The sequence below is a fragment of the Arthrobacter sp. H-02-3 genome, assembly GCF_003097355.1.
In the GTDB taxonomy this organism is placed as follows: Bacteria; Actinomycetota; Actinomycetes; order Actinomycetales; family Micrococcaceae; genus Arthrobacter; species Arthrobacter humicola.
Window position 1 is genome coordinate 57672 of sequence record NZ_PYUI01000006.1, and the last position, 114311, is coordinate 171982.

Annotated in this window: 103 protein-coding genes, 1 tRNA gene and 1 pseudogene (1 of these 105 only partly in view); 47 read left to right on the forward strand and 58 right to left on the reverse strand. The window is 66.0% G+C overall.

Annotation, left to right across the window (positions count from 1 at the left end; all coding sequences use genetic code 11):
* Window positions 1–428 carry the final stretch of a DMT family transporter gene (locus C9424_RS07910; RefSeq protein WP_116766339.1) on the forward strand. 517 nt of this gene lie to the left of the window's left edge, so only the last 428 of its 945 coding nucleotides appear in the window; its start codon lies beyond the left edge, outside the window; the stop codon is at window positions 426–428.
* A 46-nt stretch (window positions 429–474) separates the two neighbouring features.
* Here the strand turns inward: C9424_RS07910 and C9424_RS07915 are convergent, their stop codons facing one another.
* Window positions 475–1347: a glycosyltransferase gene (locus C9424_RS07915; RefSeq protein ID WP_116766340.1), complete on the reverse strand. Its 873-nt coding sequence runs from the start codon at window positions 1345–1347 to the stop codon at window positions 475–477.
* A 167-nt stretch (window positions 1348–1514) separates the two neighbouring features.
* Window positions 1515–2510, reverse strand: coding sequence for a hypothetical protein (locus C9424_RS07920; protein ID WP_116766341.1), 996 nt, complete (start codon window positions 2508–2510; stop codon window positions 1515–1517).
* Window positions 2511–2665: 155 nt separating this feature from the next.
* On the opposite strand from C9424_RS07920, the gene C9424_RS07925 reads away from it, so the two are divergent.
* Together C9424_RS07925 and C9424_RS07930 are read left to right on the forward strand one after the other, a co-directional pair.
* Window positions 2666–3211, forward strand: a complete 546-nt coding sequence (locus C9424_RS07925; protein WP_116766342.1) for a peptidylprolyl isomerase — start codon at window positions 2666–2668, stop codon at window positions 3209–3211.
* 9 nt (window positions 3212–3220) lie between these two features.
* On the forward strand, window positions 3221–4087 hold the full coding sequence (locus tag C9424_RS07930; protein WP_116766343.1) for a rhomboid family intramembrane serine protease: 867 nt from the start codon (window positions 3221–3223) through the stop codon (window positions 4085–4087).
* 1207 nt (window positions 4088–5294) lie between these two features.
* Here the strand turns inward: C9424_RS07930 and C9424_RS07935 are convergent.
* Window positions 5295–5900 carry a DNA-3-methyladenine glycosylase I gene (locus tag C9424_RS07935; protein WP_116766344.1) on the reverse strand — a complete coding sequence of 202 codons (606 nt, stop codon included), beginning with the start codon at window positions 5898–5900 and terminating at the stop codon, window positions 5295–5297.
* Window positions 5901–6064: 164 nt separating this feature from the next.
* Complete coding sequence (locus C9424_RS07940; protein ID WP_116766345.1) at window positions 6065–6316, reverse strand: cell division protein CrgA; 252 nt, start codon at window positions 6314–6316, stop codon at window positions 6065–6067.
* A 167-nt stretch (window positions 6317–6483) separates the two neighbouring features.
* Here C9424_RS07940 and C9424_RS07945 point away from each other — a divergent pair, with 167 nt between their 5' ends.
* A complete protein-coding gene (locus tag C9424_RS07945; protein ID WP_133247495.1) occupies window positions 6484–7284 on the forward strand; it encodes a class E sortase in 801 nt (266 codons plus the stop codon).
* A gap of 170 nt (window positions 7285–7454) precedes the next feature.
* Window positions 7455–8096 (forward strand): anthranilate synthase component II, encoded by a 642-nt coding sequence (locus C9424_RS07950; RefSeq protein WP_116766346.1) that lies wholly within the window; start codon window positions 7455–7457, stop codon window positions 8094–8096.
* Between the two features lie 36 nt (window positions 8097–8132).
* Here the strand turns inward: C9424_RS07950 and pknB are convergent, their stop codons facing one another.
* Genes pknB through C9424_RS07985 form a run of 7 tightly spaced genes read right to left on the reverse strand, consistent with a single transcriptional unit; the run spans window position 8133 to window position 17829 of the window.
* Window positions 8133–10103 carry a Stk1 family PASTA domain-containing Ser/Thr kinase gene (pknB, locus tag C9424_RS07955; protein WP_116766347.1) on the reverse strand — a complete coding sequence of 657 codons (1971 nt, stop codon included), beginning with the start codon at window positions 10101–10103 and terminating at the stop codon, window positions 8133–8135.
* Between the two features lie 6 nt (window positions 10104–10109).
* Entirely contained in the window at window positions 10110–11951 is a 1842-nt protein-coding gene (locus C9424_RS07960) for a protein kinase domain-containing protein (protein ID WP_116766348.1), read from the reverse strand.
* Window positions 11948–13405 carry a peptidoglycan D,D-transpeptidase FtsI family protein gene (locus C9424_RS07965; RefSeq protein WP_091248585.1) on the reverse strand — a complete coding sequence of 486 codons (1458 nt, stop codon included), beginning with the start codon at window positions 13403–13405 and terminating at the stop codon, window positions 11948–11950. Before C9424_RS07965 ends, C9424_RS07960 begins: the two co-directional genes overlap by 4 nt.
* Complete coding sequence (locus tag C9424_RS07970) at window positions 13402–14844, reverse strand: FtsW/RodA/SpoVE family cell cycle protein (protein WP_116766349.1); 1443 nt, start codon at window positions 14842–14844, stop codon at window positions 13402–13404. The genes C9424_RS07965 and C9424_RS07970 overlap by 4 nt, the downstream gene beginning before the upstream one ends.
* Window positions 14841–16598, reverse strand: a complete 1758-nt coding sequence (locus C9424_RS07975; protein WP_116766350.1) for a PP2C family protein-serine/threonine phosphatase — start codon at window positions 16596–16598, stop codon at window positions 14841–14843. Before C9424_RS07975 ends, C9424_RS07970 begins: the two co-directional genes overlap by 4 nt.
* 2 nt (window positions 16599–16600) lie before the next feature.
* Complete coding sequence (locus C9424_RS07980; RefSeq protein ID WP_116766351.1) at window positions 16601–17083, reverse strand: FHA domain-containing protein FhaB/FipA; 483 nt, start codon at window positions 17081–17083, stop codon at window positions 16601–16603.
* Window positions 17080–17829: an FhaA domain-containing protein gene (locus C9424_RS07985; RefSeq protein ID WP_116766352.1), complete on the reverse strand. Its 750-nt coding sequence runs from the start codon at window positions 17827–17829 to the stop codon at window positions 17080–17082. The genes C9424_RS07980 and C9424_RS07985 overlap by 4 nt, the downstream gene beginning before the upstream one ends.
* A gap of 384 nt (window positions 17830–18213) precedes the next feature.
* Here C9424_RS07985 and C9424_RS07990 point away from each other — a divergent pair.
* Window positions 18214–18296: transfer RNA gene (locus C9424_RS07990), tRNA-Leu, on the forward strand.
* Window positions 18297–18491: 195 nt separating this feature from the next.
* Here the strand turns inward: C9424_RS07990 and C9424_RS07995 are convergent.
* Window positions 18492–19184 carry a TetR/AcrR family transcriptional regulator gene (locus C9424_RS07995; RefSeq protein ID WP_116766353.1) on the reverse strand — a complete coding sequence of 231 codons (693 nt, stop codon included), beginning with the start codon at window positions 19182–19184 and terminating at the stop codon, window positions 18492–18494.
* Between the two features lie 182 nt (window positions 19185–19366).
* Here C9424_RS07995 and C9424_RS08000 point away from each other — a divergent pair, with 182 nt between their 5' ends.
* The 4 genes from C9424_RS08000 (at window position 19367) to C9424_RS08015 (ending at window position 23875) form a co-directional block, all read left to right on the forward strand.
* Entirely contained in the window at window positions 19367–20755 is a 1389-nt protein-coding gene (locus tag C9424_RS08000; protein WP_116766354.1) for a flavin monoamine oxidase family protein, read from the forward strand.
* Window positions 20756–20800: 45 nt separating this feature from the next.
* Entirely contained in the window at window positions 20801–21724 is a 924-nt protein-coding gene (locus C9424_RS08005; protein WP_116766355.1) for a universal stress protein, read from the forward strand.
* A gap of 14 nt (window positions 21725–21738) precedes the next feature.
* Window positions 21739–23271, forward strand: a complete 1533-nt coding sequence (locus tag C9424_RS08010) for an APC family permease (protein ID WP_116766472.1) — start codon at window positions 21739–21741, stop codon at window positions 23269–23271.
* 121 nt (window positions 23272–23392) lie between these two features.
* Entirely contained in the window at window positions 23393–23875 is a 483-nt protein-coding gene (locus tag C9424_RS08015; RefSeq protein ID WP_116766356.1) for a pyridoxamine 5'-phosphate oxidase family protein, read from the forward strand.
* A gap of 48 nt (window positions 23876–23923) precedes the next feature.
* Here the strand turns inward: C9424_RS08015 and C9424_RS08020 are convergent, their stop codons facing one another.
* Together C9424_RS08020 and C9424_RS08025 are read right to left on the reverse strand one after the other, a co-directional pair.
* Window positions 23924–24562 carry an NADPH-dependent F420 reductase gene (locus C9424_RS08020; protein ID WP_116766357.1) on the reverse strand — a complete coding sequence of 213 codons (639 nt, stop codon included), beginning with the start codon at window positions 24560–24562 and terminating at the stop codon, window positions 23924–23926.
* Window positions 24563–24614: 52 nt separating this feature from the next.
* Window positions 24615–25250, reverse strand: a complete 636-nt coding sequence (locus C9424_RS08025; RefSeq protein WP_116766358.1) for a hypothetical protein — start codon at window positions 25248–25250, stop codon at window positions 24615–24617.
* Between the two features lie 208 nt (window positions 25251–25458).
* Here C9424_RS08025 and C9424_RS08030 point away from each other — a divergent pair, with 208 nt between their 5' ends.
* The gene (locus C9424_RS08030; RefSeq protein ID WP_091248617.1) at window positions 25459–25836 is read left to right on the forward strand and encodes a VOC family protein; all 378 of its coding nucleotides are present in this window, start codon (window positions 25459–25461) and stop codon (window positions 25834–25836) included.
* A gap of 65 nt (window positions 25837–25901) precedes the next feature.
* On the opposite strand, the gene C9424_RS08035 is transcribed toward C9424_RS08030, so the two are convergent.
* The gene (locus C9424_RS08035) at window positions 25902–26510 is read right to left on the reverse strand and encodes an NADPH-dependent FMN reductase (protein ID WP_116766359.1); all 609 of its coding nucleotides are present in this window, start codon (window positions 26508–26510) and stop codon (window positions 25902–25904) included.
* Between the two features lie 143 nt (window positions 26511–26653).
* On the reverse strand, window positions 26654–27058 hold the full coding sequence (locus C9424_RS08040) for a DUF5997 family protein (RefSeq protein WP_043479868.1): 405 nt from the start codon (window positions 27056–27058) through the stop codon (window positions 26654–26656).
* A 78-nt stretch (window positions 27059–27136) separates the two neighbouring features.
* Between C9424_RS08040 and C9424_RS08045 the strand changes: the two genes are divergently transcribed.
* The 10 genes from C9424_RS08045 to C9424_RS08095 all read left to right on the forward strand — a co-directional run bounded on the left by C9424_RS08045 (window position 27137) and on the right by C9424_RS08095 (window position 34952).
* The gene (locus C9424_RS08045; RefSeq protein WP_202615811.1) at window positions 27137–27886 is read left to right on the forward strand and encodes a LysR family substrate-binding domain-containing protein; all 750 of its coding nucleotides are present in this window, start codon (window positions 27137–27139) and stop codon (window positions 27884–27886) included.
* Between the two features lie 40 nt (window positions 27887–27926).
* A complete protein-coding gene (locus tag C9424_RS08050) occupies window positions 27927–28247 on the forward strand; it encodes a DUF6221 family protein (protein WP_116766360.1) in 321 nt (106 codons plus the stop codon).
* A 130-nt stretch (window positions 28248–28377) separates the two neighbouring features.
* Complete coding sequence (locus C9424_RS08055; RefSeq protein WP_116766361.1) at window positions 28378–28680, forward strand: urease subunit gamma; 303 nt, start codon at window positions 28378–28380, stop codon at window positions 28678–28680.
* A 10-nt stretch (window positions 28681–28690) separates the two neighbouring features.
* Window positions 28691–29041 carry an urease subunit beta gene (locus C9424_RS08060; RefSeq protein WP_116766362.1) on the forward strand — a complete coding sequence of 117 codons (351 nt, stop codon included), beginning with the start codon at window positions 28691–28693 and terminating at the stop codon, window positions 29039–29041.
* Window positions 29038–30822: an urease subunit alpha gene (ureC, locus tag C9424_RS08065; RefSeq protein WP_116766363.1), complete on the forward strand. Its 1785-nt coding sequence runs from the start codon at window positions 29038–29040 to the stop codon at window positions 30820–30822. Before C9424_RS08060 ends, ureC begins: the two co-directional genes overlap by 4 nt.
* Window positions 30823–30841: 19 nt before the next feature.
* The gene (gene ureE / locus C9424_RS08070) at window positions 30842–31324 is read left to right on the forward strand and encodes an urease accessory protein UreE (protein WP_116766364.1); all 483 of its coding nucleotides are present in this window, start codon (window positions 30842–30844) and stop codon (window positions 31322–31324) included.
* Window positions 31325–31522: 198 nt separating this feature from the next.
* The gene (locus C9424_RS08075; protein WP_116766365.1) at window positions 31523–32188 is read left to right on the forward strand and encodes an urease accessory protein UreF; all 666 of its coding nucleotides are present in this window, start codon (window positions 31523–31525) and stop codon (window positions 32186–32188) included.
* A 54-nt stretch (window positions 32189–32242) separates the two neighbouring features.
* Window positions 32243–32860, forward strand: coding sequence for an urease accessory protein UreG (ureG, locus tag C9424_RS08080; RefSeq protein WP_116766366.1), 618 nt, complete (start codon window positions 32243–32245; stop codon window positions 32858–32860).
* Window positions 32861–33060: 200 nt separating this feature from the next.
* Window positions 33061–33903, forward strand: a complete 843-nt coding sequence (locus tag C9424_RS08090) for an urease accessory protein UreD (protein WP_442862020.1) — start codon at window positions 33061–33063, stop codon at window positions 33901–33903.
* On the forward strand, window positions 33903–34952 hold the full coding sequence (locus C9424_RS08095) for a HoxN/HupN/NixA family nickel/cobalt transporter (RefSeq protein WP_237563355.1): 1050 nt from the start codon (window positions 33903–33905) through the stop codon (window positions 34950–34952). Before C9424_RS08090 ends, C9424_RS08095 begins: the two co-directional genes overlap by 1 nt.
* 75 nt (window positions 34953–35027) lie before the next feature.
* Here the strand turns inward: C9424_RS08095 and C9424_RS08100 are convergent, their stop codons facing one another.
* The 4 genes from C9424_RS08100 to C9424_RS08115 form a co-directional block, all read right to left on the reverse strand.
* On the reverse strand, window positions 35028–37193 hold the full coding sequence (locus C9424_RS08100) for an alpha-galactosidase (protein WP_116766369.1): 2166 nt from the start codon (window positions 37191–37193) through the stop codon (window positions 35028–35030).
* 139 nt (window positions 37194–37332) lie between these two features.
* Window positions 37333–38691 (reverse strand): ABC transporter substrate-binding protein, encoded by a 1359-nt coding sequence (locus C9424_RS08105; RefSeq protein WP_116766370.1) that lies wholly within the window; start codon window positions 38689–38691, stop codon window positions 37333–37335.
* A 97-nt stretch (window positions 38692–38788) separates the two neighbouring features.
* Complete coding sequence (locus C9424_RS08110) at window positions 38789–39718, reverse strand: carbohydrate ABC transporter permease (protein WP_116766371.1); 930 nt, start codon at window positions 39716–39718, stop codon at window positions 38789–38791.
* Between the two features lie 11 nt (window positions 39719–39729).
* Complete coding sequence (locus C9424_RS08115; RefSeq protein ID WP_091248646.1) at window positions 39730–40686, reverse strand: carbohydrate ABC transporter permease; 957 nt, start codon at window positions 40684–40686, stop codon at window positions 39730–39732.
* Between the two features lie 157 nt (window positions 40687–40843).
* Between C9424_RS08115 and C9424_RS08120 the strand changes: the two genes are divergently transcribed.
* The 3 genes from C9424_RS08120 to C9424_RS08130 all read left to right on the forward strand — a co-directional run bounded on the left by C9424_RS08120 (window position 40844) and on the right by C9424_RS08130 (window position 44888).
* Complete coding sequence (locus tag C9424_RS08120) at window positions 40844–42109, forward strand: Gfo/Idh/MocA family protein (protein ID WP_116766372.1); 1266 nt, start codon at window positions 40844–40846, stop codon at window positions 42107–42109.
* A 1-nt stretch (window position 42110) separates the two neighbouring features.
* A complete protein-coding gene (locus C9424_RS08125) occupies window positions 42111–43190 on the forward strand; it encodes a LacI family DNA-binding transcriptional regulator (protein ID WP_116766373.1) in 1080 nt (359 codons plus the stop codon).
* A gap of 99 nt (window positions 43191–43289) precedes the next feature.
* Window positions 43290–44888 (forward strand): glycoside hydrolase family 32 protein, encoded by a 1599-nt coding sequence (locus C9424_RS08130; protein WP_116766374.1) that lies wholly within the window; start codon window positions 43290–43292, stop codon window positions 44886–44888.
* Between the two features lie 527 nt (window positions 44889–45415).
* Here the strand turns inward: C9424_RS08130 and C9424_RS08135 are convergent.
* Window positions 45416–46180 carry a GntR family transcriptional regulator gene (locus tag C9424_RS08135; protein WP_237563356.1) on the reverse strand — a complete coding sequence of 255 codons (765 nt, stop codon included), beginning with the start codon at window positions 46178–46180 and terminating at the stop codon, window positions 45416–45418.
* Window positions 46181–46287: 107 nt separating this feature from the next.
* Between C9424_RS08135 and C9424_RS08140 the strand changes: the two genes are divergently transcribed.
* From C9424_RS08140 to C9424_RS08160, 5 genes are all read left to right on the forward strand, one after another.
* Window positions 46288–47046, forward strand: a complete 759-nt coding sequence (locus C9424_RS08140) for a LamB/YcsF family protein (protein ID WP_116766375.1) — start codon at window positions 46288–46290, stop codon at window positions 47044–47046.
* 140 nt (window positions 47047–47186) lie between these two features.
* Entirely contained in the window at window positions 47187–48524 is a 1338-nt protein-coding gene (locus C9424_RS08145) for an MFS transporter (RefSeq protein ID WP_116766376.1), read from the forward strand.
* A gap of 47 nt (window positions 48525–48571) precedes the next feature.
* Complete coding sequence (locus C9424_RS08150) at window positions 48572–50311, forward strand: 5-oxoprolinase/urea amidolyase family protein (RefSeq protein WP_116766476.1); 1740 nt, start codon at window positions 48572–48574, stop codon at window positions 50309–50311.
* Window positions 50311–52068, forward strand: a complete 1758-nt coding sequence (locus C9424_RS08155) for an acetyl/propionyl/methylcrotonyl-CoA carboxylase subunit alpha (RefSeq protein ID WP_116766377.1) — start codon at window positions 50311–50313, stop codon at window positions 52066–52068. Before C9424_RS08150 ends, C9424_RS08155 begins: the two co-directional genes overlap by 1 nt.
* Before the next feature lie 84 nt (window positions 52069–52152).
* On the forward strand, window positions 52153–52875 hold the full coding sequence (locus tag C9424_RS08160; RefSeq protein WP_116766378.1) for an HD domain-containing protein: 723 nt from the start codon (window positions 52153–52155) through the stop codon (window positions 52873–52875).
* A 115-nt stretch (window positions 52876–52990) separates the two neighbouring features.
* On the opposite strand, the pseudogene C9424_RS21885 reads toward C9424_RS08160, so the two are convergent.
* Window positions 52991–53086: pseudogene (locus C9424_RS21885) on the reverse strand (HAD family phosphatase); the annotation flags it as partial.
* Between the two features lie 85 nt (window positions 53087–53171).
* The gene (locus C9424_RS08170) at window positions 53172–54443 is read right to left on the reverse strand and encodes a DUF1479 domain-containing protein (protein WP_116766379.1); all 1272 of its coding nucleotides are present in this window, start codon (window positions 54441–54443) and stop codon (window positions 53172–53174) included.
* A 310-nt stretch (window positions 54444–54753) separates the two neighbouring features.
* On the opposite strand from C9424_RS08170, the gene C9424_RS08175 reads away from it, so the two are divergent.
* Complete coding sequence (locus C9424_RS08175) at window positions 54754–55893, forward strand: ROK family protein (protein WP_116766380.1); 1140 nt, start codon at window positions 54754–54756, stop codon at window positions 55891–55893.
* A gap of 86 nt (window positions 55894–55979) precedes the next feature.
* Here the strand turns inward: C9424_RS08175 and C9424_RS08180 are convergent, their stop codons facing one another.
* Complete coding sequence (locus C9424_RS08180) at window positions 55980–57467, reverse strand: chlorohydrolase family protein (protein WP_116766381.1); 1488 nt, start codon at window positions 57465–57467, stop codon at window positions 55980–55982.
* Between the two features lie 285 nt (window positions 57468–57752).
* On the opposite strand from C9424_RS08180, the gene C9424_RS08185 reads away from it, so the two are divergent.
* Together C9424_RS08185 and C9424_RS08190 are read left to right on the forward strand one after the other, a co-directional pair.
* On the forward strand, window positions 57753–59123 hold the full coding sequence (locus tag C9424_RS08185) for a DUF3100 domain-containing protein (RefSeq protein WP_116766382.1): 1371 nt from the start codon (window positions 57753–57755) through the stop codon (window positions 59121–59123).
* Window positions 59124–59462: 339 nt separating this feature from the next.
* Window positions 59463–60656: an MFS transporter gene (locus C9424_RS08190; protein WP_237563357.1), complete on the forward strand. Its 1194-nt coding sequence runs from the start codon at window positions 59463–59465 to the stop codon at window positions 60654–60656.
* A 77-nt stretch (window positions 60657–60733) separates the two neighbouring features.
* On the opposite strand, the gene C9424_RS08195 is transcribed toward C9424_RS08190, so the two are convergent.
* The 6 genes from C9424_RS08195 to C9424_RS08220 are packed head-to-tail and all read right to left on the reverse strand — an operon-like array spanning window position 60734 to window position 68014.
* On the reverse strand, window positions 60734–61975 hold the full coding sequence (locus tag C9424_RS08195) for an amidohydrolase family protein (RefSeq protein ID WP_116766384.1): 1242 nt from the start codon (window positions 61973–61975) through the stop codon (window positions 60734–60736).
* 23 nt (window positions 61976–61998) lie between these two features.
* A complete protein-coding gene (locus C9424_RS08200) occupies window positions 61999–63030 on the reverse strand; it encodes an ABC transporter ATP-binding protein (protein ID WP_116766385.1) in 1032 nt (343 codons plus the stop codon).
* Window positions 63031–63038: 8 nt separating this feature from the next.
* Window positions 63039–64115: an ABC transporter ATP-binding protein gene (locus C9424_RS08205; protein ID WP_116766386.1), complete on the reverse strand. Its 1077-nt coding sequence runs from the start codon at window positions 64113–64115 to the stop codon at window positions 63039–63041.
* On the reverse strand, window positions 64112–65113 hold the full coding sequence (locus tag C9424_RS08210; RefSeq protein ID WP_116766387.1) for an ABC transporter permease: 1002 nt from the start codon (window positions 65111–65113) through the stop codon (window positions 64112–64114). Before C9424_RS08210 ends, C9424_RS08205 begins: the two co-directional genes overlap by 4 nt.
* Window positions 65114–65173: 60 nt before the next feature.
* A complete protein-coding gene (locus C9424_RS08215) occupies window positions 65174–66898 on the reverse strand; it encodes an ABC transporter substrate-binding protein (RefSeq protein ID WP_116766388.1) in 1725 nt (574 codons plus the stop codon).
* 36 nt (window positions 66899–66934) lie between these two features.
* On the reverse strand, window positions 66935–68014 hold the full coding sequence (locus C9424_RS08220) for an ABC transporter permease (protein ID WP_237563358.1): 1080 nt from the start codon (window positions 68012–68014) through the stop codon (window positions 66935–66937).
* Window positions 68015–68303: 289 nt separating this feature from the next.
* On the opposite strand from C9424_RS08220, the gene C9424_RS08225 reads away from it, so the two are divergent.
* Window positions 68304–69008 (forward strand): GntR family transcriptional regulator, encoded by a 705-nt coding sequence (locus C9424_RS08225; RefSeq protein WP_237563359.1) that lies wholly within the window; start codon window positions 68304–68306, stop codon window positions 69006–69008.
* 173 nt (window positions 69009–69181) lie between these two features.
* Here C9424_RS08225 and C9424_RS08230 read toward each other — a convergent pair whose 3' ends face one another.
* From C9424_RS08230 to C9424_RS08260, 7 genes are all read right to left on the reverse strand, one after another.
* The gene (locus tag C9424_RS08230; RefSeq protein WP_116766390.1) at window positions 69182–70804 is read right to left on the reverse strand and encodes a S53 family peptidase; all 1623 of its coding nucleotides are present in this window, start codon (window positions 70802–70804) and stop codon (window positions 69182–69184) included.
* A gap of 210 nt (window positions 70805–71014) precedes the next feature.
* Window positions 71015–72238 carry a glycoside hydrolase family 26 protein gene (locus C9424_RS08235; RefSeq protein ID WP_116766391.1) on the reverse strand — a complete coding sequence of 408 codons (1224 nt, stop codon included), beginning with the start codon at window positions 72236–72238 and terminating at the stop codon, window positions 71015–71017.
* Window positions 72239–72490: 252 nt separating this feature from the next.
* Window positions 72491–73642: a glycerate kinase gene (locus tag C9424_RS08240; RefSeq protein WP_116766392.1), complete on the reverse strand. Its 1152-nt coding sequence runs from the start codon at window positions 73640–73642 to the stop codon at window positions 72491–72493.
* A 1-nt stretch (window position 73643) separates the two neighbouring features.
* Entirely contained in the window at window positions 73644–75104 is a 1461-nt protein-coding gene (gene dctA / locus C9424_RS08245; RefSeq protein ID WP_116766393.1) for a C4-dicarboxylate transporter DctA, read from the reverse strand.
* A 111-nt stretch (window positions 75105–75215) separates the two neighbouring features.
* Complete coding sequence (locus C9424_RS08250; protein ID WP_116766394.1) at window positions 75216–76313, reverse strand: tartrate dehydrogenase; 1098 nt, start codon at window positions 76311–76313, stop codon at window positions 75216–75218.
* A gap of 199 nt (window positions 76314–76512) precedes the next feature.
* Window positions 76513–77397, reverse strand: coding sequence for a LysR family transcriptional regulator (locus tag C9424_RS08255; protein ID WP_116766395.1), 885 nt, complete (start codon window positions 77395–77397; stop codon window positions 76513–76515).
* Window positions 77398–77457: 60 nt separating this feature from the next.
* A complete protein-coding gene (locus tag C9424_RS08260; protein ID WP_116766396.1) occupies window positions 77458–78519 on the reverse strand; it encodes a hypothetical protein in 1062 nt (353 codons plus the stop codon).
* A 266-nt stretch (window positions 78520–78785) separates the two neighbouring features.
* On the opposite strand from C9424_RS08260, the gene C9424_RS08265 reads away from it, so the two are divergent.
* On the forward strand, window positions 78786–79565 hold the full coding sequence (locus C9424_RS08265; RefSeq protein ID WP_237563360.1) for an MBL fold metallo-hydrolase: 780 nt from the start codon (window positions 78786–78788) through the stop codon (window positions 79563–79565).
* Window positions 79566–79614: 49 nt separating this feature from the next.
* Here C9424_RS08265 and C9424_RS08270 read toward each other — a convergent pair whose 3' ends face one another.
* The 4 genes from C9424_RS08270 to C9424_RS08285 all read right to left on the reverse strand — a co-directional run bounded on the left by C9424_RS08270 (window position 79615) and on the right by C9424_RS08285 (window position 82446).
* Window positions 79615–80589, reverse strand: coding sequence for a class I SAM-dependent methyltransferase (locus tag C9424_RS08270; protein ID WP_161958210.1), 975 nt, complete (start codon window positions 80587–80589; stop codon window positions 79615–79617).
* A gap of 171 nt (window positions 80590–80760) precedes the next feature.
* On the reverse strand, window positions 80761–81084 hold the full coding sequence (locus tag C9424_RS08275; protein ID WP_116766398.1) for a carboxymuconolactone decarboxylase family protein: 324 nt from the start codon (window positions 81082–81084) through the stop codon (window positions 80761–80763).
* A 91-nt stretch (window positions 81085–81175) separates the two neighbouring features.
* On the reverse strand, window positions 81176–82033 hold the full coding sequence (locus C9424_RS08280) for an aldo/keto reductase (RefSeq protein WP_116766399.1): 858 nt from the start codon (window positions 82031–82033) through the stop codon (window positions 81176–81178).
* Complete coding sequence (locus tag C9424_RS08285; RefSeq protein WP_116766400.1) at window positions 82030–82446, reverse strand: (R)-mandelonitrile lyase; 417 nt, start codon at window positions 82444–82446, stop codon at window positions 82030–82032. The genes C9424_RS08280 and C9424_RS08285 overlap by 4 nt, the downstream gene beginning before the upstream one ends.
* A 222-nt stretch (window positions 82447–82668) precedes the next feature.
* On the opposite strand from C9424_RS08285, the gene C9424_RS08290 reads away from it, so the two are divergent.
* Window positions 82669–83586, forward strand: a complete 918-nt coding sequence (locus tag C9424_RS08290; protein ID WP_116766401.1) for a helix-turn-helix transcriptional regulator — start codon at window positions 82669–82671, stop codon at window positions 83584–83586.
* 74 nt (window positions 83587–83660) lie between these two features.
* Here C9424_RS08290 and C9424_RS08295 read toward each other — a convergent pair whose 3' ends face one another.
* The 3 genes from C9424_RS08295 to C9424_RS21415 all read right to left on the reverse strand — a co-directional run bounded on the left by C9424_RS08295 (window position 83661) and on the right by C9424_RS21415 (window position 85968).
* A complete protein-coding gene (locus C9424_RS08295; RefSeq protein WP_161958211.1) occupies window positions 83661–84857 on the reverse strand; it encodes an MFS transporter in 1197 nt (398 codons plus the stop codon).
* A gap of 206 nt (window positions 84858–85063) precedes the next feature.
* The gene (locus C9424_RS08300; RefSeq protein ID WP_116766403.1) at window positions 85064–85693 is read right to left on the reverse strand and encodes a PadR family transcriptional regulator; all 630 of its coding nucleotides are present in this window, start codon (window positions 85691–85693) and stop codon (window positions 85064–85066) included.
* 122 nt (window positions 85694–85815) lie between these two features.
* Entirely contained in the window at window positions 85816–85968 is a 153-nt protein-coding gene (locus C9424_RS21415) for a hypothetical protein (protein WP_161958212.1), read from the reverse strand.
* A 372-nt stretch (window positions 85969–86340) separates the two neighbouring features.
* Here C9424_RS21415 and C9424_RS08305 point away from each other — a divergent pair, with 372 nt between their 5' ends.
* Together C9424_RS08305 and C9424_RS08310 are read left to right on the forward strand one after the other, a co-directional pair.
* On the forward strand, window positions 86341–87597 hold the full coding sequence (locus C9424_RS08305) for a S1C family serine protease (RefSeq protein WP_116766404.1): 1257 nt from the start codon (window positions 86341–86343) through the stop codon (window positions 87595–87597).
* A gap of 49 nt (window positions 87598–87646) precedes the next feature.
* Window positions 87647–88084, forward strand: a complete 438-nt coding sequence (locus tag C9424_RS08310) for a DUF1003 domain-containing protein (RefSeq protein ID WP_116766405.1) — start codon at window positions 87647–87649, stop codon at window positions 88082–88084.
* A 13-nt stretch (window positions 88085–88097) separates the two neighbouring features.
* On the opposite strand, the gene C9424_RS08315 is transcribed toward C9424_RS08310, so the two are convergent.
* Window positions 88098–88811 (reverse strand): TetR/AcrR family transcriptional regulator C-terminal domain-containing protein, encoded by a 714-nt coding sequence (locus tag C9424_RS08315; protein WP_116766406.1) that lies wholly within the window; start codon window positions 88809–88811, stop codon window positions 88098–88100.
* 270 nt (window positions 88812–89081) lie between these two features.
* Between C9424_RS08315 and C9424_RS08320 the strand changes: the two genes are divergently transcribed.
* The 3 genes from C9424_RS08320 to C9424_RS08330 all read left to right on the forward strand — a co-directional run bounded on the left by C9424_RS08320 (window position 89082) and on the right by C9424_RS08330 (window position 89858).
* A complete protein-coding gene (locus C9424_RS08320; RefSeq protein WP_091248726.1) occupies window positions 89082–89339 on the forward strand; it encodes a hypothetical protein in 258 nt (85 codons plus the stop codon).
* 5 nt (window positions 89340–89344) lie between these two features.
* Window positions 89345–89623, forward strand: a complete 279-nt coding sequence (locus C9424_RS08325; protein ID WP_116766407.1) for a hypothetical protein — start codon at window positions 89345–89347, stop codon at window positions 89621–89623.
* 82 nt (window positions 89624–89705) lie between these two features.
* Window positions 89706–89858: an LPXTG cell wall anchor domain-containing protein gene (locus tag C9424_RS08330; protein WP_116766408.1), complete on the forward strand. Its 153-nt coding sequence runs from the start codon at window positions 89706–89708 to the stop codon at window positions 89856–89858.
* Window positions 89859–90123: 265 nt separating this feature from the next.
* Here the strand turns inward: C9424_RS08330 and C9424_RS08335 are convergent, their stop codons facing one another.
* Window positions 90124–91008: a carbon-nitrogen hydrolase family protein gene (locus C9424_RS08335; protein ID WP_116766409.1), complete on the reverse strand. Its 885-nt coding sequence runs from the start codon at window positions 91006–91008 to the stop codon at window positions 90124–90126.
* Between the two features lie 344 nt (window positions 91009–91352).
* Here C9424_RS08335 and C9424_RS08340 point away from each other — a divergent pair, with 344 nt between their 5' ends.
* Window positions 91353–92807 (forward strand): purine-cytosine permease family protein, encoded by a 1455-nt coding sequence (locus tag C9424_RS08340; protein WP_116766410.1) that lies wholly within the window; start codon window positions 91353–91355, stop codon window positions 92805–92807.
* 66 nt (window positions 92808–92873) lie between these two features.
* On the opposite strand, the gene C9424_RS08345 is transcribed toward C9424_RS08340, so the two are convergent.
* The 4 genes from C9424_RS08345 to C9424_RS08365 all read right to left on the reverse strand — a co-directional run bounded on the left by C9424_RS08345 (window position 92874) and on the right by C9424_RS08365 (window position 101238).
* A complete protein-coding gene (locus C9424_RS08345) occupies window positions 92874–94853 on the reverse strand; it encodes an APC family permease (RefSeq protein ID WP_116766411.1) in 1980 nt (659 codons plus the stop codon).
* Between the two features lie 193 nt (window positions 94854–95046).
* A complete protein-coding gene (locus C9424_RS08350; RefSeq protein ID WP_116766412.1) occupies window positions 95047–96792 on the reverse strand; it encodes a phospholipase C in 1746 nt (581 codons plus the stop codon).
* Window positions 96793–97224: 432 nt separating this feature from the next.
* Window positions 97225–99900, reverse strand: a complete 2676-nt coding sequence (locus tag C9424_RS08360) for a PEP/pyruvate-binding domain-containing protein (protein WP_116766414.1) — start codon at window positions 99898–99900, stop codon at window positions 97225–97227.
* 168 nt (window positions 99901–100068) lie between these two features.
* Window positions 100069–101238 (reverse strand): alkaline phosphatase family protein, encoded by a 1170-nt coding sequence (locus C9424_RS08365; RefSeq protein WP_116766415.1) that lies wholly within the window; start codon window positions 101236–101238, stop codon window positions 100069–100071.
* 205 nt (window positions 101239–101443) lie between these two features.
* Between C9424_RS08365 and C9424_RS08370 the strand changes: the two genes are divergently transcribed.
* The gene (locus tag C9424_RS08370; protein ID WP_116766416.1) at window positions 101444–102415 is read left to right on the forward strand and encodes a magnesium transporter CorA family protein; all 972 of its coding nucleotides are present in this window, start codon (window positions 101444–101446) and stop codon (window positions 102413–102415) included.
* A gap of 11 nt (window positions 102416–102426) precedes the next feature.
* Here C9424_RS08370 and C9424_RS08375 read toward each other — a convergent pair whose 3' ends face one another.
* From C9424_RS08375 to C9424_RS08390, 4 genes are all read right to left on the reverse strand, one after another.
* Window positions 102427–102951 carry a DUF2127 domain-containing protein gene (locus C9424_RS08375; protein WP_116766417.1) on the reverse strand — a complete coding sequence of 175 codons (525 nt, stop codon included), beginning with the start codon at window positions 102949–102951 and terminating at the stop codon, window positions 102427–102429.
* Between the two features lie 31 nt (window positions 102952–102982).
* Window positions 102983–103618 carry a LysE family translocator gene (locus C9424_RS08380; protein ID WP_116766478.1) on the reverse strand — a complete coding sequence of 212 codons (636 nt, stop codon included), beginning with the start codon at window positions 103616–103618 and terminating at the stop codon, window positions 102983–102985.
* A gap of 121 nt (window positions 103619–103739) precedes the next feature.
* Window positions 103740–103976, reverse strand: a complete 237-nt coding sequence (locus tag C9424_RS08385) for a hypothetical protein (RefSeq protein WP_116766418.1) — start codon at window positions 103974–103976, stop codon at window positions 103740–103742.
* A 170-nt stretch (window positions 103977–104146) separates the two neighbouring features.
* Complete coding sequence (locus C9424_RS08390; RefSeq protein WP_116766419.1) at window positions 104147–104509, reverse strand: ArsR/SmtB family transcription factor; 363 nt, start codon at window positions 104507–104509, stop codon at window positions 104147–104149.
* A gap of 348 nt (window positions 104510–104857) precedes the next feature.
* Between C9424_RS08390 and C9424_RS21890 the strand changes: the two genes are divergently transcribed.
* Both C9424_RS21890 and C9424_RS08400 read left to right on the forward strand, forming a co-directional pair.
* Window positions 104858–105283 carry a YegP family protein gene (locus C9424_RS21890; RefSeq protein WP_272914143.1) on the forward strand — a complete coding sequence of 142 codons (426 nt, stop codon included), beginning with the start codon at window positions 104858–104860 and terminating at the stop codon, window positions 105281–105283.
* Window positions 105284–105438: 155 nt separating this feature from the next.
* Complete coding sequence (locus C9424_RS08400) at window positions 105439–106056, forward strand: TetR/AcrR family transcriptional regulator (RefSeq protein ID WP_116766420.1); 618 nt, start codon at window positions 105439–105441, stop codon at window positions 106054–106056.
* Window positions 106057–106099: 43 nt separating this feature from the next.
* Here C9424_RS08400 and C9424_RS08405 read toward each other — a convergent pair whose 3' ends face one another.
* Window positions 106100–106795 (reverse strand): HAD hydrolase-like protein, encoded by a 696-nt coding sequence (locus tag C9424_RS08405; protein ID WP_116766421.1) that lies wholly within the window; start codon window positions 106793–106795, stop codon window positions 106100–106102.
* 76 nt (window positions 106796–106871) lie between these two features.
* Here C9424_RS08405 and C9424_RS08410 point away from each other — a divergent pair, with 76 nt between their 5' ends.
* Complete coding sequence (locus C9424_RS08410; protein ID WP_116766422.1) at window positions 106872–107339, forward strand: Lrp/AsnC family transcriptional regulator; 468 nt, start codon at window positions 106872–106874, stop codon at window positions 107337–107339.
* A 5-nt stretch (window positions 107340–107344) separates the two neighbouring features.
* Here the strand turns inward: C9424_RS08410 and C9424_RS08415 are convergent, their stop codons facing one another.
* The 3 genes from C9424_RS08415 to C9424_RS08425 all read right to left on the reverse strand — a co-directional run bounded on the left by C9424_RS08415 (window position 107345) and on the right by C9424_RS08425 (window position 111317).
* Window positions 107345–108754 (reverse strand): aspartate ammonia-lyase, encoded by a 1410-nt coding sequence (locus C9424_RS08415; RefSeq protein ID WP_116766423.1) that lies wholly within the window; start codon window positions 108752–108754, stop codon window positions 107345–107347.
* A gap of 105 nt (window positions 108755–108859) precedes the next feature.
* The gene (locus C9424_RS08420; RefSeq protein ID WP_116766424.1) at window positions 108860–110272 is read right to left on the reverse strand and encodes an aldehyde dehydrogenase family protein; all 1413 of its coding nucleotides are present in this window, start codon (window positions 110270–110272) and stop codon (window positions 108860–108862) included.
* Complete coding sequence (locus tag C9424_RS08425) at window positions 110265–111317, reverse strand: homoserine dehydrogenase (protein WP_116766425.1); 1053 nt, start codon at window positions 111315–111317, stop codon at window positions 110265–110267. Before C9424_RS08425 ends, C9424_RS08420 begins: the two co-directional genes overlap by 8 nt.
* A gap of 301 nt (window positions 111318–111618) precedes the next feature.
* On the opposite strand from C9424_RS08425, the gene C9424_RS08430 reads away from it, so the two are divergent.
* Complete coding sequence (locus C9424_RS08430; RefSeq protein WP_116766426.1) at window positions 111619–113058, forward strand: amino acid permease; 1440 nt, start codon at window positions 111619–111621, stop codon at window positions 113056–113058.
* Between the two features lie 81 nt (window positions 113059–113139).
* On the forward strand, window positions 113140–114303 hold the full coding sequence (gene alr, locus C9424_RS08435; protein ID WP_116766427.1) for an alanine racemase: 1164 nt from the start codon (window positions 113140–113142) through the stop codon (window positions 114301–114303).
* Window positions 114304–114311: the final 8 nt, after the last annotated feature.

Consider the following 114311-nt stretch of genomic DNA (forward strand, 5'->3'; position numbering starts at 1 on the left):
CCATGGGAACCGGCATCTATACGACGCTCTGCTATGGCATGTGCGCCGCGATTGTGGCGGGGATGGCGTTGTTGGCCGGACAGCCGCTTGCAGGGTTCGAGGCGGCTGGCTGGCTGGGGATCCTTGCCGTCACTGTGTGCGCCCAGCTCGTGGGGCACACGGCATTCAACCACCTGCTGGCGACGATGAGCCCGCTGCTCGTATCAATGATCATCCTGTTGGAAATTCCAGGTGCGGCGCTCTTGGCTGCCGCGTTCCTTGGCGAGACGCTGCCGGCCGGGACCTATGCCGGACTGGCGATGATCCTGGTGGGGCTCGCCGTCGTCGTTCTGGGGCAGCGCAGGTCACGGCTGCCCCGGGGCGGCGCGGTGGTACCAGGCGGGGAGGGACCAGGCACTGAACGGCTGGCGGAGCTCGGCACGGACTAGACCGCGGCTATTGCTGGCGGCTCTTGGTAGCGCCTGTTGCTCGCGCCTATTGGCCACCGCGGCGGGCGGGCTGCGCGGTGTTGACGGTGTGAATGGCGCGGAGCAGCTTTGCCGGGAAATAGACCGAGAAGAACACCACCATGGGCGCCTTCAGGGCCATCTTCTTGACGTTGTGGGCCTTGTAGGTGCGGTCAAAGCGCGTCACGTAGTAGCGGTAGTCGCGGGGTGAATCCTCGAGCCTCCGGGCGGACATGCCCGAGATCATCTGCGGCCAGTACTGGATCCGGAGATCGTGGTCCGCCAGGTGCAGCGAGAGGTCGATGTCCTCGTGCATTTCGTCCCGTTCGTCCCGGCAGGTGTCGGCCCGGATGGTTTCCCAGGCCGAACGGCGGAGGGCCATGTTGGAGCCGAAGAGGAAGTGATACTGGTGCTTGGCAAGCTTGAGCATCAGTTGGCGCATTTTGTCGTCGGCCTTGAGCCCGAAGCGGCGCATCGGCATGTCGTAGTAGACCACCGGACCGGTTGCGGCGTGCACCGAGTCGTCCGTGAAGGCATTCTGGACCTGCTCCACCCAGTCAGGCTCCAGCACGGAGTCGGCGTCGATCCTGCCGAGGATGTCGCCTGTAGCGTGGTCCAGACCGAAATTGCGCGTGGGAATGAGCCCCTGAGCGCTGTGCTGGCTGAGGAGGATGATGGGACTCTCCGGATACTCAAGTTGCATCTGGCGCACGATGTCTGCCGTGCGGTCCTTGGACAGATTGTCCACCACAATGATTTCGTGGGCAGGCACCGACTGGTAGACCGCGGCAATCAGACACTGCCGGATGACGCTTTCCTCGTTGTACGCCGGGATCACAATAGACACAGACGGCGGTGGAGCAGTAAGCAGGTCGTCCTGGGGTGATCTATGGGGTGACATCACCACAAATTTAGCATCTAGCCTGCAGGCTGAAGCCGGGCCGCCGCGCGGACCGGCGCCGGACCGGCACGGGACCGGGACGGGACCGGGCGAAACAAAGGGAGGGATCCCGCCCCATGGCGGAATCCCTCCCTCGGTTCGGCTCAATGGCCTCGGCTCGGCCGGTGCTACTGGCCCGGCTTGTTCGAGCCGTTGTTCAGGTTGGACGCGATGTTGCGTACGGCGGTCTTGGCATCGGTGGCAACCTTGGTCGCAGCCGTCGTGGCGTCGTCGGCAACGTCCTTGGCCGCCTCCGTTGCATCGTCGGCCGCTGCAGCTGTCGCGTCGGCTGCCTCCGCAGAGGCATCAGCCGCGGCGTCGGCTGCCGCAACAGTGGCGGCGCCGGCCTTGTCGGCGGCGTCCTTGAGGGTCTCGTTGACGCTGCTGGCCGCGACAGGGGCCGGCGTTACCGGCGTCGGCACCTTCCAGGGGTCCTCCACCGGCTTGGAAGCCTTCCAGGCGGCAACACCGGCAGCAGCTGCGGCAGCGATGATGCCGAAGATCAGCAGCCCGCGGTGCTTGTGCTTGGGCTTCTGCGGCTTGGCGAGCTTCGCGCTGGCGGTCTTACCGGCCTCGGCGGCGGCGGCCTTGATGTTCTTTCCGGCAGCCTTGGCCTGCTTCTTGGTGACCTTGGCCTGCTCCTGGACGCTGCGGACGACGCCGGAGTCAACAAGCTTCTGCGCCACGGCGTCCACATGGGCCGGAGCGTTCTCCAGCGTGCGGTGGACGGCCTCGGAAGCGTACCCGAGCTGGTCGGAAAGCTTGGGCAGGTACTCGACCACCACCCGGTCGCGTGCGCTGGCGATCACGGGGGACGCCTTGTCCACGGCTTCGTGCAGGCGCGGAGTCGCGCCCTCGGCGGCTTCGGTGATCTTCGGCGCAAGGTGGGCCAGGCTGTCCTGAAGGCGGGGGGTGACGGTGGCAACGCTGCCGGCCAGATTGTGGGCTGCCGACTTGAGCCCTTCCTGAATCTTGGGGGACGCGGTGTCCAGTCCATGCTGCAACCGGGGAACAGCCCAATTCACGGCCGCTTCAACCCGCGGTGCCGCCCAATCCTTGGCGTTGTCTACTCCGGTGCTGACTGACTGCTCAAGGTCACGGGCAATACGATCCGATTTCTTCACAACTACCTCCCGATTAATGTGACGGTTCTGCTGTTAGCCTACGTGTCTAGGAACGCACCGGCTATTCTTCAGGCCGATTTCCAGTGGATTTCACCCAGCGCGGAACTGACTGCGTGGCCCTATGCGCATGGACCCGTCATGGAAGAATAGGCCCCATGACTGCCAACGCAACCGCAAAAGCCACTATCCACACGAGCCTCGGCGACATCGTCGTCAACCTCTTTGGCAACCACGCGCCGAAGACCGTCGACAACTTCGTCGGACTGGCCACCGGCGAGAAGGCCTGGACCCACCCGGAAACGGGCGAGGACAAGACGGGCACGCCGCTCTACAACGGCACCATCTTCCACCGCATCATCAAGGACTTCATGATCCAGGCCGGCGATCCGCTGGGCCGCGGCACGGGCGGACCGGGCTACAAGTTCGACGACGAAATCCACCCGGAACTGACGTTCAACGAGCCGTACAAGCTGGCCATGGCCAACGCCGGCATCCAGATGGGCCGCGGCACCAACGGTTCGCAGTTCTTCATCACCACCATCCCCACGGGCTGGCTGCAGGGCAAGCACAGCATCTTCGGCGAGGTCGCCGATGACGAATCCAAGAAGGTCGTCGACGCGATCGAAGGTGTCCGCACCGGCATGGGCGACCGCCCCGTCGAGGACGTCACCATCAACAGCATTGATATCGAGAAGCTCTAACCCCACACCATGAGCTACGGAGTTCCGGCGGCAGAGCCGTCCGCGGAGATCCCGGTGTGCCCCAGGCACCCGGACCGGCCCGCCTATGTGCGCTGCCAGCGATGCGGCCGCCCTGCGTGCCCCGATTGCCAGCGGGCGGCCGCCGTCGGATTCCAATGCGTTGACTGCGTCAATGAAACCAAACGCACGACGCCGACCGTCAGGACCGTCTACGGCGGCGCCGCGACCATCGGCAAACCTGTAGTCACTTTCGTGATTATTGGGCTGTGCGCCCTTGTTTATGCCCTGCAGTGGATCGTCCCCAACGACGGGATCTACCAGCAGCTGGCATATGCCCCCGCCTTCACTGACAGCGAGCCGTGGCGGATGCTCACCTCGGCGTTCCTGCACTCCCAGGGATTCCTGCTCCACATCGTCCTGAACATGTACACGCTGTGGATTTTCGGCCAGATCCTTGAACCGCTGCTGGGCCATGTCCGCTTCCTGGCGATCTATCTGCTCTCCGCCGTCGGCGGCTCGGCCGGCTTCCTCCTGCTGACCCCGGTCTATCCCGTGAACGGCCCCGTTGGCCTCGTAGGAGCCTCCGGCGCCATCTTCGGCCTGTTCGGCGCCCTGCTGGTGGTCCAGCGGCAACGCGGCGGCGATATCCGCCAACTCCTGGTCCTGATCGCCATCAACGGCGTCATCGGATTCATGGTCCCCCAGATCGCGTGGCAGGCCCATCTTGGCGGCCTCGTCACCGGCGCCCTGAGCGCCGTCGTCATTGCCTACACTCCCCGCGGACCCCGGCAGACTCTGATCCAGGTGATCGGCCTCGCCGGCGTCCTGGCCCTGGTGATCGTCGTTTCAGCCGTCCGGATGGCCGGCGCCGCTTAAGTCAGGCCCGCCTCCACCACCTTTGCCGCCTACCCCGGGGGCGCCCCTTTGCCGGCCATCCCGCCTGCGCCCCGCCGTACTCGTGCCCATCCATCCGGGCGTAGTTCCGGGCAGTTTTGTCCGGGGGCACTTCGACGTGAAAACGCCGCTCCCAGGCCGTCTATCGCCGTCTCCGGCCCGCAAAGTCGCCCCGGACGGCGCACCTCACCAGCCCTGCCGGCGCAGCCCGACAGCCCTGCCGGCACGACCCTGGCTCCCGTCTGCACCACCCGTCTGAACCTCCGGGGAAAACCCGTCCGATCTGCGGCGATGTCCCCGGCCGCGGGTGGAAGTTTTCCACAGGGGTTATCCACATTGTTAATAACTTACACGCGTGTAGTTCGTGCCGGGTTTCCCGATCTGAAGGCCACAGCTGGCGAATTTCCGGGAGCGTGGGGAGGCCGTCCGATGGATCTCCACACCTGTGGATAACTTCTGTGGGTAGCCCTGTGAGTAAGTGGATAACTCTGTTTGTTCGCCGGGTCCGCTGCTTCGCCCTGCAACAATGCGTCCCCAGGAACTGCAGATGCGCTGCCGGCTTCCCGCCGGCCCGCCGCCCCGTGTCGCTGGATCGTACGCCATCGCCGCAATGTGCAGCGGTGACGTCCTTTGATCCGGCCGCCCCTCAGGCCGCACGGCACGCACCGCTGGCCGACGCCAAGGTCTTTCAACAGGGTTATTCACAGTGTTAATAACTTGATCCTCTTAGTAGCCACGCGAAAAAATCCGGCTCATGGCCCGCCAGCAAGGCATGCCGGATCCGCGAGCCGGCGGTTATCCCCAGCTGTGGATAACTTGTGGGTAGAACACTGTTACTAAGTGGATAACTTATTCGTCGCACTCCGCCGGCCGGGACAGTCGCTTCTGGCGTGGCCTGGCACGGCCGCGGAGCACCGGACGGAGCGGATGGCCGATCCACGGCACTTTTCCACAGGGAATCCACACTGTTAATAACTTACAGCGTTGTAATTCATGGCCCGGCGGAGATACCGCAGCCCCCGGACCGGCCAGCTGCGGCCTTTTGCCCGGGCTGGAAGGCGCGAATGAACGGAAACTTATGAACAATGTGGATAAGTTTCCCCAGACTTGTGCACAGCTGTGGATAAAGCCGGCTCATGGAACCGGCGCTGCGCGGCACCGCGTCAGGCCGCCCCGCCGGACCGCGGCGTCAGTGCGGCCAGACGCCCGACGTTCCGCGCCGGTGGCTGTCCAGCAGGTGGGTATCCACCATGCCTATGGCTTCCATGAGCGCAAACATGGTGGTGGGTCCGACGAACGCGAAACCCTTCTTGCGCAGCGCCTTAGACAGCGCCACAGACTCGGCCGAGGTCGTGGGGACCTGATCCAGCGAATGAGGCCGGGGCGTGGTTGAGGGCTGAAAGGCCCAGACGAAGTCGACCAGGCCGCCGTCGTCCCGCAACGCCAGAGTCGCACTGGCGTTGGTGATCGTTGCTTGGATTTTGAGCCGGTTCCGGACAATGCCGGCATCGAGCATGAGCCGTTCCACATCGGCGTCGGTGAAGGACGCTACCGTCTCCGGGTGGAAGTTCTTGAATGCCGCACGGAAAGCGGGCCGCTTCCGCAGAATCGTCGCCCAGGACAGCCCGGCCTGGAACCCTTCGAGGCAGATTCGTTCGTAGAGTCCTTGCTCATCCCGGACGGGCATTCCCCACTCGGTGTCGTAGTACTCACGCAGCATGGGATCCACGGCTGCCCACACAGGCCGCGCCAGTCCGTCGTCGCCAATAATTGAGCCGCTTACTGCCGGGGTCATCTGGAATCCTTCGCTGGGTTAATGCCGCTCCCAGCATTATCGGTCATAAGGACACGGCCGCCTGAAGCCGGCACAGCCGGGCGCTCGAGCGCCGGGATTAACGCTGATGGGCCGGTACACAGTGTGTACCGGCCCATCAGGGACATGCTCCGCGGAGGCGTGGTTCAGGAACGCCAGCGCGTGGTCATCAGGAAGCCGATGATCGCGATTCCGAACCCGACGACGATGTTCCACGAGGCCCAGGCCTGCACTGGGAAGGCGCCTTGAGTGATGTAGAACGTGATGATCCACAGCAGACCAACGATCATCAGGCCAAACATGACGGGCTTGAACCAGACCGGATTGGGCTTGTAGGCCGCAGCAGAAGTCTGCGGCGCCACACTGGTAGTCCTCTTACGCGGCTTCGAGACGGGCACTGATCCTCCTTGGCGGGCCGGAACAAGAGCTGCTTGGTATCGTGCAGGAGGTAAGCCCCCGGCGGCCAGCGCGCTCTTGGTCAAGTTTGAATTCTCGTTCGCAGTCAATTCTAGCTGTAGTTCAGGCCACACCGTTGACCCCCAATCGCCCACGAGGAGAACCCGTAGTGCTGCAAGTGGAGCAGGGATCCGGCAGGACCGGCCGCCGGCGGGGACTGTTCCGGCGCGGTGTCCGGATCGCAGGTGAACTGCTCATGACGGTCGGCGTCATTCTCCTGCTCTTCGTGGCGTGGCAGTTGTGGTGGACGAATGTAGACTCCGACGCCCGGCAGCGCGACGTCGTTAGGGAATTCGCCCGTGGGACCGCAGTAGCCGCTCCCGCGGCGTTCGGCGTGCCGGAAACCGGCGGAGCCGCACAGGACGTCGTGCCGGCGGCCGCCGCCGCTGAACCCGTCGTTGCCCCTGAACCAGAAGAGGGCGCGACGATCGGCATCATGTATGTTCCCCGGTTCGGTGCCGGATACACCCGCCCCATCGTTCAGGGAACCACTCCGGCGCTGCTGGACACCCTTGGCATCGGGCACTACCAGGGCACCGCGATGCCGGGCGCGGCGGGAAACTTCGCGGTGGCCGGCCACCGGCAGACTCACGGCGCGGTCCTGGACAACATTGATGCCCTGGTGCCCGGGGACCGAATCTACGTCCAGACCCGCGGGGGCTACTATGTCTACGTGTTCCGGAACAGCCAGATAGTCCTGCCCTCGAGGACGGATGTACTGCTGCCGGTGCCGATGCAGCCGGGCGCAGTAGCCACGGAGCGCTACCTGACTATGACGAGCTGCAATCCGCGCTTTGGCTCGCAGGAACGCTTTGTCGCCTACGCACTGCTGGAGCGGTGGCAACCTGTGTCGGCGGGTCCGCCGGCCGAAATCGCTCCCCAGGCGGCCCTCGCGGCCGGGGAAGGCTGAGGCATGTACAGCTGGCTATTCCGCCACCTTCCAGGGCCCTTGTGGCTCAGGATTGTGACGGCGCTGGTGCTTGCGGCCGGAGCACTGGTATTGATGGTTCAGTTCCTTTTTCCCTGGCTGGCGCAATTCACCCAGTTAACAGATTCAACGATTGGTTCAGCAAGGCACCCATGAGCACAACCAAGATCTTGGTCGTAGACAACTACGACAGCTTTGTCTACACCCTGGTGGGCTACCTCCAGGAGCTCGGCGCGGAGACCACGGTGGTCCGCAACGACGACGTCACGCTCGCCGAGGCGATCGAAATGGCCGAGGCACGCGACGGCGTGCTCATCTCCCCCGGTCCGGGGAATCCGGCCGAGGCCGGCGTCTGCATTGAGCTGATTAAATGGTGCGGCCGCCACGCAAAGCCCATGCTGGGCGTATGCCTGGGCCATCAGGCGCTGGCTGAGGCCTACGGGGGAATCGTGACGCACGCGCCCGAACTGATGCACGGTAAGACGTCCCTGGTCGAACACCACGGAACCAGTGTGTTTGCCGGGCTCCAGTCGCCCCTCACGGCCACCCGCTACCATTCACTGGCCGCTGTCCGCGAGAGCATCCCGGAGGTCCTGGAGATCACCGCGGAAACGGCCACGGGTGTTGTGATGGGTCTGCAGCACCGCACCGCCCCGCTGTGCGGTGTCCAGTTCCACCCGGAATCAGTCCTGACCGAAGGCGGCTACCAGATGCTCGGCAACTGGCTCGAGTCGCTGGGCATGGCTGGCGCCGCCGAACGGGCAGCGGACCTGAGCCCGCTCATCAAGCACTGACCCGTCAGGGACAACCCAGGTAGGAAACAGCCCAGGTCAGGGGAACAACCCGTTCAGGACGGCGTCCTCCTTGGACGCGGTCTTGGTGGGACTCGGCGTGGGCGTCGGTGTGGGAGCTGGCGCCGGCGCCTTCGCCACCGTCACGGTGATGGTCTTGCCCTGCTCCACGAGCGAATCCGCGGCATCGGCCTGCCCTGTCACCTTGCCCGGAGCCACCTGGGAATTCTCCACTTCGGTGGCATTGAGCTTCAAGCCCTGGGCCGTCAGGGCCGCCTCCGCGTCCGCCAGGGGCAGCCCGATCAGCTGCGGCACGGCAACCTTCCCGGTCGAGACGACGATTTCGACGGCGTCCCCCACGGCCACCACCTGGCCAGGGGCCGGGTTGGTGGTGATGACGATGCCGGCCGGGACCGTGGGGTTGTTGGATGTCTTGGTGGTGAGGGAACCGGTCAGTCCCTCTTGGTGCAGGAGGTCGCGGGCCGCCGCCTCCGTCCGGCCGGGCAGGTCCGTCGGGATGGCGATGGTGCTGGGGCCTTCGGAGATGTTCAGGATGATGTCCGAGTTGGCTTCCAGGGAACTTCCCGAGGACGGCACCGTACCAATTGCGGTGCCCTTCGGGATGGTGTCGTGCTGCAGCCGTTTGAGTTGCGGCTTGAATCCGGCGTTATAGAGCCTCTGCAGAGCCTCTGATTCCGTCAAGGACGTCACGGTGGGTATCAGGACCTTGGTCGCCTGTGGCGGGCTTTGGTTCATGAGGTTGTACAGCCACAGGCCGCCCCCGGCCAGCACCAGCATCGTGAGGACCACCAGGGTCGCGATCCAGGTGCGGCGGCGGGATTTCTGCCGCGGCGTGCGTTCGCGTTCGACCGGCAGCGCCAGGGGCAGGCTGCCGGTGTCCGCGATGCCGTACAGTTCGGTGCCGGCAGGCTGCAGCATGTGATCGTCCAGGGGCGCTTCCTCGGCGGGCCGCAGACGGCCGCCGGGGGACTCGTCCAGGAACTTGGCCCCGGTCAGCGAGAAGGCTGCCGTGGGCGCCAGCGGGTCTTGACGGGAAACGGCGTTGGTGGGGTCGGTTGGGGCCTCACTGGCCGCCGGCGCGGTTACCGCTACACCGTTGCGCGCGGCCCGCAGGGCCCGCCGGAAGGCAGCCGCGTCCTGGAAACGGTCCGCGCGGTTCTTCTGCAGCGCCTTCATCAGCACGCTGTCCAGCGCCTCGGAGACCTCAGGGTTGAGGCTGCTGGCCGGCTCAGGGATTTCACGGACATGCTGGTACGCCACAGAGACCGGGCTGTCCCCGATGAACGGCGGCCGGCCGGTCAGCATTTCATACAGGAGGCATCCAGCGGAGTAGAGATCGCTACGTGCGTCGACCGTTTCGCCGCGGGCCTGTTCCGGGGACAGGTACTGGGCCGTGCCCACCACGGCCTGCGTCTGCGTCATGGTTGCCGAGGAGTCCGCAATGGCGCGGGCGATCCCGAAGTCCATGACCTTCACGCTGTTCGATTCCGGGCAGAACATCACGTTGGCGGGTTTGATGTCGCGGTGCACGATTCCGGCCTTGTGGCTGTAATCGAGGGCGGACAGCACACCCAGGGTGAAGTCGATGGCCTGATCGATGGTGACTTCCTTGGCCCGGACCAGGTCACGAATGGTTTTGCCGGAGACGAATTCCATCACGATGTAGGGCACCCGGACGTTGTCTTCGCGGTCACCGGGGACCGCATGGTCCCCGGTGTCGAAGACAGCCACGATCGAGGGATGGTTGAGCGCGGCGACGGCCTGGGCCTCGCGCTTGAACCGGGCCTGGAACTGGGGATCCCGGGCCAGGTCCGGGCGCAGCAGTTTGACGGCGACAGTGCGTCCCAGCCGGGTATCGACACCGCGGAACACGTCCGCCATGCCGCCGCGGCCGATCAGCTCACCCAGCTCATAGCGTCCGCTGAGGACGCGCTGCGTGTTCACAGGGCGATCCTCCCTGTGCGACGGTGTGCGGGGTGTGTTGTTCATGATTTCTTAGGGTGCGGACTTGGTAGGTGAAGGCGTTGTGGCCGAGGCCTTGGCGAGGTGGTAGGTCACGACGCTCCCGGAGGCCACCTTGCTCCCGGATGCGGGGTCCGAGCTCACAAAGGTTCCCGGGTCTTCCTTCTTGTTCGTGGGGCTGACGTCGGCTCCCTTGGCCCAGCGCAGTCCGGCGTTCTGGATGGCCTGCTGGACTTCGGCCTCGCTGGCGCCTGCCGGAATCGACGGGACGGCGACCATTTCCGGCCCCTTGGAGTAGCTCACGGTGATGGTGGTCCCGGGCTGGACCGGACCGGAGGGGTCAATATTGGTGACGGTACCCGGTGTCGCGTCGTTGAAGACCTCGGCGCCGGTGACTTGGAGCCCCTTGCCGACCAGCTCGTTGCGGACGTCGGCGTAGGGGCGCCCCAGGTAGGCGTCCGGGATCAGGTTGATGGCTGCCGGGGTGGACTCGGTGGGCGTCGCGGAAGAGGCAGTGGGGGTGGGGGTCTCGGAGGGCGATGCGGACGACGGCGAGGGGCTGGCGCTGCTCGGCTTCACGCTGTTGGACGTGGGGGCAGTTGTGACCGGCGCCTGTGAGGGAAAGAGGTTACCGGCCTGGCTGATGACCACACCGGCAAGGGCGAAAACCACCAGCAGGATCAGCGCAATCAGCGGCCAGGTCCACGGGCTGCGCTTGCGGCGCTGCGGTTCCTCGGCGTGTTCGTCTTCCTCGTCGTACTCTGCCTCGTCCTGCATCCAGTTGCGCTCGGCGGCCAGGGCGTCGGCGCGGTTGAGCGCGTTGCGTGCCCCGTAGCCGCTGGCTGCTGCCGCGCCGGCCGCAAGGCCTGCTGCCGCGCCGGCACCGGCGGCGCCGACGACGGGCAGCGCGGAGGTTGCCGACGTCGACTTGTCCTCCGCGGCGCTGGAGGCAATGACGCTGGTGGCTGCCGTGGGGAGATCGACCGGAGCCGTGATGGGCCCGGTTGCCGCGTCGAAGAGGAGCATGCCCGGAACAGCTGCGTGGGCCGCCGCGATGTCACCGTTGCGGATGGCCTCGGCCGCCTCGGACAGCTTGATGGCATCAGCAGGGCGGTTCTTCGGATCCTTGGCCAGCATGGACATCAGGAGCGCCCGGACGGGCCGGGGCAGTGTCTCCGGCAGCGGCGGCGGCGCATCATTGACCTGGGCCAGCGCGATGGCGATCTGGGACTCCCCGGAGAACGGCCGGTGGCCCGTGAGGCACTCGTAGCCGATCACACCGAGGGAGTAGATGTCCGAGGCTCCGGTGGCCGTCTGCCCCGTGGCCTGTTCCGGTGCCAGGTACTGGGCGGTGCCCATCACCTGACCGGTCTGGGTCAGCGGAACCTGGTCGGCCAGGCGGGCGATGCCGAAGTCGGTGACCTTGACACGGCCGTCCGGGGTGATGAGCAGGTTTCCCGGCTTGATGTCGCGGTGCACGAGGCCCTGCGCATGGGCGACGGCGAGGGCACGCGCCGTCTGCGCCATCATCGAGAGGGTCCGGTCCGGGGAGAGGACCTGCTCGTGTTCGATGATGCTGCTCAACGGCTGGCCCGGGACCAGTTCCATGACGAGGTAGGCGGAGCCCTCTTCCTCACCGTAATCGAAGACGTTGGCGATGCCCACGTGGTTCAGGAGCGCGGTATGGCGTGCCTCGGCGCGGAACCGCTGCAGGAACCCGGGATCACCCGTGTATTCCTCCTTGAGCACCTTGATGGCGACAATGCGGCCAAGGATCAGGTCTTTGGCTTTCCAGACTTCTCCCATGCCGCCGATCGCAATGCGTGTGGTCAGCTGGAATCTGCCGCCGAGGGTGATTCCTGAAGTAGGCCTCACTTATTCAACACCGCCTCAAAAATCTTCTTCGCGTTCGGACTGGTTAGGTTTGCGCCGGTGGTGATGTCTACGCCTTCCATGACGATGGTGACAGCCACCTGCGGGTCATTCGCCGGGGCGAACCCGGTGAACCATGAGTTGTTCAGGCCGTTGCCGAGTTCCGCGGTTCCGGTCTTGCCGGCCACCTGGACGCCGGGCACGGCCGCCCGCTTGGCGATGCCGTCGTCAACGACGCTGACCATCCACTCGTTGATCTGCCGCGCGATCTCCGGCGTGGTGGAGGTGCGCAGGGCCTGCGGTTTCGGCTCGCTGATAGTACGGAGGTCCGGGGCGCGTACGGCCTTGATCAGGTTCGGCTGCATCTGAACGCCGTCGTTGGCGATCGCGGCCGTCATCGTATTGATCTGGAGCGGGGTGGCCCGGACGTCCCGCTGGCCGATCGAGGACTGCGCCAGTCCTGCGTCGTCCAGCGGATCGCTCGGGAAAAAGCTCGGCGCCGAGTCCAGCTTCAACTGGTCGCCGAAGTCCTGTCCGAAGCCGAACTTTGACGCCTGGTCCCCGATGGCCTGCTGGCCCAGGTCCAGCGCGATGCTGGCGAACGGGGTGTTGCAGGACTGTTGCAGGGCAAACGCGAACGACGCCGTGCTGCGGGTGTAGCAGTTGCCTCCCGCATAGTTGGGGAGCTTGTATTCGATGCCGGGGAACGACATCTCCGCCGGGTTGGGCAGGACGCTGTCCTTGTTGTACTTGCCCGACTTCAGCGCCGCAGCGGTGTCGATGAGCTTGAACACCGATCCGGGCGCCAGCAATGCCCCGGTGGGGCCGCTGACGTTCTGGTTCAGGTTGATCCCGGGGATCTGGTTCAGCTCGTTGTAGTTGGACTGCTCGGCCACCGGATCCTGCGTGGCAATCAGGTTGGGGTCATAAGAGGGCTTGGAGACCATGGCCAGGATCGCGCCGGTCTTCGGGTTGGTGACCACGATGGAACCACGCTGGCCGTCCGGGATGAGGTCGTAGGCAAGCTTCTGGATCTTGGGGTCCAGTGTCAGCTCCACGGACGCGCCCTTGGGCTGGTTGCCGAGGAACAACTGGCCAACCCGGTCCAGGAACTGCTGGTCCGAGCTGCCGGCCAGCACATCGTTCATCGATTTCTCAAGGCCGGTGAGGCCGTAGTTCTTGGAGAAGTATCCGGTGACTCCCGCGTAGAGCTCGGGCTGGGAGTAGGTCCGCTGAAATTTGCAGCTCTCGGTGGCAGGCACGGATTCTGCCACCGGGGTGCCGCCGACAATGATGGCGCCGCGGTCGTTGCAGTAGTTCTGCAGGATGGCGCGCCTGTTCCAGGCGTTGGCTTGGAGCTCGTCTGCGCCGACCACCTGCACGTAGCTGAGCGCGCCGAAGATCAGCACGAACATCGCGATGGCGGCGATCCATGAATTGCGAATGGCCTGGTTCATAGCTGTTTCACCGCCTCGGTGGGTGCGAAGGGACTGGCTTGGGGAGCGGGAGCGCTGGAAGGCTCCGCGGGGAGGTTCTTTCCGGCGCCTGGTTCCTGGCCGGGTGGCAGCGGCGTCGTATCGACCGGCCGGCGCGCGGTGTGCGAGATCATTAGCAGCAGGCCCACGATGATCCAGTTCGCCAGGAGGGAGGATCCGCCGGCGGCGAGGAACGGCGTCGTGAGTCCGGTCAGCGGGATCAGGCGCGTGACGCCGCCAATCACCACAAAGCACTGCAGCGCGATCGCGAAGGAAAGTCCGGTGGCCAGCAGCTTGCCGAAGGCGTCGCGCGTGCCCAGCGCGGCGCGGAAGCCCCGGGTGAACAGCAGCAGGTACATCAGGACGATCGCGAAGACGCCGATCAGCCCGAGTTCCTCACCGAATGAGGCGATGATCATGTCGCTGTTGGCGAACGGGACGAGGTTGGGGCGGCCCTGGCCAAGGCCGGTGCCGACCAGGCCGCCGTTGGCCATGCCAAACAGGCCCTCGACGATTTGGAGGCTGCCGCCGAACTCCCGGCCGTAGACCTCAGGGGTAAAGGCATTGAGCCAGCCGTCAATCCGCAGGGCGACGTGGGAGAACGCCTTGGCTGCCACGAAGCCGCCTACCACCATCAGGACCAGGCCGATGATGACCCAGCTGATGCGGCTCGTCGCGACGTAGATCATGACGAGGAACAGGCCGAAGAACAGGATCGAGGTGCCGAGGTCGCGCTGGAAGACGAGCACACCGATGCTGACGAGCCAGGCGGTGATCATTGGTCCCATGTCTTTGAACCGCGGGAACTGCACCGGGCCGATCTTCCGGCCGGCCAGCAGAATCAGGTCCCGGTTCGAGGACAGATACCCGGCAAAGAATATGGCGAGTGTGATCTTGGCGATTTCACCCGGCTGGAAGGTCATGGAACCGATCTTGATCCAGACGCTGGCGCCCAGGACTTCTCCGGCCGAGATGCCCGGAACCAGCGGCAGGACGAGGAGCGCCGCACTGACGGCCAGCGAAATATAGGTGAAGCGGCGCAGGATCCGGTGGTCCTTGAGGAACCAAATGACGGCGATCGCGACCGCCATGGCCACCAGGGTCCAGCGGAGCTGGTTGTTGCCGGTGTCTTCGCCCACCCTGTCCAGCCGGTGGATCATGGCAAGGCCCAGTCCGTTGAGAGCGACCACGAGCGGAAGTATTACCGGATCGGCATATTTTGCGCGGATCCGCAGCACCACGTGGAAGGCCAGTGCGGCCGCCGCCAGGAGGCCGGACTGGAACCAGAAGTCAGTGTCGAACGCTTTTTGCCGGTCCACGCCTACGAGGGCCTGGGCGCCGATCCCGACGGCGAGGGCCAGGACCAGCAGGACAAGCTCCACGTTCCGTCGCGGCTTGGGCACGGGGTCGATGGGTGTCATTTGGCCCCCTCGCAGTTCGTTGTCGGAGCCGGGGACGCCGACGGCTTGGCCGCTCCCGGCGCAGCTGTAGCGCCGGGTGTCGCGGTGGCGCCCGGCGAGGCCTTGGCTCCGGGGGTGGCACTGGCGCCGGCCGTCACGGAGGGGGACGGCGTGAGGCACTCATCGGCCGGGGCTGTGGTACCGGTGCGCTCAAGGTTCTTGACGATCCGCTGTGCGTCGTAGAGATCCCGGGCAGGCACTGTCTGGCGGACCCGCTGCTGCGAGAATTCCGGAAGGTCGGACATCTTAATATCGGTCACCGCTTCGAGAGTGGAAAGCTGGATGGGTCCCAGGCGCTGGGAGACCCCGTTGAAGATGGCCACATGCTGATCGTGCTCGCCGATGTAGTAACGCGTCTGGGTCCAGGCGTAGCCAAGCCAGAGCCCGATTGCCAGCAGCGCGACGATGGCGGCGGCAATGGACACCGTGAGCCAGCGGCGCGGCCGCCCGGCAGCCTTGAATTCTTCGGTGTCCTCGCGGGTCTGGTCGGACTTGTGCGTCAGGACAGTGGCCGCGCGCCGGGCCACGGTGCGTCCGGCGATCGACGGAATGGACCCTGATTCCGCCGCTGCGGCGGCGGCTCCAACAAGTTCGTGCGGACGGGTGGAGAGCTCTTCGCGCAGGACTTCGGCGGAGAGATGTTCGCCCAGATGCGGGTCCGTAGTGGTCTCGGGTTCTTTGTTGCCAGCCGTCTTGTCCGCTTCCTTGCCGTCGGACGCGGGGGCGGGGGCCTGGCTGCCTGTCGCGGCCGGGGACCCGCCAGCGGGTCCAGCGGCGCCGGCGTCGTTCTTCTTCCCGGGCTCGCCGGGGGACTTCGCCGCACCGACGGCACTGCCGGCCAGTGCTCCGGGCAACGCGGCGGCGGCTGAATTACTGGCGCCGGGGGCTGCCGGCGCGGGGACGACGTCGACGGCGGCGGTCCGGACGTCGTCGGGCGTCTGCTCGCCGATGTCCAGCACCACAACGGTCACGTTGTCCGGGGCGCCGGCTTCCAGGGTCAGTTCAATGAGCAGGTCGGCGCATTCGTTGAGGTCCTTGGTTTCCCGAACCGTGCGCTCCACGACATGGCCCGCCACGTAGTTCAAACCGTCCGAGCACAGCAGCCAGCGTTCCCCGGGCTGGACGGCGAGGGTATCGAGGTCCAGCTCAGGGCTGGCATCGACGTCGCCCAGGACCCGCATGAGGACATTCTTGTGCGGATGCGTTTCGGCTTCTTCGGGCCGCAGGCGGCCTTCGTCGATGAGGCGCTGGACAAAGGTGTGGTCGATGCTGACCTGTTCCCACTCGCCGTTGCGCAGCCGGTAGGCCCGGGAGTCTCCGATGTGGGCGAAATGAAGCTTGCCCTCAGCGAGCAACAGGGCGGTGACGGTGGTGCCCATCCCGGCGAGCTTCGGATTGATATGGACCAGTTCGGACAGCAGGGAGTTTGCGGTCTGGATTTCGTCGGCCAGGACAGTGCCGGCGTCGCTGTCGTAGTCATCATGATCCAGGTGGATCATGTCCAGGACGGTCGCTGCCGAGGCGACATCGCCGCCGGCGTGGCCGCCCATGCCGTCGGCGACGACGGCGAGGTGCCGGCCCGCGTAGGCAGAGTCGTCGTTCTTGGCGCGCACACGGCCGACGTCCGAACGCGCGGCGTAGCGCATGATGAGTGGCCGCTTCGGGGCAGTTGCCTTGCCTTCGGCCCTGTCTGCGGGAAGATCCGGGGCAGCCATGGCTACGGCCTCAATTCAATGACCGTCTTGCCGATTCTCACGGGGACGCCCAGCTCCACCGGGAGGGCCCGGGTCAGCTGCTGGTCTGCCAGATACGTGCCATTTGTGGAGCCGAGGTCCTCGATGAACCAGCGGCTGCCCTGCGGGAACAGGCGGGCGTGGCGGCCCGAGGCATAGTCATCCTCCAGGACAAGGGTGGCTTCCTGCGCCCGGCCCAAGAGGATGGGGCTCGCCGCCAGCGGGAGCGTGGTGCCCTTGAGCGGACCCTCTGTCACCACGAGTTGGCGTGCCTGCTGCTTGACGGGTGCGGGCGGGGGCTCGGCCAGGGATGGGTTCTTGCGCACCTGCCGTGCCGTGGGGGCTCCGGCCGCTGCCTTGCGGCCGATCATAAGATCCCGGCGCATGGCTGAGACGATGCCGAAGATCAGCACCCACAGGAGGATAAGAAACCCGAAACGCAGGGCCGTAATGGTCAGTTCGCTCATGCGCGTCCGCCTGTTGTGGCGGGCAGTAGGCGGAAAATGATTTTGGTCCGTCCCATCGTGATTGTGGCGCCGTCAGTAAGTTCCGAACTGCCCACGATCTTTTGGCCGTTGACATAGCTGCCGTTCGTGGAGCCGAGATCGATCGCCTGGGCTGAACCCGGCCCCGTCCGGATTTCCAGGTGGCGGCGCGAAACACCGGTGTCGTCAATAAGGATGTCCGCGTCCGAGGACCGTCCGAGGACGATCGACGGCGCGTTGAGAGAATAGCGCTGCCCGTCGATGTCAAGCACGGGTTGAAGCTGCGCGGGCTGGCGGGTTGGAGCGGCCGGCACATTGCCGTGAACTCCCGGATGGGCCGGGACGGAAGGTGCAGTGGCCTTTTCGGTCCGCGAGGTGATGTCGAAATTTCCGGCGCGCTGCTCCTCGTCGCGGCGGAAACTGATCCGGACCGGTCCCTGGAGGGTATAGCCCTGGCTGCGGACGTGGTTGATGACGACGTCGCACAGTTCTTCCGCCAGCGGGGTGCCCCATTCCTGGGCGCGCTGGAAATCGTCGGGGCTGAGGAGAACATCAAAAACGTTGGGGGCCAGCGTGCGTCCCGCGGCAATGGTGATGGCCTTGTTGTCCACTTCGCCACGGAGCCGGCTTGCGATTTCGACAGGCTCAACCTGGGCGCGAGAGCCGGTGGAGAAGACGCCGCGGACGGCCTTTTCGATGCCGCGCTCGACTTTGTCCAGCAATCCCATGGTCCTTCTCCTTTCCTGATGGCTGCCGGGCAGCGTTCGTTCCGGAACTCGGTTTCCAACTTTTGCGAGCCCGCTGTCCGCGGACACTCCTACATCAGATACTACTGGGCGTGTCTGGGAATGGCCTCAATGGACGCCCCCGGTGCGACGCCGAAAACAGCCCCGGCCACGCCCTGAAGTGCGAGGACATCCCCGGTGCGGCCGTCCCGGCGGTACCCGCCGCGGGGCCCGGCAGCAGGGCGCCCGGACCTCGTAATACACCCGGAACCGCCACCCATCCGGCCCGATTGGTGTTTTCCCGCAATTGTCCGTTATGCTTGATCTCGCTGCTTTTACGAGGTTGGCGGTCCGGGAAACCGGCCCTATCCGAGTGGAAGAAGTTGCGCGCGAGTGGCGGAACGGCAGACGCGCTGGCTTCAGGTGCCAGTGTCCGAAAGGGCGTGGGGGTTCAAATCCCCCCTCGCGCACGCAATCGAAAGAACCCCGGTCTTCGGACCGGGGTTCTTTCGTTTAACCCACGCGGCTGGAATCACCGATCCACAATGCTGGACGGGCCAATGGCGTCGGGGTTTCCCCACCTTCAGAGGCTTGGGCGGCGTGTTGCGCCGAACCGCCGGCGTTTGGCGGTCCCCTGGCGTTGAAGGTGGGGAAACTCTAACCCGCTACGCGGTCCGCAGCGCCCCGAGTCCGGCCAGGAGTGCCTCGAGTCCCAGGCTGAAAGCGACGTCGGCCGGTTTTTCATGGCTGTCCTCGGCCAGACGCTGGACGGCGGAGGTGAAATTCGGCGTCGAGGACGCCATGCTGCCGGAATCGAAGATGTCCGCCGGCGCCGTGGCATCGTAGGCCGAGCCAAAGATGAAGGACTCGAGCGCCACGATGGCCGGAATGATGCGCTCTTGCGGGAAGCCCGCGCGGCTGAAGCCGGCGCTGACGGCCTCATACATGGCAAGCGTCCTGGGCGCATCGGCGACGGGCAGTACGGCGATGACGGGGATCAGGGGCGTGTGCTTGGAGAACACGTCGCGGTAGCTCCAGGCCCAGTCCCGCACGGCCTGCTCCCAGGGCCCGGACTCGAACGCGGCGACGTCCACGAACGAGGTCAGGTGGTCCTGGACCAGGACCAGGACGTCCCGCTTGGAGGAGACATGGTTGTACAGCGCAGACGGGGCAACGTTGAGGGTTCTCGCCAGAGCCGCCATGGTGAAGCCGTCGTAGCCGCTCTTGCCGATCAGCTGCAGGGCTGCCAACGTGATGCCCGCCTGGTCCAGCACAGCCGCGGCCGGCCGGCCCACGCGGCGGCGCGGATTGGTAGCGGAGCTGTGCGGATCCGCGGGGGCGCTGGTTGCTGCCGTCATTCCGGGCCTTTCTGCTCAGCTTGGCTGGCGGTTTCGGATGTTCCCATTCTGCTCCCACTTTACGGGCGAAATTTTCTTTAGCCGGGGGTCTTCCCCAATCCGGCAGAAAGTCCTATCATCATAAATGAACGTCATTCATTTAGTGGTCCGCATCACCTAAGCGGCCACGGGGAGGAATCATCATGCTGGAACTTGACCGCGACGTCGTCATCGTCGGAGCAGGCCCGTCCGGGCTGACCGCCGCCCGCCAACTGAAGAAGGCCGGACTGAGCGTCGCAGTGCTCGAGGCGCGGGACCGCGTCGGCGGCCGGACCTGGACCGACACCATCGACGGCGCCATGCTCGAAATTGGCGGCCAGTGGGTTTCGCCGGATCAGACGGAGCTCCTGGCCCTGATCGAAGATCTTGGACTGCAGACGTACTCCCGCTACCGCGACGGCAAGTCCGTCTACATCGGCGCGGACGGCAAGCGCACCCTCTACACCGGTGAGACCTTCCCGGTCAGCGAAACCACGGCCGCCGAAATGGACAAGCTCACGGCCCTGCTGGACTCCCTGGCCGCGGAAATCGGTCCCGAGGAGCCGTGGGCGCACCCCAAGGCCCGCGAGCTGGACACCATTTCCTTCCACCACTGGCTGCGGGAGAATTCCTCAGATGAGGAAGCCTGCAACAACATCGGCCTGTTCATCGCCGGCGGCATGCTGACCAAGCCCGCCCACGCCTTCTCCGCCCTGCAGGCCGTCCTGATGGCAGCCTCCGCCGGGTCCTTCACCAATCTCACGGATGAGGACTTCATCCTGGACAAGCGGGTTGTCGGCGGGATGCAGCAGGTTTCGCTGCTGCAGGCAGCGGAACTGGGGGACGACGTCGTCCTGGACAGCCCGGTCCGCACCATCAACTGGGCCGAAGACGCGAGCGGCGCACACCGTGTCACGGCCGTTTCCGAACGGGCCATCGTGAACGCCCGCTTCGTCATCATGGCCGTGCCGCCGAACCTCTACTCCCGGGTGTCCTTCAACCCGCCGCTGCCCCGCCGCCAGCACCAGATGCACCAGCACCAGTCGCTGGGCCTGGTCATCAAGGTTCACGCCGTCTACAGCACGCCGTTCTGGCGTGAAGACGGCCTCTCCGGCACCGCGTTCGGCGCCGGCGCCCTTGTGCAGGAGGTTTACGACAACACGAACCACGAGGACCCCCGCGGCACGCTGGTGGGCTTCGTCTCGGACGAGAAGGCCGACGCCATGTTCGAGCTCAGCGCAGAGGACCGCCGCCGTGCCATCCTCGAATCGATCGCGTCCTTCCTGGGCGAGAAGGCCCTGGATCCCGAGGTCTACTACGAGTCCGACTGGGGCTCGGAGGAATGGACCCGCGGTGCCTACGCCGCGAGCTACGACCTCGGCGGCCTGCACCGTTACGGCAAGGACCAGCTGAAGCCGGTCGGTCCGATCTACTGGTCCTCCTCCGACCTCGCGGCCGAGGGTTACCAGCATGTCGACGGCGCCGTGCGGATGGGGCAGATCACGGCGGCACGGATCGTCGCCGCCGCGGACCGCGCGTCGGTCACCTCCTAAAAATCACCCAACAGTCCTGTTCAGTTCAGTAAGGAGAGCGGCCGGATGCGTTACGTAGTGGGGTACTCAGCCAACGCCAGAGGCCACGATGCGGTCAATCTGGCCGTTTCCCTGGCTCTCGGGCGCGGAGCGAGCCTGGAACTTGTGCTGGTGGTTCCCGAAGTGCAGCAGTTCGGGGCCGCCCACGCACCCAGGGTCGGATTCGAGCACCTGCTCAATGAGCAAGCGCAGGAGTGGCTGGACCAGGCGCTGGCACTGGTTCCGGCCGGTGTCCCGGCCCGGGCCCACGTCCGCAGCGGCGATTCCGACGCCCACGCGCTCATCGCGGCCGCCGAGGAGTTCGGGGCGGACCTGCTCATCATCGGTGCCACCAGTAGCGGGATCTTCAAGCGGTTCTCGATCGGGTCGGTGGCCAGCGCCCTGCTCCACGCCTCCACCGTTCCGGTGGCCCTGGCGCCGCATGGCTACCACCGGCAGGAGGCCCTGACCCGGATCAGCTGCGGGCTCGGCACCCGGGCGGGCGCCGAGAAGCTGCTCGATTTCGCCCTCGGCATGGCCACGAACCGGGACGTCCCGCTGCGCGTGGTGTCGCTTCTGGCGCTCGACGGCGGCGATGCTGCCGGTGCCGCCAGCGCCGCCGAAGCGGCCCGGGAGTACGCGACGAAGCACCTTGCCGCCGCCCTGCCCGGTGGCGAGCAGGACGTCCGGGAGGAACCGAAGACGGAAGTCGTCGTCGCGCAGGGCCGCAGCATCGAGGAAGCGGTGGACCGACTGGACTGGGAAGACGGCGAGGTCCTGTTGATCGGATCGAGCAGGCTTGCCACGAGCCGGTCCATCTTCCTCGGCAGCACGGCCAACCGCATTCTGCGCGCCCTGCCGGTGCCGATGATTGTGGTCCCGAGTGACTATGAACTCAAGCAGATGAACCATTCAGCGTCGAATGACGTCCCCCGAGAGGCACAAAAATGAGCGCCGACCACGCGATGTCCAATACGTCGCAAACCGGACAGCACCCCGGACAGAACACGGAAGACCAGCACGGACTCAGCGAGAAGGGCCTGAAAGCAGGCTCGGTGGGCCTGATTGGCGCCGTTGTGATCGGCGTTTCCTGCATCGCCCCGGCGTATACCTTGACGGCGGCCCTGGGCCCTACCGTCGCCGAGGTCGGCGTGCACCTGCCGGCGATCTTCCTGGTGGGCTTCGTCCCGATGCTGCTCGTGGCGTTCGGCTACCGCGAGCTGAACAACGCCATGCCCGACGCCGGCACCTCCTTCACGTGGGCCTCGCGGGCCTTTGGCCCGTGGCTTGGCTGGATGGGCGGCTGGGGGCTCGTTGCGGCGACCATCATCGTGCTCTCGAATCTGGCCGCCGTCGCGGTGGACTTCTTCTACCTGATGCTGGGGCAGATCTTCGGCAATCCGGACCTCGCCGATCTCACCAAGAACCTGCCGCTGAATATCGCCACCACGCTGGTGTTCATTACGCTCGCGTGCTGGATCTCGTACCGCGGCATGGAAACCACCAAGACGGTCCAGTACGTGCTCGTGGGATTCCAGCTGCTGGTGCTCGGCTGGTTCGCCGTGGCTGCGTTCAGCCACGTCGCCAACGGAACCGCTTTTGACGCCACGGCCATCGCGCCGGACTGGTTCAACCCCTTCGCGGTCGAATCCTTCTCCGCCTTTGCCGCCGGCGTTTCGCTGTCCATCTTCATTTACTGGGGCTGGGACGTCACGCTGACCATGAATGAGGAGACCAAGAACCCGGAAAAGACCCCGGGCCGCGCCGCTACCGTCACCGTACTGGTCATCGTGATCATCTACATGACCGTTGCCCTGGCCACGCTGTCGTACGCCGGAATCGGTACGGAAGGCCTGGGCGCCGGCAACCCGGAGAATCAGGGCAGCATCTTCGCCGTCCTCGCGGGACCCGTGATGGGCCCCTTCGCCATCCTGATGTCCCTGGCCATCCTCAGCAGCTCGGCCGCGTCCCTGCAGTCCACCTTCGTCTCGCCCGCGCGGACCCTGCTGTCGATGGGCCACTACAAGGCCCTTCCGAAGAAGTTCAGCAGGATCAGCCCCACGCACAAGTCGCCGAGCTATGCCACGATCGCCTCGGCCGTGGCGGCCGCCGCGTTTTACGTCATTACCCGCACGACGTCGGAGAACGCGCTGTGGGACACCATCACGGCCCTGGGCATGATGATCTGCTTCTACTACGGCATCACCGCGCTGGCCTGTGTCTGGTTCTTCCGCGCCGAGGCGTTCAGCGGAGCGCATGCGTTCTTCTTCAAGTTCCTCGCGCCCCTCCTGGGCGGCGTCATCCTGCTGGTCATGTTCTTTAAGACCGCCTACGACTCCATGGATCCGGCATACGGTTCAGGCTCCTCGATCGGCGGTCTGGGACTGGTCTTCATCCTTGGCATGGGCGTCATCCTGCTGGGCGTGGTGCTCATGCTGGTCATGGCCAAGGTGCGGCCCGAGTTCTTCAAGGGCGAGGTCCTGTCCCGGGGAAATTGAGTCCGCGGCCTGTTCCGGTCAGAGAAGGTCCCCATCCGGCAGTCCTTGGAAAGTAAGCACACTTACCAATAGGCTGTCCGGAGGGGGACCTTCCTCCGTGGAACGAGAACGAGGTGAGAGCATGTCGGATGCCGCCAGCATCAGTAAAGTCACGGACATCATCAACGATTCGCACATCGGAATGTTCACAACCATCAACGAAGAAGGCGCGCTCGTCAGCCGGCCGCTGGCCGTCCAGGAGGTCAAGGACGACGGCGACATGTGGTTCTTCACGTCGGCGACTACCTCGCAGGTGGCCCACATCCGGGCGAACCCGGCCGTGAACGTTTCCTTCGGCAAGCGCACCGAATGGGTCTCCGTTGCCGGGACCGCCGAAGTCGTGACCGACCGGCAGCTGATCCATGACATGTGGAACCAGGTGGTGGAGGCCTGGTTCCCGGACGGACCGGACACCCCGGAGGTGGTTCTGCTGCACGTCGACTCGGATTCCGCCGAGTACTGGACCAGCCCGGGCGGCACAGCGGCCACCGCGCTGCAGTGGATCAAGTCCAAGGTCACCAACGGCCGCATGAGCGTCGGCGAGAGCGCAACCGTAGAGCTGTAGCGTGCCGGACCGGGCCGGCGGGGAATCCGGGCTGCTGCCGGCCGATTCCTAGTCGATGATTTTCAGGCCGGTGCCCCAGTTGAAGTCGGGATACGCGGGGTTGGCCTGCAGCGCCATGATCAGCAGCTGGAAGCCTTCGAGCTCGCGGGCGTGGCGCAGTCCGCCGACCTGGAGCGGACGCAGCCCTGCGGCCTCGGTGAAGGCTGCGACCTCGTTGCGGGCCTGTTCCGAGTCCGAGGCGATGAAGACATCCAGCGGCATGCCGCCGGTGGTCCCGGCGCCGAGCGTGCCGGCGAAGGTGGTGTTGAACGCTTTCACCACCCGTGCGCCTGGTAGCAGCGCGGCGATTTCTTCGGCCGCTGACGTCCCCGGGCCGACCACCAGGGAATCAAAAGTTTCGGTGTCGATCGGATTGCTGATCTCCACGACCGTCTTGCCGCTGAGCGTGTCGCCGAAATGCGTGGCAACTTCCTTTGCGGGGCCGAAGTAGAGCGCCAGGACGACGATGTCGCCCTCGGGAACCTCGCTCAGGCCGCCGGAGGTGGTGGTGCCGCCAAGTTCAGCAGCGAGCTTGGCGGCATTCTCCGGCGTCCGGTCCAGAACCTGGACGGAGCGGCCGGCGGCGACGGCCCGGGTTCCGATCGCCCGTGCCATATTTCCGCTGCCGATGATCGTGATGTCAGTCATGGTGGTTCCTTCCGAGGTTGGGCGGGAACTGCGGAATCAGCAATTCCGGAGGTCAGCTGTGGGCGCGGTCCGGGCCGTGGAGCCCCGCGGGGTTGACGCCGGCCGCGCGTTCAGCGGCAGCCAGGGCACGTTCCAGCTGGTCCACTGCCGGAGCGTACGCCGTGTCAGCCGAGCCGCGGTCCGTGCGGCCGCCGGGACGGCCGGCGGCCTTGATGGCCCGGATCAGGGCGGCCGTTTCCGGTTGCCGGGGATCGCTCATCGCCGGGTAGTCAATCGAGTACCCGGGATCGAGCTCGTAGCGTTGCCACCGGGCGAGGGCGTTCTTGTGCCGCTCAGCAGCGGCCTCATTCATGAGCTGAGTCTTCCGGGCTGCCCGGCGCGATTCCTGCCGGCGGAGCAGCCGGGGAACGGCCGCAAAAGCCGCCAGGGCCGTCACGGCGGCCAGCATGCCGAGCGCCAGGCCTGCCCAGGGCCACGTGAAGCTGGCGATCAGGACGGCGGGAACCACAACGACGAGTCCGGCAAAAACGTCCCAAAATACGCCGTCTGCGCCCTCTGAGCGTCCCTCGCCGGCTGCCAGGTGCTTGCGGGCCAGGTACATCGAGACGAATGCCGCCCCGGCAACCACGAGCGCAAGGGCCAGGAACTGCCCTGCCGCGAGGGCACCGGTTTGTGAGAGCGACGTCATTGCACACCTCCGGCGGAACCGTCCCGGACGGGCGCTGTTCCGCTAGTTCCATTGGAATCCCTCGCGGCGGGGCCGTCAATGGCCGTTCGGCCCTGCCGGACAGCCGGCAGGACCCCCCGCCGGCGAGCCGGGGACGGCCGCCGCTGAGGCAGTCACGGAGGCCGCGCCACGGTTCCTTCAGGGGTACTCCCGGCGTAGCCTAGGGGCCATGCGACTGAAAATGTGCAGTATCCACGTCAAGGACCCGGCCTCGGCCCATGAGTTCTACACCGGCATCCTGGGCTTTGAAACGCTGATGGCCATGCCGGAGCACAACCTCTTCATCGTTAAGGATCCGGACGGGGCCGGCGGCGCCGGACTGCTGCTGGAGCCCAGTGACAACCCGATCGGGGCGGCCTACATGAACGGCCTGCACGACGCCGGAATTCCGGCGATCGTCTTTGGCGTGCCCGACGTGCGCGCCGAATATGCCCGGCTGGCGGCCAAGGGCGTGATGTTCCAGGCGGAGCCGTCCGAGGGCCCCGGCGGGACCACCGCAGTGTTGGATGACGGCTGCGGCAACTACGTGCAGCTGCACCAGGACTAGCCACACCAGGACCGGCCGCATTAGGTTCGGCGGGAGGGCCCAGGATCAGCCCCACTCAAGTCATATCAGCGGCTCACTTTGTCCTTGTCCGGGTGCTCGTCGCCGATATGGCCGGGCGCGTTGGCGGCCAGGACCCGCTCCACGAAGGAGGCATACTCCTCCATGTAGTGGCGCAGCAGCTTGGCCGTGGCCTCGTCTTTGACCTCGCCGTCCTCGCCGTAGACCTCCGGAACGAAGCGGATGTACGCCTCCGGCGCATTGAGCTGCGGCGCATCCAGGAAGCTCAGCACGCTCCGGAACGAGGACTGCATCACGGCCGTGCCGATGCCGCCGGGGGAGGCGCCGATGATCCCGGTCGGCTTGCGGGAGAAGGAGTTGGTGCCCCAGGGCCGGGACCCCCAGTCGATGGCGTTCTTGAGTGCCCCGGGAATGGACCGGTTGTATTCGGGCGAGACAAACAGGATGCCGTCGGACGCGGCGATCGCATCCTTGAGGGCCTGCGCTTCCGGCGGAAAGGCAGCGTCAAAGTCCGGGCTGTACAGCGGCAGGTCTTTGATGGCGATTTCCGTGAACTCCAGCTCCGCGGGTGCAAGCCGGATCAGGGCCTTGGACAGGGTGCGGTTGATGGAATGGCTCGAAAGGCTCCCGACAAAGTATCCGATCTTGAAGGCCATGGCCTGTTTCCTTCCCGATGCTCCGCCGGTGGCTGGTGGATGGGGAGTGAACATGGGGATCGGACCGGCGGTCCCGACTCACCCCGCGAGCATAGTCCTGCGTCCGCGGGATGAAAATAGAAACCGGGATGAGCCCTCCGCCGCTATTCGGCCTTGGCGCGGGCCTTTTTGGCGTCCTTCTTGGCGGCCTCGTCCTTGACCCGCTGGGCCTCGGCGCGGACGGCGGCGTGGGTGGAGCGTTCGGCGACCAGCCACGCGGGGGGAGCCTGCAGCAGCGCGGTGATTTCCGCCGTCGTCAGCGCTTCCTCAACGCCGCCGCGGGCCAGGCCGCTGATGGAGACGTTGAGCTTTTGCGCGACCACCGGGCGGGGGTGCGGGCCGTTGCGGCGCAGTTCCGCGAGCCACTCCGGCGGGTTGGCCTGGAGCTCGGCGAAATCGGCGCGGGTGATGACCGAATCCTGGAACTCCTGGGGTGTTGCGGGCAGGTAGATGCCAAGCTTCTTGGCAACGGTGGCCGGCTTCATGGACTGGGAGTTTGCAGAGGTCATGCTTCAAGGGTATCCGGCCAGAGGCTTACCGGGCACCGGCACTGAGGCCTGCACGAGCCCGGGCGGTACTGTGAACATGTGTCCGCAGCCGATGAAACACCCCAGACCCCCGACGAAACCGCCGTCCAGGCCGAAGCAACAGCGCGGGAGCTGCGCTTCGCGTACGTCGCCGGCGTCACGCCCGGAAAATGGATCCGGCGCTGGGAGGAACGGATGCCCGATGTTCCGTTGCACTCCTTTATGTCCGACGACGGCGCCCAGCTCGCCGTGCTCCGCGACGGTTCCGCGGACCTGAGCTTCGTCCGGTTGCCGGTGGAACGCGACGGCCTCAGTGTGATCCCGCTGTACGAGGAACAGCCGGTGATGGTGGCACCCAAGGGACACGAGATCTCGGTGTTCGAGGAAGTGGACCTGGCGGACCTCTCCAAGGAGACCTTCCTTGACGTGCAGGAACTTGGCGGCGCCGCGATGGCCCTGCAGGTGGTGGCGACCGGTGCCGGGCTGGTGATCCTGCCGATGTCCGTGGCCCGGCACTTCAATGTCAAAGACACCGTGGCCCGGAAACTCACCGGTGCGCCCGTCACGGAGATCGCCCTTGCGTGGCCCAGCGACTCCACGGATGAGGTGATCGAGGAATTCATCGGGATTGTCCGCGGGCGAACCGCGGCGAGCTCCCGCCAGCCCTCGGCGCAGCAGGAAAAGCCCAAGCGGGAGCCCAAGCCGGACCGGCGCGGCCCCGCGGTCAAGAAACCCAAGGTGGCCCAGCGGTACGCGCCGAACCCGGACAAGGGCCGCGGCAAGGGATCCCGGAAAAAGGGCAAACGCTAGGGCGTAGCCGAGTGAGGGCCGGCACGCATAGGCTCGGTCCGTGGACATCGTCGAATTCCTGACCGCACGGATAAGAGAAGACGAAGCTGCCGCCCTGAAGCTGCTCGGCGACCCCACCCTGGCCGTTTCCGGCGAGTGGTACGAACGCCGCCTGCTTCGCGAGTGCGAGGCCAAACGCCGGCTGATCGACATCATTGAATCCGCCCGGCAGTCCGTCCTGGCGGCGCTGGTCAGCCAGGAACTGGCCGACGCCGGATGGGTGCCGGACGTGATCGAATGGACCACCCTCTCCTTGAACACCCTGGCCCTGCCGTACGCCGACCACCCCGAATTCCAGGCCCGCTGGCGGACCCCCGGGTAGGGATGCGGAAACCGTGCCGGACTCCGGCGCATGTGACGCCGGAAACACGCGGGAAATCTTCCCGGCCTACGCTGGTCACACCGCAGCATCCGCGGTCCGCCAGCCGGGCGGTTCTTGAAGGGATTCCGTCATGCACTTATTGCCCCGTGAGCAGGAAAAACTCATGATCGTGGTCGCAGCGGACCTCGCCCGGCGCCGCCAGGCACGCGGCCTGAAGCTGAACTTCCCCGAGGCCGTCGCCGTCATCAGCTATGAACTGATCGAGGGCGCCCGGGACGGCCGGACCGTGGCAGAGCTCATGAGTTACGGAACCACCCTCCTGGGCCGCGACGACGTCATGGAGGGCGTGCCGGAAATGATCCACGACGTCCAAGTCGAGGCCACCTTCCCGGACGGCACCAAGCTCGTCACCGTCCACGATCCCATCCGCTAGGAGAGCCCTGATGATTCCCGGAGAATACGTTCTCGGCACCGCGCCGCTGACGATCAATGCCGGCCGCGAGGCGGTTGACGTCGCCGTGACCAACACCGGTGACCGGCCCGTCCAGGTGGGCTCGCACTACCACTTTGCCGAAGCGAACGCCGCGCTGCAGTTCGACCGGCAGGCCGCCTACGGCCGCCGCCTGGACATTCCGGCCGGCACCGCCGCACGGTTCGAACCGGGGGACAGCAGGACCGTCCGGCTGATCAAACTCGCGGGCCGGCGTGAAGTGTACGGCCTCAGCAACGCCGTCAATGGCAGACTCCGCGAGACAGGACTCCACGTTTCCGAGGGGACAGGTGACGCACAGTGAGTTTCGAATTGTCCCGCAGGCAGTACGCGGACCTCTACGGCCCGACGACTGGCGACTCCATCCGCCTGGCCGACACCGATCTGTTCCTTGAGATCGAGAATGACCTCACCGTCTACGGCGAGGAAGTGGTGTTCGGCGGCGGCAAGGTGATCCGCGACGGCATGGGCCAGAACGGCCAACTGACCCGGGACGGGGACGGCAGTACTGGTTTCGGCAGTGTTGGTTCCGGCGGCGGAGTTCCGGACACCGTGATCACGAACGTCGTGGTGCTGGACTACACCGGCATTTACAAGGCCGACGTCGCGCTCCGCGACGGCCACATCTTCCGGATCGGCAAGGCAGGCAACCCGCAGATCACCGACGGCGTAGACATCGTGATCGGTGCCAGCACCGAGATCATTGCCGGCGAACGGAAGATCCTGACCGCCGGCGGCGTGGACTCCCACATCCACTTCATCTCCCCGGACCAGGTCCCCGCCGCCCTGTGCAGCGGGGTGACCACGATGGTGGGCGGCGGCACCGGCCCCGCCGAAGGCACCAAGGCCACCACGGTCACGCCCGGGAAATGGCACATCCAGCGGATGCTGCAGGCCGCCGAAGGGCTGCCGATCAACATCGGCCTGTTCGGCAAGGGGCACGCGTCCGCCGTCGAACCCCTGGCCGAACAGATCCGCGCCGGCGCGATCGGGCTGAAAGTCCATGAGGACTGGGGCTCCACCACCTCCTCGATCGACACCTCGCTGCAGGTCGCGGACCAGTACGACGTCCAGGTGGCCATCCACACCGACACCCTGAACGAGTGCGGCTTCGTGGAGGACACCATCCGGGCCATCGGCGGCCGCGTGATCCATACCTTCCACACCGAGGGCGCCGGCGGTGGACACGCCCCGGACATCATCAAGATCGCCGGGCTGCCCAACGTGCTGCCGGCCTCCACGAACCCCACGCTGCCGTACACGCGCAACACGATCGAAGAGCACCTGGACATGCTCATGGTGTGCCACCACCTGAACCCGGACATCCCGGAGGACGTGGCGTTCGCGGACTCCCGCATCCGCGCCGAAACCATCGCCGCCGAGGACGTCCTGCAGGACCTCGGCATCTTCGCGATCACATCCTCGGACTCCCAGGCCATGGGCCGGGTGGGTGAGGTCATCATCCGCACCTGGCAAGTGGCGGACAAGATGAAGAAGCAGCGCGGCGTGTTGAAGGATCCTGACGGTGGCGTGCACGGTGCGGCGTCCGGTCTGGGCGCGGAGAGCGATAACTTCCGGTTGAAGCGGTACGTGGCGAAATACACCATCAACCCAGCCATCGCGCAGGGCATGGCCGATTCCATCGGCTCCGTGGAGGTCGGCAAGTTCGCGGACCTCGTGCTCTGGGATCCTGCGTTCTTCGGAGTCAAACCGGAGCTGGTTCTCAAGGGCGGCCAGATCGCCTACGCCCTTATGGGGGACGCCAACGCCTCCATCCCCACCCCGCAGCCGCGCACCATGCGGCCGATGTTTGCCGCCTACGGCAAGGCACTCCAGCAGTCCTCGATCACCTTCCTGTCCCAGGCAGCAATAGAGGCCGGGGTCCCGGAAGAACTCGGACTGGAGAAGGTCATCCGGCCGGTGTCCGGCATCCGCAGCCTGACCAAGGCGGACCTGAAGTACAACGGCGCCACCCCGGAGATCGAGGTGGACCCGGAAACGTACAAGGTGACGGTCGACGGCGAGGACGTCACGTGCGAACCGTCGGACATCCTGCCCATGGCGCAGCGCTACTTCCTTTTCTAGGCTTCCAGAGGAGACGAACATGATCATCGAAAAGATCCTCGGCAACACACACGACCTTCCTCCCGGGCCGGACCCGTACGCCGGGCTGCACCAGGAAAAGGTCATCCTGCCCAGCGCCCAGCTGGTCAAGCGCATCCAGCGCGTCACCACCGACCACGGCAAAGAGTTGGGCCTGCGCTTTCCCTCCGGTTCCGGGGACCTGCGCGACGGCGACATCCTGCACGTGGCCGAGACCAACATGATCGTTGTCTCGGTGCTGCCCACCGACGTCCTGGTGATCGCCCCGCGCTCCATCCACGAGATGGGCGTGGTGGCGCACTCCCTGGGCAACCGGCACCTGCAGGCCCAGTTCTTCGATGCGTCCTCGGACTACGGGGCAGAGGTAATGGTGTGCCAGTACGACCACACCGTGGAGGACTATCTCAAACACGTCGGAGCGCCCTACGACCGCCAGGAACGCGTGATGCCCGTCCCCTTCCGCCATGCCGAACACTCGCACTAGTTTTCTCTTCCGTGGCTGGGGCGCCGTGGGCGCTGCGGCGGGTGATAGGGGTCGTGCCCGTCCCCAGCCGCTCCCAACTCTCGCAAGCTCGAGTCGGGGCCCTCGCGGCAGTGGGCCCATCGCGGTGCCCGCCACGCCGCGACCCCTATCACCCGCCTCCGCAGATTCGACAGCTTGCCTTGCGTCGTGGGGCCAGTTATGACCTATCAGTTGGCATTGCAGCAGCTGACGGATTCGGCGCTGCCTACCGGGGCGTTTGCTCACTCGCTGGGGTTTGAGAGCTATGTGGAGCGCGGACTGGTGCACGATGAGGAGTCGTTTGGGGTGTGGCTGGCTGCGTTTGTGGGGCAGCAGTTGACGTATTCGGATGCCTTGGCTATTCGGTTCCTCTATGAGGGCGTTGCTGTTGCTGAACTGGACGGTTCGTTGACCGCCCAGCTGTTGCCTCGGCAGATGCGCGAGGCCAGCACCAAGATGGGCACCCGGCTGCTGGAGATTGGCGCGGAGGTCTTTCCTTCCCCTGAACTGGCGGAATACCGGGCGTGGGTGACTTCGGGCCGGGGCGCCGGCCACCAGCCGCTGGCGTTCGCGGTGATTGCCCGTTCCCTGGGAGTCCCGCTGCCCGAGGCCCTCGCCGCCTACCTGTTCGCCACGGTCACGTCGCTGACGCAAAACGCCGTCCGGGCGATCCCCCTGGGGCAGAACGCCGGCCAGCGGCTCCTGCGGAAGGCGGCCGACGACGTCGCTGCCGCGGCCGAGCGGGCCGTCCACCTCACGCCTGACGACTTCGGGGCCGTCAGCCCCGGATTGGAAATTTCGCAGATGCGGCACGAACGCCAGCGCGCCCGCATGTTCATGAGCTGAGCTGACCGAGCAGTACAAGTTGGTCCACTACACGAAATATGTCTGGAGAAGAATATGTCTGAGCCCATCAAAATCGGCATCGGCGGCCCGGTGGGTGCCGGCAAGACCCAGCTCGTGGAGCGCCTCACCCGCCACATGAGCGGGGAAATCTCCATGGCGGCCATCACCAACGACATCTACACAATCGAGGACGCCAAGATCCTCGCCGCCAACGGGATCCTCCCGCTGGACCGGATCATCGGCGTCGAAACCGGCGGCTGCCCGCACACCGCCATCCGCGAGGACACCTCCATGAACACGGCGGCCATCGAGGAACTGAAGAAACGTCACCCGGACCTGCAAGTGATCTTTGTGGAATCCGGCGGCGACAACCTCTCCGCCACCTTCAGCCCGGAACTCGTGGACTTCTCGATCTACATCATCGACGTCGCCCAGGGCGAGAAGATCCCGCGCAAGGCCGGGCAGGGCATGATCAAGTCCGATCTCTTCATCATCAACAAGACCGACCTCGCACCGCACGTGGGCGCGGATCTCTCCGTCATGGAAAGAGACTCCAAGGAATTCCGGGGCGAGAAGCCGTTCTGCTTCACGAACCTCAAGACCGACGAAGGGCTGGAACGAGTCATCGAATGGGTACGGCGGGACGTCCTGATGCTCGACCTGGCGCCATGAGCGTTCTCGGGGTCAGTCCTGGCGACCTAACAGCTGAGGCGGCGAGGCCGGATTTTGGGGCCGCGGCGTGGCGGGCACCGCGGGGGGCCCACCGCCGCGAGGGCCCCGACTCGAGCTTGCGAGAGTTGGGAGCGGCTGGGGACGGGCACGGCCCCAAATCCGGTGAAGCCGCCGGAGCCGGCCAGAGCGCCCAAGAACACATGGGAGAGCTCGAACTCGTCGTCACCAACCGTGCAGGACGTTCTGTGGCCACGCATCAGTACCATCGGGGGGCTATGAGAGTGTTGCGGCCGCATTACTTGGATGGGTCCGGGCAGGTTTGTTATGTGCTCGTCAATCCCGGCGGGGCGTATTTGGGGGCTGACCTGTATGTGATTGACGTGGAGGTGGCGGACGGGGCGAAGCTGCTGCTCGCCACGCAGTCGGCCACCAAGATCTACCGGACTCCGGGGTCCTTTGCGGAGCAGCGGATGCGGCTGCGCCTGGGCGAGGGGGCGCGGCTGGAGCTCGCCCCGGACCAGGTGATTGCCTACCGGGAGGCCAGCTACCGGCAGAATACGCACGTGACGGTACGGCCGTCGTCGAGCCTCATCATGGCCGAAATCATCACTCCCGGGTGGTCGCCGGACGGGGCCTCTTTCCGGTATGAGGAGCTGCGGCTGCGGACGGAGATACGGGTCGAATCCGCGGGAGAAGGCGGGCGCGAGAGCGGGCTGCTGGCCCTGGACAACGTGCTCATCCGGCCGCCCCTGGGCGACGTGACCGGCATGGCGTTCATGGAGGGCTTCAGCCATCTGGGGTCGCTGATCGTGGTGGATCCGCAGGTGGACCAAGCCCTCGCCGATGAACTCCACGAGATCACGGCCGGCTACGGGGCCCATACCGGCATCTCGCTCACCGCCACGGTCCTGGGAACGGCCGGGCTGGTGATGAGGTCGCTCTCGAACAGCACCGAGGAACTCCAACGCGTGGCGGGCGCCGCCACCTCCTTGTTGCGGAAACGCTGGTACGGGCAGGATCCCCTGGACCTGAGGAAGTACTGATGGCCACGACCGAGCAGATGGCGGTATTGTCCCGGCTCTACCGCGAGCGGGCGCAGCTGCCGCTGCGGACCCGGATCCTGGTGACCTTCGGTGCGGTGGCCGCACTGCACGCTGCCGCCGTCGTGCTCCTGGTCGCCGGCGCGGCCGGAGGCGGACAGCCGCTGGGGATCGGGCTGGTCCTGACGGCCTACCTGGCGGGGGTGAAACACAGTTATGACTGGGACCACCTCGCGGCGATCGATAACTCCACCCGGAAGTTCGCGGCCGAACACCGCGATCCGGTCAGCGTGGGCTTCGCGTTCAGCCTGGGCCACAGCTCGGTGGTGGTCCTCGCCGGAGTGCTCGTCGTGTCCGGGGCATCCTTAGTGGGGAGCTTCATGGCCGAGGGGACTCCCGGGAACCGGCTGCTGGGGCTGCTCGGCAGCGCGGTGTCGGGGCTGTTCCTGCTGGCCATGGGTTCCTTCAACGGTTCTGCCTTCCTCCGGACGCTCAAGGTTTACCGTGGCGCCCGGGACGGTGCCACGGTCACTCCCGAGGACCTTGCAGCGAGGGGCTTCGTGGCCCGGCTGCTCGCGGGTCCGCTGGCCCGGGTCCAGCATCCCCGGAACATCTACGTGATCGGCTTTCTCTTCGGGCTGGGGTTCGATACCGCCACGACGATCGGGCTGCTGGTCATGGCGACGGCGGCCTCGCTGGCCGGCGTTTCCCCCCTCGCCCTGCTGGCCCTCCCGCTGGCATTCGCCGCGGCCATGACGCTGTGCGACACCGTTAACGGCGTGGCCATGATGCGGATGTACCGCTCGGCCCTGATGGATCCCCGGCGCAAACTGGGATTCAATGCCGTCATCACGGGCATTTCCGCGGTGTCGGCACTCTTCATTGCGGTCATCACCCTGAGCGGGGCCCTTCATGAGGCATTCGGACTCGGGGACCCGCTGACCAGCTGGCTCGGCTCGGTGGACCTGGGCGACGCCGGGCTGCTGCTGGTGGCGCTGTTGATGTCCGTCTGGGCCGTAGCCTCGCTGCGCCGGCGGGCCCCCGGGGAGTAAGGCGCGGGGCTGATCACAGCCGCCGCGCCCCTCGGCCGGGAGGCCGCCGCGTCCCTCGGCCGGCAGCGGCGGCGCTCAGACGGCCTGGACGTGCAGGAGCAGGGCATGCTCCGGATTCAGGACCGGCAGGGGCAGGCCGACGTGCTGCAGGAAGGCGCCGGAGGCAACGGCCCCGTCTTCCAGCCATGCCGGCGGCCGGATCTGCGTGAACGTGTGCGCGTAGTCGCCGTCAAGGGGGGTGGGCAGTTCGGCCCGGACGCGGTAGGTCCGCTTCGGATCAAGGCCCGGCAGTGAGGCCGGCCCGGGGACCTCTCCCGGGGCCGTGGCCAGCGACACGGCCGCGAACAGGGCCTCGCCGGCGTCGTGCGCGACCACACCGTGGACGCTCAGGGTGGGCTCGCCGGTGTCCGCGTTCACGCGCTTGCCGGAGTGGATCAGTGCCCGGTGGCGCTTGTAGAGCGCAATCGCGCGGCGCAGCGTGGCCCGCTCGTCATCCGTGGCCGCGCGGATGTCCCACTCCATGCCGAAGTGGCCAAAGAGGGCGGTGATGGCGCGGAACGAGATGTCGTGGGTGCGTGCCGTGGTGTGCGAAGTTGTGGGGCCGATATGCGCTCCGACGAGTTCCGGCGGGAGGACCGCCTGGGTCCACCGCTGGATGGTCTGGCGCTCCAGGGCGTCGTTGCAGTCCGATGCCCACACGCGGTCGGTGCGCTGCAGGATGCCGAGGTCCACGCGTGCCCCGCCGGAGGAGCAGCTCTCGATCTCCACGTCCGGGTGGGCTGCCTTGAGCGCGTCGAAGAGGCGGTAGGCGGCCAGCGTCTGCTCATGGACGGACGGGCGTCCGCCGCTCCCGTGCTCGGTGAGGTCCCGGTTCTGGTCCCATTTGAGGTAGGCGATGTTGTTCTCGCGCAGGAGGGCGTCGAGGCGGCCGTAGATGTACTGCCAGGCCTCCGGATTGGCGAGGTCCAGGACATGCTGGTGGCGCCAGGGCTGCGCGAGGCGGCCGCCGTCCTTGTGGGAAAGCGCCGAGGGGCCCACGATCCAGTCCGGGTGTTCGCGGGCGACGTCGGAGTCCAGGTTGACCATCTCCGGCTCCACCCAGAGTCCAAACTCCATGCCGTGGGCGGTCACGGCGTCGATCAGCGGGGTCAGGCCCTTAGGCCACAGACCCTCGTCGACATACCAGTCGCCCAGGCCTGCGTGGTCGTCGCGGCGGCCGCGGAACCAGCCGTCGTCGAGGACGAAGCGTTCCACGCCGAGCCCGGCGGCGGAGTCGGCGAGTTCCAGCAGGGGTTCGAGGCGGTGGTCGAAGTACACCGCCTCCCAGGTGTTGAGGACCACGGGGCGGAGCCGCCCGGACGTGGTGTCCACGTGTTGGGGACGGGCGCGGAACCAGTCGTAGAAGGCCTCGGTGATGCCGTCCAGGCCGTGGCCGGAGTAGGCGGCGAAGAGCGACGGCGTCCGGTAGCTGGCGCCGGGGTGAAGCAGCACTTCGCCGGAGCCGAGCAGTTCCGCGGCGCCGAGCATCCGCCGGCCGTCGGCGAGGCTGTCGAGGTACTGCTCGTGGTTGCCGCTCCAGCCGAAGTGTGTGGCCCAGACCTGGCCTCGGCGGTTGGAGAAGCCGGCGGTGCCGGCGGCGACCAGGAGCGAGGAATCGTGGCCGGTGCGGCCGTGCCGGCCGGTGCGGACCCAGGTGCCCTGCTGGACGGCGTGCCGCTGCGGGTGGTTTTCCCGGCACCAGCGCCCGGTGAGGTCAAGCAGTTCCGTGGCATTCCGCGGTACCGGCAGTACTGCGGCAAGTTCCTCGAGCTGGTAGGCCGCCGTGCCGCCGTTGCTCAGGGTGTGCGCCAGCTCCAGGAGACCGCCGGGGTGCAGGGTGAGTTCGGTGCTGACCTCCAGTCCGGCGTCGGAATCCCGCTGAATGATGAGGACGCCGCGGCCGCCGTCGCGCACCTCGGTTGAAACCACCCGCAGGGCCGGCGAGAAGTCCCGGCCGGGGACCCCGTCGGCGCTCCGGTACCCGCGGAGGCCGGGTCGACCGGCCCAGCCGGAGGAGGCCTGCGGCAGCAGCCCGGCGGTGACCGGGACGTCGAAGGCGGAGTGGGGGACGGGCCCGCGGAGGATCGCCAGATCGGGGAGGTGGTCCCCGAGGTCGGCGCCCCAGTGGACGATCTCGGCCTCGCCGGAGTCGAAGGCCAGCAGGAGGCTGGTGCCGGCAGAACGCAGGTGCACGGGGTGCATGGGATTCGCTTTCAGTAGTGCGGAAGTCAGGTGCTGGTGCGCGGGATCCCGGACGGGGACCCCGCGCACCGGGCGCCGCCGTGGCGGGCGGCTGTGGCTTCAGAGGCTCACTTGTTGAACGGCTTACTTGTTGAACTGTCTACTTGTTGAACAGCGAGTTGACCTGGTCGTTGGCCTGCGAGAGGGAACTGGCCGGCTGCTTCCCGGAAACCACGGCGTCCATGGCCGGCTTCATGATGCCGTCCACCTTGGCCGCCTTGTCGGCGATCGGGAACAGGAAGGTGGTGCTCTCCTTGACCTGCTGGGTGAAGGGCGTCACGTCCACGCCCTTGGCCTTGAAAGCGGCTTCTGCCTTGTCCGAGGAGGACTTGATCGCGGGGAACACCACGGCCTTGGAGGCTACGACGTCCTGGCAGGCGGCGGAGCCCAGGTACTCGGCGAACTTCACGGCGGCGGCGGGCTTCTTCGTGCCGGCCCACACGGAGTCGGCCAGGCCGTTGAACATGGAGGACCGCTTGCCGTCGGGGCCGGTGGGGGTCGGGGCGATTCCGACGTCGACGCCCTTGTAGCCGGTGTACTGGCCGATCATCCACGACCCGTGGGCGTTGATGACAGACTTCCCGGCGGCGAAGGTGTCCGCCATGCTCGCACCGACGGTGGTTTCCAGTTTGGGCATGTAGCCCTTCTCCGCCAGCCCGGCGAACCAGGCGATGGATTCCTGGAACTTGGGGTCGTCGTAGTTGAAGTGGGTGCCCCACGGGTTCTTGTCCGTGTGGGTCCACCCGGTGGTGCCGGTAAGGTAGCTCCACTCGGTCTGGCCCTGGCCGGAGCCGGAGCTGTTCAGGCCGAGGCCGTAGACCTCAACCTTCGTCTTGTCGAAGCCGGGCTCGTCTCCGCGCTTGCCGTTCTTGTCCACGGTCAGGTGCGCGATCGCCTTTTCATAGGTGCCCCCGTCCTGCGGGTTCCAGGTCAGGGTTTTCATCTGTTCATCGCTGATTCCGGCGCCGGCGGCGAGCTTCTTGTTGTAGAAAAGCGAGATCGTGTCCCAGTCCTTGGGCAGGCCGTAGCGCTTGCCGTCCTCGCCGACCCAGAGATCAGCGAGACCTTTGTTGTACTGGGTGAGGTCGACGTGATCGTTCGCGACGGCGTCGTCCAGGGCCAGCAGCTGGCCGGTCTTGGCGAATTCGGGGTACTTGGCCAGGTGGTCGGTGAAGACGTCCGGGGCGGTGCCGGCGACAAAGCCGTTGGTCAGGGTGCTCCAGTAGTCGTCCCAGCCGCGCTGGGTGATCTTGACGGTGATGTCCGGGTTGGCCGTGTGGAAGTCATCGGCGCACTGCTGGTAGGCCGGGAGCTGGTTGGAGTCCCAGAGCCAGTAGCTGATCTCGCCCTTAGCTTGATCGCCTGAGGCACCTGAGGCCTCTCCGCCGCTTCCGCAGGCGGAGAGGGCGAGGACAGCGGCGGCCGCGGCGGCGAGGGCGCCGACTGCTTTCTTGTTCATGGGGGTCCTTTCGGGACGGTGTTTTCGGGAAGGGGCTTTAGGGGCGGGCTTTTGGGATGCGGGTGCGGGTGGAACGTCCAGCACAGGTTGGGGCGGGTTACTTGATTCCGGAGAAGCCGATGGAGTTGACGATCTTCTTGCCGAAGGCGATGAAGAGCAGCAGGACAGGCAGGGCAGAGATGAGGGTCGCGGCCATGAGACCGGACCAGTCCGGCGCACCCTGGGGTGACTGGGATTTGAAGACGCCCAGGCCGACCGTGAGAACGCGGACGTTTTCCTGGTTGCCGACCAGCAGCGGCCAGAAGTACTCGTTCCACTGCCCGATGAAGGTCAGCAGCGCCAGGGTGGCGATCGGGGCGGCGGCGTTGGGCAGCACAATCTGGAAGAAGATGCGCAGGTGCTTGGCGCCGTCGAGCATGGCGGCCTCCTCCACTTCACGGGACATGTTCAGGAAGAACTGCCGCAGGAAGAAGATCGCGAACGGGGTCATGAAGAGGTAGGGCAGCACCATGCCGAGCATCGTGTTCAGCAGGCCGAGGTTCTTGATCAGCAGGAAGTTGGGCAGCGCGGTGAAGATCGGCGGGACCATCATGGTGGCCAGGAAGAGGCTGAACACGGCGTTCCGGCCCCGCCAGCGCAGGCGGGAGAAGGCATACGCGGCCATGGCGCTGAAGAAGACGGCACCGGCGGTGGTGATCCCGGCGAAGAGGACGGTGTTGCGCAGGTAGATCCAGAAGTCGATCTTGGCTCCGGAGCCTCCCTCCGCCATGGCTTCCTGGGCGGTCTGGAGGCCGAAGACCCGCTTGTACGCGCCGAGGTTGAAGTCGGCCGGCAGCAGGTTGGACGCGTTGCTGGCCAGTGCGCTGTTGGAGGACAGTGACGTGCGCAGGACCCAGTAGAAGGGCAGTACCGAGACGGCGACGGCAAGGACCACAAGGGCCCAGGCTCCGGCGCGGCGCCAGTTGAAGCGGCGGCGGCCGTTGATGCGCCGTGACTTGGCGGGGATGGCTGACGTGGCAGTAGTCATGCTGGGACTCCTTAGTCCAGGTCCGACTCGTTGCCCTTGAGGAACTTCATCTGGATGAAGGCGACCAGGGCGAGGATGACGAAGAGGATGACAGCGAGGGCCGAGCCGTAACCGAAGTCAGACTCCGTGAACGCCCGCTGGTAGATGTAGTACTGCAGGACGCGGCTGGCGTTGATCGGGCCGCCCTGGGTGGTGACGGCGACGGTGTCGAACACCTGGAACGAGCCGATGACGGTGACGACCAGGACCAGCACGACGACGGGCCGGAGCAGCGGCATGGTGATCTTCCAGAAGGTCTGGAAGGGTGAGGCGCCGTCCAGGTTGGCGACCTCATACAGGTGCTGGGGGATGGCCTGGAGGCCGGCAAAGATCAGCAGGGCCGTGTAGCCCATGTGCCGCCAGGTGTTGATCAGGGCCTGGGTGGGGATGGCCCATTCCTCGCTGCCGAAGAAGGCGATGCGGGGCAGGCCGATGGCGTCGATGAGGTTGTTCACGATGCCGATCTGGTAGTCCAGCAGCCAGAACCACAGCAGCGCGGCGATGACGTTCGCCATCAGGTAGGGCAGCAGCAGGCTGCCGCGGATGAAGGTCGACTTGGCGACCCGGTGCATCAGGAGGGCCAGGCCCAGGGCCAGGACGGTCTGCAGGACGATGTTGATCAGGACGTACTGGGTGGTGACGCCCAGCGCGTTCCAGAACAGCGGGTCCTTGGCGATCGCGGCGTAGTTGGCGCCGCCGATCCACTTCGGCGTTCCGAGGATGTTGTATTCGGTGAAGCTCAGGTAGAGACCCCGGATGCTCGGCACAAGGTAGAACACCACGAAGCCGAGCATGGCCGGGGCGATGAAGAGAAGGGCGACCCTCAGGTCGCTCCGGGTTCGACGCCGGCGGCGGGGGGCGGCATCGCCTGTTCCCGTGCCGGTCGCCTTGCGGGCCGGGGCGGCTCCGCGGGCAGTTGTGGTGGTCATTTGAGGTTCCTCCGCTGTGAGGTGGATAACAACTGAGGCTTGAATCTACACGAGTAACTTTCGAATGCGCAACAGTTTCTTTGATGTTTCCGGGGTGAAACCATCCGCTCATCATCAGGTATTGACTCGAGTAGAACCTGATGTGAAACTTGCGTGCATGACGTTCTCACTAGGCATCGTCGGCGCCGGGCAGTTCGCAGGTGCCTTCGCCAAACTCTTCGACGCCCACCCCGCAATCTCAGAAGTCCACGTCACCGACGTCCTGCCGGAACGGGCCGAGGCCCTCCGGGAGCGGCTCGGCCTCGCAGGCACTTATCCCAGTTTCGAGGCCATGCTCGACGGCGGCCTGGACGCCGTGGCGATCTTCACCCAGCGCTGGACGCACGGGCCGCTGGTCTTGCAGGCGCTCCGCGCCGGCAAGCACGTCTACTCGGCCGTGCCGATGGCTGTCAGCGAGGACGAGATCGCCCGGATCATCGAGGCCGTCCGCGAGACGGGCCTGACCTACATGATGGGCGAGACAAGCTACTACAACCCCGCAACGGTGTACGCCCGCAAGCGCCGGGCCGAGGGCGCGTTCGGCCGAATTTTCTATGCCGAGGGCGACTACGTGCACGACATGGACCTGGGCTTTTACGAGGCCTACCAGTACAGCGGCGGGGAGGACTGGAAGCGCACCGCCAGCTACCCGCCTATGCTGTACCCCACCCACTCCACCGGCGGGGTGCTGGGCGCGATCGGCGGCCACGCCGTCAGCGTCAGCTGCATTGGCGTCCCCGACGAGCGCGGCGACGGTGTCTTCGACAAAGACGTCAGCATGTTCGGCAACGATTTCTCCAACGCGACCGCACTTTTCGAACTCTCCAGCGGCGGGTCCATGCGCATCAACGAGATGCGCCGCGTCGGCTACCCCTCCCACCTGCGCGAAAGCCGCTTCCGCTACTTCGGCACCGAAGCCAGCTTCGAGCAGCTGGCCCTGGTCAGCGTGTGGCAGGACAAGGAATCCGTGACCGATGTCAGTGCGGAACTGGCCACACACGCCACGCTCGACGCCGACGATCCGGCGCTGGCCGGCGTCGCACCGGCCCTGCGGGACGCCTTCACCTCCGGAATGGCCGCCGTGCACGACGCCGGCCGGCTGCCCGCCGAATTCCGCGGACTGCACAACGGGCACGAGGGCAGCCACCACTTCCTGGTGGACGACTTCGCCACCGCCGTCGACACCGGGACGCTCCCGCCTGTCAACGCCTGGGAGGCAGCCCGCTACACCCTCCCGGGGATAGTGGCGCACGAGTCCGCCCTCCGCGGCGGGGAGCGGCTGCCCGTGCCGGACCACGGCGACGCCCCGGCCCGGCTGCCCACACACGGACCTGTTGGAGAGGCGTCTGACGGGGAAGGCGTTGCCGGGGAAGCCCGGCGGTAGCATGGTCACTGTGCCACACTCGCCAGCTTCCGCCAGGCCCACGATCACCCGCAAAGACGTGGCCAGGCTGGCCGGCGTCAGCACCGCCGTCGTCAGCTATGTGGTTAACGGCGGACCCAAGCGGGTCTCCCCGGTGACGGCCGCCAAGGTGCGCGAGGCCATCAGCGCCCTCGGATACCGGCCGAACGCCGCGGCGCGGGCACTGAAGCTGGGCTCCAGCGAGATGCTCGGCATGGTGGTCCCGGACACCACCAACCCCTTCTTCGCCACCCTGGCCCGCGCCGTGGAGGAAGCCGCCGCCGCCCGCGGCTACGCCCTGCTGCTGGCCAACTCGGGCGGATCGGCGGCCAACGAGCGCCGCCAGGTCAGGAACCTCGCCAGCCGCCGCGTGGACGGGGTCTTCCTCTCCAGCGTGCTGTTCGAACCGGACCTGACCGAACTCGAGCATTCCGAGATCCCCGCCGTGCTGCTCAACCACAGCAGCGAGGTGCCGGGCTTCAACTCGGTGGGCGTGGAGCTGCTTGAAGGCTCCCGGCGTGCCGTCGAGCACCTGGTGGGCCACGGCCACCGCAACATCGCGCTGGTCATGGGTATGAACTCCGGCAACGATCTGGATGCCCGCGAGGTCGGGTGGCAGCAGGGCCTCGCGGAAGCCGGGCTTCCGGAAGGGCCCATTCTGCGCTGCGACTTCGACCGGCAGGGCGGCTACCGGGCCGGTCAACGGCTGCTCGCCTCCGCGGACCGGCCCACCGCCGTTTTTGTCAGCTCCGACCTCCAAGCGGTCGGGCTGCTGCGGGCCGTGTCCGAGGCCGGCCTGCGGGTCCCAGAGGACCTGGCGGTCTTCTCCTTCGACGGCTCGGCCGAGGCGGAGTACAGCTGGCCGCCGCTGAGCACGGTCGTGCAGCCAGTCCAGGCCATGGCCGAGGCCGCCGTCGAAGCGCTCATCGACTTCGACGGCGTGTCTCCAACCCGGAACAGGATCTTCCCCGTGGACCTGGTCCTCCGGGCCTCCTGCGGCTGCGTGCCCGTGCCCGCCGCCGCGGCGGCCGCTCCGGGTCTGCCTGCCGGGCCTGCCAGCTAACGTTCCCGCCCCCGCACGTCCCCCTTCTCCGTACCGTTCCCCGTTCCACATACCGGGCGCGTTGATGAGCCGCGCCTTGCCGAGCCCCCAGAGGTCCACATGAATGTCCCCGCATCTGCTGTTGTTTCTGCTGTGCCGGAAGCGGCCGCGTCCCTGCCGCTATCCTCCGACCCGTTCCGGCCCGAGTGGCACTACTCGGCCGGCAAGAACTGGCTCAACGACCCCAACGGGCTGATCCACCTGAACGGCACGTACCACCTCTTCTACCAACACAACCCTTCCGGAGACGCCTGGGGGAACATGTCCTGGGGTCACGCGACATCGGCGGATCTCCTGCACTGGGAAGAACAGCCGGTCGCCATTTCCTGCGACGGGAACGAGGCGATATTCTCGGGCTCCGTGGTGCTCGACCCGGACAACACCAGCGGCTTCGGCACCCCCGGGAAGCCGCCGCTGGTGGCGGTCTACACCAGCGCGTACACCGACGCTTCGCCGCTGCGCGGGCGGCAGGCCCAGTCTTTGGCCTACAGCCTGGACCGGGGACAGACTTGGACCAAGTACGTCGGCAACCCCGTCCTGGACCGCACTTCTGCCAACTTCCGCGACCCCAAGGTGTTCCGCTACGACGGCCCCGAGGGAAGCTACTGGGTGATGGCCGCGGTGGAGGCCACGGACTGTGTGGTGGTCCTCTACCGGTCGACGAACCTGAAGGACTGGGAATTCTTGAGCAGCTTTGGCCCCGCGAACGCCACCGGCGGTGACTGGGAGTGCCCTGACCTCTTCCCCCTCGCGGTGGACGGCGACCCGGCCGACACCAAATGGGTCCTGGTGGTCAACCTCAATCCGGGCGGCATTGCCGGCGGCTCGGGCGCCCAGTACTTCGTGGGCACGTTCGACGGCGTGCACTTCCGTTCGGAGACCACGGTCACCGAGGGCCTCCAGCCGGACGGAAGCCGGATGCCGGACTATGCCTGGCTCGACCGGGGACGGGACTACTACGCGGCCGTTTCGTTCAATGACGCCCCCGGCGGCCGCCGGATCATGATCGGCTGGATGAACAACTGGGACTACGCGGGCAAGACACCAACCAAGGGCTGGCGCGGCGCCATGTCCCTGGCGCGGGAAGTCACCCTGACGCGGCTGCCCTCCGGCGGCGTCGTCCTGCGGCAGGCGGCAGTCGATCCCTTCGACGGACTGGACGACGCCCCGGACGTCCACCGGATCCCCCTGGGGTCCCGGGAACTCCACCCCGGAACCGTGGACCTTGTGGCGCCGGATTCGGACGCCGCCGTCGGGGCCGCCGTATCGACCGCCGCTTCAGCCGCCGCGCGCATCGACGTCGAGATCGAGCCCGGAACCGCCGCCAGGGTGGGTCTCCTGCTCCGGACGGGCGGCGCCGAGCGGACCGTACTGGCCTATGACACCGCCACGTCGAGGCTGTCCCTGGACCGTCGGGAGTCCGGCGCCGTGGAATTCCACGAGGGTTTCGCCTCGGTGGAACACGTTCACGTGCCTCTCGACGCCGGGCGGCTGCGGCTACAGGTATACCTGGACGCCTGCTCGGTGGAGGTCTTCGCCCAGGACGGCCTGGCCGTCCTCACGGACCTCGTCTTCCCGGCGGAATCCAGCACCGGAATGGCGTTGTTCGCGGAGGGCCACGGAGCGAGGGTACGGATGCTGGACATCCGGCGCCGCTAGGCTCGCGTGCCGTTGAATTCTCCGGGTTCCGCCGCGGAGATTCCCCACCTTCAACGGCGCGACGCCGCCAAGTGCCGGCGGTTCGGCGAAACACGCCGGCCGGATCCCGCAAACATGGGGAAACCCCGACGCCGTTTGCCCGACACTAAAGCAACAGCCGCCACCGGCATTTCTTGGTAGCCGACTTTCCTCCTGTTCCGCGGGTCCGCCGCGGTTGCGGGGGCCGGAGCCGCGATCGGCGGCATCCTCGGCGGGGCGGCGGGCGCCGGACTGGGAACGGTCATTGGTGGTGTTGCCGGCAAGATCGTGGATGAGTGCTTGTCCTGACCCTTGTTTGTTCTGAGCCCTGTTTGTCCTGGCCTCGGGCGCCGGGGTAGGGGGACGACTGAATGCCCTGACCGGGTCCATGATGCGGAGAGTTTCCGACGACACCCAAAATTCCTACCGATACCTGAATTCCGGTGTCGGTAGGAATATTGCGCGTCGCAGGGCCGACTGAGCGTCGCCGGGCTGTCCTGACCGGCCGCTCAGTCCCCGTGGACGGCGGCCTGGCGCTCTTCGGAACGGTCCAGGTAGGCCAGCAACAGGTCCCCGGCACGGTTCAGGTCGCCGGCTTCCAGGGCCGCGCAAATTTCCTCGTTGTCCGCCAGCCAGCCCCGGTAGAAGTGCGCATCCAGGGTGGCCTTGTGGAAAAAGAGCCGCATCTCGGCCAGGACCTGGGCCATGATCGTGTCCAGCCGCCGGCTGCCGGCCAGGGCCACGATCGCGCCGTGGAAATGCTGGTTGGCGTTGCCCAGGGCCTCTTCGTCGCCGGCGGCGGCCGCGGCTTTGCCCTCTTCCACGGCCGCGCGGACCGCTGCCACGCGCTCGGGGCTGCCGCCGCCGCGGATGGCGCTCACCTCGATGGCGCGGCGCACCGCGTAGACGTCGTGGATGTCCCCGGCCTCCAGGCTGGCCACAAAGACGCCGCGGTTCGGGTGGCGGACCACCAAGCGCTCGGCCGCAAGCTCCGCGAAGGCCTCGCGGACGGTGTTACGGGAGACGCCCAGATCCTCCGCGATGGTCGATTCCGTGAGCCGGGCTCCCGGCAGGAGCAGCCCCTCCGCCAGTTGCAGGCGCAGTTCAGCCGCTACGCGGTCCGCCACGGACGGCACCGCCACGCGCAGCCGTGCCGCCGCACCCAGGGCAGCCCCTGCCGCGGCCTCGCGCTTCTTATCCGCCGCGGCGCCGGCGCCCGCCCCGCTTCGAGGCGTGGCGGGAAGGACTCGGGATCCTGCTTCGGAGCTGGTCATACTCCAGAATTTACACGATCGTCACATCGTTGGATTGAAGAATCGTTGAACAATCCGAACTTTTGGTGCATCCTAGATAGGGGCCCAATCATGAGATGAGGATCACAATGGGAACGATCGACCTGAACAGCGACGTCGGCGAGTCGTACGGGCGGTGGACGCTGGGGGACGATATGGCGATGTTTCGCTCCGTCTCAAGCGCCAACGTGGCGTGCGGATTCCACGCCGGCGACCCCAGCGTGATCCGCCTGACCTGCCGCGAGGCCGTTGCTGCAGGCGTCATGATCGGAGCGCACGTCGGCTACCGCGATCTCGCCGGTTTCGGCCGCCGATTCCTGGACATCGATCCCGGCGAACTGGCGGACGACGTCGTTTACCAGATCGGCGCCCTGCAGGCCCTGGCAGCGGCAGAAGGCGGCAAGGTGGCCTACGTGAAGCCGCACGGCGGACTCTACAACGCGATCGTGGCGCACACCGCGCAGGCGCGCGCCGTCGTCGAGGCCGTGAAATCGGTGGACCCGAACCTGCCGATCCTGGGCCTTCCGGGCTCGGAGGTGCTGCGCCTGGCCGAGGCCGCCGGTCTCCGGGCCGTCACCGAAGCCTTCGCCGACCGGGCCTACAACCCGGACGGCACGCTCGTCTCCCGCACGCTGCCCGGTGCGGTCCTGCACGACCACACGGAGGTCACGGAGCATGTCCTCCGGATGGCCACCGATTCCGCCGTCCGCACGATTGACGGCTCCATCCTGAAGATCCGTGCGGAGAGCATCTGCGTGCACGGAGACTCCCCCGGAGCCGTCACCATGGCCGCGGCCGTCCGCGAGGCGCTCAACGCCGCTGGAATCACCACGGCCGCGTTCGTCTAAGAGTGATCCCGGAAGGCAAGGCCTCCATCCGGGCCGACGCTCGCAGCACCACAGCATCGCAGCATCACAGCGGATCCACCCGGTTCCCCCGACCGCACACCACGCAACAGGCAGCACCCCGCACACCTGGAGGAAAAATCATGACCACACCGCAGCAGGCCACCCCGGCCGCCAGCAAGAGGAAGCTGCCGCCCGGCGCCGTCAAGGCCTACATCGCGAGCCTCACCGGCACGTCGCTGGAATACTACGACTTCGCGATCTACTCGGTGGCGTCGGCACTGATCTTCCCGAAGATCTTCTTTCCCGTGGGCGATGAGCTGGTCGGCCTGCTGCTGTCCTTCTCCACGTTCGCGGTCGGCTACCTCGCCCGCCCCATCGGCGGCGTGATCTTCGGCCGGCTCGGCGACAAGATCGGCCGCAAGCATGTCCTGGTGGTCACCCTCATGCTGATCGGCGTCGCCACCGTGCTCATCGGCGTGTTGCCCGGCTACGCGGCCATCGGCGTCGCTGCCCCGGCGATCCTGGTCCTGTTGCGCCTGGCGCAGGGTATCGGCGTCGGCGGCGAATGGGGCGGGGCCGTCCTGCTCTCCAGCGAATTCGGCAATGCCCGGAAGCGCGGCTTCTGGTCCTCGGCCGCCCAGATCGGCCCGCCCGCCGGCAACCTGATGGCCAACGGCGTCCTGGCCCTCCTCGCGGCAACCCTCAGCACCGAGGCCTTCCTCTCCTGGGGCTGGCGCGTGGCCTTCCTCGCCTCCGCCCTCCTAGTGGTCTTCGGCCTCCTGATCCGGCTCAAGCTCGAGGAAACCCCCGTCTTCAAGGCCATCCAGGCCCACGGCGAGGCACCCAAGGCCCCCATCAAGGAGGTCTTCACCAAAGAACCCCGCGCCCTCGTGGCCGCCGCCCTGTCCCGGATCTGCCCCGACGTGCTCTACTCCCTGTTCACGGTGTTCGTGGCCCTCTACGCCACCAAACAGCTGGGCATGACCACCGGCAACGTCCTCGGCGCCATCCTGATCGGCTCCGCCTTCCAGCTGTTCCTGATCCCCGCCGCCGGTGCACTCACGGACCGCTTCAACCGCCGCCTCGTCTACGGCATCGCGACGGTCGCAACCGCCCTGTACATCCCGCTGTTCTTCCTCATGATCCAGGGCAAGTCCGTGCTCATGCTGACCATCGGCGTCGTGATCGGCCTGGCGCTTCACGCCTTCATGTACGGCCCGCAGGCCGCCTTCATCACCGAGCAGTTCCCCGCCCGCCTGCGCTACGCCGGCAGCTCGCTGGCCTACACCCTTGCCGGTGTGATCGGCGGCGCCGTGGCGCCCCTGATCTTCACCGCCCTCTTCGCCGCGACCGGCAACTGGTACCTGATCGCCGGCTACCTGGCCGTTGCCGCCGTCGTAACCGTGATCGGCCTGGCCATCGGCCGGAACCCGCAGACCCAGGAGGAAGAGCGGCTCCTGCAGACAGCCCACGCCTGAGCGGCGCGGATCCTTTCAGGAAAACGGTGGCGATGATGGAGACAGCAATGGAAACCCTGGCAGTTCAGAACGACGCGGTTCAGCAGGGCACGGTTCACAAGGTCCGCTCCGTGCGGGCGGTGGGAACCCGTGCCGTCCTGGCCGAGCTCTCCGGCACCCAGGACGTCCTTGCCCTGCAAGCACTCCTCCTCGAGACGCCGCTGCCGGGCCAGCAGGACATCCTGGCCGCCGCCGAGACCGTCCTGGTCAAGGCCGATTCCCCGGCCTCGGCCCGGCGGATCGCCGCCCGGCTGCTGCAGCTCGACCTCACCGCCCCCGCGCAGCGCGGCGGCGAGCTGGTGGTCATCGACACCGTGTACGACGGCGAGGACCTCGCCGAAGTCGGCCGGCTCACCGGTCTGGGAGCCGAGGGCGTAATCGCCGCCCATTCCGGCCAGGTCTGGACCGTGGCCTTCGCCGGCTTCGCACCCGGCTTCGGCTACATGGTGGGGGAGAACGGGCAGCTGGAAGTGCCCCGCCGCAGCTCGCCCCGCACCGCTGTCCCCGCCGGCTCCGTGGCGCTGGCCGGCAACTATTCGGCCGTGTACCCGCGCCGCTCCCCGGGCGGCTGGCAGCTGATCGGCCGCACCAACGCCCGGATGTGGGACCTGGACCGGGAGCAGCCCGCCCTGGCCGCCCCCGGCCACCGGGTGCAGTTCCGCCCCGTCCGGGATGCAGTCGCGCTTGCAGCAGAGCCGGACGCTGAGCCAGTCGCGGAGCCGGCCGCCGAGTCCGTCGCCGGGCCGGCCCCGGAGCCCGCCATGGAAATTTCCGGATCCGTGCCGGAACCCGCCGTTATACAGGGCATCACCGCCGGGCTCCGGATCGTGTCGCCGGGCCTGCAGAGCCTCGTCCAGGACCTCGGCCGGCACGGCCACTCGGGCCTCGGCGTCTCCGCCGCCGGCGCGTTGGACCGGGCCTCGCTGCGCCGGGCCAACCGCCTCGTCGGGAACGCGCCGTCGGCCGCCGCCATCGAGACCGTCGCCGGCGGCCTCAAAGTCCAGGCCGCCGGGGATCAGGTCCTCGCGGTTGCGGGGGCGCCGTCGGAACTGAGCATCGAGTCGGCGCCGGACGGCGCCGGGGAGACCTGGCACCGCACCGCGCCGATGGCCACCCCCTTCGCGCTGCTCGACGGCGAAACGCTCAGCCTCGGCGCCCCGCAGAGCGGATTCCGCAGCTACCTCGCTGTCCGCGGCGGAGTGGACGTCTCCCCGGTGCTGGGCAGCCGCTCCACGGACACCATGTCCGGAATCGGCCCCGCACCCCTGACCGCCGGGCAGCTCCTTGCCGCTGGCGGCGAGGCCGAGTCCGGCGTCGTCGGGCACCCCGAGCTGCAGCCGGACTACCCCGGCACCGGGGTGACCGTCCTCGACGTCGTCCCCGGGCCGCGCGCCGACTGGTTCGGCCAGGCCGCCCTGGACTCTTTCACCGGCCAGGACTGGGAGGTGAAGCCGCAGTCCAACCGCGTCGGCATGCGGCTGGACGGGACGCCGCTGCAGCGCACCCGTCAAGGCGAGCTGCCCAGCGAAGGCACCGTGGCGGGCGCCCTCCAGATCCCGCCGGAGGGGCTGCCCGTGCTGTTCCTCGCCGACCACCCGATCACCGGCGGGTACCCGGTGATCGCCGTGGTGGTCGACTCCCAGCTGGACCTCGCCGCGCAGGTCCCCATCGGCGGGAAGATCCGCTTCCGCTGGGCCGAATCCAGCACCCTCGAACACAACACCACCGAAAAAGAAGTGAGTAACTGATGCGCAAGGTCCTGATCGCCAACCGTGGAGAAATCGCGGTCCGCATAGCCCGGGCCTGCGATGACGCGCAGCTGGCGTCCGTCGCCGTGTACGCCGACATCGACGCCGATGCCCTGCACGTCTCCGCCGCGGATGAGGCCTTCAGCCTGAACGGCAACTCGCCCGCGGACACCTACCTGAACATCCCCAAGCTCCTCGCCGTGGCCGTCGAGTCCGGAGCGGACGCCGTCCACCCCGGCTACGGCTTCCTCTCCGAGAACGCCGACTTCGCCCAGGCCGTCCTGGACGCCGGGCTGACCTGGATCGGCCCCAGCCCGGACGCGATCCGGCTGCTCGGCAACAAGATCACGGCCCGCGACGCCGCGGTCCGGGCCGGCGCGCCGCTGGTCGCCGGCAGCGACGGTCCAGTGGACACGGCCGCCGAGGCCCGCGCCTTCGCCGAACAGCACGGCCTCCCGATCGCCATCAAGGCCGCCTTCGGCGGCGGCGGACGCGGCATGAAGGTGGTCCGGGTCCTCGACGAGGTCGAGGAAGCCTTCGACTCCGCCGTCCGTGAGGCGATCGCCGCGTTCGGCCGCGGCGAGTGCTTCGTCGAGCGCTACCTGGACCGCCCCCGCCACGTCGAGGCACAGGTCCTGGCGGACGCGCACGGCCACGTCGTCGTCGTCGGAACCCGCGACTGCTCCCTCCAGCGCCGGCACCAGAAGCTCCTCGAGGAGGCTCCCGCACCGTTCCTCAGCGCGGAGCAGACCACGCTGATCTACGACGCCGCCAAGGCCGTCTGCCGGGAGGCCGGCTACTCCGGCGCCGGCACGGTGGAATTCCTGGTCGCGGCCGACGGAACGGTGGCGTTCCTCGAGGTCAACACGCGCCTTCAGGTGGAGCACCCCATCACCGAGGAAACCACCGGAATCGACCTCGTCCAGGAACAGTTCCGGATCGCCGCGGGGGAGCCGCTGCGCCTGACCGAGGACCCGGCACCGCGCGGCCACGCCTTCGAATTCCGGCTCAACGCCGAGGACGTGGGCCGCGGCTTCCTACCCTCGCCCGGCACCATCGGCGAGTTCGCCGGCCCCACCGGCCCGGGCATCCGGCTGGACACCGGGGTCCGCTCCGGCTCCTTCGTGGCGCCGCAGTTCGACTCGCTGCTCGCAAAGCTGATCGTCACGGGCGCGGACCGCCAGCAGGCCCTGCGCCGCGCCCGCCGCGCCCTCGCCGAGATGCGCATCACCGGCGTCGCCACCGTGCTGCCCTTTCACCGGGCCGTACTCGAGTCCCCGGACTTCACCTCCCAGGACGCGCTGGGCATCCACACCCGCTGGATCGAAACCGACTTCGCGGACAGTGTCTCCATCTCGGCCGATCCCGATTACAACACCACCGCGCCCGACGGCGAACGCCGCACCATCACCGTCGAGGTGGACGGCCGCCGTCTGGCCGTCGGGCTTCCGGCCGACCTCTTGGACGGCTGGGCACGCTCCGGAGGCCTGGCACCTGCCGGCGTGGCGCTAGTGTCCGACGGCGGTACGGCCGCCGCTGCCGACCCGGGGGAACTGCGTGCCGACATGGCCGGCACCGTGGTGAAGTGGCTGGTCGAACCGGGCGCCGAGGTTGCGACCGGGGACCCGGTGGTTGTTCTTGAAGCCATGAAGATGGAAACCCAGGTCTCCGCGCACCGGGACGGGACCGTCACCGACGTCCGCACCGAAGCCGGCGGAGTAGTCACGGCCGGAGCGGTCCTGGCGCTGATCGGCTAGTTCGTTTCTTGGAGTACAGGGGCCGTTTCCGCCCAGCGGAAACGGCCCCTTGCCCTGCGTGCCGCGGGCGGGCACGCTGGCTGGATGACCAAACTGCAGCCAGCTGCCAACATGTCCGGCCTTGACGTCTCGGCGGGGATCGAGGCGCAGCCGGACGGCGTTATCGCCCTGGATCCGGACTTGGCGGCCCTTTGGGAGCTAGCGGCGCCGTTCCTGACGGTGCGCGACAACGACGCCCATACGCTCTACGCGGTGGGGCTGGCCCGCGCGCTGCTGGATGGGCACCCGGAAGCGGATGCCGCCGTCGTCCTTCCCGCGATCATGCTGCACGATATCGGCTGGTCGCAGGTGCCGCCGGCGGAAGTCCTCCAGGCGATCGCGCCCGGAGGCGGGAGACCGGACCTGGTGCTGCTGCACGAAAAGGAGGGTGCCCGGCTCGCCGCCGGGATCCTCGCCGCGGCCGGGTACGACGCCGGGAAAGTGCCGGCCATCCTGGACATCATCGACGGCCACGACTCCCGGCGCGAGGCGCTCTCGATCGAGGACGCGATCGTCAAGGACGCGGACAAGACCTGGCGGCTCAGCCCGCACGGCATCGACACCGTGATGGATTGGTTCGGACTGGACCGCGGCCAGGCCGTGCGCCTGTGCAGCCAGCGCGTCCACGGACACCTGTTCACGGCAGAGGCGCAGGGCATGGCCCGGGCGTTGTCGGCGCTGGAATCGGTGACGCTGTGGCCGCAGCGTCAGGCGCTGCTAACGGCGCAGCGCGGGCCGGAGGAGGCGAAGATCGTCGAGGGCCGGTGACGGTCTCCCGGGTTGACCGGGACGGGCCGTCGGGGACAGGCGCAAGATGTGGGATGACCAGGACTGTCATGCCGGCGACCACGGCGCTGGCCGCCCCGGTGTCCGTGTCCTCGATGGCGAGGCAGTCTCGGGGGCGGATTCCCAAGGATGCCGCGGCCGTGAAGTATGCCTCGGGGTGCGGTTTGCCATGGGTGACGTCATCACCGGCCACGACCTTGAGGAAGGCGTCGGGACCGGCGTCGGCGTCGGCGCGGTGGTCTAGGGACCGGTGCGCCGGCGCCGACCGGGCGGCGCGGCTAAACGCCTAGCCCGAGCGCCCGCCTGCCGATGGGGTTGAGGTCGCTCTCGGGGAACCGGTTATCCCAGTCGGTTTCGTAGTGCTCCTCGGGAAAGTCCCGCGGTGAGCGTCCGGCTTTGAAGTCCTCTGCCACGACGGCGGCGTACCGGGTGTTCTTCTCGCACTGGGGGGCTGCCGGGATGTACATGACGTTGCCCCATCCTTGTTGGTCCTGCACGGGGGCGACGGCGTGGATCACGTCGCAGTGCCACCACACCGAGTCGCCGGCCTGCACATCGGGGATGGACGAGAGCGCGCGCATCAGCAGAGGGTGCCACCGCTCGCTGATCGGCAGGACGCGCCGTGGGCTGACGCCGCACAACTCGTCCTCCGGCACATCATCCAGCAGCGGACGAAGCAGGATGTAGGCCATCGCTTCGGGGATAGGGACCGTCTGCAGCACGCCCTGATCGTTGTTCATGTCGGACAACGCCGTCCAGCCCTGGAAGGTGCGGAAGGCCGAGCACATCGTGGATCCGCCCTCGTACTCGTCGACTTCGGTGCGGTAGGCGGCATCCCAGGGGTCGTACTTCTCCGGTTCGCCGTCGAACACGTGCCGGAACACCCGCTGGTAGGCCGGCAGGAGCCACCGTTCCAGGGCGCCGGAGTCGGTGTGCGGGCCCAGGCCGCTTGAGTCGGCGCCCGGCGGGCGGCGGCGAATCCGGTCCGGGTACATCGAGTCCTGGTCAGGGTTGAACCAGGACCGCCCCTCCGATTCGAAAGTCCAGCGGCGGTTCAGGAATGACTGCACGGCCGCCATCCGCGGGTCCTGCCGCGCCTCCATCTGGGGGCGGGACCAATAGATCGGGTAGATCTCCGGGCGGGAGGCGGACAGGGTGCCGAAGAAGTCGTCGCCCGGGCCGCGGTACTTGGCATCGAAGTCATTGCTCTCCACGTAGTCCACGAGCTGCCGGTCCCATCCCAGCGCGGTCTCGCGCGGGAAGTGACCGCGCACGACGGCGCAGCCGCGCCGCTTCAGCGCGGCCAGCTGGGCCTCGCTGACCTGACCGGATTCGATGTCCCTAAAGTTGATAACCGGCCAGACCTCCTCGCCGCGGGCCCGGATGGCCTCGATTTCCTCGACCTGTACCCGGATGCGGTCCTCGAGCCGGCGGAAGACTCCTTCGACATCGCCGATCCGGTGGCGCAGTTCGCGTTTGAGGGCGCGGATCTGGCCCGGGACATCGGCGGGGACCTGAGGGGCTTGGTGGACTGTGTCCTGTTCGCTCATTTTCATCGTTCCTTCTGTCGTCATTCCTAGACTGCGGTTTCTTGCATCGGGCACTTCGATGTAAGGGGGAAGCCTGCCGTCCGAGGGCATTTTCCGTGACACATCCCTGGGAGCTCGTGATCCCGGACTTCGCGAAGGCCTAGCTCGCGGCGGCGGTCACCGGTGCCGGGAAGATCAGCCGGGATCTGAGGGGTAGCGATCGTCGGGTCCACAGCGATTCCTCCTATAGTAAAGAATCCTAACTAATTCCTTTTTCCAGTGTAGGGCACTCCGTTACGATGGGGAAGACCCCTATCGGAGGACCCCTGCCTTGACCCGTTCCCCGCACTCCCTGGCCCCGGCTGCATCGACGCCGCAGGCATTGGCCACGGTCACTGACCGGCGATTCTTCGAACATCTCCGCCGCAACGGGCCCAGCTCCCGGGCGGCCATCGCAGCGGCCGCCGGATTGTCCAAGCCCACCGCCTCCGAGGCGGCCACCCGGCTGACGGAAGCCGGCCTGATAAGTGAGACGGGCCAGTCGGCCGGGCCGCGCGGCCGCACCGCGGCGATCTACGACATCGCCCCCGGCTACGGACATACTCTCGCCGTCGCGGTGACCACCGGCCGCGCCCAGCTCCGCGCCACTGATCTGCGCGGCAGCGTCGTGGGTGACTACCAGGTCTCGTCGGGAACGCCGCAGACCCGGGATCAGCTCGAGTCCGCCCTCTCCGGCCTGTTCGCCGAGTACCGGCGCGATGTCTCAACACCGTGCCTGGCCGCCGGCATCTCCCAGGCCAACCCCGTCGAGGCCGCCGGACAGGCCGTGCTGAGCCTGCCGAACGCGCCCTTCCCCGAAGGGCAGTGGAACCTGAGCGAACGGTTTCTCGGAGACTGCCGGGGGCCGGTCCGGGTTGACAATGACGTCAACTGGGCGGCCCTGGCGGAGCGCGAGTCCGGGGCGATGCGCGGCGTCGAGGACTTCCTGATGGTCTATGTCGGTGCCGGCATCGGTGCGTCCCTCGTCATGGGCGGCGAGGTGCGCCGCGGCTCACACGGCATCGCGGGAGAGATCGCCTATCTGCGGCAGAATGGACGGTCGCTGATGGAGCGTCTGCTCGATCTCGGGATCACCACGGCCGGCGGGCTTTCCCTGGACATGGACCGTTACCGCGGCCTCTTTACGGAACAGCCGGACTCCCCGGCGGCCGACGACTTCCTCGAACTGCTGGGCGAAGCCATCGGCAACACGGCCACCCTAAGCGACCCCGCGGCCGTCGTGCTGAGCGGGCCGCTGGTGGACTGCCCGGCGTTTGTGGACCGTTTGCGCGTCATCCTGATGCCGCACCTGCTGGATTCCTCAACACTGGTGACCGTCAGCGATCTCGGCACAGAAGGGCCCCTGGCCGGGGCCTCGTTGCACGCCCGTGACGCGGCCGTGGAAGGAATCTGGGCCGAATACCGCCGGTGATCCGCCGGTCCGAATCGCGGCACGGTGCCCCGTCCCGGATGGCTGACAGATGAACGGATACCGGCGTTGAGTTCACGCGAAATAGACTATTGGTCGATGACCAGCTGGATCTGCCTCGCTTCAGGAAAAGTAGGAGGAAACAGCTGCTCGGGCGTTCGGCGTTCACTGTCGCGCTCCGAGTACGCTTCCTTCATCTTCTCGAAAAGCCGTTGAGCCTCCGCCTTCAGGACCGGGACATCGACGCCCGGGATTACGCCGTCGCGCATGATCAGGCGCCCTGCGACGACGGAATGAGTGGCCTGCCGGGCTGTTCCATTGAGCAGGAGGGTACGAACCGGGTCGTCCAGAACTCCGTCCCTGATGTCGTCAAGGGAGAACGCAACGAGGTCGGCCTGGGCTCCCACTTCCAGCCTCCCCAGGTCCGGGCGGTCCAGAGCGCGGGCGCCGCCAAGGGTCGCCGCTTCAAAGTAGTGTTCCGCGGGAGCTGCGTCCGGTCTGTGGTCAAGAAGCTTGGCGAGGTGCACGCCCGTATCCATGCCCCGGATGAGGTCCGGCGGGAAGGAGTCCGTCCCAAGGCACAGGTTAACGCCGGCCTCCCGGAAGGCGGCGAACGAGTCGAGGGCCATGCCGTATCTGAAGGACGTGAGCGGACAATGGATGATGGAGATGTTGGCCTCCGCCAGAGTCTGAAGATCACCCAGGTCGGTGCCATCCACGAGCGGATTGCGGTCCACGAAGATCCCGTGCGGGATGACGAGACGCTCAGCGAGCAGTCCTGTCTGCTCCAGGAGCTGGAGGGGAGTCAGCCCGTGCCAGCGCTGCAGCAGCTCCCGCTCGAGAGCTCCCTGAAGGCAGTGCAACCGCACCAGAGCGTGCCGTTCGCGAGCGATTTCAGCCGTTGAGCGCAGAAGGTCCGCGGTCAGCGTTTCAATCCTGCACGGCAACAGAACACCGTTGACCAGGGGATCGGCCAGATCCTCCGCGTAGTCCAGGAACCGGACGGCATCGGCAAGCCCGGCACGCCCCTGCTCCTCATCGAATGCGACGTCGCGTTGCCCACTGGCCCTGACGACATTCACGCCGGAACGATACGCGGGCCCAAGGTATCCCCGCAGTCCGATCTGACGGGACGTTTCGGCCATGCCGGCAAGCTCGTCAAAGCTCTCTGCCCAGGCGGAATGGATTTCCGATGCTATGGGCATGTACGTCGTGACGCCGTGCAGGGCCAGCTGCACCAGAGCATATTTCCGGATGGTCTGGCGTTCCTGCGCTGTAAAGACGTCCGCGCGGCGGTTGTGGAAGTAATCTTCGGACCATTGCAGGCCGTTGGCCCGGTCCGTGGAAGCCCACGAATCGATCAGCAGGTGATCGATGTCGGTGAGGGCATCGAGATCGATCAGGCCCGGGGTGATGAGGGACCGGCCAAGTTCGAATGACTGGTCCGTCGGACCCTCGTAGTTCGGTCCGACATAGATGATGCGAGTGTCCTCAAAGACGACGTCGCCGTCGCGGATGAGTACGTGCTGACCGGCTTCATGCCCGAGCACGAATTCCGCGCTGAATTTGGTGCGCAAACCAACCTCCGATTCGATGATGGGGCGCGGTTCCTTAGGCGGAACGCGCAGATCCAACCCTAGCGAATTTGGTATACCGAAACTAGGGCGTGAAGAGAACTGCTGGACGCCGGCTTCCAAAGAATCACCAAAAATAGGGCTTTGTAAGTGATTTACATCTCGCCCACCCTGACCTATTCTATTTTGGTATACAAACCGGTTTGTGAGCTTGACACGACACGTTCCCCTGACCCAGCAACCGCCTAGTACGGGTGGCAGGTCTTTCCCCAAAGGACAGTTACTCCCATGGCCTCAGAAGCCCAGCTCATCAATCAACCCTCCGCTGCGGCCCCGGATCAACAGATCACGCGCCGGCACTGGTGGACGGTCGTAGCCGTGTCATTGCTTGTCTCGGTGGCGGCCGTCCTGATTGGCACCTACAAGTTCCAGCTGGGACCCGCACCCGTGGTCCTCTTCCCCATCATCTGGGCCGTGGTCCTCGGCGGAATCCTCGGGACCCAGCGAATCCGCCGCGTCTCCGGGGCGAGCCGGGCCGTTGCCACGCTGCTCCTGGAGATTGGGATCATTCTCTTCCTCGCCCGGCTCGGCACGCAGATCGGACCCTCGCTCGCCAAAGTCACTGAGACCGGTCCCGCCATCCTCCTGCAGGAAGTAGGGCACATCTTCGGCACCGTCATCCTTGCGCTGCCGATCGCCGTGGCGATGGGGCTGGGCCGGGTAGCGGTCGGGGCCACGTGGTCAATCGACCGCGAGTCGTTCCTCGCCTTCGCCATACAGCGCTTCGGGGTCCGCTCCGGAGAATACAGGGGCGTCTTCTCTGTATGGTTGCTCGGCAGTCTCTTTGGCGCCGTATTCATTTCCCTGCTCGCTGGATTCCTCGGCGGACTGAACATCTTCGATCCCCGCGCACTGGCCCTGGGCCTTGGACTCGGCTCGGCGTCGATGATGCTTGGGGGTGTCGGGGCGCTGTCCCTGCTCTACCCGGATCAGGCCGGCGAAATCATGGCGCTGGCCGCGTTGTCCAACCTCGTCACGAACATCGTTGGCTTCTATGCGGGGGTCTTCCTGTCCCTGCCGCTGTGCCGGCGGCTCTACACCTTCTGGAGCCGGCTCTTCGGAAAGGACGACGACGGCAGGTCCACCCGCGGGGCACGCAGCAAGCCGGAGCTGCCTGGCGCAACGCAGCCTGCCCCGGTCGCAGTGGAGGTGGATCCCACGCTCAAGGTGACGCCGCGGATCACCATTCTCGCCTTTGCCATCGCCGGCGCCTCGGCCCTGGTCATGAACGTCGTCGGGACAAAGAACTTCGCCTGGAATGACGCGGCGGGCGTGATCGTCCTGCTTCTGCTGACGGGCCTGTCATTCCGTCTGGCCCGGTTGCTGCCGTCGGTGCCGTCAAGCGTGTGGGTGCTGACCATCACAACGGTGCTTTCGGCGCCGTTCCTGCCCACTGCGGGGCTCATCGCCGGGCTGACCCAACATCTGGACGTGATTCTCATCGGGCTGCCTGCGCTGACGTTGATCGGGCTCACCGTCGGGCGGGACATCAAAGCGCTGAAGTCCCTGAGCTGGAAGATCATCGTGGTCGCCCTCGTGACGTACAGTGCATCCTTCATTGCGGCGGCCGCCTTGGGACAGATGGCCCTCGGGCGGTAACGAATCCGGCGCGGAACCTCCGGAAAACACGAAACAGGGAGGCGTGGAAGGGGCGACGGCGGAAACCGCCGTCGCCCCTGGCGCGCCTTCCGCAGGGACTCGATGGTATTCCAAAAGGCCTTTTCGGGCGCAGACAGTGCCACCAGAAGCCGCATCCCGGCGAGCGAACCTCAATCCCAAGGTATTCTTGGTATACCAAATACTTGTCAGGAGACGACTGTGGAAGAAATCCCCCAAGCGCCCTGGGAGCGGCCCCGAATACCTGCGGCTTCAAAGATCGCATGGACCCTCATCGCCTTGAGTCTCGTTTCCATAAACCTTCGGCCTGCGATTACGACCGTGGCCGGATCCATGGGCCAGCTGGAACAGGGGCTCGGGATAGATGCCCGGACGATTCCCCTCCTCGCGGCGCTTCCGGTGCTTGCCTTCGGGATTTCCGCCCCGTGCGGACCATGGCTCGCCCGGCGTCTGGGTGCAGGGAGGGCCGTCGCTCTTGCGATGCTGATGCTGGCCGTGGCACTGACCGCCCGCGTGCTGCTGCCAGCCCTTATGCTCCCCGGGACCTTCCTTGCGGGGATGGCCATCATGACGGCAAGTGTGCTGTTGCCCCAGATCGTCAAGGCCAACAGGGGCACGGGCTGGTGGACGGGGCTGTGCAGCATGGGCTTCGGTCTCGGAGCGGCACTGGGAGCAGGGCTGATCCAGCCGCTGCAGCACATAGTGGGCGGAAGCCTGCAGGGGGCTCTGGCCATGTGGGCTATTCCTGCTGTGCTGGGGGCCGTACTGATCCTCCGGCACGGCGGCAGGCGGACAGGACCCGTGGATCCGGGGTCCTCCGTTCACGCTTCCCGTGCCGTCATCCCCGACAGCTCGACTGCTGACGCGAAGGCGCGGCCCCACGCCGCACGCGCACTGCGGCAGCAGACAACTGCCTGGGCGGTGACAGCATTCTTTGGCCTCCAGGCGATGCTGTATTTCGCTGTAACTTCATGGCTGACGGTCTTCCTCGTGTCGAAGGGCATCACCGCCGGCGACGCTGCGGCGCTCCTTGCCTGGTTTAGCGTGGCCGGCCTTCCCGCCAGCCTGCTGGCACCCGTGCTGGCCAGCCGGCCGGCGGTTCTCAAGATCATGGCGCCCGGCTTGGGGGTGCTCGTGGCGGCCGCGTTGCTCGGAGTGCTGGCGGGTCCGGCTGAGCTGCAGTTCCTGCTGGTGGGTGTCTTGGGGGTTGTCCAGAGCGCGGGATTCGGGCTTGCCATTGCGCTCGTGGTGCTCCGATCGACGGGGCCCCAAACCGCCGGGAAACTTTCGGCGATGAGCCAGGGCCTGGGTTTCGCCCTCGCCTCCCTGGGGCCCGTGGGGGCCGCCCTGCTTCATGATGTGACCGGTGGCTGGGACGCTGCGTTCTGGGCTTTGGCAGGAGTGGCCACGCTGTTGGCCCTGGCGGGGTACTTCGCGGTGAATGGACGCATCGTGTCCGTTGAGGAAGGAACTGTGTCCGCCGGACAGGCCCGGCCGGCCGGCGTCGGAAGCTAAAGCCAGATAAAAGACAGAAAAGGACTGAAAAAGCGGCAGGTCCCTCAGGAGAGGGACCTGCCGCTTTGTTGCAGGGGCTAAGGAAGTAGCTGCAGCTGGTCCGCCACGACGCGTCCGCGGTGAATCACGGTGCGGTCGGTGCCCCGGTCCATGACCGCGGAGGCCACCGTTTCGCCGTCGACCAGCAGCAGCTCGGCGGGATCGCCGGCCTCGAGGCCCGGCCGGTGGGCCGTGCCTTTCAGCCGTGTGGCGGCCGGATCCAGCACGCTGGCGCCGCCCACAGTGGCGATCGCCAGGCAGTGCTCGATCAGCTCATCCCTCCGGAAACCGTGGGTGAAGGCGAGCTGCCAGGTGCGGTCCAGCATGTCGGTGTTGCCGTAGGGGGACCAGTAGTCGCGCTGGCCGTCTTCGCCGAGACCCACACGGACTCCGGCCTCGGCCAGCAGCGGGAGCGGGAGCTGGCCGGCTACCGCCGGAGCCACGGAGGCCATCGAAACGTCCAGTTCCGCGAACTCCTCGATCAGCCGGTGGGTGGTGGCCTCGGAGACGCTGCCCAGCTGGTAGGCGTGGGACATGGTGACCTTGCCCTGCATTCCCAGGGCGCGGGTCCGTTCCAGCACCAGGTCCGTGCTGAAGACGCCGAGTTCGCCGGGCTCGTGGAGGTGGATGTCGATCGGGACCTGATATTTCTCCGCGAGGCCGAATACGATGTCCAGATGCCGGGCGGGGTCACGGTCCAGGCTGCAAGGATCTATGCCGCCCATGACATTTGCCCCGGCCTTGAGTGCTGCCTCCATCAGCGGCACGGTGCCGTCCTCGAGCAGGAGGCCGGCCTGGGGGAATGCGATGATGTCGACATCCGCCTGGTCCTTGAACTGTTCCTTGGCGGCCACAACGGCCTCGAACCGTTCCAGCCGGCAGTCCACATCGACCTGGGCGTAGGAACGGATGCGGGTGGTGCCGCGCGCGATCATTCGGCCGAGTGTGTTGTTGACCCGGTCCTGCAGCGGGACCTCGGCGAGGCGCCAGTTCTCCCGGTCGTTCATCATCATGGTCCAGACGCCGGGACCGCCGGTGTGCTCGCGGAACGGCAGTCCGATGCGGGTCGAGTCCAGATGTACGTGGACATCCGAGAAGGACGGGAGCAGCAACCGGCCGCGGCCCTCCACGACCGTGACAGCCTCGCCCGGGGTGCCGGTCGAGTCCGAGGGCGTTCGAGCCGGGTTATGTGGTTCAATGCCGGCGATCTTGCCGTCCTTGAGCAGGACGTCGCTCAGCGACTGTCCCCAGGGACGGACGGCGCGGATCAGGGTAGTCAATGTATTGCTCCTTTGTGTTGGGTCTATTGCACACCGGCGGGGGAGGATGCTGCCAGACCCTCGTGGTGGCAGGCCGGGGCGGCGGGGCCGGCCGGCGAGGGAATGTCGCTGATACAGAGCTGCTGCCGGCTTTCGGGCAGCGTGCCGAACAGCGGGCAGCGCGTGCGAAAGACACAACCGCTGGGTGGGTTGGCCGGTGACGGGAGATCTCCGCGGAGCCGGATCTTCACCTGTCGCCGGGCTGCGCGAGGATCGGGCAGCGGCACCGCGGACAGGAGCGCCTGCGTGTAGGGGTGCCGGGGAAGGCGGAACAGTTCCTCGCGGGGACCTTGTTCGACAACCTTGCCGAGATACATGACGGCCACTTGGTGGGAGATGTGCCGGACGACGGAGAGATCGTGGGCGATGAAGATATAGGCGACGCCGGTGTCGCGCTGGATCTCCTGGAGCAGGTTCACCACCTGCGCCTGGACAGAGACGTCCAGGGCGGACACCGGTTCATCGCACACGATTACCGAGGGGTTCAACGAAATGGCCCGGGCGATGCCCACCCGCTGGCGCTGGCCGCCGGAGAACTCATGCGGAAAGCGGTTGTAGTGCTCGGGTTTGAGGCCCACCTGTTCCATGAGTTCTTTGACGCGGTTCTTCAGTCCTGCGGGCGGATTGATCTTCTGCGCCACCATCGGCGCGGCGATCGCGGTGCCGACCGTCTGCCTCGGGTTGAGTGACGCGAACGGGTCCTGGAAGATCATCTGGACCTTGCGTCGGAAGTTGTACAGATCCACACCGCGCAGCTGGCTGATGTCCACGCCGTCGACGACGATCCGCCCGCCGGTGGGATCCAGCAGGCGGGCGACCATGCGGCCCGTCGTGGACTTACCGCACCCGGACTCACCGACAAGTCCGAGCGTCTGGCCTCGGTCGAGACTGAACGAGACGCCGTCGACGGCCTTGACGGTCTTGGCTGCGTGGCCGCCGCCGGGGGAGAAGAGCCCGCCCTTGACGGGGAAATGCTTTTGAAGGTTCTCCACCTGGAGAATTGGCTGCCTGTCCATGGCGGGTCCTAACGCGAAGTCCGGATAGTGATGAGCTGGCGGCTGCTCAGATGGCAGCGCTTGCCGTGGCCGACCTCCACCAGGAGCTCGGGCCTCTGCTCCCGGCAGACGTCGGTGCCGGCCAGGGCGGCGTAGTCGCACCGGGAGCTGAAGATGCAGCCTGACGGCAGGTCAAGCAGCGACGGCGGCTGGCCGGGGATCGGGTTGAGGCGGCCGGAGGTGCCGGTGAGCGTCGGCATGGAATTGAGGAGGCCCAGGGTGTACGGATGCCGGGTGTCGTAGAAGATCTCGTCCACCGGTCCGGACTCGACGCATTGGCCGCCGTACATGACAAGCACGGAATCGCAGACCTCGGCCACGACGCCCAGATCGTGGGTGATGAGGATCAGCGCAGAGTTGGTTTCCGCCTGGAGTTCGGCCATGAGGTCCAGGATCTGCGCCTGGACCGTCACGTCCAGGGCCGTGGTGGGCTCGTCCGCGATGAGCAGTTCCGGTTCGCAGATGAGGGCCATGGCGATCATGGCCCGCTGCCGCATGCCGCCGGAGAAATGGTGCGGGTACTCGTCGTAGCGCTGCTCGGGGCTGGGAATCCCCACCCGGCCGAGCATGTTGATGGCCGCAGCCCGGGCCTGCTTCTTGCTCGCCTGGTGATGGACGAGGTAGGCCTCCTCAATTTGGTGCCCGACGGTATAGAACGGGTGCAGTGCCGACAGCGGGTCCTGGAAGATCATGCCGATGTTCCGGCCACGCAGCTGGCGCATCCCTGACTCGGACATCGTGATGAGGTCCTTGCCTTGGAACAGGGCCTGGCCGGAGACCCGGGCCGAGGTGCCTTTGAGCAGGCCCATCAGTGCCTGGCTCGTCACTGATTTTCCGGATCCGGATTCGCCTACGATGCCAAGCGTCTGCCCGCGCTCAAGGGTGAAGTCCATGCCGTTGACGGCCGAGACCAGGCCGTCGTCGGTGGGAAACGCGACTGACAGGTTCCGGACGTCCAGGAAGGCGCCAGCCCCGCCGTCTTCCGCTGCAGGGGTTGGCGCGGGGGACGGGAAAGCGGCGGGCGCGCCGGGATAGGTCTGGGTCATTGGAGCCTCACTCGGGGATCGATGGCGGCATAGGCGACGTCGACGGCGACATTGGCGACGATCACGAAGAAAGCGGCCAGCATGGTGATGGCCATGGTGACGGGCAGGTCGCCGGAGATGGCGGCCCGGACGGCGGTGAATCCGAGCCCCGGCACGGAGAAGATCTGTTCGGTGAGGACGGCGCCGCCGAGCAGCAGGCCGATGTCCATGCCGAGCATGGTCACGATCGGGGTGATGCCGGCCCGGACACCGTGCTTGAACGTCACGGTCCGCGGGGCCAGTCCCTTGGCCCGCGCCGTGCGGATGAAGTCCTCGCCGAACGTTTCAATCATGTTGGTGCGGGTGACCCGGATGTAGGAGGCGCTGAACAGCACGGCGAGGGCAATCCATGGCAGCAGATAGTTGAGTACCCAGGCCCACGGCCCCTGGGCGCCGAACGGGCTGTTGATCTCATTGGTGGTGAACGGCAGGAGATGCAGCTGATTGACGAACACCAGCAGCAGGAACAGGCCCGTGACGGGGATCGGCAGCGAGACGCCCACGGACGCGGCGCCGACGATGAACTTGTCTGTAGTGCTGCCTTTCCTGAGGGCTGCGAGCAGGCCAAGGCCCACGCCGGAAACCGTCCAAAGGACCAGGGCGCCGACTGCCATCGAGAGCGTGTAGGGCAGCGACCGGCTGATGATGTCCGAGACGTTCTCATTCGTCTGGAACGATTTGCCGAGGCAGGGCCACTGGCAGACGGACTCGGCGCCGGGGGCCCCAATCATGCGCGGCGACACCAGCCCGCGCATGTACTCGGCGTATTGAAGGAAGAACGGCTGGTCCATGCCCAGGGCGACGCGCGCCTCGGCGACTCGTTCCGGCGTGCATTCCTGGCCGCACGCGGCCGAGGCCGGATCGGATGGGCCCAGCTGGAAGAGAGTGAAGGTGATGAAGCTGACGGCTATGAGTAGCAGGACCAAGGAGCCTGTCCGGCGAAGTATGAATCTGATCATTTTGGTTGCGGGCCGCCCGCCTGAATCCGGGCGGCCCGCGTCTCCTTCTGTGAGGACCGGTTAGTGCTCGACGCCGACAATCGACAGGTCGATGCCGCCGAAGAAGTAGCCCACTTGGGCGTTGCGGATGTTGGAGCCGACGACGCTGTTCGTGTGGCTGCGGACGAGCGGAATGATCGGGTAGGTCTTCAGTGCCTTTCCGAATTCCTCGGACCACTTCTTGCCCAGCTCCTCCGAGGTCCCGGCGGTGTCCCGCAGCTCAAACATGGCCTTGGACACCTCCGGGTCGAAGTAGCGGGACGTGTTGGAGAATCCGTAACTGGTGCCATCGTTGTTCGGGCCGAGGATGGGGTCCGCCGAGGTCCGGATCGAAGACGGATCGGCGCCACCGCACCAGCCTGACCGTCCGATGTCCGGCAGTTGCTCACTGGCCATGACGGAGTAATAGTTCGGGGCCGGGATCGGCACCAGTTGGACGTCGATGCCCAGGGCCTTGAGGTTCTCCTGGACCACGGTGCCTGTGTTCTTGTAAGCGTCCCGGTTGTTGGCGTAGCCAAAGGTGAGAGTCTTGGGGTAGGTCTTGCCTTCGAGGAGCTTCTTGGCCTCGTCCAGCTTGGGCTTGCCGCTGGGATCGATCTCCAACTCCTGGGCCACGTACCCGCGCATCTTGTCGTTCAGCGGCGTCTGGGCGAGCTCGCCGAAACGGCGGCCCCCGTACTGGACCAGGATCGACTGGCGGTCCAGGGCAAGCGCAATTGCCTTGCGGACATCCGGGTCCGTGATCTTCTGCGTGTTCAGGCTCAGCACGTCGTTGCAGCCCAGCAGCCCTGAGGCGACCCGGTCCTTGACTTGGGCGTCGGCCAGCTTGGCCGAATCCGAGGTCTGGAGGGCGCCGTTCGAGTCCAGGGTGATGGCGTTGGTGTCGGCGTTGGCCAGCAACTGCTGGCTGATGGTGGCCTGCGACGTGGACAGGGAGAAGCTGAAGGTGTCCGGGAGTGCCGTGCGGTTGGGGTCCGTCGCGGGATCCCAGTGCGGGTTGCGGACGAGTTTGAGCGACTTGCCGCGGTTGTACGATTCCACCATGTAGGGGCCGGATGAGACCGGATGGTTCGTGTAGTCCAACTTGGTGTCCTTGTCCTGGGGCACAGGAGCGGTGTTGGACCGTGAGGCCAGCGCAGGAAATTCAGCGAACGGCTTCTTCAGGTGGAAGACGACAGTGCGCTGGTCCGGGGTCTCGACTGCCTGGAGTACGGCGGAAGGATCCTTGTAGGGTCCCTTGTAGCCGCCGGCGTCGAGCGCGGAATTGAGCTCCTGGGGCGCCTGGGTGTAGACATCCTGGGCGAAGGTGCGTTCGATGCCGTACTTGACGTCGGCTGATGTGATCGGGCGGCCATCCTCGAACTTGACACCGTCCCGGAGCGTGAATGTCCAGGTGAGGCCGTCGGCAGAAACCTTCCCGGTATCCGTGGCGAGGTCCGGGACGATGGTGGGCGGCTGGCCTGCCGTCTCTTTGGCCATGGTGAGTGTCCGGTAATACAGCTGTCCGACATTGGCCGTCTGGACGTAGTTGCTGTTTCCAGGGTCAAGTGTCTGGAAGTCGGAGGACATCAGGATGTTGATGTTGCCTCCCTTGGTGGTGAAGCCGGGCTTGACCACCGACGCGGCCGAATCCGTCGCTGAACCGCTGGCTTTGCTGACGGCCGGCTGGCCCTGGGCCGCGGAACAACCGGTGGCGGCCACGGAGATCAGCACGGCAAGTGCCAGCACTCTGGATGGATATTTCATGGTTCTCCTCATACGGGTGGGTGATGGTGATGGGTGCTAGTGGCGGGAGGCCTTGGGGTCCAAGGCGTCGCGAACGGCGTCGCCGAGCAGGTTGAACGCCAGTACGGTGACGATGAGCATGGCGCCGGGGACGGCCAGGAACCATGGATCGCTGAGGTACCAGTTGCCGGACTGGGCGGCGTTGAGCATCTGGCCCCACGACGGAGTCGGGTCTTTGACGCCGACGCCGAGGAAGGACAGCGCGGCTTCCGCGGAGATGTTGGTGGGGATGAGCATGGTCGCGTATACCAGCACGACGCCCATCACGTTGGGGATGATCTGCCGAAACAGCACGCTGAGGTGGGAGGCGCCGAACGAGCGGGCCGCCTCAACAAATTCACGCTCCCGGAGGCTGAGGACCTGGCCCCGGACGATCCGGGCAAGATACGCCCAGCCGAAGAATCCTAGGATGATGACCAGCGAGGCCATGGGCAGGAAGCTGCCCTGGCCCAGGGGCGTGCCGCGCAGCCTGGACTGAAGGATGGGCGTCAGTGACAGCACCAACAGGAGGTGCGGGAAGGCGAGGAAGAGATCCATGACGCGGCTGATGATCGCGTCCGTCTTGCCACCGAAGTAGCCGGCCGCCGCCCCGAGCACGGTGCCAAGGACGACGGAGACGGCGGTTGAAAGGAGGGCGATGGTGAGGGAGACCTGACCGCCAAAGGCAAGCCGGGCGAACAGATCCCGCCCGAGCCCGGGCTCGACCCCCAGCCAGTGCTGCTCAGAGGGATACATGTAGCCGGGGAGAGGCAGGCCCGGGGTTTCGAAGTCATCAAGGACCTCCGGGCTGGTGTTGGAGGTGAAGGGATCATTTCCGGACCACGCACTGAGGACAGGCGCGAGGACGGCAAAGAGCACGATTGCGACCACGACACAGAGGCTCAGCAGGGCGATCTTGCTCCTGCGGATCCTGAGCCAGGCAGTGGCCAGCAGCGACCGTGCCTGGGCGGGACCCGTGCTGGCGGTCGTTTGGTCGACGGGGGACATGGGGCGGCTGACGCCGCTGCTGCCATCGTCGCTGGCGCCGGGCAAAGGACTCGCAGCAGTTGGTGTGGCACCGGACTGAAGCTGGGTCATCGGGAACGCTCGATTCAGGGTCCAAGGAGCAAGCTCCAACGTTTTGTATACCAAACAAAGATTAGGGCACGATTTGTGCGATGTAAATCACAACTTGGCATCATCTGGAATACCAGAGAGTGGTGTGGCTTGGACGGTGTCGTGACTTGGCCGGTCCGCCGATCGCGGTGGCAACGCACTTGGGGGTTAGTTGCGCGGGAGCCTTTGCATGTGGCCGGAACCGGCAGTTGAGCGCGTGTATGCTCAGTTGGAACGCTGAGCGGCACCGTCCGCCAGGGCCACGGGGTGAGTGACGAACGGCGGTGTGAGTGTGGTTGAACCGAAAGGTGATGCGCTGAACGGGCGGGATGACGAAGTCCGGGCCGAACACGTGTATCAACTGGTCCTTGAAGGGATCGTGACCGGCAAATACGAGCAGGGCATGCGGCTGCGTGAACGGGAACTGTCGGAACTGCACAACGTGTCCAGGATTCCCGTACGGGAGGCCATCCAACGTCTGGAGCAGGACGGCTTCGTTGAAACTTTCCCCCGCAGGGGTGCGGCGGTGCGTCGGCTAACGCTCACGGACGTCAACGAACTCTTCGATGTCCGGCTTTGCCTCGAGACGTTCGCCGCGCGGACCGCGGCGGTCCGGGTTGCTGAGGGTCAAAGCGGCGCAAGGCTGCAGGAACTCGTGGACGAAACGCGGTTGGCCATCGACGAAGGTCCTGAGGCGAAGGTTGCGAGTCTCAGCGCGGAATTTCACGCCGAGATAGTGCGGCTCTCCGGCAACCGTTTGCTTGTCGAATCGGTTAAGCCGCTTTTTGGCCGCATGCGCTGGATCTTCGGCCTGGCCCACAACCGCAGCAATGAGCTCCAGCGCGACGAGCATGTCGAGCTCTGCAATGCCATCCTCAAGGGCCGCCCCGATCTCGCCTATTCGCTGGCATATTCGCACATTGAGCTGGGCCGTGAGCCGGTTCTTGCCGGGCTCGCCCACACGCTCGCACCTTAGCCGGCTGATTTATTGGCCCTCCGGGTCTCCGGTTGTCGCCAAGCGTCCAAAAACGCCCGCCCGGGTTAGTCCCGGGCGGGCGTTGCTGTCGCCTGCAGATGAATTCCGCCGCCAGGAGGCATGTCTCGATGTCCTTCCCGACGTGGCGGAGCAGGGCGTGCGGGAGCAGACGATCAGGTGCCTGCCCCGGCCCCTGCCCCGGATTGGATAGCGGCGAGCAGGGCCGTTCCGTCGGGGCTGCCGAAGCCGGTGCAGGGATCCCAGCCTGGCGCAGCCGCATAGGAGCCGTTGTTGCCGACGACAATGTCGTGGAAGCCCGTGTTGGAGGATGCCAGTTGGCCGTAAATGATGGCCTGCATAAGACCAAACCGGCGGTTGCTCGCCTGGGCCAAACGCGCGACCAGGGCCGCCCAGAGCGGTGCCACGGCGCTGGTGCCTCCGATGACCATGTTTGTGCCGTTGACCCTTACTTTGTATCCGGTCTGCGGATCCGCGACCCCACTGACATCCGGCACGCCACGGCCCAGAAATTTCTTGGCGGGTACACCCGACTTATGATGCTTGCCGTGGACGACGTGACCGTTCTGCCAGACAGGAACTGGGAAAGCGTCGCTGAAGCCGCCGCCGGTTGCCGAGTTCGGCCCGTCATTCCAGACCGTCTCACGCGTAATTTTTCCGGTAACCGGATCGGCCTCGAGCCGGGTGCCGCCGCAGGCGAGGGCGTAGGGGCTTGAAGCGGGGAAATCGGCATGGTCCTTGCCGTCGCTGGCTCCGTCAGCGCTGCCGTTGTCCCCGGCCGCGGCGGTGACGGTGACGCCGAGGGCTGATGCGTCGGCGAAGGCCTGGTCGAATGCCGTGCGTGCCTGCGCCGTCCACGCGTCCTCGCTCTGGCCCCAGCTGATGCTGATCGCCGCGGGCGTCGGGCTGGCGTGCGAGGCGTTGATGATCGCATCGAGGAAGCCGGCGTCGTTGTTCGGGGCGAAATAGACCACGATGCCCGCTTTCGGTGCGAGGGCGCCGACAACTTCGACGTCGAGCATCACTTCGCCGTCCGCCCCGTTCGGATCCATCCCGGGCTGGTTGGCCGCCCCGTCCACCCCGACAGCCGTGACGTTTGGCGGCGTGATCCCTAGGCCGTTGAAGTAGGCGGTCAGGTCCGACGTGGAGTAGCCCCCGCCGAGTTCGATGATGGCAACGTTCTGCCCGGCGCCATCGGTGCCGTCCGGGAACTTGTAGATTTTTCCCAGCTCCGGCGGGGTGTAGCTTCTGCCCGCGGTTGCGAGGGGGATCGCGCGGAACTGGGCCCGCGCCTGCGGCCGGTCGTCAAGGCCGAGGACAGCAGTGACGATGCCGTCCAGTACCGCCGGGATTCTTAGTCCTCCGGTGCGGTGGCGGTGGGTGACGCCGGCGCCGTGGGGTCCGGCGCTTGTCACTTCGTTCAGACTGGTGCCGAAGATATTGCTAAGCGTTTCAATAGTCCCTGCCAGACGCAGCCGGCGCGAGGCCGGATCAGCCTCCAGGACTTCAGCCCCGAGCCGCGTGAAAGTGTCCGTTGCGAGCTGCATGTCATCCTGGCCGGCCCCGTGGGTTGCTGCCAGCTTTTCGACGGACATCGGTTCCCTGACCGTCTCCGGAATCGGCGCCTTCCGGCGCAGGATCACGGTCACCTCGATCCTGCGGGACGGATCAACTGGTCCGTGTTCGGCCTGGACTTCTGGTACCCCGTGGCGCTCCGAACCGGGCAGGGGAACGCTGTCCTCAGCGGAAGCGGGACTGGCAGCTGGCTTGTCACTCATGGTGTTCTCCTATGACGTGGACATTGATTCGTAAGGGAGTAGGCAGGATGTTCCTGGACCCGGAGGATCCGAGGCTTGATCGGCCATAGATGCGATCATTCCTAGGGCTGTCAGCCACTGGTCGGACAGCCCTCAGCTTTATGGGGATATTCACTTAGTGGTGTAGCCCGTACGGCCTCAGACTTCAAGACCTCTCCGCTTGACCGGCCGCTACTTGGGGCGGGCAGCCAGGGCGGACGCCAGCGCCGTGGCGGAAGCGGTGCTGCTGTCGATCCGCCAGTCTGTTTCTTTGTTGAAATCGAACCAGACCACCGCGGTGACGTCGGACTGGGACGCCAGATAGCTGATCAGTGCCGTGTTCCAGTCGGCTTTGGCCCCGCCTTGTTCTGCCGACGACGTTTCTGCCACGAGCACTTGTTTCCCCGGCGCGAGGCGACGTAGTTCGGACAGGCCCGGGCCGAAGAGCTCCGAGGGCGAGATCCAGCTGCTCCAGGCCGCCGACGTGCCCCAGTTGTATCCGTCGAGCGCCACCGCATCCACGTACGCGGGGCCCGGATACAGGCCGTCGAGCGCTGTCGACCCCCAGTACGGGACGTTGGGGTTCCACACCCAGGTGATGTTGGAGGCGCCGGTGGCGGCGACGACGTCGTGAACGTGCCGCCACGCGGCAACGTAATCACCGGGGCCGTTGCCGTTGATTCCCTCCGACCAGGGGTACCAGTTTCCGTTCATCTCGTGCCCGAAGCGCAGCATCACCGGGTGCCCCCAGGACGCCAAGGCCACGCCCCACTGCCGCAGGTAGGGATCGAAGTTTCCGGCCGTTATGCGGTCCAGGGCATAGGCCGGCTGTTCGGTTCCGCCGCCCCAGGCCCATGGCTCCCAGGTCAGGAGGGTCACGGCGCCGCGGCTGCGGACGGCATCCAACTCCGCGATGGGCGGAGCCTGATTGAAGTCCTTATAGGACAAAATGACGGACGGTGCCTCGCCGGCGAGGGACGCGGCCTGGTCCAGTTCTGCCGAGGCCAGCGGCCCGCCCGGGGTGCCGACGCCGAAACGCAGCGGCGCGCTGCTGCTGGCCGGCGGCGATGGTTGTGTTACCGGCGTGACGACGATGGTGAAGGCCGCGGAAGCCTTGACGGTGCCGGATACGGCCTGAATATCAAGGACCGGCTGGGACGTTGGCGGGATCACGACGTCGGCCGTGAAGTATCCCGAGGCACTGACCTTGAAGGCGGCGGAATTGACGCCTGCGCTGAGTGTTCCGGCGTTCTTCTTGGGGAAACCGGTGCCGGTGACGGTGACGATGGTTCCGGGCGGCCCCTTGGTCGGGCTGAGGCTAAGGGACGCGGATGCGGCCTGCGCGGGTACCTCCACGAGTGTCAGGCTTAAGGCCAGCAGGGCAAGGATGCAGGCCAGGGTTCTTAGTGGCTTCATCGGGACTCCTTGACCGGGCCCCGGTAATGCGGGGCGTCGTGGCGGGACGAGGCTTGCCTACCGGAAGCCGTAACGTCCAGTGTCCGTCAGGAACGTACCGCACCGGGAGCCATCAGGGGCAGCAGATCCCAAGGATTGGCCAAGGATTCCTCTATCGGAGACCCGCCGGATCGAGGACAGTCTTTGGACGAGTTACGAACGCCCGTCCGGGTACCCCGGGCGGGCGTTGCCTCTCCTGCGTATGGCGACCGCCTATAGAAGGCTTGCTCCGATGTCTCGTCCGATCCTGCGGAGCAGGGTGGCGGACAGTTTGGGGTCCTTGGCAGAGTCCTGATTGGTGTAGTCGGCCAGCGCGTAGACCCGTGTCACGGCCATTTCGGGCCACCGCGCCTTCGGGAGCAGGGAGCGGCCGGCGACGGCGATGATCGGTCTGGAGCCCGATCTCCGGGCGACGGCGGCGGGAAGTTTGCCGGCCAGGGTTTGTTCGTCCAGGCTGCCTTCGCCGGTGATGACGACGTCGCAGCTGTCCTTGCGGGTGTTGAAGTCCAGCAGGTCCAGGAAGTAGTCGGCGCCTGAGACCTGCTTGGCACCGAGCAGCTGGCACGCGTAGCCCAGCCCTCCGGCGCTGCCGGCGCCTTCGTGCCCGGCCAGGACGGTCGCATCCGCGAACCCGGCTTCGGCCAGCTTGGCCACGAAGTGCTCCAGACCCTGCTCGAGGATCGCGATGTCCTGTGGTGACGCGCCCTTTTGGGGTCCGAAGACGGCCGGTGCCCCCTGGGTGCCGAGCAGCGGGTTGTGGACGTCGCTGGCGACGATGAGTTCGGTGTCGGCCAGTTCGGGTAGCGCGGTCCGGTGGACGGTGTGGATCTGTGCCAGCGCCCGGCCGCTGCCGTAGAGCTGTCGGCCGTCGGCGTCGCGGAAACTGTAGCCCAGGGCGGTGAGCATGCCCATGCCGCCGTCGGTGCTGGCGCTGCCGCCCAGGGCCAGAACGATTCTGCCCGGCTTCAGGCTGAGGGCGAACAGAACCGCCTCACCGAAGCCGCGGCTGGAGGCACCCAGCGGATCCAGTTTTCCGTCCGGCAGGAGTCCCAGACCGCAGGTGTTGGCCACCTCGACGACGGCGGTGAAGCCGTCGAACGCGATGCTGGACCGGACGGGCTGGCCGGTGGGCCCCGCGACGGTGTAGCTGCGCCGGGTGAAGCCGGCGGCGACGGCGGCGTCCACGCTGCCGTCACCCCCGTCCGCCAGGGGAAGCAGTTCACAGTGGACGGATCCGGATCCGGATCCTGCAGACCGGAGGCCCGCTGCCAGGGCCTCGGCCACCTCGGCGGCGGTGAGGCTGCCTTTGAATTTGTCCGGGGCGATGAGTGCCCGCACGGTTGTCGGAGCGGTTGGTGTGAGCATGTCAGATGCTTTTCGAGTAGGCGGGACTGCGGCCGTTCCCGGAGCGCAGGTCGACGTCGTCGGCCGGTTCCGCATGCTGCGAGTCGGTTAAGTCTGCAGCGATGTCCGTGAACTCATCGAGGGGTGTCTGGTCCTCGCTGGGCATTGGCTCAACGGTTTCGCCGTTGAAGACCCGACGCACCCGGTCCGCGTCCAGCGTCCGGTCCCACCAGGCGATGAACAAGGTGGCAACGGCGTTGCCGGTGAAGTTCACCAGGGCCCGGCATTCTGACATGAACTTGTCGATGCCGAAGATGAGCATGATGCCGGCGGCCGGGATGGTTCCGAGGGTGGCGAGGGTGGCGGTCAGGGCGATGAACCCGCCCCCGGCGACCCCGGCTGCGCCCTTGGACGTGAGCAGCATGACCGCGATGAGGCCCAGTTGCTGGCCGATGGTCAGGTTCGTGTTGGTGGCCTGGGCGATGTACACGGCGGCCAGCGAAAGGTAGATGGCGGCGCCGTCGAGGTTGAAGCTGTACCCGGTGGGGACCACGAGCCCGACCGTTTCCTTCTTAACCCCGGCGTGCTCGAGTTTGCGCATCAGGCCCGGCAGCGCCGGTTCGGCGGTGGAGGTGCCGAGAATGAGCAGGTATTCCTCTTTGAGGTGGCGGATCATCTTGAAGATGTTCAGCTTCAGGAAGGCCATGACGGATCCGAGGACCACGACGACGAAGAGGATGGAGGTGGCATAGAACAGGACGATCAGCCCGCCCATGCTGGAGAGGGAGGAGACGCCGTACTTGCCGACGGCGAAGGCCATCGCGCCGAATGCGCCCAAGGGAGCGGCCTTCATGATGAAGCCCAGGATCTTGAACATGACGCCGGTGAGGCGCTGGACCCCATCCAGCACGGGGGCGCCGACTTTGCCCATGGCGTTCAGGGCGATGCCGAAGATCACGGCGATGAAGATGATCTGGAGGATGTCGCCCTCCACGAAGGGAGCGACGATGCTGGTGGGGATGATGTGGGTCAGGAACTGCCACCATTCCTGGTGGGCGCCGGTTTCGATCAGCTTGGCAGCGGACTCCGTGGTCTTGATGGTGCTGGCGTCGGCGTTGACGCCGTCGCCGAGGCGGAAGAGATTGATGGCGACCAAGCCGAAGAGCAGGGCGAAGATGGTGCCGATTTGGAAGTACGTCAGGGCCTTCAGGCCGGTCATGCCGACCTTTTTCAGGTCCGCGACGCTGGCGATGCCGCCGACAATGGTCAGGAACACGATCGGGCCGATCAGCATTCTCATAGCGTTGACGAACGTGGTGCCGATCGGTTCCAGGGCGATGCCCGCGGCCGGGGCGAGCCAGCCGACCAGGATGCCGAGGACGATGCCGGTCAGTACCCAGAAGTACAGCTGCCTGTACCAGCGTGTCTTGGGGGCCGCATTTTTGGATGCCGCGGCTCTGCCCGCGGTGGTGATGTGTCCCATGATTCCTACCTCATTGTGGAATGTGAGTGGCGTGGTGCTTGAAGAATGAAAAAAGTAGGTCGGGGCGGGCGGCGGCAGTGCGCTGCGCCGCCCGCCGCGGGTCCGGCAAGGCTAGACGGCAGCCAGGGTGTGGGTGAGGGTCTTGATGATGGCGTCGGTGACGTCATCGGTGTTCGCGTCGCCGCCGACGTCGCGCGTCAGGTAACCGGCGGCGGTGGTCTGCTCGATGGCGGCCTCGACCTGGCGGGCTTCCTCGTGCAGGCCGAAGTGGTCCAGCATCAGGGCGGCGCTGGCGATCGCGCCGATCGGATTGCTGATGCCCTTGCCGGCTATGTCCGGGGCGGAGCCGTGGACGGGTTCGAACATGGACGGGAAGCGGCGTTCCGGGTTCAGGTTGGCGCTGGCTGCCAAGCCGAGGCTTCCGGCCAGGGCCGAGCCGAGGTCCGAGAGGATGTCCGCGTTCAGGTTCGAGGCGACGACGACGGACAGGTCTTCCGGGTGCAGGATGAACTTGGCGCTCATGGCGTCGACCAGGACGCTTTCGGTGGCCACGTCCGGGTAGTCCAGGGCCACGCGCTGGAAGGTTTCGTCCCAGAGGACCATGCCGTACTGCTGGGCGTTGGACTTGGTGACGGAGGAGACTTTTTTCACGGTGCGTGTGCGGGCGAGGTCGAAGGCGAAGCGCATGATCCGCTCGCAGCCCTTTTCGGTGAACAGGGCGGTCTGGAGGGCGACCTCGTTGCCGGGGCCGCGGCCGCTGAGGTTCCGTCCGCCCAGCCCGGCGTATTCGCCCTCGCTGTTTTCGCGGACCACGATCCAGTCGAGTTCGGTGTGGTCGGCCTTGCGCAGCGGGGACTGGATGCCGGGGAGGAACTTCACCGGGCGGATGTTGGCCCACTGGTCGAAGTTCTGTGTGATGTTCAGGCGCAGGCCCCAGAGGCTGATGTGGTCCGGGACGTTTTCCCAGCCGACGGCGCCGAAGTAGATGGCGTCGAAGTTCTTCAGGGCCTCAAGGCCCTTCGGGTCCATCATCTGGCCGGTCTTTTCGTAGTAGCCGCAGCCCCACGGGAATTCCGTCCATTCGAAGGCGAACTTCCCGCCGGAATTCTGGGCCAGGGCGTCCAGGACACGGCGGCCGGCGGAGACAACTTCCTTGCCGACGCCATCGGCAGGGATGGAAGCGATGCTGAATTTCTGGGTGGCGCTCACGGGCCTACCTCCTTGTTGAGTGTGTTAGCAGCGTCACACTGCCTGTCCTCTTCAAGTAGACGGTCAGGCGACACTCGCCGTCCAAGACCAAGATCCGATCCGGTAGATAGGCGCAGCCTATTGGTCTGTTCCATCGACTGCCGAGAGGTCGCCCTTTTGGACGCGCAAAAGGGCGTTATCGGAGCAATCGACGGGCGGGTTACTTGGTGTGGAGGGCTGCGACGTCCAGGAATGCCCTGGCGGCGGGAGTCAGGCCTTCTTTACGGCTCAGAATGGCCACGTCAAGATGGGACACGGGCTCAATCAGGAGGGTCCGCAACCCTGACTTGTGCGCCAGCGGGGCCCACGACGAGGGCATCACGGCGTGGCCAACGCCCGCCAGGACCAGCGGCAGGATCGAGGTCCGGTGGGCAACCTCGACGACGATTTCGGCGTCGACCCCGCGCGCCAGCGCATCGTCGACGAGCCAGCGCATGAGGGAACCGCGCTGGCTGGCGATCAGCCGGTGCCCGCCCAGGTCATCACGCTGGATGGCCGTCCCCGGGGCGAAAGTGTCGGCCTCCGGATTGACGATGAGAATCAGCGGCTGGCGTTCCAGCTCCAGGACTTGGACGCCCGGGACCCTGATGGGCGTGGGCGAGCCGGCAAGGCCGATCTCCGTACTGCCGCTGCGGACGGATTCGATGACTTCTTCCGGCGTAAACGCGGCACTGACGTTGAGTCGGACCGACGGATACGCGCGGGTGAACCCGGCGATCATGGACGTCAGCGGCTCGATGCCGGGTGACGGCATGGTGATAATGTCCAGCCGCCCGCTCCGCACGCCCCGCAGCGCCTGGACCGCGGACTGCGCCGCATCAAGGTCCCGCATCACCAGACGTGCCGGCCCGACGAGTTCCTTGCCCGCCTCACTCAGAACTGCCCGGCGGCCGATCCGGTGGAAAAGCGGCACGCCCAGTTCCTTCTCTAAGGCGGCGATAGTCTGGGAAAGAGACGGCTGGGCGATAAGCAGATGCTCTGCGGCGCGGTTGAATCCGTCGTGGTCAACGACGGCCAAGAAATACTTCAGCTTTCGTGTGTCCACGCCAACTCCTTCACTCGGCCAGAGGTTTTGAGCAGGTTACACCCGAACCCTCATGGGGCCCTACGGCCCTGTAAGGCGGGACAAAGCCACAACGGCGTAGCGGTCAGTGTCGCCGTGTCCACTTTGGCCGCTGCTGGCGCAAACGGTGTACGGCCTGTACGTGCTGTCTGTGTGCAGGAGGCGCACTGTCGCGCGGGTGGCGGGCTGAGCCTTTTCAACGGTGTCCCTAAAGGCGCGGTAATCGTCCGGATGGATGACGTGGGGGAGGTAGCCGAATCTCGGTGACTGGATGCCGAACCGCTGCCAAGAGCCGGACGTCATGAAGGTCTGCCAGCAGGTGGTGTCGACGGCCATCAGCACCCGCTCCTCGGCGAGTTCGAAGACGGCGCGTAGCAGGCTGCTGGACTGGAAGTCCCCGAAACCAGGCGTGATCGGGGACGGGGTGGCCTCCTGAACCTCACGTGTGATGGCACGCAGCCACTTGCCCTGCCGTTGTTCGTCAGGGATGACCCGACCGGACACCTCGAGGTTCTTGATCCCGGGCAAAGCAGACGAGAATCTGGTGATGATCTTGTACGGCACCAGGTAGCGTTGTGCGTTCATCGAAGTGATGGCCGCGTCGATGGTCACCTTCATCCGGGTTCTGTCCTCAGGGGAGATCAGTTCGCTGACCCATTGGTTCATGTCCCCGGTGGGGCTCTCCCCGGAACGATCGATCTCGTAGATGGCGAAAAGGTCATCATTCCAGGACGTTTCAATGTGCCCGGTGGAGGAGATCGTCCACTCCAGGGCGCCGATCGGCGGGCGCGGTGGCGGGTTGTCTCCCGCCGCAGTGTAGACGGCCAGAACTGCAAGAACCGTGTTCGTCATCGGAGAGCTAATCGGCACTGCGAGAACATGGTAATTGATGCCCCGATGATGGACGGGGTCGTGGATTTGCCGTCCGGTCTCAGCGACGCCTTTGATCCGGTCCATCAGCAGTTCGCGGCCCAGCGGATCGAGGTTCTTGCGGACACTGGACCCTGAGTAGTTCACCGCACCGATGCTCAGGAGACCGGGCTGCTCCTTGTTGAGATAGTCCACCAGGACCCATCGGCCTCGCGTGTCGCCTAACGTGTTCATGACTCCTGCGCCCGTCGCTCATATAGGGTCGTTGCCGCCGCGCATTATGACGCAACCAATTGGCATGACCAGGGGGCCATCTTCCACCATTTGGGGCTTATGTCATATTTTTGTCAAAACCGTGCCGCCAAGGGCCAAGGATCACGACTTGTGGATTTGAGTTTGCCTGAACCGATTGGCATCATATGTCTACCAAGCCCATCTGGCGGATGCCCGGCAGGCTGTACAAAGCGTCATCTGATCACCATCTTCAGGAGTACAGTCCTTTGCCCGACCCTTTTGCGCATTCCGGCCACACCGCATGGCAGCCCTCATCGCAGGTTTCCGAACCGGCTCCAGGCTTCTTCTTTGTCGAAGGCCCGGCATCCAACTGGATCATCGTCCGGGACGAGTCCGGTTTCATCCTCGTTGACAGCGGCTACCCCGGCGACACGGACTTCGTCCTGAAATCCATCGATTACGCCGGGCTGAAGCCGGCCAAGGCCCGCGCCATCCTCATCACGCATGGTCACGTCGACCACACAGGGTCGGCGGCCCTGTTTTCCCGTACGTTCGGGACCCCGATCCTGTGCAGTCCGGAAGAGCTGGCACACGTCCAGGGACACGAAAAGCACCAGGTCGGCCTGGGACAGGTTGTCCTCCGCGCCTGGCGTCCGCGCGTCCTGCGCTGGATGAGTCACGCGATCAGGGCCGGCGCGCTGAACGCCGATCCAGCCACCGAGGCCCGGGCCTGGACGGCGGAGCAGCTCCGGGAACTCCCGGGCAGCCCTGAGGCGATCCTGGTTGCCGGCCACACGCCGGGCAACGCCTCCATCTATTTCCGCGGCGCCGGGGTGATCGCCACCGGCGACTCCTTGATCACCGGGCACCCCCTGACTCGGCAAAGAGGCCCGCAGATGCTCCATCCGATGTTCCATACCGAGCCGGGCACCGTGCTGTCCGCGACCCATGTCCTCGACGGCGTAGAAGCGTCGGTCATTCTTCCGGGCCACGGTCCCGCTTTAGCCATGCCCCTCTCCCACGCCTTGGCATCCCTCCGCGCCTGACGCCTCAGTCCGGGCTCGTCCCCGCTGTCGGCCGCGTTCGGCAGCGGCTTCACTGCACCACGGCAATCGCGAAGCCACCCCACGCGCGCTTCTTCGTGGTCTCACGACCGAGCACATGCTGTTCGAGGATCGCCAACCCGCAGGATCGGAGAAGTTCGGACAGGCGCTCCCGCGACGGCGGTGTGCTGTCCACACCGAACTTCAACGGCTCGCCCACTGCTTTGGCCGCCGCCCTCCCGTACCGCCAGTACAGCATGGTCGATTCGAGAGTCTCGGTCGTGAAGTAGTCGAAGGCGAGCAGGCTGCCCCGGGCGCAGCCCGCGACCTTGCTCAGCGTGTCCTCGATCGCTGCCTGCTCGAGGTACATTGTCACGCCTTCCCAGAGGAACAGCACCGGGCGTCCGGGGTCGAACCCGGCGTCGGCAAGTTTGGCGAGCCAGTCATCCTTCTCGAAGTCAGCAGGCACGAACGTGACCTTGCGTGCGTCGATCCCTGCCTTGTCCAGCATGGCGCGTTTGACCGCCTGTGTCTTCGGGGCATCGACCTCGAAGGAGCTGACGGGCGTGTCCTGCGGGAGGCGGTAGGGGCGCGTGTCGAAACCGGCGCCGAGGATGACCAGCTGGTCGATGGCGGGAAGGAAGCGGTCCACGGCGCTGTCGAAGAACGTGACCCTGGCCGACGCCTCGGCCTGGGGAGGGATCCTGCCCTCGAAGGGGTACCGGAAGGTCTTCGAGACGTAGCCGGTGACGCGGTGCGCCAAGACCGTCGGCCAGAATGCCAGCCGCATGCCCAGCCAGGGCACGCCGGGCAGGACGGGCAACAGCAGGTTCGCGGCCTGGTCTTCGCGCACGCCGAAATTGTGCATCGCCCACCTGGCCGAGAGCGGGGCTTGCGCACTGGTCGACACACCGGACGGTTTCGCGGCCCGGAGCTTGCCCACCCAGATCGCATAGCCGAGTAGCGAGACCGGTAGCAGCACAATACTGAGCGCATAGAAGGCGACGGCGGCACCTGTCTTGCGCATTTCCCGTTCCTTTCGACTCGTGGTGCTACCGGAGGTCATGGAGTCTGCGTGGTCGCTTCTGAGCAGGTCCCGGCGCTGGGCGGGTTCATTCCCTCATACTGCTCCCACTCCACGGCGGGCGCCATGCCCGTCCGGCTCCTTTCCAGGGCGCGACCACGCCCGGAAACGCGTTCACGGGGCGGCGAAGATTTCCTTGGCCACCGTAATGGCGGACATCGCCTTGGGCCAGCCGGCGTAGAAGGCCAGATGGATGATGGTCTCTTTGAGTTCGGTCTCGGTCAGGCCGTTGGCCTTGGCCCGGACGAGGTGTCCGCGGAGCTGTTCGGTGCTGCCGCTGGTGATGAGGCTGGCGACCGTGACGAGGCTGCGGTCCCGCGGGGAGAGTTCGATTCGTTCCCAGATATCGCCGAAGAGCACACGGTCTGTGAGGTCAACGAGTTTGGGGGCGAAGTCGCCGATGAGTTGCTGGGCCCGGGTCTGGTTTGAATCGCTCATGGTGGAGTCCTTTCGGGAGATGTGAAGAGCAGGTTGGTAGTCGCCGAGCGGAGATGAAGCTGGCGGGCTTGTCCGCTCTGAAGGAGCAGGGTCAGTCGATCCTGCGGCCTCCCAGCCAGCTGACCATGGCGGGGTCGCGGTGGTCGAAGAAGAGGCTGGCGCCGGTGTCCAGGGTGGCGATCTGGCTCATCTGCTCGTCGGTGAGGGTGAAGTCGAAGACATCAAGGTTCTGGGCCATCCGATCGGGACGCACGGACTTGGGGATGACGACGACCTCGCGCTGGATGAGCCAGCGGAGCACGACCTGGGCGACAGACTTGCCGTGGGCCTCGGCGATGGCGCTGAGGACCGGATCGGTGAACAGGTTGTTCTTTCCCTCGGCGAACGGCCCCCAGGATTCGATCTGGACGCCGCGTTCGCGCATCAGCGCCTGATCGGCGGCGCGCTGGTGGAAGGGGTGGGTCTCGATCTGGTTGACGGCCGGGACGATCTCGTTGTGGTCGATGAGATCAACCAGCCGGTCCGGGTGGAAGTTGGACACGCCGATGGCACGGGCCAGGCCTTCCTTGTTGATGTCCTGCATGGCCCGCCACTCGCTGTAGTAGTCCCCGAGCGGCTGGTGGATCAGGTACAGGTCGAGGTAGTCCAGGCCGAGCCGGCGGAGTGAGTTTCCGAAGGCCCGCTTCGTGTCCTCTTGAACGCTGCCGGTCGGGGCGTGCTGGATCCAGAGCTTGGTGGTGACGAAGAGTTCCTCGCGCGCGATTCCGCTCGCCTTGATCGCTGCGCCCACGGCTTCCTCGTTGCCGTAGGAGGCCGCCGTGTCCAGGTGGCGGTAACCGGCCGCGAGGGCGGCTTCGACGGCGGCCTGGGTTTCGCCGTCGGGGATCTGGAAGACGCCGAAGCCCAGGATCGGCATCTGGACGCCGTTGTTGAGGGTCACGGTTTTCATGGGGTTTCCTTTGTTTGGGTGTGGGCTGTTTCGTAGTCCTGGTCGGTGACGGGGTCAAGCCAGGTGGCGCTCTGCCCGTCGTGATGCTCGACCATGGCCAGGTGGCACATCATGTTGTCCCTGGTGGCGCCGTGCCAGTGTTCCTCGCCGGGCGGGGTGTGGACCGTGTCCCCGGGGCGCATGGCGATGACTGTGCCGTCGCGGGTGCCGACGAGCCCGGTCCCGTCGGTGCAGTGCAGGGTCTGGCCGAGAGGGTGGGAGTGCCAGTTTGTGCGGGCGCCCGGGGTAAACCGGACCATTGCAGCCACGAGTCTGGAGGGGGCCTCGCCGTTGTGCAGCGCGTTGACGAAGACGTCTCCCGTAAACCTCGACGTCGGGCCCTTGGCCGCGGGGGTGGGAGGTGTGAGCTTCATTCGGGATTCCTGTATTCCTGTGGTCATGTGTCGTTTGCTTGTGGATCTTCGCTGCTGCATTTGCTGTAGTTGCTCTGCCCGGCGAGAACGGCGCCGAAGACGGCGAGGCAGAAACGGAACTTATTCAAGGGAACCAGCCCTCGCGTGCCCGCGGGAGTGTCTGTTGTGCGGTGTACTGCCAGTTCCTGTTAGAGCCACAAAGGGTCTCGTAACGTAGTAGCCATGGACAACAGCAAGGACGTCCGCGAGTTCCTGACGAGCCGGCGGTCACGCATCACGCCGGCCCAGGCCGGGATACCCGCCTACGGCGGGGCCAGAAGGGTGCCCGGGCTCAAACGCGAGGAAGTCGCGATGCTTGCCGGCGTCAGCACGGAGTACTACGCCCGCCTCGAACGGGGAAACCTTCGAGGCGTGTCCGACTCCGTCCTCGAATCCCTCGCACGCACCCTCCAGCTCGACGAGGCTGAGCGCACCCACCTGCTGGACCTGGCCAGGGCCTCCGCGCCATCGGAGGCCCCGGCCGCGCGCCGGCTGCGGACAGAAGTGCGCCCGAGTGTGGAACGGATCCTGGCTGGGATGACGGGGACGCCGGCCTACGTCCGCAACGCCAGGATGGATATCGTGGCCGCGAACAGCCTGTGCTTCACCCTGTACACGGACATCCTTAGCCCTGCGACGCTGCCGCTGAACCTCGCACGGTTCATGTTCCTCGACCCGCGGTCACAGGACTTCTTCGTTGAATGGCCCACCCTTGCAGATGATCTTGCCGCTGCCCTCCGCACCGAATCCGGACGCAGCCCACACGACAGGGCCTTGAGCAACCTCATCGGGGACCTCGCCACTGGAAGCACGGAATTCTCGACACGATGGGCACGGCACAACGTCCGCTTCCACCGCTCAGCCCGCAAGACCCTTCGCAACCCGCTCGTTGGAGAAATCGAACTCACCGGCGACGCACTCGAGCTCCCCGGCGAGGGCCTGACCCTCATCGCTTACACCGCTGAACCCGGAAGCCATGCCCAGGAGCAGCTCGACTTCCTCACCCGCTGGAGTGCAACCGGAAAACGCCCGATCGAACCGGCTCAAGCCAATCCGCAGGCCGCAATGACCAGACCGTCCGAAGGGGACTCGCGGGACTGAACATGGTCGCCACGTATCGCGCGGACAAGGCCCAGTTGCTGGTCCTGGAGTCCTGACCGGCAACGCCCGGGCTCTCAGGAGGGCCGACGTTTTGCCGCGGAAGGCCCGTCCCTTCGAGCGCGAAGGACGAGCAGCATGGCCAGTCCTGCCAGGGTGACGGCGCCGAATCCGATGATGGCGGACGAGATGCCGAAGGCTTCCGCGCCCAGCCCCAGCAGGGCCGAACCGAACGGGGTGGTGCCGGCCAGCAGCAGCACGAACAGGCTCATGACCCGGCCGCGGAGCCGGTCCGGCGTGAGTCCTTGGAGACGGGTGTTGACTGTGGTCGTGAACACCGTGCCGCTGAGGCCGGCCAGGGCCATGAGCCCCAGACTCACCGGGTAGGACTGCGAGATGCCCAGGAGGATCAAAATCGCTGCAAGGACAGCGCCCGAGACGATCATCCGGCGATCGTTGCTGCCGCCTACAACGACCAGGCCGATGCCGGCTACCAGGGAACCGGCACCGAACGCCGACATGAGCGCGCCGAAGCCGACGGACGCCACGTTCAGCACGTCGCGGGCCAGCAACGGCGCTGCCACCGGCCAGTTGTAGCCGAATGTCCCCACCACGGCCAAGGCCCCAAGGACAAAGAGGACGGCGGGGGTGTGGAGGACATACTGCAGGCCCTCGCGCAGGGCGCCGTGACGGGCCGGTTTGCTCCGGGAGAGGCGAAGCTCGCCGGTGCGCAGGACCAGCAACGCGGTCAGTGCCGCGGCAAAGCTGGCCGCGTTCATGAAAAAGACCGCCGCGGCCGAAAGCTGGGCGACCGCCAGCCCGCCAAGGGCGAAGCCGATCATCCGGCTGGAATTGAACTGCACACTGTTCATGGCCACGGCATCCGGCACCAGCGTGAGGCCCACCATCTCGGGGACAAACGCCTGCTGTGCGGGATTGTTGAACGCGTTGGAGACTCCAAGGATGAACGCCAGGAGGGCTAGTTGCCAGATTTGCGGGGACCCGGTCAGGGCGAGAAAGCCAAGGACAAGCGCCTGCACCGTGGCGAGGGCCTGGGCTGCCAGCATTATTGTGCGCTTCGGGAAGCGATCGGCCAGGACTCCCGCCGGCAGCACGAACAGCAGCAGCGGCAGGAACTGCAACGTGGTCACCAGACCCAGCACTGCCGGTGACCCGCTGATGTCCAGCACAAGCCAGGCCATCGCCACCATCTGCATCCAGGTGCCCGTGCCGGAGATGAGCTGCCCCGTCCAAAAGAGCGCAAAGTTCCGCACCCGCAGCGCCCGCAATAGGTCAACCGCACGCCGCGGAGGCGGAGCCCCGGGCGCCATTCCGGGCACCGGCGGGCCCGTGCTGTCAGGGCCCGCGCTGTCCGGACTCAGGCTGTCAGGCGGCATCACCGATCTGCCTCTCCATGGGTTCCCCGCCGCATGAGCTCTTCGCGCCGGTTTCTCCCGACGAAGGCTCCGGAATGCGGGGTCTAGTCGGCGAGGATGTGGTACAGCGCGCGGCGGGTTTCGTCGATTTTCTCCATCGCGGCATTGCGCTGTTCCTCGGTGGCCGAGAAGCGGAACTGGTGGATGACGCCCATGAGCTTTCCTACGCTCTGGTGAAATGCCGGTCCGGATCCCTGGGGATCGGTGTTCCACGCATTGTCCAGCTCCTCGGCGTGGTCGGCTACATAGGCCTTGCCCGCATCGGTGAGAGTGAATTCCGTGCGCCGGCCTTCACTGACGGGCGTGATGAGTTCTTCATCAACGAGCTGCTGCAGCGTCGGGTAGACGGAGCCCGGGCTTGGACGCCAGGCCCCGGACGTCTTCTCCGCGATTGTCTTGATCAGGCCGTAGCCGTTGGATGGTGATTCGGCCAGGAGGGAGAGAATCGCCGAACGAACATCGCCCTTGTTGGCCCGACGTGAACCGCCGGGACCAAACCCGGGACCAAACCCGGGGCCAAAGCCCGGCCCGGGACCGGGCCCGAATCCTGGCCCAAACCCGCGGCCCGGCCCGAAACCGCCGTGTCCGTGGGGTCCGCGGCGGCTTCTGCCGCGCCCGAAGCGTCCCTGGGCGGGTCCGCCGTCCGTGAATTTGTCGTCGTGAATGCCTTTCATACCGGCATCGTCCTTCCGTTTGAGGTGCGTTCCTCAGATGATCACCGATCCTTCGGCGATAGTTAACGATATATCGAAGACTGTCGCCGGTCAACGGTCAATTTAGCTGGATGATCGTCAGCTCAGCCCTTCCGCGGGCTCTCCTGTGTCCACGGCGTGTCGCCCGGGACCTCCCAGGTGGTGCCGAGGATGGCGGTCAAGGCCATGGCGACCAGCGCCGCCTTGAGTCCGGTGCCGCCGGCCGTCAGCGGCGGGATGGGGCGGTAGACGATCATCGGGGTCCTCCTTGGAGCGGTGTTCCTGTAACCACTTTCCTGCCGCGGAATTGTCGGGGGCTGAGGGGAACCTTTGCCCTGGCTGTGCAGCGGCCTGTCAGGCGTCGCCGGCGAAAAGGCTCACAGTCTGTTCACAGCGGCGCGACAGACGGTCGACAGTCCCGGGTTTGAGGATGGGGACACAGCTTGACCGGGACTCCGGGGGGCGGACGCAGCATCGGGGGTGCGTCCGCCCCAAGCCCACGAATGCCAGCCGGCGTCCCCTGGCGGCCCCGGCCGGCAGTGGACGTTCACGGAAGACATGAGTACACGTTCGCCCGCAGGTCAGGCGGGAGGTCGACACAGGCAATAACGACGAGATCAGGATGACCCATGAGCGAGCACGACCATCTCACGAACAGCGACAACGCACGAGCCGGTGCAGACCCGGCACGGCAGGAGGCGCCCCGGGCCGGAACAGTCGCGGCAACCGGCCGGAAACCCGGGAAGCGGGTTGGCACCGGCGTGTTCGTTGCCTGCCTGGTGGCCGCTGGTGCCTTCGGCGGGGGTGTGGCTGCAGCGGCGACGTCGATCTGGAACACCGCAGCCCCGGCAGCCGGCACCACCCAAACGACCCAATACACGCCGGTGATTGTCAACAATCCCGAGAGCGTCAACGCCGTGACAGCGGCCGCACAGAAGGCCTCGCCCAGTGTGGTGACCATCAGCGCCAGCTCCGGCACTTCCGGCGGTACCGGATCGGGCATCATTCTGGACACGTCCGGCAACATTCTGACCAATACCCACGTGGTCACCCTGGACGGACAGGCCGCGAACGCGGCCATTGAGGTTCGGACGAACGACGGCAAGGTCTACCCCGGGACCATTGTCGGAACGGATCCGCTCTCGGACCTGGCCATCGTCCACATCACTGCCCCGGGGCTGGTGGCGGCATCCCTGGGCGACTCCGGCAAGGTCAAGGTCGGTGACACCGCCATTGCTATCGGAGCACCCCTGGGGCTGAGCGGAACGGTGACGGACGGCGTCGTTTCGGCAGCAAACCGCACCATCGAGACCGCTTCCTCGGCCGCGCCCGGCTCGCAGAGCGGGTCCTCCGGTGCCGCGCAGGATTCCATCAGCATCAACGTCATCCAAACGGATGCGGCCATCAACCCGGGAAACTCCGGCGGCGCCTTGGTGAACACCAGCGGCGAGATCATCGGAGTCAACGTGGCCATCGCCTCGGCCGGATCCACGTCCTCCTCCTCAGCCCAGTCGGGGAACATCGGCGTCGGCTTCTCCATCCCGGTCAACAACGCGAAACGCGTCGCCCAGGAGATCATCGGCACAGGCACGGCCACGCACGGCCAGCTCGGCCTCTCGGTGCAGGACAAGGCCGCGGGAACCTCGTCGGGATTCACGACCGGGGCAGAGGTGGCTGCCGTGACCCCGGGCTCCGCGGCGGACAAGGCCGGCTTGAAAGCCGGCGACGTGATTACCGAGCTGGGCGGCCGGACTGTGACTGATGCTTCCGAGCTCACGGCGGCAGCGCGGGAACAGGCCGCCGGGGCCACCGTCAAGGCCACTTTCGACCGCGACGGCGGGCAGCACAGCACTGACGTCACCCTCGGCGCGGCCACCGCGGGCTGACGCCGCGGCCCGCCGGGCCCACATCGGAGTCCCGGCGTTAGGGTGGGGCATGATCGATAAGCGAAAGACCTGGCACGAAACCCATAAGGAATCCTTGACGCGGGGCCAACGGGCTGCGGATGTCATGCGGAACGGGATGGGCAGCTGGCCGTTCGTCGGCGATTTCATCGGCTTCATGATCGTGTGGGCGGCAGTCAACAGCTGGGCGCTGGCGAACAACGCCTGGGATCCGTATCCGTATATTCTGTTGAATCTCTTTCTTTCGATGCTGGCGGGGCTGCAGGGAGCGATTCTTCTGATCGCGGCCAAGCGGCAGGACGCGATTGCCGCAGCGATGGCCCAGCACGACCGCGACACCAACGTGAAGTCCAAGGAGGAGATCGACCTGCTGATGGCCATCAACAGTCAACAGCTGGAGATCCTTCGCGAGCTGCGGGCCCTTGCGGGCGCCGGAAACGTCAGGATTGATGCCGGCGCCGGCGCTTAGGGTTTCTCGACCGTCAGAGTTTGGCCGGAGCTTCCGGCAGCGAGAGGCGCGCGGCCAGGCCTGAGAGCAGGATGGTGATTCCTTCATCCAGTTCAGCCATCCCGTCGTAGTCGACGAGCACCGGGGCGAGGGCGCGGAGGTGAGGGAAGTCCTTCGGTGGCAGGCGGTGCAGGCCCAGGCGGAGAAGCGCTTCGTTTTCGTCGGGGTCAACGATGAATTCCTGCAGTTCGTTGAGGATGTGCCCGTAAAGGAATCCGTAGTAGGCGCGGTAGACGTGCAGTGCATCGGCGGGCGCGAATCCGGCGTCGATCAGCAGGGACAGGATCTGCTCCAGCGGCCGCAGTGTCCCAAGCGGCCTGAGGCCCAAGGGCGTTGATAGGGGCCGGGTCACGAGGAGGGGCACAACATTGGGGTGCCGGAGCGCCAGGAGCCGCAGGTCGTGGGCAATGCGGCGGAGCTGCGCCTGCCAGTCGGGATCATCGGGAAAGATGGCCAGTTCATTCAGGACGAGTTCTGAGACTCCGTCCAGCAGTGCTGCGCGGTTTTCGGCGTAGCGGTACAGGCCCATGGGATCCCGTCCCAGTTCCTGGCCGAGCCTGCGCATGGTGAGGGCGTCGAGTCCTTCAGCGTCCACCAGGGCCAGCGCCGCGGACAGAACAATCTCACGACTGAGCCGCTTCTTCTTGCCGGTTGCCGCTGGGGGCGCCGGGTTCGCTTCGGGCGACATCGTGTTCCGTTCGGGTCGGGGACAAGTCACGCTGCCAGGACAATAGACAGGTTGCTTAATATGTAGTCTACGCCTACAGTCTACATTGTAGACAAGTTGCTTGGCTGACCTCCGCGGCACGTGGATTTCCGGCCCGATAACCTTCTATCCCCGGATCTGCGGCGACGCAGCAGCCCGGGATCATGCTTCGACGCCGCGTGCACGGCCTTGAAGTCCAGCTGCTGTAGCCACACGGCGGCACAGACTGCACCGCGAGGAAACGAGCCACACATGGCAACTTCTCACTATGACCAATTCCTGCAGGAAGCCACCACCCGTGACCCTGCATCCGATCGCGCACTGGGCCGGGACCCGCTCTACGGGCTGTACACCAGCTGGTGCTTCCTGAGCCAGGCCGCGCCCCGCTCCGAAGACGCATTCTGGGCGGCCATGAAGAAGAAACAGGTCCACCCTAAGGGCACCGGCCTCCGCATGAAAGGCCCGGCCGCGGCGGACTACATCCTGGCCAGCTACCCGGTCCTGGTCTGAGCCGGATGTCAATCACGTCCAACACTTACCTGCCCCGGGACGCCCATCAGCCCCGGGGCCGCCGGCCCTGGTGCGCGAGCTGCGACACCGACCGGCACCTGACCGCGGACTCCGTCACCATGATGAATCCGCGGCAGGAGACCCTTGCCGCCGCCATCAGCTGCACCCAGTGCGGCAACTCGCATGTGGTGGCTACGACTGCGGCCTTCCTCGCAGCCATCCCGGGATGGGACGGGGACAGTGGCGGCTCCGTACGCCGCGACGACGCCTACCGCCACTGCTAGGAGCCGATGTCCGCGGTGGAGCCGGCCAGCGCCCTGCCCAAAATGCCATCCGCGACCTCTGGCGTGGCTTAGGCTTTACGGCATGGGACTAATAATCACACTACTTATCATTTGGCTCCTTCTTTCGATCCTTGGCTTCGCCGTGAAGGGCCTGCTTTGGCTGGCCATCATCGGCTTGGTGCTGCTCGTGGCCACGGCTGTTTGGGGCTGGGTGAAGCGGAAGGCCAAGGCCTGAGGCTCAACTGATCTCCTTGGGCGGCGGCCGGTCCAACACACACGGGACCGGCCGCCGCTTTCGTGTATGCCCTGACTTTGCGGGGCGCTGTGGGCGTCGCTGTTGCCCATTGCCGGAAGCCAGCGGCCGCCGGTGCGCACGGAGCGGGCCAGCATGGAATCCCACGTGTTGATGGCGTACTCGTCGTCGGCGCTCCACGGACCGGTCCACACTTCGACTGCGTCGGCTTTGTCGTATCCGAACTTCCAGCGGCAGGCGGGCCAGGCTACGGCTGGTGCTTCGTGTGGGCTTCCGGTGTCCAGGTAGCTGGGGTGATTCTGCCGCCATAGATGGGGAGCTCGATGGGAGGGTCATCGGTCCGGAACTGCGACCACATCCGGTTCAATCCTGCAGTACCTTCTGAACGGACCCGCCCCGGGTGCCCCATGTCCAGCGCTGCGGAGAGCACGCAGGGGGAGTCGTCCGGGGCTTCGGACAGGACGGCGCCCTCGGGGTCCACGATGATGCTGCGTCCCTGGCCGGTGGGCCCGGCGCAGTTGACGCTGATCATGAACACCTGGTTGACGATTGCGTTGGCGCGGGCGAGGATCAGCTCCTGGGCCCGGTCCGGGGTGGTGGTCTTGACGACATTGATGATGACGTCGGCTCCCATCCAGGCCAGCTGGCGGGTGACCTCGGGGAACCAGGCGTCGTAGCAGATGGACAGGCCGGCCCTGCCGAATCCGGGTAGATCGACCGTCACAAAAGTGTCTCCGGGGTCGTAGGGTTCGAACGGGCGCCAGGGGAAAATCTTTCGGTAGCTTGCCGCCAGGGCACCCTCGGGGGAGAGGACCAGGGACGTGTTGAACAGCTGTCCATGCGGCCCGCGTTCGCAGATGCTCCCGGGGACCAGCCAGAGCTTGAGGTCTCCGGCGAGTTGCCGCAACTCATTGACGAGCGGCCCGTCGAGCGGCTGCGCGGCCTCCTGGAGCGCTTCGGATCGTTGTCTGTCCGGGATTCCGTCGCTGAACAGGTGGAGTTCGGGAAAGACCATCAGCTGCGTTTCGGGCACGTCCGCCAAGACGCGAGCGGCTTCATCGGCGAACGCGGGGAAGGGCTCACCGATCGGGCGCGGAGGGGCCTGGACGGCTGCAACGGCAAGGTGGGACATCAGCGGTTACCTTCGAACGGACGGTTACGGGAGAAGGCCGACGGCGGGATCGGCTCCCATCGCCCGCTCCGCTTCCGGCCGCCCGCCGGTCTGTGGGGCAAGAGACCCGATGATGCCTGCCGTTGAGCCCAGTAGTGCCCTCCGGCAGCTCTTGACATTCGCACAATATGGCGACCACGATTCTGTCATCCCCACCCGGGGAACGACACGATTCGAGTTTACTCTCGTCCGCGATCTGCATGTGATTCGCTTCATGCCCTCTCGGCGACCCCGCGGGTTCCGGTCGCCGAACCCCTCAGCCCCGCACCGATGCTGGCAGCATCGCACGATCCAGGAGACAAGTCATGAGTACAGCCACAGGTCCGGCGGCGGGCAGGGGACTCGAAGTCCGGTCGATTGACTATGTTCCGCTCAATGAGCGGCATGGAAAGGTCTCGAACATCGGGCCGCTGTGGTTCATGAGCAACGCCCAGATCGCCACGCTCGCGGTCGGACTGATCAGCATCACCACCGGCGGAAACCTGATCTGGTCATTGATCGCGATCGCCATCGGCGTGCTCGTAGGCACCCTGTTCATGGCGGCGCACTCCTCCCAGGGGCCGCAACTCGGATTGCCTCAAATGATCCAGTCCCGTCCGCAGTTCGGGTACGTGGGGGCCCTGCTGGTCTGGCTGTTCGCCTACCTGCAGTACGCGGGATTCAATGTCTTCAACACCGTCCTGGCCGGCGAGGCCGTGACCGGGTCCCTTCACATCGGAAACGCAACCCTCTGGTTCTGGGTCATCACGATCATCGCCGCCGCCGTCGCACTGTTCGGCTATGACCTGATCCACGGCTTCGAACGCTATCTGACCTACCTGACCATCATCATGCTGGCGCTGCTGACGGTGGCTGTCCTCACCCACCTTGACCTGCCCGGCGGCGCGTTTAACCTGGCCGATTTCCATCTGGTCCCGTTCCTGGGTCAACTGGGCGTGGCCGCCGGCTACCAGATTTCCTGGGCGATTTACGTCTCCGACTATTCCCGCTACCTCCCCCCGGATTCCGGCCGCAAGACTTTCAAGTGGACGTTCTGGGGAAGCGCCCTCGGCGGTATGTGGGTCATGTTCCTGGGCTCGTTCATCGCCGCGGCCGCCGGCGCGGACTTCGAGACTATCGGCTCGATCCAGGACACCGCCAACAAGCTGTTCCCGGGGTTTGGATCGATAGCGCTGTTCATCGCAGCCCTAGGGCTCGTGTCGGTCACGGCGCTGAATATGTATGGCGGGTCCCTGACTCTGATCTCCTCCATCGACAGCCTGCGCCGCATCCGGCCGACAGTCAAAATCCGCGTCGTCACGATCGTGATCACCGCGGCCATCTCAATCATCTTCGCCAACGTCGCGTCCGCCGATTTCCTCGTCAACTTCAACGACTTCCTGCTGCTGGTGCTGTACTTCTTCATCCCGTGGACAGCGGTCAACCTGACCGACTACTTCGTCGTCCGCAAGGGCCACTATGCCATCGCGGAGATCTTCCACCCGCACGGCATTTACGGACGCTGGGGCTGGCCCGGAATCACGTCTTACCTCGTGGGCTTCCTGGTCATGATTCCCTTCTTCTCCGCCGGAAAACTCTTCGTCGGACCCGCGGCCGAGGCAATGGGTGGCGCTGACATCTCCCTGTTCATTGGCCTGCCGGTCTCGGCCGTTCTCTACTGGGCACTCACCCGCCGCATCGACACGGCTGCGGAATGGCGCCTGGCAAAGACCCAGGCAGCCGAACTTGAGGAAGCCGCGAAGATGCACGTCGAGCCCTAATCCGGCGTCGAGCCCCAGTCCGGCGCAGGAACAGACGGGTGGGTGCGGCGGCCCACCCGGCGGCCATCAGCCGACGTGGATGCCCGGGCGGAGGGCCGGGTCGTGTTCGACCTCGCGGAGGATCTCACGCACCAGCGGGGCCGTGTCGCCCTGGCCCAGGAACAGGTACCGCATGAGATGACTGATCGGGTTCCCTTCCGACCACTCGAAATAGCATTGGGGCTTGGTGGCGGTCGAGTCGCGCATGGCCAGAAGGACCGCTGCGATCGCGTTCGGCACCGCCGGCGACTTCACCCGCAATACCCGGTAGCCGCCCACTTCGATACCTTCGACCCGGAGCGTGTGGCTGAACGCCGACGGGTCGGAGATCTCCACCTCCAGGAAGATGACGTCCGCCGGACCCGGGACCGGGTTCAGGCCGCGCTGTTCGTACTCCTTGTCGGCATACTCGGCCTTGTCGCCGGCCTGGCGCTTGTTGGCAATGACGTTCAGCTGGCCGTCGAAAGCGATCGAGTCGGTGATGAACTGCCGGGCTGCCTCGTCGAACTCGATGGTTTCCAGGCGCAGTTCGGTGGTGCGCTTCACCCGCGAGATCAGCGAGACGATGATGATGCCGGCGATGAAGAATGCCGAAATCGCAATGCCGTCGGGCTTTTCGATGACGTTGGCGCCCAGTGCGTACAGCAGGACCAGGGTCAGCGCGCCGAATCCCAGGGTCCCGGCACGGCTGTGCCGGCGGACCGCTGAGACGGTCACGGCGACCGCACCGGAGACCATCATGGCCAGGATGCCGGTGGCGTAGGCGCCGGCCTGGGCGTTGACGTCGGCGTTGAAGGCGATGGTGATGCCGACGCTCAGCACGGTGTAGACGATCACGACCGGGCGGACGGCCCGGCCCCATTCCGGTGCCATGCCGTACGCGGGGAGGTAGCGGGGCACGATGTTGATGAGCCCGGCCATGGCGGAAGCGCCGGCGAACCAGAGAATCAGGGCGCTGGAAATGTCGTAGACGGTGCCGAATCCGGCGCCGAACAGGTCGTGGGCGAGGAACGCCAAGGCGCGGCCGTTGGCCTGTCCGCCGTCCTGGAATTCCTTGGCCGGGATCATGACCGTGGTGAGGAAGCTGGTGGACATCAGGTAGACGCTCATGATGGCCGCCGCCGTGGTGAGGAGTTTGCGGGTGTTCTTGACCCTGGAGGCCATGACCTCCTCCGGGGTGTTCCCGGTGGCTTTGATCAGCGGCATCATGGACACGCCGGTCTCGAAGCCGGAGAGCCCCAAGACCAGCAGCGGGAAAGCGATGACTGCCGGACCAATGAGGCTCATCGGCCCGCCGCCGGCACTGGAGAGCAGCCGGTCCTGCCAGCCGGCGATCAGGGAGGGGTCCGAGAAGACGTGTGCGAACCCGGCGGCGACGACGGCGGCGTTCAGAAGCAGGTAGACAGCCACAAGCGGGATGGCGACGCCGACGGCCTCATTGAAGCCAAGAAGGAATACCCCGCCCAGGATCAGCAGCAGGATCACCGTGATGATGACGGCACTGCCCTTCAGGCCTTGCGGGATCATCGGATTCTCCAGCAGGTGCACTGTGGCGTCGGCGCCCGAGAGGGTGATGGTGATGATCCACGAGGTCGCGACGAACCCGAGCAACAGCAGGACGAAGAACTTGCCGCGCCAGAACGGCAGTAGCTTCTCCAGCATGGCAACCGACCCCTGCCCGTGCGGGCTCTCCTGCGCAACGCGGCGGTACATGGGCAGCATGCCCAGCAGGGTCAGTGCCACGATCAGCAGGGTCGCCAGCGGGGACAGGGCGCCGGCGGCCAGGGCCGCGATGCCTGGTAGGTAGGACAGGGTGGAGAAGTAGTCGACGCCGGTCAGGCACATAACCTTCCACCAGGCGTTGGGCTTGTGATCTTCCTCTGCTTCGGGGCCGGCCGGTGCGACCTGGTTGGCGAGCAGCCAGCGGACCAGGGGTTTGCGGTCCGGGGCTGCGGCCTGCTTAAGGTCAACCTGGGCCGGTACGGCGTGGTCAGAAGTGGTCGTCATGGGGTCTTTCCGTCAGTGGCCGGGCGTCTGCAGGGCCGGAACAAAGCACAGGGACCGGCCAATTCTAGTGGCCGTCCCTCCGGCCGGCTGTCAGCTGGAGGAGGGTACCGGAAACGCCACCCGGCTGCCGGCCGGATGGCGTTTCCTGCAGTGATGTTTTCCTGGCGGCCACAGACCGGTCCGCTGCGGGCAGTTACTCCCCGGAGTTGCTGCCGCGGTTGTTGCCGCCGTCGTCGTGTCCGGAGTTGCTGCCGTCCTCTGTATTGGTGATGGAGGCGACGGCGCCGGTTTGTTCGTTGAGCAGGACTTTGTCGGTGCGCTGCCTGTCGAAGTTGAACATGGCGTTCACCGAGCCGGCTGTCGCGTCCGCGGAGGCGTCGCCGATTTGGCCGGTGTGCCAGTTGTCTTCGATGAAGCGCAGGATCGAGGCCTGGTCCGTCTGGGTGTGGTCCACATAGTTCTTCTTCGCATACGGTGAAATGACCACGAGCGGCTGGCGGGGGCCGGGGCCGCAGCGGTCAGCGTAACCGCCGGCCATCGGGATCCCGCTGGCCGCAGCGGTCTGGCACCAGGCGGCGTCGTCGGCGGAGTTTGAGGAGTTCTTCACCTTGGCGACGGCGTGGTCGTACCAGCCGTCCGAGTCGTCGTAGGCGAGTACCACGGCCGTGTTCTCCCAGTTCTTGGAGTTCTGGATCTGGTTCACGGTGTTGGTGATGAAGTTCTGCTCGTCGACCGGGTCAGAATAGGCGGCGTGGCCGTCCTGGTACATTCCCGCCTTCAGGAAGGACACGGCGGGCATGTTGTCGGTGTTGACCACCTTGTTGAAAGCGGTGAGGTCGTACTGGTGGTTCGCCTGGCCGTTGTGGCCGATTTCCGCGTCCGACGCCGGCGCCAGGTGGTGCGGGTTGGCGGTCGAGGCGTAGTACTGGAACGGCTGGTGGTGCGGGGAGTAATCAACGACGCTGGCTCCGGCGGCGTTCGTGTGGCTGGACAGGCACGACGCCGGCGTGGTCCCTGTAGCGGCAGTGGTCGGTGTGAAGCCGCCCTGGAACCAGCCCCAGGATGTGCCCTTGGCGCTGAGAAGGTCCCCGATGTTCCTGCCGGTCATGCCGGCCAGGTTGTTGGTTTTGGCGTGGCTATTGTTCGAGCAGTCGTCGTAGACCGGGTCCGGATCGTTGATGACGGTGCCGACGCCGTTCGCGTCAGGCTGGCGGACAGTGCTGCTTCCGGCTGCCGGTGTGGCCACGGGTTGCCCGGCGGCGGTGTATTCCGTGGCCCCGTGGGTCTGGCCCGAGACCAGGTTCAGCGCGCCCGGAGTGGATGGCCCGAAGACGGTGCTGAAGTGGTTGTCGCTCATGGCGTAGTTCTGGGCGTAGTTCCAAATGCCGGTGACGGTGTTGCCGTCGTAGTAGTCCATGGTCAGCCCGGGGCGGCCGTACTGGTTGGTGCCGCAGGAGTCCCGGCTGGTGAACTGGACAAACCGGTCCATCGCGCCGCCGTTGTACGCCTTCTGCTCGGCAGTGTACCCATGGTCCTGGTCGCAGGTGACGGCCTGCATCGGCGAGAGCCGGGCCGGCTGCACCGCGTTGGGATTGTTCGGTGCCAGGAGGCCCGCTGTAGCCAAGGTGTTGATGTCCTTGGGCGTGTTCTTCGCGGCGGTGAAGGAAGCTGCTGCGGTGCCCGTGCCTTGCTGGGCTTCACCCGGGGTGTTGGCGGCTTGGGGGTAGGTGGCGAAGTAGTGGTCGAACGAGACGTTCTCCTGGAAGATCACCACCACGTGCTTGATCGGCGTCGCGGTGCCGCTGTGATTTTCGCCGGCAGAGGCCGGCCCTGCGCCGAAGCCGATCGCTCCGGCTGTCAGCGCCGTGGCCGCCAGGGCTGCAGCGCCCGTGGCGGCGGCGACGCGCTTTCGGGTAAAACGTTGTGCTGGATGAGGCATGGGTTATCCAATCGTTCCGGTTCAGGGGTACCGGCCGTCAAAGGCCGGCTTCGCATTCATCGCCGACGGTAGGGGCTCGTCATGAATCCGCGGTAAACGGCACGAGGCCAAAGAAAGCCTGCTTAGTGTCGGTCGCCATGGATGGGCCGGGATCCGCCGTGTCGCGGTCCGGCCGCCGCCGGATTGCCCTATTTGGCGGGGGTAACGGCGGCTTCGCAGGTGAGGACTTCGGCGCCGCCGCCTTCGTCGCCGTTATCGGGTGCCACCTTCATCGTGAGGTGATTCCCATTGGGCGTTGCCCTCGTGCTGGTCAGTGTTGCCTGCCGCCTGGGCGGCCGCGGTGGCGCAGGTGTCGAATCTCGGACATGATGCGGCCCGTAGCCACGCGAGGGTGGCGGCGGGATGTGAGCGGGCGGAGCAGTTGCGCAGGGCTTAGGCGGATCCACCGTCCGCTGGGCGAGGCCCCCGCTCGATCGTGACGGTGCCGGCATCGCCGTCGACCCGGATCCGCTGGCCGCTGGTCAGCCTCTGGGTGGCCACGCCGGTGCCGAGCACGGCCGGGATGCCGTACTCCCGGGCGACGATCGAACTGTGGCTCAACGGGCCGCCGACGTCGGTGACCACGGCGGAGGCCATCGCGAACAGCGAGGTCCACGCGGGAGTGGTGATGCGGGCGACCAGGACGTCGCCGGGAACCATCGTCGCGAAATCCTCGGGTCCTCGCAGGACGCGGGCGGGAGCGCTGACCCGGCCCGAGCTGGCGCCGGTGCCTTTGATGACGTCGCCCGGCTGCTGTTGTGAGGCTGCCGGCATCATGGACCCGAAGGCCCGCTCCATCCACCGGCTCTCGGGCAGCAGTTGCGGGGCGGAGGCCTTGGCCTGGCCCCGCCAGAGCATCCTGCGCTCCTCGATGGCGGCCGCCCGGACGGGCCGGTCTGCCCCGGTAATGGCCACGGCCGCCGCGGCGCCCGGCGCGGCGAGGCCGAACTCGACGGCGCTTCGCAGCTCCCGGTGGCGGAGCCAGAAGACGTCGCCGGGCTCGGCGATGACGGTGGAGCCAACCAATCGTTGGCCGAGTTCGAGCAGCATCCGCCGCAGCAGCGGCCAGGCCAGTCCGACGTCGGCCAGGGCGTCCTCGCGGATCGGAGCGGCATTCTGCGCCCACCGGAGCAGCCGGAGGAACGCGGCCCGACGCCGCGGCCCAAGCCGGGCGGCCGTTCGGCCGGTTTCCTCTTCCCGGCGGGCGGCCAACAACCGCTGGCGCTCATGCGGGTCCGTGCCTTGTCCCCGCAGGTAGAACTTCACCGTCTCCAGCAGCGGCGAGGGATCATCTGCGGGCACCGGGCAGACGAAGTCCAAATTGTAGACTGCATGGCCGTACCGGCCGAGGTGGTCCTGGAAGCGGGGACGCCATTGCCCCCAGAGTGCCTGGTCCATGGCGGCCGGCGGCACCCCGGTGCGCTGCGACTCGACCAGGGCCGGCGTCGGTGCGTTGAGGATCGCCGTGGCGAGTCCCGGAACACCCCGGACCCAGGCTGCGAGGTCGTACAGCGACTTCTCGGCCCGGATGGGTTCGCTGTCGTAGCCGAGGAGGAACGTCTGGGCCGGGGCGTCTCCGTTGCGCCGAACTAACTTGTCGTAGTAGGCCCGGAAGGAGATTTCGCTTGTCGCGGCGACCGGAATGATTGACTGAACCGCCGTGTAGTAGACGGTGCCGGCATCCAGCAACGTCTGCACACCCTCCAACAATTCCTCCCCGGAGAGCCCCCCGAGGGGCTTCGCCGACCAGTCCTTGATAACCCGTTCGTAGCGGGGATGCGAATACTCCCGCCAGCCGGCCACTCCCATGTGCGCCGTGCCGCGGATCAGCGCGCGCATCGCAGCCAGCGACATGGCCGTCACGCGCAACATTGCCGAGGTGCGGTAGTAGTAATAGGCGTAGCCATTAATGGTGGGCAGTCCGACGTCGTCCTCCCCGATGACGTTCTTGCCGATGGCGCCGGCCATCAAGGCCCTCAGCGACCGGGACACCGAGCCGTCAATGAGATCGGCGAACAGCGGTGAGAGCGGGTCAGGCAGCTGTTCCACGATGCTCGCCCGGAAGTAGAGCCCCTTCGGATAGGGCACCGGCCACGTGTCCGGAGCATCAGCTGCCGGTTCCGGCAGTGCGGTGATCGGGCGGGATTGCAGGAGGAAGAACTCGCCACCGGCCCGTGCCCACTCGATGTCCTGCGGGGCCCCGAAATGATCCGCGATCCGGGTTCCGTAGCCGGCCAGCTCGGCCGCGGCCTGGTCGTCGAGTACGGGCTGACGACGGCGGCCCGCCGGCACAGGCTGCTCCCGGGTGCCGTGGTCCGCGACGACGGTCATGACTTCCTTGTCGGCGGTCCGGCGCGAGAGCACACGGCCAGAGCCCGCTTCGACGACGACGTCATCGGTGGTGACCGTGCCGCTGACCACGGATTCGCCCAGGCCCCACGCGGCGCTGATCACGATCTGGTCGCGGCGCCCGTTGGCCGGATTGGCGGTGAACATCACCCCGGCGGCGTCGGCCTCGACCATCCGCTGGACCACGACGGCGAGGCGCACCGCGTCCGGTCCGATGCCTTCGCGGGCTCGGTAGGCCATGGCGCGCGCCGTCCACAGGGAGGCCCAACAATCGGTCACGGCCGCGGCCAAGGCTTCCGCCCCGACGACGTTGAGGTAGGTTTCCTGTTGCCCCGCGAAGCTGGCGGAGGGGAGGTCCTCGGCCGTGGCGGAGGAGCGCACCGCCACGGCTGCATCCCCGTCGCCGATCAGCCGGAAGGCGGCACCGAGCTCAGTTGCGATAGCGGCCGGCATGGTTCCGCCGGCGAACAGGGCGCGGATCCGGTTCGAGGCATCCTCGTAATCCTGTGGCGATGCCAGCGGTGACAGCGAGGCGAGCTCACGGATGCCGGCCTGAAGGCGATTGGCTTCCACAAAATCCGCGTAGGCTGCGGTGTTCAGCACGAACCCCGGGGGAACCGGCAGCCCGGCCTGAACGAGGCCGCCCAAGCCGACGCCTTTGCCGCCGGCCATGGCGACGTCGCCTTGTCCCACATCGCCGAGGTTGTTGATGTAGGTCATGACCGAGCACCTTTCTGCCGGGAGCCGGGGCGCCATCATTGAGCGTGACTCTCAACATACTGGCACTGCCGCAGGCCGGGGGCCATAGCTGCAGCCGTTGCCAAAGCCCCATGCTGCGCGGCCGGGGACCGCCTCACGCGGGCCGTTCGCATGGTCAGCGGCCGGGGGTCAGCGACCGGCGTCGCGCCCGTCGGTCCATACGTCAGCCCCGAATCCGGCGAGCCCGGGAGTTCCTGCATAGCCGAGGTAGGGCAGCGCGAACAGGTCTTCGATGCTTTTCAGGAGCGAGTAGTGGTTATACGGTGTGGAGCTCGTCGTCCCGGGACGGACGAAGGGCGAGAGCACCAGCGCGCCGATGCGTCCGCCGCCCTTGCCGTTGCCGGGGCCGGCCGCAAACGTGCCATCCTTCGCGGCCGACGGCGGCAGGCCGGGCGCGGCAACGTTGGGGCCGGAGGGCTCGTTACAGCAGGCGCTGGTGTCGCCGTCGGCCTCATCGTTGACGATGATGATGGCACCGCTTTCCTGAAATGCGGGAGATGCCGAGATCAGGGACACCCAGGTGCGCAGCCAGGCATCCTCCGCCGCGGGACCGGCAGGCTGGCCGTCGCAGTTCTGGTTATGTCCGTCATTGCACAGGCTGGGGGAGATGAACGACAGGTTGGGGGTGGTTGAGACGGCCGTCAGATCCTGGGGCAGCCGGGCCAGGGACCCGACATTCGCGGCGCACGCCGCGGTTCCTGCCACTGACGCGAAATACAGGAACGGGTTGTGACGGGCCGTGTAGGCATCCCCGGCCGTGGCTTCCTGCGTCAGGTCCGTGGATCCGGGACCCAGGGAGGGCTTCCCGCAGACGGCTTCTTCCCGCCCCGGGACATTGCCCATGTCCTCCATGTAGCCCTTCCAGGTCAGGTTCCGTGCCGCGAGCTGGCCCGCCAGGGTGGGCACCGACGCCGGAAAGATGCAGCCGGCGTCGGACTTGACCTGCCCGAAGCGTTCCGCGGACGGGTGCACCATGTCCGTGTAGGCCGTGCAGTCCATCTGGATGTCGGGGCTCGGAGCGACACCGCCCAGCATGGCCAGGTAATTTCCCAGGCTGTAGTGCGCGGTCCCGTAGTACTGGTCCAGCAAAACGCCCTGGCCGCGAAGCGTTTGGGCCAGATACGGAAGGCGCGAATTTGGCCCGAACGACTGCGCGTAGGATGCGTTCTCAAGCACAATCACGAACACGTGGCGGACAGGCGAAAGACGGCCGGCCGGCCTGTCCGGTTGGCTGACGCCGGCCCCGAGGATCACAAGGAGGACCACGGCGATGCAAAGGAACGCTCGTCTTCGGTTCATCAGACCCGGATTCCCTTCCCGGCGAACACATACTCCCGCGCCGGATCCGGCGTGCCTCCGGTGCCCGTTCCTGCGGACGGTATGTCACGCCGGTCCATAAACAGAATAGACACGGGCCCCACTCCCCGGACAGGCCCGGGCGCGCCGAGCCGGCGTGTTTACGACGTTGAGGATGTTCGGAGGCAGCTCCCGTAGCATGACGCGGATGGTATTCATACGGCTGTACCGCGAAGGAAAACTTGAACGCGACGACGTCAGCGCCCACGAGATCGAGGCCCTGGCGCACCAGGACGACGTGGTGCTGTGGATCGATTTCACGGACCCGACGGCGGATGACCTTCTGGGTGTCGAGACGGTGTACGGGTTTCACCGCCTCGCCGTTGAGGATGCCGTCCATGATTTCCAGCGGCCCAAGCTGGACCGCTACGCCAACCACCTGTTCCTGTCGGCCTATCAGGCGGGGCTGCGGCCCGGCAGCGGGGAAGTGGAAATTGCCGAGGTCTCGGCATTCGTGACCCGGAACGCCCTCGTGACCGTGCACGGGCCAGGGTTTGATACGGACAAACTGATGGCGCACTGGGATGCCGAGACGGACCTGGCCGCACACGGGGTGCCTTTCCTGTTCTGGGGCCTCCTGGACATGATCGTGGACGGGCACTTCGACGCCGTGCAGGAACTGGACGGCTACATCGACGCCCTTGAAGAATCGCTCTTCGATGACCACTCACCCGACCACGACCTGCAGCGAAAGACCTTCGAGCTGCGCAAGAACCTGGTCCGGCTCCGCCGGGTGGTCCTGCCCATGCGCGAAGTCCTCAACACCCTCCTCCGGCGGGACGACCTCGTCGGCTGCAGCCCCGCCATGCAGCCGTTCCTGCAGGACGTCTACGACCACGTGCTGCGGGCCACGGAATGGACGGAGTCGCTCCGTGACCTGGTCACGACCATTCTGGAGACCCACATCAGTATTCAGGGGAACCAGATGAACCTGGTCATGAAAAAGGTCACCAGTTGGGCCGCGATCATCGCCGTACCCACCGCGGTCACGGGGTTCTTCGGGCAGAACGTGCCGTTTTTCGGCTTCCAGAGCGATTACGGTCTCTGGTTGTCCACCGCATTGATGGTCGCCGGATCAGTGTTCCTGTATCTGGGGTTCAAGAGGCGGGACTGGATCTAGATCAGCCAGTGTTATGTCTGGCGCGCAGCGTTGCCGGCGGGGGTGTTCGCGTTGCGGGTGCGGTGGGCCCTGTATTCGTGCCAGGTGAGCCAGACGATGAAGATATCGAAGGCTGTCAGGAGGGCTAGCCCCCAAGAGAAGGCAACCAGGAGTTCATAACTTTGGTAGAGGATGAAGGCCATCAGGAAGGCAATCATCCACGGATAAGCCCACATTTTATCCTTGAGCACCGCCCAGACCAGGACCACCTTCACCGCTCCGTGCAACAGCAGGTAGATGGCGCCGAAGAGGGTCGCCGAGACGGTCATGGTCCCGGCCCAGTGCACCAAGGTGGTGGCAACGAGATCATGCGGATCTTCGGAGAGTTCGTGCTGTGTCAGTAACCGGACCCAGGCGCCGATCTGCGCGGGGGAGACCAGCAGGAGAAGAATTCCTCCCACGAGTTCCAAGAGTCCGTCAAGGCCTTTGAGAATCAGGCTGATCCTGAAGGTCTTGTCCAGCAACGTCCTGTCGGTACTGCCTTTAGCCAACGTCACCTCAAACCCCCGGCACGCACTTCCGGCGCGGCTACGAGCTGGCGCTGGATGCCAGCACGCCCAGGCCGAGCGCGGCGATGATGCCGCTGCTGCCGCGTTCGAGCCAACTGCTCACCCGGGGGCGCTGCAGCCAGGCCATGGCCTTCGCCGCCGCGATGGATACGGCCGCCAGATAGAGGAACCCGATGGCGCTTTCGATGGCACCCAACACCATGGCGGTGTCCAGCGTGTTGCCGCCGTGCGGAATGAACTGCGGCACGACGGCGAGGTAGAACAGGCCCACCTTGGGGTTGAGCAGCGTGGAGAGGCCGCCGGCGCCGAACCCTGCCCGCCGGCTGTAGCTTCGGCGGGGAGTGTGGCCGGCCGTCGCGGAGGACTTTGTGCGGCGGGCCCGGATCAGCGAAGAAATTCCCAAGTACAGCAGGTACAGCCCGCCCGCGATCTTCAGCCAGCGGAACACTTCCGCGGATTCCTCCAGGACGGCGGCGAGCCCCACGCCCACCAGCGCGGCCCAGACCATGGATGCCACGGCCGAGCCGAGCGCGGCGGCAAGGCCGGCCCCGGCACTCTGCAGCGAGATCCGCAGCACCAGGAACGTATCCGGGCCGGGGGTGACGGAGAGCAGGAGGCACAGCCCGGCAAAGGCCAGCAGGGTCACGAGGGTCATGAGCACCATTGTCCGGGTGCCGGCCGTCGGGGCGCAACGGCGGCAACGCCCGGCCCGGATGAGAGGCCCGGGAAGGCAGCATGCGTTCCGGCGTTCCGAATATGTGTGGGGCGGGTGACGCTCACTGCGTCATATTCGGCGCCTGCAACGCCGGTCCCGGGTAGGTGACTGCGTCGGCGGCGTCCAGGACCTCCAGCGCCGTGAGGTGTGCCGCGGCGGCCACGTCCCTTATGGACTTGCCGTGTGTGACTGCCGCGGCGACGGCGGACTGCAGGTTGGCCGCGTTCTCCTCGCTGGTTCTGGATGTCTCAAGCCGGGCGGCAGCCGCTTCCACAGCCAGGATTTCACTATCGATCACCGGTTGTCCTCCAGTCCCGTCCCTGCCTCGTTGCAGTTGTGCCGGGAAGCGATTCGTGCCCGATGACGGGCCGCACCCGGCGGTCAGGAAAGGATATCGAACGTTGGACCAGTCTGTCTCGCGTCTGTGTCGAAACCGCGGGGCGGCCGCTCGTCTCGGCACGCCGGTATCTACAGGATCGCGTCGTCCGTTGAGGTTTCGCCGTGAGGGAGGCTCAACCGGGCGGTGCGAAGGAGGGTTCCGAGCAAGGAGCGGGCGTCGCCCAGCAAGGTGTTCACTTCGGGGCAGGCAAGCTCATAAAACAGCCGCCCGTCCCGCCGGGTCGGGAGAATCAGGTGCTGGCGGCGCAGCACACCGAGATGCTGGGACAGATTGGAGGGTTCGAGGCCGGTGTTGTGGCGCAGCGTGCTGACGGCCACTGGGCCGTCAGCGAGCATTTCCAGGAGCTGGATCCGTGCTGGGTGCCCCATCGCCTTGAAGAGGTCGGCCTTCACATCGGACAGGACAAGGCCTGCAGGCAATCCGTCCGCCATGGGGGCCTTCTCCTTCGCATCCAATACTCACGGCCCAAGGCCCGTGCCGGACCTGGTCCGAGGAAATTAGCACACGCGAGACAGAAAAGTCTGTCTCCCACTCGTCCGGGCGGGCCCGCTCGAACATACATCGTAGCGTCGGACTGCCGTCGTGTCGCCGCCGGCGGCAGGTGTGTGGGCGCCCCTTGCGCAGACGGCGGGGGTAGTTCAGACTTTCATGAATTCATCAATCCGATCCGGCCCTCTGCTAGCGGCCGGCGTCCTACAGGTGGATTCAGGCTGCCTCCGGTGACAACGGCGTCACCGGAGCAGAATGATCCCAACTTTCAGGAGGGTTCAATGGCAGGAATGTTCGAACTGTTCACCGGCTCCGATGCTTCCTATCGATTTCGTTTGACTGCCCCGGACGGGACGGTGATGGCGCTCTCCAGATCATTCCCCGACAAGCCGTCCGCAGTGGCAGGAATCGCCGCGGTACGTGAGTACGCCGGAATGGGGCTGGTTTGTGAAATCCCGGCACCGGGAGACGACGGCGTAAACGAACCCGCGGCGGTCCAGGTTCCTTCGGGGGCAGCTGCACAGAACCGAGTCCGGCAGGAGAGCCCGGCCGCTGATGGAGCATCCGGGACCCGTGCCCGGCTGCCACGCATCCGTATCCCTTCCGCCGCACATTTTCTTGGCGGGCGGGCCGTTGCCCGGAATCACCAGATGATAATGCGGTGGCGCCGAGCCCCGGAAACGGCAGCCGCCCCGGCCGGGCTGAGCCCTTGCTGAACCCCGGATTCTCCCGTGCCATCCACGGGAGGGACGTCCGGGTATTTACCCGGCCTTGTACCGCATGAGGCCGGGGCTCGACTCTTTGGACGATGGAGGCCCGACTTACGACACAGCAGTCCGCTCCGCGGGTCCGGTGTAAAATTTCTTCCACAATGACCGCCAACGAAGCTGCCAGTCCCACGTTGTTGCCCGCCGCGGCGATGGCCGGTCGCGATGATCCAGTGGACCGCATTCTCTCCACCGCCTACGAACTGTTCTCCCGCCGCGGCATCCGCGACGTCGGGGTTAACGAGCTGATCGACAGCTCAGGCGTCTCAAAAGCAACGTTCTACCGGCACTTTCCATCCAAGGACGCGCTGGTGCTTGCCTTCCTGGAGCTGCGCGACCAGGTGTGGACCGTGGACCTCATCGTGGCCGAGGCCAGGCGCCGCGGCACCACCGCCGAGGAACGGCTGCTCGCCGTCTTTGACGTGTTCGGGGACTGGTTCAAGCGGGAAGACTTCGAGGCGTGCACGTTTATCAACGTCCTGTTGGAGATGGGACCAGGGCACCCCTTGGGGATGGCAAGCATCGGATATCTCAGCCGGATCAGGGACCACATCCAGGCTCTGGCCGAGGAAGCCGGGCTGAACCGCCCCGAGGACTTTGCCCGTTCCTGGCACATCCTGATGAAGGGCTCCATCATCTCGGCGACAGAAGGCGACATCCTGGCTTCCAAGCGGGCGCAGCAAATGGCCCGCTGGCTGATCGAACACCACCGGAGCCTGTAACCGGCGATCCGCTCGTTGCCAAGCCCCGCACTACGGGCGCCCTTCATGTGTGGTCGTGATTCAGGAGCAGTGGCAGCAGGGCCTCGGGGGAGGCAGCGACGGCGGCCGCTTGTGAAGCTTCCCCGGCGTCCCCATACCCCCAGAGTGCGAATATCGTGGGGATGCCGTGTTTGGCTGCCCCCGCGACGTCGTAGCTTCGGTCTCCGACCATTGCGGGACGGGAGATGTCTACGCCTTCGCGTTGGAGCCGGAGCAGCAATTCGGCGATGACCTCCGCCTTGCTCGCTCTTCCATCGGAGTCCGACGCCCCGCATACGTTGATGAAGTGGCGCTCAATCCCAAACCGTCGTGCAAGTCGTACTGCTTGGTCTTCCACCTTGGAAGTGGCTACGGCCATAGGAATACCGGCCGTGTGCAGGTGCTCAAGCAAGTCTTTGATCCCGTCGTATGGACTGGACTGTTCAGCGCCATGAGCGGCATACGCCTTGCGGTAATGTTGGAGGGCCTTTTGGGCGGATTCTTCGTCCAACTGTGAGACTGTTCTGAAGGACTCGATCATCGGCGGGCCGACGAACCGGCGCAGAGTGTCCATCGCCGGGATCGGCGCACCTACAGCTGCCAGGGCCTGGGCAGCACTTGCTGTCACGCCGGGAGCCGAATCCAGGAGCGTGCCGTCCATGTCGAACAAGATGCAGCTAACGCCAGTGAGAGAGGGACGGGCCTGGTGCAGAGGTGTCATTTTTTCGCAGGCTTTCGGTCTTGATATTGGTTCCGTTCCGGCAGTGCCCGGGGGATTGTTGCGGTGAAGGGTAGGCGTGGATCGAGTGAGTCTTGATCAGATTGATCAGAGGATTCTTGCGGAGCTCACTAAGAACGCCCGCATGAGCCATGCGGAGCTGGCGACCAAGGTCCTCCTGTCGAGAAATGCCGTTCGCCAGCGGATCGAACGGATGGAGCGGCAGGGGTATATCCAGGGGTACACGATTGTTGCCGGGCCGCCGGGTCAGGGTCCGGTGTCCGCCTTCCTGATGGTTTACAGGAAGGACCGGGTGCGGGGGTCGGACGTCATCACCGTCCTGCGGTCGATTCCGGAGGTGGTTCTGTGTGATGTCGTGAGCGGTGACTTTGACCTGTTGGTCCGGGTCGAGGCCCGGTCGCTGGAAAGGGTTCAGGAGATCTGGGAGCAGATCGCGGCAATTCCCGGCGTGACGGACACGGTGACGGCCATGACGCTTTCGAGTCTCATCAGGCGCGGGACCGGAGGGGTCCGCGCCAGCGAGTGACGTGATCAGACGCCGGACATGTCCGCAGTTCTGACAGGCAGCACGGCGGATTCAAGCAGTAACTGAGCTGCGTCCCGGTCCATGAGGTTCCTGCTGGTGACGATGTCCAGGATGGCGGACCCGTCCTGGAGGGCTTCCTTGGCCACCGCCGCAGCGGCGGCATACCCGATGGCCGGTATCAAGGCTGTTGCGAGGCCTGCCGAGGCGGCCGCCTGGCGGGCGAGGCGTCCGGTGTTCGCTTCAATGCCTTCCATGCAGTACCGACGGAGAACGCGTGATCCTTGTTCGAGCCACGAAATGCTCTGAAGAAGGACATGGGCAATGACAGGTTCGAAGGCATTGAGCTGGAGCTGGCCGTTGTCTGCAGCCATCGTCACGGTGGTGTCAGCTCCGGCCACTGCGAAGGCAATCTGGTTCATGGTCTCCGGGATGACAGGGTTGACCTTTCCCGGCATGATTGATGACCCGGCCTGGCGCGGAGGCAGGATAATTTCGCCGAAGCCGTTCTGTGGACCGCTCGACAGCAGCCGGAGGTCGCTGCTGATTTTGGAGAGCTTGATGGCCGTGCGTTTCAGCATGCCTGACATGTGCATGAAAACGCCGACGTCGGACGTGGCTTCGATGAGATCAGCGGCGGGAAAGACCGGGACGCCGGACACTTCGGACAGTGCCCGAAGGACGAGTTGTTGATATCCAGGTTCGGCGGTGATGCCCGTCCCGATGGCGGTGGCACCGAGGCTGCACTCGAGCATCAGCGCTGTGGATTCCATTAGCCTGCAGCGGTCTTCTTCCAGCGTCGCGGCGAAGGCATTGAACTCCTGCCCAAGGGTCATCGGGACGGCGTCCTGGAGCTGTGTCCTGCCCATCTTCACGACGTCGGCGAATTCGGCGCCCTTGTTGCGGGCGGATTCGGCAAGTTTCCCCAACTCCCGGTTGAGTTCTGCAGTAGCGAAATTCAGAGCCAGCTTGATCGCCGTGGGATAGGTGTCATTTGTGGATTGGCACCGGTTGACGTGGTCAATGGGGTGCAGGTGCTGGTATTCACCGCGGCGGTGGCCCAGTTTTTCCAGCGCAAGGTTCGCGATCACCTCGTTGGCATTCATGTTCGTGCTGGTGCCTGCACCGCCCTGGATGACGTCCACGCAGAATTGTTCGTGGTGATGTCCGTCCTGGATTTCCTGGCATGCTTCGCGGATCGCTGTCGCTTCACGCGGGTTGAGGATGCCGAGTTCGCAGTTGGCCTGCGCCGCAGCGTTCTTGATCATCGCCAGGGCACGCACCAGATGGGGGTGGCGGGAGACGGGAATACCGCTGATGGTGAAGTTCTCCAAGGCGCGGGCGGTGTGTGCCCCCCAATAGGCTGTGGCCGGTACGGGAACGTTCCCGAGCGAATCCGTCTCGATGCGGGTGGTCATGGGTTTCGATCCTCTGCGTGAAAGTGTGGGTGGTGGGGTAGTTGTGTGCCGCATACTCGGAGGAAGCGGAGGGGCGCAAGGGCCGGCCGCGCCCCTCCGCTTCGATCATTTCTTGATGCAGATGACCTTTGGCTGGGTCATCTCCTCATACGCGAAATGGACGCCCTCCCTGCCCATGCTCCCGTACTTGGCGCCGCCGAACGGCATGCCGTCGAACCGGTAGTCCGAGGAATCGTTGATCATGACGCCGCCTGCTTCGAGGCGGTGGGCTGCCTCCATGGCCTTGGCCAGGGAGTCGGTGAATATGCCGGCGTGGAGACTGAAATCGATGGCGTTGGCGACTTCGATGGCCTCTTCGAAGGTGTTGAATTTTCGAAGCATGACCACCGGCCCGAAAACTTCCTCCGTCCACAACCGGCTGTCTTCCGGGACGGCTTCCAGAACGGTCGGGTGAAGCACGTTACCGTCCGTGACATTGCCTGCGAGAAGGACAGCGCCGGCGTCGAGGGCCTCGTCAAGCTTGGACTGCAACCCGTGCACGGCAGCGGGGCTGATCATCGGCCCGACATCCGTCAGTTCATCCAGTGGATCTCCGGTAACCAACTGTGCCGTTGCCTCCAGGAAGCGCCGGCGGAACGCGCTGTACACCGGGGCGGCTACCAGGATCCGCTGCACTCCCACACAGTTCTGCCCGGCGGCCCAAAACGCTCCGGAGACGCAGGATTCCACTGCGTTCTCGATGTGGGCGTCGTCTAGGACGATCACGGGAGCGTTTCCGCCAAGGTCCATGGAAAGCTTCTTCAGGCCCGCGGTGCGGGCGATACTCTCACCCGTGGAGAACCCACCGGTGAAGGACACCATTCTTACGTCCCGGGACCTGATGATTGCTTCGGCAACTTCCCGGTCGCCGTGAACAATCGTGAGGGCTTCCGTCGGGAGCCCGGAGTTCACGAGGGCGTCCGTGAGCATCTGGGCCGATAGGGGCGTGAGTGCAGAGGGTTTGAGGATCACGGCGTTTCCTCCCGCGATTGCGGGCCCGATTTTGTGTGCCACCAGGTTGAGGGGGTCGTTGAACGGAGTGATCGCGGCAATGATGCCCAAGGGCTCGCGCGAGTACCACCCGGTGCGGTCCTCTGAGCCCTCGTACGAGTCAAAAGGGATGACTTCGCCAGCGTTCCGGCGTGCTTCGGCAGCGGAGAGGCGGAGCGTGTTGACTGCGCGCAGTACTTCCTTCCGGGCCTGACGGATCGTTTTGCCGGCTTCGGACACAATGGTTTGCGCGAACTCCTCGTTGCGCCTCTCGATCTCAGTTGCGGCGCCGTCCAGTATCTTCCCGCGTGCGTTGCGGGACAGTGCCCGTGCTTTCCGGGCGCCGATGCGAGCCGTTTCGATCACGGCTTTGCCGGCAGTGGATTCGGTCAGCGAAACCGCGCCGATCACTCTGCCGTCAAAGGGGCTCGTCACATCGCGGAACTGCGGCAGCGCGGTTTCTGTCGAACACAGTGTGGATTCAGGCATTTGCAACTACTCCCGTCCTGGCTGCGTGCATGGCGATGATGTCAGAGAGCAGAGCGTAGGCGGTCTCCACACGGCCGGCCCCCGGTCCTGAGACCGTCACTGCGCCCAGAAGGTCGGTGTCGAAGGACACGGCATTGGTCGCGCCGGAAACCCCTGCCAGCCCATGGTCGAGGGGGAGTGCTACGGGGGATACGCCTGCCGTCACTGACCCGTCCGGGTTCCGCCGTGCTGCACCGACGAGCTTCCACCGGCGTCCCTCGCTGGCTGCCTTCCGGATATTCTCCGGCGTCACGGCCGAAATCCCCTGTCGCTGGACGTCCTTGAGTTCTATGCCTGCATCGAGCAGCTCGTTGGCGAGGATGAGGACCTTGAGCTGAACGTCGTACCCCTCGATGTCTGCCGCGGGGTTTGCCTCGGCATAGCCGAGGTCCTGTGCCTCACCGATGGCAGCGTCGAGGCCCAGTCCGGCCTCCATCCGTCCGAGCACATAGTTGCTGGTGCCGTTGAGGATGCCTTCGAAGCCGTTCAGCTTCAGCCCCTCGAACATCTTCTTGGCGAGGCGGATGACGGGGGTGCCGCTCATGACGGCACCCTCGAACTCGAAGTGCACGCCGTTCTGTTCGGCCAGGGCGGTCAGCTCGGCGCCGCGGAGGGCAACGGGGCCCTTGTTCGTCGTACAGACGCTCTTGCCGGATTCGAGTGCCCACCGCACGTGCGAAACTGCTGGCTCGCCGTCGTCGGGATTCGTGAACGTGGCCTCGCAGATGATGTCAGCGGTGCAGCTGCGGATAACTGATTCGTTATTGGTGTCCGTGGATCCGCCGTACTTGGCGAAGGTTTCGCTGCCGCCGTCCAATTTGAGGGCGATGGAGAGGTCGATGCCCTCGGGCTGGACCAGGGAGCCCAGACGCAGGTCGGTGATGGCCACGACCCGCAGGCCGAAGCCCAGATCGGTGTGAAGTGTCTCGCCGCGTGTTGCGATCAGTTCGGCCAGCGTCCTGTTAACGCCGCCAAAGCCGATCAGCGCAATGTCGTAGGTGGTCATGGTGCTCCTTCAATCAGTTACATCGGTCCTCCAATGCTGTCTGCATTCCATGTCCGTCAGTGCATGTGATTGTGACCGAAAAACAGGGCGAATTGACCATCTGACTGCCGATTCGGCATCTACACCTCGAGGTAACCTGCGTGCAACATAGGCATGTTTAAATGTTTTTAATGACCAAAGAGTGGTTTTCGTGTTACTTTCATCACTATCGGTGCTGCGCAGCTCGAGGCGGCCTGTCCCGCACGCCGGGGCGTCGGGCGCACCCTTCGCATCAGACCTGTCCACTCATCCGGGAGAAACCATGGAACCCTCATCGTCCGTCCAGCTAGAACCACAGCCCACGATTCCCCCGTCGACCGACTCCGGGCTCCGGCGGTCCATGGGGGCGCGGCATCTGGTCATGATCGCCATGGGTGGGGTGATCGGCTCCGGGCTGTTCCTGAGCTCGGGCTACACCATTTCTCAGGCCGGGCCCCTCGGGGCTGTCATCGCCTATCTCATCGGCGCCTTTGTTGTGTACCTGGTGATGGCGTGCCTCGGCGAACTGGCCATCGCATATCCGGTCTCAGGCGCCTTCCATATCTACGCGGCGAGGTCGATCGGGCCGGCCACCGGGTTCACCACCGCCTGGCTCTACTGGCTGTGCTGGGCAGTGGCCATCGGATCGGAGTTCACGGCCTCCGGTCTCCTCATGCAGCGGTGGTTCCCGGGTGTTGACGTCTGGGTCTGGTGCGTCATCTTCGCCGCGGTCCTCTTCGGCTTCAACGCCGTTTCGTCGAAGTTCTTTGGCGAGTCCGAGTTCTGGTTCGCCATCGTGAAGGTGGGCGCCATCCTGGTCCTCATCGTTTTCGGCGGCGCGGCGCTGCTCGGCTTCCACCCGCTCAGCGAGGGGGCAAACCACCCTTTCCTGTTTGAGAACTTCAACACCTCCGGCGGTCTCTTCCCCAATGGTTTCGCCGGTGTCCTGGTCACTGCACTGGCAGTTTTCTACGCCTTCTCCGGCTCTGAACTCATCGGCGTGGCAGCGGGCGAAACGGCCGATCCCGCCACCAGCATCCCCAAAGCGATGCGCAGCACAGTAATCCGTCTGCTGATCTTCTTCGTCGGGGCAATCGCTGTCATCGCCGCCACCATCCCCTTCGAGCAGGTCGGACTGGATGAGAGCCCGTTCGTGACGGTCTTCTCATCCATCGGCATTCCCTTTGCCGCCGACATCATGAACTTCGTCATCATCACTGCACTCCTCTCGGCCGGAAACAGCGGGCTCTTCTCCTGCGCGCGGATGCTCTACTCCCTTGCCGACGAGGGGCATGCCCCCCGGGCGCTGAAGAAGCTGACGCGGCGGGGGATCCCCATGACCGCGCTATCGGTGAGCATGCTCGGCGGCCTGGCGTCACTGATCAGCAGCGTCGTGGCGCCCGAAACGGTATATCTGGCTCTCGTCTCTGTGGCGGGTTTCGCCGTCGTCGGGGTCTGGATGTCCATCACCGCCTCGCATTTTTTCCACAGGAGGTCCTTCGTCAAGAACGGCGGCGATGTGGCTGCCCTTCCGTACAAGGCCCCGCTGTTCCCGCTGGTGCCGATCCTGGCCTTCTCGCTTTGCCTCATTTCCCTCGTCGGCATCGCCTTTGACCCGAACCAGGTAGCAGCCCTCTATTTCGGTGTTGCATTTGTTGGCGCCTGCTACGCCTTCTTCTACTTCAAATACGGACGCAAGACGCGCACCGACCAGCTGTCCTGACGCCATCATCAACCAACGCCTACTCAGCTTCACGGCCGGGGACTCTCGTCCCCGGCCGTGAAGCTGTTCAACGGATAAACCATGACTTCACAAGACCTGATGCACCACATGCGCAGTTCGGGCCAGGACGCCGGCAGCTGGCTGGAGATTGACGCCGCCGCTTTCGAGTCAAACGTCCGGAACCTCCTGACCATGATCGATGACACTGCGCTCCTGTGTGCAGTGGTCAAGTCCAATGCCTACGGGCACGGAGCTGGGCTATTGCTGCCGTCTCTTGTTCATCTAGGCGTTCCCTTCGTGGGAGTGGGAAGCAACGAAGAGGCTGCCATCGCACGCCGCTGCGGTTTTACGGGACGGATCCTGCGTGTCCGGGCCGCGGCGCCGCAAGAGATCAAGGCCGGTCTGCGGCACGACATCGAAGAACTCCTTTCCGACCCGCGGAGCGCGTGGGAGATGCACAAGATCGCTGCCGAAGCCGGGAAGCTGGTCCGCATCCACCTCGATATCAACTCTTCCGGCATCAGCAGGCACAGCCTCGACGTCTCGTCCGCACTTGGGCGCGCCTCTGCGGTCGCGATCGTGAGCCACCCTGGACTTCAACTGGCCGGGATCATGACCCATTTCCCCAAGGACGACAACGGCCATATTGAAACAGCTCTTGAGCGATTTAAAAGCCAAGCGTTAACGCTGCTCCACCTGACCGGGACTCCGCGGGAGGGCGTGCTGCTCCACTGTGCCAATTCCTACGCCGCCCTGCACGTGCGCGGCTCGTGGCTGGACATGGTCCGTGCCGGGGCAGTCCTCTACGGCGATTCGGATCCGAGAGCAGGGCACTTCCAACGGTGCCTGGCCTTCAAGGCCCGGATCGCGTCCATCAACAGCTACGCAGCCGGAACTAAGGTCGGCTACGGGCTAACCCGCACCCTGAACCGGGATTCCAAGCTGGCGACAGTCACAGCAGGATACGGAGACGGCTACCGGCGGGCACTCGCCCGCCAAGGCGGCGTCCTTGTCCGGGGACGCCGCGCCGCCATTGTCGACGTCGTTTCGATGAATTCCATGGTTGTCGACGTCACCGACGTGGCGGACGTTTCCCCTGGAGACGAAGTCGTGCTGTTCGGGCGGCAGGGAAGCGCAGAAATCGCTCCCGCTGAACTGGAAGCAGCGAATTCAGCGATACTCGCGGACCTCTACACCGTGTGGGCACAAGGAAACCGCGTCCTGGTCAACGATGGACACATGTGAGAATAGGC

Coding starts and splice junctions, on each gene's coding strand:
- C9424_RS08100 (WP_116766369.1), bottom strand. CDS start 37,193: ATGCACCCCGTGCACCTGCGTTCTGCCGGCACCAGCCTCCTGCTGGCC.
- C9424_RS08035 (WP_116766359.1), bottom strand. CDS start 26,510: ATGGCCTTCAAGATCGGATACTTTGTCGGGAGCCTTTCGAGCCATTCC.
- C9424_RS08010 (WP_116766472.1), top strand. CDS start 21,739: ATGTCCAATACGTCGCAAACCGGACAGCACCCCGGACAGAACACGGAA.
- C9424_RS21415 (WP_161958212.1), bottom strand. CDS start 85,968: ATGATCGTCTACCGCCCCATCCCGCCGCTGACGGCCGGCGGCACCGGA.
- C9424_RS08275 (WP_116766398.1), bottom strand. CDS start 81,084: ATGAGCGATTCAAACCAGACCCGGGCCCAGCAACTCATCGGCGACTTC.
- C9424_RS08315 (WP_116766406.1), bottom strand. CDS start 88,811: ATGTCGCCCGAAGCGAACCCGGCGCCCCCAGCGGCAACCGGCAAGAAG.
- C9424_RS07995 (WP_116766353.1), bottom strand. CDS start 19,184: ATGACGGCAGCAACCAGCGCCCCCGCGGATCCGCACAGCTCCGCTACC.
- C9424_RS08025 (WP_116766358.1), bottom strand. CDS start 25,250: ATGACGTCGCTCTCACAAACCGGTGCCCTCGCGGCAGGGCAGTTCCTG.
- C9424_RS08220 (WP_237563358.1), bottom strand. CDS start 68,014: ATGACCCAGCTTCAGTCCGGTGCCACACCAACTGCTGCGAGTCCTTTG.
- C9424_RS08320 (WP_091248726.1), top strand. CDS start 89,082: ATGGCAACTTCTCACTATGACCAATTCCTGCAGGAAGCCACCACCCGT.
- C9424_RS08260 (WP_116766396.1), bottom strand. CDS start 78,519: ATGAACACGTTAGGCGACACGCGAGGCCGATGGGTCCTGGTGGACTAT.
- C9424_RS08150 (WP_116766476.1), top strand. CDS start 48,572: ATGGAAACCCTGGCAGTTCAGAACGACGCGGTTCAGCAGGGCACGGTT.
- C9424_RS08380 (WP_116766478.1), bottom strand. CDS start 103,618: ATGACCCTCGTGACCCTGCTGGCCTTTGCCGGGCTGTGCCTCCTGCTC.
- C9424_RS08130 (WP_116766374.1), top strand. CDS start 43,290: ATGAATGTCCCCGCATCTGCTGTTGTTTCTGCTGTGCCGGAAGCGGCC.
- C9424_RS08210 (WP_116766387.1), bottom strand. CDS start 65,113: ATGATCAGATTCATACTTCGCCGGACAGGCTCCTTGGTCCTGCTACTC.
- C9424_RS08135 (WP_237563356.1), bottom strand. CDS start 46,180: ATGACCAGCTCCGAAGCAGGATCCCGAGTCCTTCCCGCCACGCCTCGA.
- C9424_RS08040 (WP_043479868.1), bottom strand. CDS start 27,058: ATGACCTCTGCAAACTCCCAGTCCATGAAGCCGGCCACCGTTGCCAAG.
- C9424_RS08205 (WP_116766386.1), bottom strand. CDS start 64,115: ATGACCCAGACCTATCCCGGCGCGCCCGCCGCTTTCCCGTCCCCCGCG.
- C9424_RS08200 (WP_116766385.1), bottom strand. CDS start 63,030: ATGGACAGGCAGCCAATTCTCCAGGTGGAGAACCTTCAAAAGCATTTC.
- C9424_RS08120 (WP_116766372.1), top strand. CDS start 40,844: ATGACGTTCTCACTAGGCATCGTCGGCGCCGGGCAGTTCGCAGGTGCC.
- C9424_RS08090 (WP_442862020.1), top strand. CDS start 33,061: ATGGGAGAGCTCGAACTCGTCGTCACCAACCGTGCAGGACGTTCTGTG.
- C9424_RS08425 (WP_116766425.1), bottom strand. CDS start 111,317: ATGACCACCTACGACATTGCGCTGATCGGCTTTGGCGGCGTTAACAGG.
- C9424_RS08290 (WP_116766401.1), top strand. CDS start 82,669: ATGGACAACAGCAAGGACGTCCGCGAGTTCCTGACGAGCCGGCGGTCA.
- C9424_RS08030 (WP_091248617.1), top strand. CDS start 25,459: ATGCGACTGAAAATGTGCAGTATCCACGTCAAGGACCCGGCCTCGGCC.
- C9424_RS08145 (WP_116766376.1), top strand. CDS start 47,187: ATGACCACACCGCAGCAGGCCACCCCGGCCGCCAGCAAGAGGAAGCTG.
- C9424_RS08060 (WP_116766362.1), top strand. CDS start 28,691: ATGATTCCCGGAGAATACGTTCTCGGCACCGCGCCGCTGACGATCAAT.
- C9424_RS08170 (WP_116766379.1), bottom strand. CDS start 54,443: ATGAGCGAACAGGACACAGTCCACCAAGCCCCTCAGGTCCCCGCCGAT.
- pknB (WP_116766347.1), bottom strand. CDS start 10,103: ATGAACAACACACCCCGCACACCGTCGCACAGGGAGGATCGCCCTGTG.
- C9424_RS07980 (WP_116766351.1), bottom strand. CDS start 17,083: ATGAGCGAACTGACCATTACGGCCCTGCGTTTCGGGTTTCTTATCCTC.
- C9424_RS08015 (WP_116766356.1), top strand. CDS start 23,393: ATGTCGGATGCCGCCAGCATCAGTAAAGTCACGGACATCATCAACGAT.
- alr (WP_116766427.1), top strand. CDS start 113,140: ATGACTTCACAAGACCTGATGCACCACATGCGCAGTTCGGGCCAGGAC.
- ureG (WP_116766366.1), top strand. CDS start 32,243: ATGTCTGAGCCCATCAAAATCGGCATCGGCGGCCCGGTGGGTGCCGGC.
- C9424_RS07915 (WP_116766340.1), bottom strand. CDS start 1,347: ATGTCACCCCATAGATCACCCCAGGACGACCTGCTTACTGCTCCACCG.
- C9424_RS08235 (WP_116766391.1), bottom strand. CDS start 72,238: ATGAAGCCACTAAGAACCCTGGCCTGCATCCTTGCCCTGCTGGCCTTA.
- C9424_RS07930 (WP_116766343.1), top strand. CDS start 3,221: ATGAGCTACGGAGTTCCGGCGGCAGAGCCGTCCGCGGAGATCCCGGTG.
- C9424_RS08400 (WP_116766420.1), top strand. CDS start 105,439: ATGACCGCCAACGAAGCTGCCAGTCCCACGTTGTTGCCCGCCGCGGCG.
- C9424_RS21890 (WP_272914143.1), top strand. CDS start 104,858: ATGTTCGAACTGTTCACCGGCTCCGATGCTTCCTATCGATTTCGTTTG.
- C9424_RS08185 (WP_116766382.1), top strand. CDS start 57,753: ATGGCCTCAGAAGCCCAGCTCATCAATCAACCCTCCGCTGCGGCCCCG.
- C9424_RS08420 (WP_116766424.1), bottom strand. CDS start 110,272: ATGCCTGAATCCACACTGTGTTCGACAGAAACCGCGCTGCCGCAGTTC.
- C9424_RS08325 (WP_116766407.1), top strand. CDS start 89,345: ATGTCAATCACGTCCAACACTTACCTGCCCCGGGACGCCCATCAGCCC.
- C9424_RS07950 (WP_116766346.1), top strand. CDS start 7,455: ATGAGCACAACCAAGATCTTGGTCGTAGACAACTACGACAGCTTTGTC.
- C9424_RS08105 (WP_116766370.1), bottom strand. CDS start 38,691: ATGAACAAGAAAGCAGTCGGCGCCCTCGCCGCCGCGGCCGCCGCTGTC.
- C9424_RS08215 (WP_116766388.1), bottom strand. CDS start 66,898: ATGAAATATCCATCCAGAGTGCTGGCACTTGCCGTGCTGATCTCCGTG.
- C9424_RS08280 (WP_116766399.1), bottom strand. CDS start 82,033: ATGAAAACCGTGACCCTCAACAACGGCGTCCAGATGCCGATCCTGGGC.
- C9424_RS08300 (WP_116766403.1), bottom strand. CDS start 85,693: ATGAAAGGCATTCACGACGACAAATTCACGGACGGCGGACCCGCCCAG.
- C9424_RS07975 (WP_116766350.1), bottom strand. CDS start 16,598: ATGGCTGCCCCGGATCTTCCCGCAGACAGGGCCGAAGGCAAGGCAACT.
- C9424_RS08430 (WP_116766426.1), top strand. CDS start 111,619: ATGGAACCCTCATCGTCCGTCCAGCTAGAACCACAGCCCACGATTCCC.
- C9424_RS08000 (WP_116766354.1), top strand. CDS start 19,367: ATGCTGGAACTTGACCGCGACGTCGTCATCGTCGGAGCAGGCCCGTCC.
- C9424_RS08330 (WP_116766408.1), top strand. CDS start 89,706: ATGGGACTAATAATCACACTACTTATCATTTGGCTCCTTCTTTCGATC.
- C9424_RS08160 (WP_116766378.1), top strand. CDS start 52,153: ATGACCAAACTGCAGCCAGCTGCCAACATGTCCGGCCTTGACGTCTCG.
- C9424_RS08125 (WP_116766373.1), top strand. CDS start 42,111: ATGGTCACTGTGCCACACTCGCCAGCTTCCGCCAGGCCCACGATCACC.
- C9424_RS08240 (WP_116766392.1), bottom strand. CDS start 73,642: ATGCTCACACCAACCGCTCCGACAACCGTGCGGGCACTCATCGCCCCG.
- C9424_RS08140 (WP_116766375.1), top strand. CDS start 46,288: ATGGGAACGATCGACCTGAACAGCGACGTCGGCGAGTCGTACGGGCGG.
- C9424_RS07935 (WP_116766344.1), bottom strand. CDS start 5,900: ATGACCCCGGCAGTAAGCGGCTCAATTATTGGCGACGACGGACTGGCG.
- C9424_RS08335 (WP_116766409.1), bottom strand. CDS start 91,008: ATGTCCCACCTTGCCGTTGCAGCCGTCCAGGCCCCTCCGCGCCCGATC.
- C9424_RS08285 (WP_116766400.1), bottom strand. CDS start 82,446: ATGAAGCTCACACCTCCCACCCCCGCGGCCAAGGGCCCGACGTCGAGG.
- C9424_RS08005 (WP_116766355.1), top strand. CDS start 20,801: ATGCGTTACGTAGTGGGGTACTCAGCCAACGCCAGAGGCCACGATGCG.
- C9424_RS08270 (WP_161958210.1), bottom strand. CDS start 80,589: ATGCGCAAGACAGGTGCCGCCGTCGCCTTCTATGCGCTCAGTATTGTG.
- C9424_RS07985 (WP_116766352.1), bottom strand. CDS start 17,829: ATGGGATTGCTGGACAAAGTCGAGCGCGGCATCGAAAAGGCCGTCCGC.
- dctA (WP_116766393.1), bottom strand. CDS start 75,104: ATGGGACACATCACCACCGCGGGCAGAGCCGCGGCATCCAAAAATGCG.
- C9424_RS08230 (WP_116766390.1), bottom strand. CDS start 70,804: ATGAGTGACAAGCCAGCTGCCAGTCCCGCTTCCGCTGAGGACAGCGTT.
- C9424_RS08110 (WP_116766371.1), bottom strand. CDS start 39,718: ATGACTACTGCCACGTCAGCCATCCCCGCCAAGTCACGGCGCATCAAC.
- C9424_RS08360 (WP_116766414.1), bottom strand. CDS start 99,900: ATGACCTACATCAACAACCTCGGCGATGTGGGACAAGGCGACGTCGCC.
- C9424_RS08370 (WP_116766416.1), top strand. CDS start 101,444: ATGGTATTCATACGGCTGTACCGCGAAGGAAAACTTGAACGCGACGAC.
- ureE (WP_116766364.1), top strand. CDS start 30,842: ATGATCATCGAAAAGATCCTCGGCAACACACACGACCTTCCTCCCGGG.
- C9424_RS08075 (WP_116766365.1), top strand. CDS start 31,523: ATGACCTATCAGTTGGCATTGCAGCAGCTGACGGATTCGGCGCTGCCT.
- C9424_RS07970 (WP_116766349.1), bottom strand. CDS start 14,844: ATGACACCCATCGACCCCGTGCCCAAGCCGCGACGGAACGTGGAGCTT.
- C9424_RS08390 (WP_116766419.1), bottom strand. CDS start 104,509: ATGGCGGACGGATTGCCTGCAGGCCTTGTCCTGTCCGATGTGAAGGCC.
- C9424_RS08115 (WP_091248646.1), bottom strand. CDS start 40,686: ATGACCACCACAACTGCCCGCGGAGCCGCCCCGGCCCGCAAGGCGACC.
- C9424_RS08415 (WP_116766423.1), bottom strand. CDS start 108,754: ATGACCACCCGCATCGAGACGGATTCGCTCGGGAACGTTCCCGTACCG.
- C9424_RS07965 (WP_091248585.1), bottom strand. CDS start 13,405: ATGAACCAGGCCATTCGCAATTCATGGATCGCCGCCATCGCGATGTTC.
- C9424_RS08020 (WP_116766357.1), bottom strand. CDS start 24,562: ATGACTGACATCACGATCATCGGCAGCGGAAATATGGCACGGGCGATC.
- C9424_RS08350 (WP_116766412.1), bottom strand. CDS start 96,792: ATGCCTCATCCAGCACAACGTTTTACCCGAAAGCGCGTCGCCGCCGCC.
- C9424_RS08095 (WP_237563355.1), top strand. CDS start 33,903: ATGGCCACGACCGAGCAGATGGCGGTATTGTCCCGGCTCTACCGCGAG.
- C9424_RS08340 (WP_116766410.1), top strand. CDS start 91,353: ATGAGTACAGCCACAGGTCCGGCGGCGGGCAGGGGACTCGAAGTCCGG.
- C9424_RS08310 (WP_116766405.1), top strand. CDS start 87,647: ATGATCGATAAGCGAAAGACCTGGCACGAAACCCATAAGGAATCCTTG.
- C9424_RS08155 (WP_116766377.1), top strand. CDS start 50,311: ATGCGCAAGGTCCTGATCGCCAACCGTGGAGAAATCGCGGTCCGCATA.
- C9424_RS08365 (WP_116766415.1), bottom strand. CDS start 101,238: ATGAACCGAAGACGAGCGTTCCTTTGCATCGCCGTGGTCCTCCTTGTG.
- C9424_RS08405 (WP_116766421.1), bottom strand. CDS start 106,795: ATGACACCTCTGCACCAGGCCCGTCCCTCTCTCACTGGCGTTAGCTGC.
- C9424_RS07925 (WP_116766342.1), top strand. CDS start 2,666: ATGACTGCCAACGCAACCGCAAAAGCCACTATCCACACGAGCCTCGGC.
- C9424_RS08345 (WP_116766411.1), bottom strand. CDS start 94,853: ATGACGACCACTTCTGACCACGCCGTACCGGCCCAGGTTGACCTTAAG.
- C9424_RS08305 (WP_116766404.1), top strand. CDS start 86,341: ATGAGCGAGCACGACCATCTCACGAACAGCGACAACGCACGAGCCGGT.
- C9424_RS08055 (WP_116766361.1), top strand. CDS start 28,378: ATGCACTTATTGCCCCGTGAGCAGGAAAAACTCATGATCGTGGTCGCA.